Below are 112357 nucleotides of genomic sequence, written 5' to 3'. Positions count from 1 at the left end.
CGAGGGTGAAGGTGTTGCCGCCCAGGTGCTGGTCAAGCTGGGCGCAGACCTCAACCGCGTCCGCCAGCAGGTTATTCAGCTCCTCTCGGGCTACCAGGGCAAGGAAACCACCGGCGCCGGCGTCGGTCCGGGCCAGCCCGAAGGCACTCCTGCGGGTTCCGTGGTCCTGGACCAGTTCGGCCGCAACCTCACCCAGGCTGCGCGCGAGAACAAGCTGGACCCGGTGATCGGACGCGAGTCCGAAATGGAACGCGTTATGCAGGTCCTTTCGCGCCGCACCAAGAACAACCCAGTCCTGATCGGTGAGCCCGGCGTCGGCAAGACCGCCGTTGTCGAAGGCCTCGCCCAGGCGATTGTCCGCGGCGACGTCCCGGAAACCATCAAGGACAAGCAGCTGTACACCTTGGACCTCGGTTCCCTGGTGGCCGGCTCCCGGTACCGCGGTGACTTCGAAGAGCGCCTGAAGAAGGTCCTCAAGGAAATCCGCACCCGCGGCGACATCATCCTCTTCATCGACGAGATCCACACGCTTGTGGGTGCCGGCGCGGCTGAAGGCGCTATTGATGCTGCGTCCATCCTGAAGCCCATGCTGGCCCGCGGTGAACTGCAGACCATCGGTGCCACCACCCTTGATGAGTACCGCAAGCACATCGAGAAGGACGCCGCGCTCGAGCGCCGTTTCCAGCCGATCCAGGTCAAGGAGCCCTCCGTCGCGCACGCGATCGAGATCCTCAAGGGCCTGCGTGACCGCTACGAGGCGCACCACCGCGTCACCATCACCGACGGCGCCCTCACGTCGGCCGCGAACCTCGCCGAGCGCTATATCTCGGACCGCTTCCTGCCGGACAAGGCCATCGACCTGATCGATGAGGCCGGTGCCCGGCTGCGTATCCGCCGGATGACCGCTCCGCCGGAGCTGAAGGCCATGGATGAGCGGATCGCCAAGCTGAAGATGGAGAAGGAATCCGCCATCGACGCGCAGGACTTCGAAGGCGCCGCTTCGCTCCGGGACAAGGAGCAGAAGCTCATTACTGAGCGCTCCGAGAAGGAACGCCACTGGAAGTCCGGCGGCATGGATGACATTTCCGAGGTGGATGAGGATCTCATCGCCGAGGTATTGGCCAACTCCACCGGCATCCCTGTCTTCAAGCTGACCGAGGAAGAGTCCACGCGCCTGCTGAAGATGGAAGACGAACTACACAAGCGTGTGGTGGGCCAGAACGAGGCCATCAGGTCCCTGTCCCAGGCAATCCGCCGTACCCGTGCAGGCCTGAAGGACCCCAAGCGTCCGGGCGGCTCGTTCATCTTCGCCGGCCCCACCGGCGTCGGCAAGACCGAGCTCGCCAAGGCCCTGGCCGAATTCCTGTTCGGTGACGAGGACGCCCTCATCACGCTGGACATGTCCGAGTACTCGGAGAAGCACACTGTTTCACGGCTCTTCGGTGCCCCTCCGGGGTATGTCGGCTACGAAGAGGGTGGCCAGCTCACCGAGAAGGTCCGCCGTCGTCCGTTCTCCGTGGTCCTGTTCGACGAAGTGGAGAAGGCGCACGCTGACCTCTTCAACTCACTCCTGCAGATCCTGGAAGACGGCCGCCTGACCGACTCCCAGGGCCGCGTGGTGGACTTCAAGAACACCGTGATCATCATGACCACAAACCTGGGCACCCGGGACATCTCCAAGAGCGTTGCCACCGGCTTCCAGTCCGGCACAGACACGCAGACCGGCTACAACCGGATGCGCGCCCGTGTGACTGAAGAGCTTAAGCAGCACTTCCGTCCGGAGTTCCTGAACCGTGTGGATGACGTTGTGGTGTTCCCGCAGCTCACCCAGGACGAGATCATCGAGATCGTGGACATGTTCGTTGGGCGCCTGGAGAAGCGCCTCAAGGACAAGGACATGGGCATCGAGCTGACCACCGCGGCCAAGGTGCTCCTGGCGACCCGCGGCTACGATCCCGCCATGGGTGCCCGGCCGCTGCGCCGCACCATCCAGCGCGAGATCGAGGACCAGCTCTCCGAGAAGATCCTGTTCGGCGAGCTCCACGCCGGTGACATCGTTGTAGTGGACGTGGATGGCGAAGGCGACGACGCCAAGTTCACGTTCGCCGGCAACGCCAAGCCGCGCATCCCGGAGATCGCCCCCAGCGTCTAAGCACGTCGCGTCAGCCAAGGCCCCGCCACTCCCAAAAGGAGCGGCGGGGCCTTCGCTCTTAACTGGAGTCGTGGTTGAGTCCGGCGGCGAGCATCAGGCATTTGCCGGCGCCTGCTCGTACCTCGCTCTGACGGCGCCTACACAAATGTCTGATGCTCGCCGCCTCGTGCGTTGGTGCGCCTTTTCGCGAAGCGAGCGTGCCGGGGTCATTTGTGTAGCTTGCGTCAGAGCGACGAAGGAGCAGCAAGCGGCAAATGGCGCCGGTACGGGAGCGACCCGGCCAACGGAAGCGCACCGGCGCCTCCGGATGAGCGCGGACGGGCTCAGCCCGATGTACTTCCGCGCTACCCGTTGAAGGGTTCTCGGCGAAACAAACAGACGCGCGGCGACGTCTTCCATGCGGGTTAGGTCGGCGCATGTTCCGATCATGTCCATCATCGCGTTGGCAAGGATGCCTTCCTCGGACACCCCTGGACTCTGCGTTACCAGCCAGCCAGTGAAAGCCTCCACCGCGCGTTGTCGACGTTCCCGTGGATCAGTTCCCCTCATCGCCTCCGCCACTGAGGCATGCAGATCCGCGAGCGGTAGTGGCAGCTGGGAATCCCGCAGGCTCCCCGGATCATCGGTGAAACGTGGAACCAGCGCGGGACGCAGGAGGGCGCCAACCGCCCAGCCCCGGCCCGTGAGATCGCGATGCGATCGACGGGTTGTCGGGCCTGCGAACTCAACGAGATCCTTTTGGACCACAAGGTTGGACGTCGGGAACGCGATCACGTGCTGGCGGGACGTGTGCCCTGGCTCAATGTCCCACTCGGGGATCCAGAACCACTGCACCAGGTTCGTGACGGACTCAGGCGCGGGCACACGGTGAAATGTGGGGAGCCGGGCCGGGTAGAGGATTCCCTTGAACGAACCCACCATGGGAGGACACTCCTTATCCAGGCTGTCGCAATTCTCCAAGCCGCTGAGCCGACCTGTGCGTACCGTGAGATCTATGACTGATACTACAAGCCCCGAACTGACCAACGCCGCCGATGGCAAACACACGAAATCCGGTATCCCGCACGGCTTCACGAGCCTCACGCCGTTCCTTGCGATCCCTTCTGCCAAGGAGGCGATCACCTTCTACCAGGACGTCTTCGGCGCGCGAACAGTAAATGTCACCGAGATCGGCGGAATCGTCGTCCACGCCGAACTTGACTTCGGTCAGGGGCGACTCCAGATTGGCGAGCCCAACCCGGACTACCACCTCGTTCCGGCGCCGAACGGCGACGATGATTGCTACTCCATCGGTTTCTACTGCGCCGATGCGGACGCTCTTATTGCGCGCGCCGAGCGGATGGGGGCTACCGTTCGGGAGCCGCTGTCCACATTTGTCTCAGGAGACCGATTCGCCAGCATCCGGGACCCCTACGGTGTGCGCTGGTCCATCATGACTCGCGTGGAGGACCTCTCCGAAGAGGAAAGCACCCAGCGCGTCGCCGACTGGGCCGCCAAGCAAGGCTGAGCCTCGCTTTACCCTCCGTCCCGGTGGTGAGTCCGGCGTCGAGCATCAGACATTTGCCGGCGCCTGCTCCTTCGTCGCTTTGACGGCGCCTACACAAATGCCTGATGCTCGAAGCCTCGTGCGCCGGCACGGGAGCGCCCAAACCAGCGGGGCTGCCATCGTAGGATGGACCCTGTGACTGACTCCTTCCATATCCGTTCTGCACGTACCAGTGACGTGGCCGCCATCAAGCGCCTTGTGGCGCCGTTGGCTGTGCAGCGGATCCTGATGGCGAAAGAGACCGTTGCCTATTACGAAAGCCTCCAGGAGTTCCGGATCGCAGAAGCCGACGACGGCGAAGTCATCGGCTGCGGCGCCCTGCACGTTATGTGGGAGGATCTCGCCGAAGTCCGCACGCTGGCCGCATCGGACGCGTGGCGCGGCAAGGGCGTAGGGCACGTGCTGGTGGAAAGCCTGCTGGACGAGGCCCGGGAACTGGGCGTTGCCCGGGTCTTCTGCCTCACGTTCGAGGTGGATTTTTTCAAGCGTCACGGCTTCGAGGTCATGGCCGACCAGACGGCCGTGGACCCGGTGGTCTACTCCGAGCTGCTGCGTTCCCATGACGAAGGCGTTGCCGAGTTCCTGGACCTGGCGCGGGTCAAGCCCAACACCCTGGGCAATACCCGCATGATCAAGACCCTCTAGGCACCCCCAATCACCCTGCCGCGGGCAACCCCGGCAACAAGGCGCCCTGTGACATAAATAGCTTTATGTCGAATTGATGGATAAACTGTCAGGGTTGCAGTGTGGGGCCTGCCGTAAGGGACAGTCATTGGGGGCTGTCCCTTACCGCTTCCGCCGCATCGTCGCAGGCTACCGGACTTCAGGCGGCGGTAGTAGGGTCAAAGTGCATCCTCCAGGAAGCACCCACACCCCAGGAGTTCTGCCATGAAAAAGCTCATCAATGATCCCCGTTCCGTGGTTGACGAATCCGTCGAAGGATTCGGTCTGGCCCACGCGGGACTCGTCACCGTCACTGCCGATCCGAAGTACGTCACGCGCAAAGACGCGCCGGTGGCAGGGAAGGTCGGACTCGTCTCCGGCGGGGGTAGCGGCCACGAGCCGCTCCACGCCGGGTTTGTCGGGCTGGGAATGCTCGACGCCGCCGTGCCGGGGGCGGTGTTCACCTCGCCGACGCCGGACCAGATACTTCCGGCGACGCTCGCCGTTAACTCGGGCGCCGGGGTCGTCCATATCGTGAAGAACTACACCGGCGACGTCCTGAACTTTGAGACCGCAGCGGAACTGGCGCAGGCCGAAGGTGTGGACATCCGCACCGTCCTGGTCAATGACGACGTCGCGGTGGAGGACTCCCTGTATACCGCAGGCCGCCGCGGAGTGGGCGGCACCGTTCTGGTGGAGAAAATCGCCGGCGCCGCGGCTGAGCGGGGCGATAGCCTCGATGCCGTGGCCGCGATCGGTGACCGCGTCAACAGCAACGTCCGCACCATGGGGGTTGCGCTGTCCGCGTGCACAGTACCGCATGCGGGAACGCCCAGTTTCGACCTGGCGGATGATGAGATCGAGATCGGCATCGGCATCCATGGCGAGCCCGGCCGGCACAAAATCCCGATGGAGAACGCTGACGGCATCACGGACCGCCTGCTGGACCCGGTCCTCAGCGACCTGGGCATCACCGGCGGCGAGAAAGTATTGCTGTTCGTCAACGGCATGGGCGGGACCCCCCTGAGCGAGCTGTACATCGTCTACCGCCGCGCTGCCCAGGTGATCGCAGAACGTGGAGCCGCCGTCGAACGCTCGCTGGTAGGGAACTACATCACGTCCCTGGAAATGCAGGGCTGCTCCATCTCGGTGCTCCGGCTCGACGATGAACTGACGCAGCTGTGGGACGCTCCGGTGCACACCGCAGCCCTGCGTTGGGGCGTGTAACCGTGGTGCTGGACGTGAAATGGGCCGTCAGATGGCTGACTCTCTGCGCCCAGGCCATGGCGGAAAACCGGGTGTGGCTCATCGAACTCGACCGTGCGATCGGGGACTCGGACCACGGCGAGAACATGGACCGCGGCTTCCAGGCGGTGCTGGAGAAACTGGCTGAAGCGCAGCCTGAGACGCCCGGCGCGGCCTTGAAGCTGACTGCCATGACCCTGATGTCCAAGGTGGGCGGCGCCGCGGGGCCCTTGTACGGAACCGCGTTCCTGCGGGCCTCCACCGCTTTGGGCGATGCCGCCGAGATCGATCCGGGGCGCCTCGCCGACGCACTTGTGGCTGCACGCGACGGGATCGTGGCCCGGGGCAAGGCTGAGTCCGGCGACAAGACCATGGTGGATGCCTGGACCCCAGCCGCGGAGGCGGCGCAGGCCGCCGCGGCGGACGGCACAGACAACGTCCTTGGCGTGCTGATCGCCGCAGCCGAGGCGGCTGAGGCCGGAGCCGTGGCCACCGATCCGCTGGTGGCCCGCAAAGGCCGCGCCAGCTACCTGGGGGAGCGGAGCGCGGGCCACCGCGATCCCGGGGCCGCCTCCAGCGCCCTCATTCTCCGGGCTGCTGTTGGGGCCGCAGCATGACGGTTCGCCTGGTGGTGGTGTCCCATAGCGAAAAAATTGCCGACGGCGCCGTGGAGCTTGCCGCCCAGATGGCGCCCGACGTCGTAATCCTCGCCGCCGGGGGCACCGCCGACGGCAGGATCGGAACGAGCCTGGAGAAAGTCATGTCTGCCCTGGACAAGGCGGCCGGCGGCGATGGCGTGGTGGTCCTGACGGACCTGGGATCGGCAGTGATGACGGCGGAATCGGCCCTGGAGCTCGTGGAGGAGCCGGCCGGCGTGCTCCTGGCGGACGCGCCCCTGGTGGAAGGCCTCGTGGCTGCCGCCGTGGCCGCACAGGGCGGCGCCGACGTGAAGGCAGTCAAACGTGCCGCCGAAGCGGTCTACGGATTGGGACCGGAGGTGGCGGCTGCTTCGCGGGTGCTCGCCGAAAGCACCGTGGCTGAAGGGTCCGTCACCGGTTCAGGACCGGACTTCACCGGCGACTTCGAACTGGTGAATGAGGCCGGCATGCACGCCCGTCCGGCCGCCAAGATCGCGGGCGGTCTGGCGTCCCTCAACGCCGAGGTCACGGTCAACGGGGTGGATGGCGCGTCAATGACGTCCCTAATGACCCTGGCGGCAGGCAAGGGATCCCTGCTCCATATCGAGGCTTGGGGGCCCGACGCCGAGCGCGCCCTGAACTACGTCGGCGGCTTGGTGCAGGCAGGCTTCGGCGAGCCGTAGGCCGTGGCCTGAGTTGCCTATTTGACCTGGCTGCTGCGGCCCAAGCTAAAGGACCGCTTGTCCACGAGCAGGTACGTGCCGGCTCCCATCAGCAGGAAACCGCCGACGCCGACCGCGATGATCTGCGTGCTGACCCCGACAATAAGCAACACCAGCCCGAGCAGGCATGCAATGGCACCGAGGTAGATACGGCGCCCAAACCTGAGGCCCACCGAGCCGGTCGAGAGTTCCTCAGCGAGCCTGGGGTCGTCTGCCGCCAGGCCCGACTCCAGCTCCTCGAGCTGTTTCCGCTCCCTATCTGAAAGTGGCATCCTTACCCCTTCCCGGCGGGGAACCTGTGCTAAATCCAACGTTGCCGATGCTGGTAATACAGACCGTAGAAGTGTCCTGAGTGGAAGTCAAGGGCGGGGCTTGACGGGGCTTATTTGTCGCCAGCGAGGGCGGTCAAACGGCTTGTCGCAGTCCCTCGGCGTCGAGAATCACCGACGCCGTGACGAACCTCCCGCAATGCTCCCCGTAGGGGTAGGCGCCGCGGGGCCGGAAATCCAAGGTGCGCACAGGGAGGGCGGATCCGCCAGCAGAAGTACCCGTGGCGGTCAGCGCCATCGGGGCCTCCGTGAGGGACTCCAGCATCAGCATCCCGATCATGGTCCCGTCCGGGGACGCCGTGGCAGAGCAGACCCCGTCCGGTGCGCAGCCTTGGTCAATCGAGGCAGTGCCGGGAAAAAGCTCGACGGCGGCTTCCTTACAGACGCCGTCCTGGCAGGCCTTCAGGCGCAACGACCCCACCTGCGCCACGTACTCCCGCGCCACTGTCACCGAGACGGCAGTGGCCTGGGCGATGGCAGGGCACGGCGGCGGGACGGGGTAGTAGTAGTAGCAGCCGGAGGTGAGAACCGCCGTCGTCATCAGTGCCAGAAGTACCCCGGACTTGCCCATACTTCAGGGTAAATCCGGAGCCGGAAGCCCGCATTGCTACCAGGAAAGTGATGCAAACATTGTTATGGCTGTGGCCCCAAAGATCACCATAATGAGACCTGTGGCCAGCCGGCCTTTGGCAACAGCGAAGACCGGCAGCGTGGATTCGGCGGGATTGGCCGGGTTGTAGACCACGGGTATGTGCGTGCCGATGATCGCCTGGTCCTGGCTGTAGATATCGGCCTGCCCCAGCCAGCGTTTTCCCCCGGCGTCCGCGAATTCGTACGACGGCGCAAACCGGTTCCGGCCGTTGCTCGCGGGTCCGTCCGTGCCGTGCAGGTTTCCCGTGACGGTGGCCGAAGCCTCCTGCCACCCCGCCATGGAACGTTTGCGGCGGAAGGACGCGGCCAGGGACAGCCCCATCAGGATCAGGCCCGCGGCAAGGAAAAGCCCGGGCAGGACGATGAACAGCATTTTCAGGGAGTCCACGGCTCAGCCCAGCGGGAAAGCGCCGGCGACCCAGAACAGCAGTAGGGCGAAAAATACGAAGACCGGCATGAGGCACCCGATCACCATTTTCGATTCGGAGGCCACCTGGAATGACTGGTTGGGATTCGCCGGGTTGTAGGCCACTGCCAGGGGCGATCCCGGTGCCTGCCGGTTGGCGTACGAAACCTCGGATTCGCCGGCAAACAGGGTCCCGTTGGGGTCGGCGAACTGGTACGTGGGGTAGAAGCGGCGGCTCCGCGTTGAGCCGCCTCCGCCATGTGTCCAGCCCGCCACGTTGCCGGTGACGGTCGCCTGGACCTTTGGCCAGCCGGCGATCAGTTTTTCCTGCCGCTTGGCTTTCCGCAGCGAATGGACCAGCGCAAAAATGACGCCCGCAACAAACAGTGCCCAGATGACGTACAGCACGATTCTCATGAATTTCCCCCGGTTTGAGTCACCAGAAAGTATGCCATCGGGCGCGGGCCACCCTAAAGGCGGCTCAGGCAGGCAGCCGGTAGCCGCCCTGGTGCAGCTCGGCCAGCCCGTCGCCAAGGAGGCCGGCAATGGCACGTTCGAGCTGTTCCGGCGCGGAGTTCAGGCGGTGCAGTGCGGACAGGGGCACGCCGATTCCGTCCGCCGCGAAGCCCAGGTCAGCAGGCTCCCGCTGGAACATTTCCGCCGGCACCGGTGCGTCCGCAAGCCGGAGCACAGCCATCACGGCACCCCGGACCTGCCGGTCAGTTCCGTGCCACGCCTGACCTTTGGGAACGTACGACGGCGGCGGCGCACCGGCTGCCAGCCACGCACAGGAGTCCCGCACCGGGCAGTCCGCGCACTTGGGCGCCCGCGCCGTGCAGACCAGCGCCCCCAGTTCCATCACCGCAGCATTCCAGTGCACGGAGGTCCCGACGTCGTCCGGCAGCAGTTCCGCCGCGAGCCGCATCTCCGCAGCGTTCAGCGATGGTGAGGGGAGCGCGACGCCGGAGACCAGGCGCGCGTGCACACGCCGGATGTTCGTGTCCACCACAGTCTCCCGGCGTTCGAAGGCAAAGGCGGCAACGGCCGCGGCCGTGTAGCTGCCCACCCCGGGCAGGGCCAACAGCTCCGTGTAATTGTCGGGGACCTTGCCGCCGTGGTCGCGGACGATGGCAGCGGCGGCTGCGTGCAGGCGGAGTGCCCGGCGGGGGTAGCCGAGCCTTCCCCAGGAGCGGACGGCTTCCCCTGCAGGCTCGCCGGCGAGGGCGGCGGGGGTGGGCCAGTGCCCGAGCCATTCCCGCCAGACAGGCAGCACCCGCACCACTGGGGTCTGCTGCAGCATGACCTCGCTGACCAGGACTCCCCACGGTGAGCAGTGGCGTTCGCGCCAGGGCAAGTCCCTCGCCGTCTCGGCGAACCAGCCGGTGATCCTGCGGTGCAGGGCCGCGAGCTGGTCGGGGCGGAGGTCATCCGTGCCGAACTGGGCCGTAACGGGGGCGCCGTCCGCGGGCATGGCTGGGGAAAGGGTTGTAGCGTCGATCCCAACACTGTAGTGGATTCGCGGGAGGCCGCGCGAAGATGCCGCGGAAAAACTGTGACCTAGCGTTGGCCGGGGGACCGGCGTGGTGGGACGGCAGAATCCGGCGGGTTCTCTAGCCTAGAAGGATGGGCAGGCAAGGCAATTCATCACCGCGCAAGACGGCATCCGCATCCGGTTCCCGGGGCGGGTCCGGCGCTACCCGGCAGCCGAGCGCAGCCGTGTACCGCCGCCGTCGGCTGTTTGTGGGAACAGCCCTGCTGATGGCGGTGGCGCTCACGTTCGGTGGCTTTGCCGTGGCAGGCGCCTTCAGCGGCACCGAGCAGGCATCCTCCACCGACGGTGCAACTGAAACGGCCCCCGCCTCCGGTGCCTCACCGTCGGAACCTGCAGGCAGCGAACCCACTCCCACACCCACGCCTTCCTGCAACCAAAACCTGGTGACGGTGTCCGCGTCGACCGACAAAGCCGCCTACGGCCCCGAGGAGAACCCGCTGCTCACCCTGAAGGTGACCAACGGCGGAACCATGCCCTGCGAGGTGAACATCGGGACGTCCCAGATGGAGTTTCTGGTGACCAGCGGCGCGGACAGGATCTTCTCGTCCAAGGACTGCCAGGCCGAAAGCGAAGACCTGGTGAAGACGATTGCCGCCGGTGCCAGCGAAACGGCGAACTTCCCGTGGGCCCGGAACCGCACGCTGGAAGGCTGCAGCCCCATCGAGGCCAAGCCCGGAGCAGGCGGGGCGTACTACATTTTCACGGCCAAGCTCGGCTCGAGGGCCAGCCCCAAGGCAGTGTTCCAGCTCAGCTGATCCGCCCTATCCTGGGCCCACTCCGGTGGGGATTAGAGGAAGCGGTCCAGCAGGCTGGCTTCGGCCATGCGGCTCAGGCCTTCGCGGACCGTCCGGGCGCGCTGGTCGCCGATGCCGTCGACGGTCATGAGGTCGTCGATGGTGGCCGCCATCAGGAACTGCAGGCCGCCGAAGTGGTCCACCAGGCGGTCGGCAACAGCCTTGGGGACTGCCTTGAGGCCGGACAGCAGGCGGTAGCCGCGGGGCTGCACCACGGCGTCGAGGTTGGCCTCGCCGCCGGCGAAACCGACGATCCCGGAGATCTTGCCCAGGTCGATCAGCTCTGTGGGGCCGAGATTCACCAGCGCACTGACGGCCCGTTCGATGTCCTCGGGGGACGCGTCCGGTCCGGCGTAGTCGCGGATGATGACGTCGCTGCCGGGGCCGCGGCCCACCGTGAGCTCATCGAGCTGGAGGGACAGCAGGCGCCCGTCCTCGCCAAGTTCCAGGACATACTGCGAGATTTCCTCGGAGATCCGGCGGACCATTTCCTGGCGCTGCAGGGTGACCGCGACGTCACGGACGGTCACCATGGCCTCGATCTCCAGGGCGGACAGGGAACTGGTCACCTGGTCCAGCCGCGAACGGTACCGTTCCAGCGTGGCGAGGGCCTGGTTGGCGCGGGCCAGGACCTTCTCGGATCCCTCCAGCACGTGCCGGAGCCCGTTCACATAGAGGGCGATGATCTGCATGGACTGGCTGACGGAAATCACGGGAACGCCGGTCTGGATGGCCACACGCTCCGCCGTGCGGTGCCGCGTGCCGGATTCCTGGGTTTCGATGCTTGAGTCCGGGACCAACTGGACCGCGGCGCGCAGAATGTTCCCGGCGTCCTTGTCGCAGATGATGGCGCCGTCCATCTTGGCCAGTTCGCGGAGCCTTGTGGGGGAGAAATCGATGCCGATGTCGAACCCGCCGGAACAGATGGACTCGATGGTCCGGTCCGAGCCCAGTACGATCAGCGCACCGGTCCGCCCCCGGAGGATGCGTTCCAGCCCATCGCGCAACGGCGTGCCTGGAGCCACTCTGCCCAGAGTCGCCTTGAGCGATTCTTCGGGGCTCCGAGCCATAGGTGTTCCCTTCAAAGGTGCAGACTGCCGCCCGCAGGTATGCCGGTTTTACACTCCGCCGGCAGGATCAAAAGTACTCAGTTTCCCGCAAGCTCCATGATAGAGGTAAGAAGCGGCAATAACCGCACGGACAAGCCCCAAAGTGCCTCATTAGGGGTTGCCGCGAAGTGCCTCGGGAACGCGTTCGACGGCGGCCGCCCGGGAGGCGTTTGTGGCCTGTTTGGGTGGTGGTCACATCAGAATGATGAAACGAGGCGGTCGAGCGGCGGGGGTGCCTGCCCAGCTGGCAATGCGTCGATGAGTAGGCCTGCGTATCGGACCTTGTTGCCGCTGCGTCCCCCGAAGAACCGGCGCAACTGCGCCGTTATCGGCCGCTCTCGCTGTGACGGCTGGCGTTGGAGGATCCGGAACGACGCGAGCTCGCCCTGAGCCGCGATGACGTCGAGCACGCCATCGACCCCAAGGCAGCGGATGAGTTCGTCCTCCAGGTCGGCGTGACAGACGTGGAACCCAAGATCGGCCAGCGAACCGGACCCGACGCCTGCCCGGGCGAGCGCTCGAGCGATGCCACGAGACTCCCCTGCATCACACAAGCCGAGCAACCGGTGGCCTGCGCCGTCCGGGCCGTAACGGTCAAGGAAGTGGACGATACTGGTCGCGCCTCCCATCGGCGCGACCGTCACTCGCTCGGCTGTCAGATCATGGCCAAGGCGAAGGGCCAGTGTCTCGACCGCCATCCGGTCACTCTCGCCCTCGACCAACACCGTCGTCGCCTGCATAGATCCAGTATGGCGAAGGCCGGCTCGGGCGGCTCGCACGCCGTCTGATCTGGCGCGGTCCAGAAAAATCGCATCCTAGGCCTGGGGCCGAAATGGCAATGCCCGACGATGCCCGAAAGGACATATGCCGACGCGCAGCGGTTGGTGACGTTGTCGCTCGTCTGATGCGTCGCCTCCGTTCCGTTTGGGAACCCTTAGCGGGACAGATCCCCTCGAGTCTGATCAGCCGCGAGGATCAGGCGTTACCAGGCCATCTGCAATTCACGGTGCAGGAGCTGTTTGGTAGCCTGTTCGAGCTCCAACGGCCAAGCCGCTTCGCACTCCTCGGCGAGCTTGCGCGCCCTGCTCAGATAGACGTTTGCCATGCTCTGCTGTGCGTCTCGAAGGCTGAGCTCGCTGAGCCCAAAAGCAGGAACTCCCTGCTCCTAGCTGAGAATGGGATTCGGAGTGCAGGCATTGCATTTGTTCATCGCTCAAATGCTGGCCAAGCCGCTTATTGACCGTCCCAGATTGACCAGCAGACGATCACGCATCATCGCTGTAGCCTGCGAAAGTGCGATGAGATCGGAGCGATGAACCGACGCGACCGTCTTGCCGAGGAAGTACAAAAAAATCTGGACATCCTGGGCGGGAAAGAACGGCTGATCGGGAGGGCGTTGTGCGTTTGGTCTGTCCTGAATTAGACCGTCGCGGTCAAGTAGAATGTGGCGCGCTCCATCGGACGGGAGTTCGTTTTCCGAAGAGTGAACATTCAAGTCGATGTGGATCCAGTCGGAAGTAAGGCAGATAAACGCTCCCGTCAGTTCAGGGATAGCATCTGAGAGGACCAGGTGCACCTCGGAATCGAGCCATTCGATGGCAGCGAAGTTCTCCGGTTCCATTACTGCTAGGTGAAGGTCGATGTCGCTCCAGTCATCTGCCAATCCCCTTGCTACCGAGCCTTCGAGCCAGACTGAGCGTACGCGTTCGTCATCGATACATTTCGTCAGCAGCATTCGAAGCATTGCTCGAAGCCGAGGCGGTACATCTTCAAGCGTGGCATCCATACGCAGATTGTTTCATCTTCGGACGGCCTTACGATCCGGGACTCGCAACGATGCTGGCGCTTCTCAGGTTGCTCAATCGTTCACCTTAGGAACAGCGGTCGGCGCTGGCCGAAGCCACAAAACAGTGTGACTGTTGCTTGGGAATGGCGGTTTCGGTTTCGCGTTGGGGGATCCCCATATGGGCTCCGCTTGGTTTCAATCTCGAAGTGCTTATGCGTAGATTCCGGGATGAACGTCGGAGCGGTCGGCTACGAGGGTTTCCAGACGGGGATCATCCACGAGAGCCGAGACGCATTCTTTGGAACCAGCGACGTAGACAGAATCAGCGTAAAGATCATTTCCGACGCACCAGGTTTGGTCAGCCGGCCACCACCGCAAACTGCGCCTGGAGCGTTGTTCGTCGAACGCCTCTGTTGCAGCCTCTACGGGTCCTTCCAGGAGGTACATCTCCCGCTCGGGAGGAAGGATTACCACGGGGGCACCGGCGAGCTCGTCCCTGATGTCGGAGTAACCTGCCCAGGCGGCGAAGAAACATTTGTCGGGCGTGGTCGTGTGCCGGCTAAGAACCTCTGCCATGGCAGATGCCACCTCGTAATCGAGTGTCCCGAAATCGACATTGACCTGCTCACCGGTTTTGGCCGCGTAGTCCTGGCATAGACGGTCCCCAACGGCGGCACCGTTCAGGGGAATGCCCAATTCCTGCGCAACGGCGGCCCAAGAGAGTTTCCGTCCGGCGGCGCCGACAAGGGGATTTAGAACACGAACGACTGCCGCAAAAGCCTCTGGCACAAATGTGCTCACGAGAAGGGGAGGCCCCGGAAAGCCGCGGGCCAGCCAATCCGCAGAAGATGCGGAGCTGGCAGGAGCCAGATTTGCTTCCATGTACCTGCTCCGATGCTGTCTGAGTGATTCTTCAGTCGCTAAAGGATCACCCTAACGGGTGACCCTTCACTGCCACCGAGACGCACGCCGGTCGATGGACTGTTCAGATGCATCGCGACTGTCCCACAAAGCGTTCCTCAAGCGGAACAAACCCTTGAGAATGTCAATCTGATTTGAGCCCAGTTTGGCGGTAAATCGCAGTCTCATTTGGGACCCATGTTAGACGGGGTCCGGTGAGAGCCCGGCTGAGCCACCGGCGGTATTCTGGCGGGAAGAAGGTTTGGTTTCACCGTTCTAGCTGTTCAGGCTCAAAGGAGATGCAGATTGGTTGAACGTCAGACGCTGACTGTTCCCGATCTTGTTGGGCAGCCTGTGCATATTGCACAAGAGATGGCGGCGAACATTGGGTTTGGTCTCGCAGCCGGGGACCCTGACGGGCCGGGGCTCCGTTCGCGTACGTGGCCGGGGCTGTTCTGGGTGACCTCCCAAGATCCTTCCGCAGGGTCGGTCCTTGAGTGGGGGAGCCAAATTTGGATTACTTTCGTTCAGGATGGTCAAGCCCGAAGCGACGTGCCGGAGAAGACGGGCGGCGGGCCGGCCCCCTCACTTAAGAGTCATGCGGAGGCTGAGAAGGACGAGTGAGAGCAGTTCGAGAGAACTTGGCAGCTCTCATCGCAGGCCGGGCGCGGGAAGACCGTCTCCAAGGAAATGGAACACCGGGGCAAACTGTGTCAACAGTTGTACGCTCTCAACATGAGGGAGGCCGTCGCACAGGACGAGCAGCTGGAGTGTGTCCCAGTGGAGGTTCCTCAGCGGGACCGGCTTGCAGCCATGGCTTTTCGACGTCCGCGACAGCAACCCGCGCCAAGCAAGCTTGAATCAGGGCTGCGGTATCAGGAAGTGCGCGACGACTGTCAGGACCAGGATTACAGGCACGGCGAAGACGACACTTCGGGACATTCCGCCCAGCCAGGCGTTTGCCCGGGACCGCCGAAGCAGTAGCCCGACGATGACAGTTGCGAGCAGTACGCCGAGGATGCCTGCGCTGATCAGCGATGCACGAACCGGCAGCAAATGCGGAGGGCACATCGCCGGAAAACTGGCCGCGCATCCCCAACCAGGCAGGACCGGCTGCGCTATCCACAGGACGAGCAAGCCCAGAAGGATGACGCAAGCCGCGACAGCAGGAGAGCGCGTGGCGCCGCGTGTCTGGATGGTCATGTTGCCAGAGTATCGATCAGCACTCCCGTTGCACGACGACCACGCAAGGGCGACGAGGTGTACCCCTGAACCCCTAGAGGGTTATGCAGGGAGCGGACGAGCACCAGCTCCAGCCTTTTCATCAAGAGCAACTGAATGGTGATCAGATTGAAACCAGAGGTTCCGCCTGAACCCCTGTTTTTGTGATCCGCGTATGGGGACAATCACGGAATGGGACGTTCGAGAGGGATCCGCGGGTTTACTGCTGCATGCGTCCTTATCTTCTCCATCACCGGCTGCGGACGTGCTGGCGATAGTGGGCAGGGAGAAGATCGACAGGAGCCACCACTGCCATCCGCAGGGCCTTCCCCCGAAGCTAGCGAGGGTGCAAACGTAGCCGACGGAAGCGAATGTCGGGAGACAGCCCGGCTCCCAACGAATGCACAAGAATCAATTGCCAGTTCCTCTGGTTCTGCGACTGCATCAAGCTGCGGCACAAGATCAGTCCCGCTCACCGAAGAACAGATGCGCAACGCCACTCCTGCGCCGATGCCCCTTCAACCGCGCGCCCTCCCAGAAGATCGCTCAACAAATTCTCAGGTCACTACGCCCAAAGAGGTAGAGCAGCGCGAGTGGACCCCTGAACGAATGCGAAGTGCTTCTCCAGAACCAATGCCCAGGGTTCCATAGCGTCTTAAGGCATGTTCGGAGCTGAGAATGTTCCGTAGAAGGTTCCGCAAGTGGGATCGCAGACAGTGGTGGCCGTGATTTGTCGACTTCTGTGATTCGTGATGGAACCGACAGGGGGTTGCCGGACACTTATAGGTATGGGGGACGCAGGGAAGGGATCCAGGGATGGTGAGCTTTGGCTGCGCGTCATGGATGGTGACGGTACCGCTTTTGCTTCCCTCTTCCTACGGCACCGGGACCGGGTCTTCGTCCACAGTCTCCGGCTGGTGAAAACTCCTTTTGAGGCTGAAGACGTCACAGCCATGGTGTTCCTTGAGGCCTGGCGGTGCAGATCCAGAATCCGGATGGTCAACGATTCGATGCTTGGTTGGCTGCTGATAACGGCCACGAACGTGGCAAGGAACAAGCTCAGGTCCACACTGCGCTATGAACGCCTCCTGCGGAAACTTCCGCAGTGCCAGATGGTGCCGGATCACAGCGATTCCGTGGCTGACACCGTCGATCAGGACCGGCGGTCTCTACTCCTGCGCCAGGCCTACCGTTCGCTGGGCCGGCGGGACCAGGAAATTATTGCGCTCTGCGTTCTGGAGGACATGAGTACCGCCGAGGTGAGCGAGCTGCTGGGCATTCCGTCGGGCACCGTGAAGTCCCGGCTCTCACGCGCCAAACAGAAACTGTCACAGCTGATGAACCCACCAGCCGGGTTCCTGCCGGCGCCGCCCTCACTCAAGCCTGAAGAGGAAACACCATGAATGAGATTCCGCGTTCACAGCGCTTCAGCGCGGAACGCAGCGCAGCCATCGAGGCTCTCCTGGCCAACGTCGCGCAGGACGGAACCCCGGAAAACCGGCACTTCCAGAACACCAAAGGCAAGCGGATCCTGCTTGCCGGTGTCGCCGTCGCCCTGGTGGCAACCGGAGGTGCCGTCGTCATGCAGCTGCCTGTCACGGACAAAAGCTCAATTGATTGCTTTGCACGCGCCGAACTCCACGGCAACCAGTTCCCCGGCACCACAGTTGTACTGGGGGAAGGAACACGGGTCGGCGAGCCATTGACGCAACGCAACCCGATTCCTATCGAGGATGCGTTGGCCGCCTGCCGGGCTGTCTGGGCTCACCACGGGCTCGACCCCGATGCCCCTGACGGAAGAACGCATCCAAGCCTCCGTGACGGCAGCTCCTCCTACCCGATCCCGAACCCACTGACCGTCTGTGTTCTGAGTGACGGCCGCGCCGCCGTCATCCCCGGGGACGAAAAAGTGTGCGCTTCACTGGGGCTAGCGTTGAAAGCCGACACCGTCCCCTAATCCGACCAATTCCAGCATTCGTCCCGTTCAAGGTTCCGCAAACGAGACCCCAGGCAACGCCGGTCGTTGCAGACGACTTCGGAAACTGATTGGTCTATTCACTCTTGAAGCTGAGCGTGTCTGTTCCGCTCCTCCAGTTGAGAGTGCCTTGGCTGAAGGTCATCTCAATGGGCCGCTTGAGGTAGTTCTTCACCCACAGCTGCTGCTCGCCGGTATCTGCCGTGCAGCCCGACGCACCTGTTGCGATGTCCTTGGCGGTAAGGGTGTTCCCCGTAATTGTTGCCTGGGCACTCAGGGGTCCGCATGGGGTGGTCAAGCTCAGCTGCAGTTCTCCGTTAACGGAAGTCAGCCTTGCTGTAACGCTTCCGGAGGACAACCAGGGGAGTTCGATACCGCTAGTCGTCCCGGAAACGCTGGTGTACTTGGTGCACGGTGTCGACGGCAGAAACGCCGCGCATGTTTCCTGGGGTGGGGTGGTGCTGGTCGAGCCAGGGGTTGAGCTAGTGGAGGGAACCGAGCTGGTGGAGCTGGGCGTGGGTACGGCAGTTCCCGGTCCGCCCGTTTTCGTGTCTCCGCAAGATGTCAACAGCATGACGAGAAGTAGGACGGGAACCGTGTATTGCCACAATCGAGTGCGCTTCATTGTGCTCCCTTGAGGTCGACGCTGATGGGAGCCTATACGCAGACGGCCGAGTTTTTCATGAATCCCGAAAAAAGCGCTCCGCTGAGGGTTCCTTCAACGGGACGGCAAACCGCCATACACGCCCGGCCGCTTGGACGCAGCGGCTGCCGTCCACCGGCTCACTTGCGGGTGGCACGGACGGGTTCCGTGTTCTCATGCGCCCAAGCTAGCCGGACGGGTTTCGCAGTCTTGAACTGCTGGTTTCGGGGGCGACAAGCTGCCACCTTCGGAGCCAGCCCGCACTGCGATAAACTTGGAACTTGGCTGTCACAGAGCCATGCTTCCCCTTGAGGCCTGCCGAGCGCCTTGGGGTAACCCCACCGCAGCGAAAGTAGCACCGTGTCCCAAGATGTCCTTAGCCCCGCCCGGGTCAACGAGATTCACAAACAGGCGGCCCGGCGTCGGACCTTTGCTGTCATTTCGCACCCTGACGCCGGCAAATCCACCCTCACCGAGGCCCTGGCCCTGCACGCGAAGGTGATCGGCACCGCCGGCGCCTCCAGCGGCAAGGCCAACCGCAAGGAAACGGTCTCGGACTGGATGCAGATGGAGAAGGACCGCGGCATCTCCATCAGCTCCGCCGCCCTGCAGTTCTCCTACCGGGACACCGTCATCAACCTGCTGGACACCCCCGGCCACGCGGACTTCTCCGAGGACACCTACCGGGTCCTGGCCGCCGTCGACTGCGCAGTGATGCTCGTGGACGCCGCCAAGGGCCTGGAAACGCAGACCATGAAGCTCTTCGAGGTCTGCAAGGCACGCAACCTGCCCATCATCACCGTGATCAACAAGTGGGACCGGCCCGGCCTCGACGCGCTGGCGCTGATGGACGAGCTCACGGAGCGCACCGGCCTGCAGCCCATGCCGCTGACCTGGGCCGTGGGCATCTCCGGTGACTTCCGCGGTGTCTGGGACCTCCGCCAGGACCGCTTCGCCCGCTTCCAGCGCAACAATTCCGGCGCCAACATCGCGCTGACCGAGTACTTCACGCCCGAAGAGGCCGCGGAGACGCAGGGCAACAACTGGACCGACGCCGTGGACGAGGCCGGCCTGGTCATCGAGTCCAACCTCGAATTCGACGTCGACGCCTTCCATGCGGGCACCGCCACCCCCATCCTGTTCAGCTCCGCCGCCCTGAACTTCGGCGTGAAGGAACTGCTGGACGCCCTGGTTGACTTCGCGCCGCACGCCGCACCCCGGCCCGACGTTGAGGGCAGCCCGCGACCGGTTGAATCGTCCTTCTCCGGCTTTGTCTTCAAGGTCCAGGCCGGCATGAACAAGGCCCACCGCGACCACGTCGCCTTCATCCGCGTCTGCTCCGGAGTCTTTGAACGCGGCATGGTGGTCACCCAGACCCGCACCGGAAAGTCCTTCGCCACCAAGTACGCCCAGCAGGTGTTCGGCCGCGAACGCGAGGTCATCGACGAGGCCTACCCGGGCGACGTCGTGGGCCTGGTCAACGCCTCAACACTTCGCGTGGGCGACAGCCTCTTCCTAGAAGGGGCCGTGGAATACCCGGCCATCCCGCTGTTCGCCCCGGAACACTTCCAGGTGGCCCGGTCCAAGGACCCCAGCAAGTTCAAGCAGTTCCGCCGCGGCATCGAGCAGCTCGAGCACGAGGGCGTCATCCAGGTCCTCCGCTCCGACGTCCGCGGCGACCAGGCGCCGGTGCTTGCCGCCGTCGGCCCCATGCAGTTCGAGGTGGTGGAGGACCGGATGGCGCATGACTTCAGCGCCCCCATGCGGCTCGAACGCCTGCCGTACTCCATCGCCAGGATTTCGACCGCGGACGCCATGCCCGCGCTGGCCAACGTGCCAGGCGCCGAGGTGCTGTTGAGGTCCGACGGCGAATACCTCGCCTTGTTCAACGACGTCTGGGCCCTGCGCCGGATCGAGAAGAACCACCCCGATCTGACCCTCGTGCCCATCGGCACCCACAACCCCGCAAAGTAGCGACCAATGCCTGCAGACCAACCCCGTGCGCTGATCACCGGCGCCGGCACCATCAACCCGCTCGGCTCCACTGTGGCGGAAACCTGGACCGGCCTGCTGGCGGGACAGTCCGGCATCGCCGCACTGGATCAGGACTGGGCGGAACAACTGCCCGTGCGCATCGCCGGACAGGTCACCGCGGATCTCTCGGAGCATCTCACCACGCGCGAGCTGAAGCGCATGGACCGGTGCGGGCAACTGGCGCTGGTGGCTGCCCGGGAAGCCTGGCAGCAGGCCGGGGCGCCCGACGTCGACCCCGAACGGTTCGCCGTGGTGATCGGCTCCGCCTACGGCGGCCTCGGCTCCACCCTCGAACAGGACCGTGCGCTCGCCAGCGGCGGCCCGCGCCGGGTCTCGCCGCACACCCTCACCCGGCTGATGGTCAACGGCCCCGCGGCCTGGGTCTCCATTGACCTCGGCGCCCGCGGCGGAGCCCGGACACCGGTCAGCGCCTGCGCGTCGGGCGCTGAAGCAATTGTCCAGGGCGCCGAAATGATCCGCTCCGGAGCGGCCGACGTCGTGATTGCCGGCGGCGTGGACGCTTCCGTCAACGACCTGGTGATCACCGGTTTCTCCCAGATCCGGGCACTCTCCACGCGCAACGGCGAACCCCAGCTCGCCTCGCGCCCGTTCGACGGCGGCCGCGACGGCTTTGTCCTCGCGGAAGGCGCCGGCATTGTGGTGCTTGAGAGTGAAGCCCACGCCCTGGCACGCGGCGCCGCCATCCTCGGCGCAGTGGCCGGCGGGGCGGTAACCTCCGACGCCAACGACATCGTGGCTGCGGACCCGGCCATGCAGCGGCGCGTCATGCAGAAGGCCCTGGAGTCGGCCGGAATGCAGGCGTCGGAGATCGGCTTCGTCCATGCGCACGCCACCTCCACCCCGGTAGGGGACCGGCTGGAAGCCCAGGCCATTAACGCCATTTTCGGTGCCGACGTGCCCGTGACCTCCACTAAAGGCCACACCGGCCACCTCCTGGGCGGCGCCGGTGCGCTCGCGGCGGTTGTGGTGGTCCAGGCCCTGCAGACCGGACAGCTGCCCGGAACGGTGAACATCGAGGCGCTGGACCCCGAAGTGAACCTGAACGTCGTGACGGAGAAGGCCCACACGCTGGCGCCCGGCTCGGCCCCCGCCGGCCTGGTGAACGCTTTTGGCTTCGGCGGACATAGCGTTGCCCTGGTGATCACCAAAGACTGAACCGGCCTGCGGAAACGACGTCGGTCCTTAAGGTCCACAAACTGCCGTATCTCACGCCAGCCAATGACCAGGCGGCCGGGAACTAGCCGAAGAAGCGGGTCACGACGCCGGCAGGACGAACGTGGCGGTGGTGCCTGCGCCCGGTGCGCTGGAGAGGCTCATCGAACCGCCGTGCCCTTCGATGATGGTCTTGCTGATGGGCAGGCCCAGACCGGCTCCGGGGATGGCCGTGTCGCGGGACCTCGCGGAGCGGAAGAACTTGGTGAACGCCTGCTCCTGGTCCTCCTGGCTCATGCCGATCCCCGGGTCCGTGATGGAGCAGACGAGGTCCGCTCCGGTCCGATGCACCCGGGCCGTGATGCGGCCGCCGTCGGGGGAATATTTGATCGCGTTGGACAGCAGGTTGTTGACTACCTGGCGGATCCGCGCGGTGTCCATCCTGGCGGGGAGCGGATGCTCGGCTTCGATCACCAGCTCCAGGCCCCTGGTGGCCGCCTTGGGAAGCGCGGAATCCACGACGTCGGTCAGCAAGCGGGCGAGATCGGCCTCTTCCAGGCTCAGGTCCACCCGCTCGGAGGCGACTGCTATCAGATCGTTGACGAGGCCCAGGAGATGCGTGGCGTTGCGATGGACCACTTGCAGTTCAGCTTCAATACCTTCCATGCCCGGCTCATCCATCACGAGCTCCAGGTAGCCCAGGATAGACGTGAGCGGCGTGCGCAGCTCGTGGGAGACGGTGCCGACGAAGTTGTCCTTGGCCGCCAGGGCAGTTATCAGCGCCGTCACGTCCACGAAGGTAATGACGCCCCCGGTGTGCCCGCCGTTTTTCGGTTTCATGGGATGGGCGCTCACCGAGTAGGCCCGCTGGTCTCTCCCGCGTCCGGCCCACATCAGCTCGTCAGTGAACCCCTCTCCACGCGCCAAGCGGGCAGCCGGGAGCATTTCCGCCGGTACAGGCGTGCTCCTGTCGCCCAACAGCAGGGCGGGACCGCCCTCCGGGTCGGCGAGCCCGGCCAGGGCCGGGTCGGTGCGGAGGGCCCGGTTGGTCAGGATGTTGTTTCCGTCCTGGTCAACCACCCAGACGCCCACTCCGACGGCGCCCAGCACGGCGTCCAGGAGCCGTTGGCGGTCCATGCTGTCGGCGAGCGTTTCCGCAAGTGCCTGGTCCTTCAGCACCAGCGCGGTCCGCTGCCGGTGGATGGTTCCGGACACGAGGTGCGCTGTGACGGCGACCGCGGACAGCACGAGGGGCAGGAAAATCACGCGGATCATCGACCCCTGCGCAGGAGGTGCACCGCCCAGCACTGCGGGCGGGACCACTGTGGCGAGTACTGTTGCCAGCACGGCCAGGACCACCCTGCTGCGCTGGCGGCCTACGGACAGCCAGATGACCGGGAACACCAGCATCAGGCTCAGCACGTTGAAGGCAGGGCCGCCGGTTTCCCTCGTGAAGCCGATGGCAATGCAGTCAAGGACCGGAATGATGACGAAGGCCCCCGGCGGCAGCTTCTCCCACGGCACGGCCAGGCAGGCGGCGAAGACAGCGGCATGGGACAGCAACGCCATCCGGAACTGAAGCTCAGCCAGCGTGGACGGGCTGAAAACGGCGGCGGCCAAGACAACAAGCAGCACCGTCACCGTGAGGGGCAGTTGGCTCATGACCACCCGGCCGCGGACGCCGAGGCCACCCGCGAACGCATCGATTCTCCCGGCGAACAGACTGCCTGCCGGTCCCTCGTCCTGTGTGGTGTCGCGGGTCGGTGTTCGGTTTGTCACTCTGGGCCCCCAGCGCAGCGGTGAAAACCTCCGGCTGCCTGAAGGTCGTGCCGTCAGCCTACCCCAGCCACGGGGCGGCGAAGCGCCCCCTCCCACACGAGTTTCACGGCGGCGTGCACCCGGGACCTCGTTTCCTCGTCGTCGGAGTCGGCGCGGACCACAAACTGGTAGTAGTACAGCCCGTTGATCAGGTCGATCATCGCCTCCACGTCCACGGACGGATCCAGTTCGCCCGCCTCGATGCCCCGGCGGATCTCGGCGGCGATGGGTGCCCGCCGCCGGGAGACGTGCCTTTCCCAGGACAGCGCCCGGAGCGACTCGTTCTCCAGGCCCAGCGCCACCCGCTTCTTGACCAGCTTCCCTACCCTGCCGTCCACCGCAACCGCTGCCTGTTCGTAGGCGGACAGGATGGTCTCCAGGCTGCTGCCGCGGCGCGTCAGTTCAACACCTGAGCGGACGCTGTCCAGGGCGGCAGCCAGCAATTCTTCGCGGCTGGCCCAGCGCCGGTAGACAGCGGCCCGGCTGACCCCGGACCGCTCCGTGATGGCGGCGATGGTCACGTCCCGGGTGTCGCGTTCCAGGAGCAGGTCCACGGTGGCGGCAAGGACAGCGGCCTCCAGCGTTGTATCGCGCGGCCGGCCGGGTGCCCGGCCGGAGGCCGTGTCTTCAACCGTTGCCGTCTCAACCACCGGCAACCACCAGCCTGTTCCGGAGCTGGGCAATGGTTGCGTCACTGAGCCCGGCGCGACGAAGAGGTTCGATCACGCTGCCGTGGCGTTCGGCCAGGACCTGTTGCATCGCATCCATTGACGCCGCGTGCGCGCCCATCATCGCACCCAGCTCCGCGGTCTGCATCGTGACGGGAACCTCGGGTATCAGGCCGCCCATGATCGCCCGGAGCCTCGGAAACAGTTGCGGAAGGCGGGTTGCGGTCACCGCGTAATCCGCGGAGACGGTTTTCGGGGAGGCGCCCAACAGAGAAAGTACGACGGCGGCGAACACGCCTGTGCGATCCTTCCCAGCCGCGCAGTGGAAGACCGTGGCGCCCTCGCTCATCGCGACCAGCGTGACTCCGAGCGTGAGCTGCCGGGCCTGGGTTTCGAGGAGGTTCGCGTACCAGGAGCCCACGAGTTCCGGAGTGGCCGAGGCCGACAAAAGCTCGCGGCTGATGTCTTCGGGCATGGACACAGAGGCCGTCAGGGCAAGGTGGTGGTAGTTCACCCCCGGAACAGTGAGCGGCCCGCGGCCGGTCCGGAGTGCCTCCTCCGGTGATCGGAGGTCGATAACGCTGCGGACGCCGTCGTCGACCATTTTCTGTGCGAAAGCGGCAGGCATGACGGAGACGTCGTCGCTGCGCAGAAGCACTCCGGTGCGGGTGACGCCGCCGTCGACGGGGAGGCCGCCCAGGTCGCGGAGGTTGACTGGGGCAAGGTCCACGGCCGGCTCAGGCAAAGTGGCAACAGATGATTCGTGCATGTGGGATTCCTAACTGAGCTTGGCGCGGATGAAGGCGCTGATGCGGTCGATGATAGTGACCAACACGATGATGCTGATGATGATGGCGCAGAGGTGGCCGTAGTCGTACATGCGCATGGCGGTGGTGAGTTCCAGGCCGATGCCGCCCGCGCCCACAAGTCCCAGGATGGTGGCGCCCCGGACGTTGCCTTCGAAGAGCAGGAGTGTGTAGCTCACGAGCAGCGGGGCGGCCTGCGGGAGGACCGCGTAGCTGATGATCTGGCGCTTGTTCGCACCCACCGCAGTGAGCGCTTCGACCGGTCCGGGCTGCACGGACTCCATCGCCTCGGCGTAGACCTTGCCGATTGACCCCACGGAGCCCAGCACTATCGCCAGGATGCCGGCGAATGGGCCCAGGCCCACGGCGGAAACGAACATCAACGCGAAGATCAGTTCGGGAATGGAGCGCAGGACGTTGAGGATACCGCGGCAGGCTGTGTACACCCAACGCGGGGAGACGTTGCTGGCTGCGCCGAAGCTGAGCAGCAGTGACGCGAGGGCGCCGAGCACCGTCCCAACCAGTGCCATCTGCAGCGTTTCGATGAGGAGCTTGGCGATGACGCCGAATTTGTCGAACGTGGGCGGGAAGAGCCGGGCCAGGAAGTCGCCCATGTTCGGGATGCCGCTGAGCAGCTTGTCCGGGTTGATGCCCGCGCCCATGCCTGCCCAGACGAGGACGACGGCGATGATTGCCCAGAGTGCGGCGCCCCGGGGAGTCGGGAGGCTGAAGGGGCGGGAGAGACGGCGGCGGTCCGCCTCCGGGAGGTGGGTGTTGATCTGTTTGTCCCGGGTTCCCGGGGTCCTCTTCGGCTCTGCGGTGTCAGTTTTCGAGGAGCTCAGTGTCGGTGCCATAGATCTGGTGCACCTCCTTTTCGGTGAGATGGGCGGCCGGGCCGGCGAAGACGAGTTCGCCGGAATGCAGGCCGATGACGCGGTCCGCATAGCGGCGGGCGAGGCCGACGACGTGCAGGCTGACGATGACGGGAATGTGCTCCTCGCGGGCAATGTTGCGAAGAAGGCCAAGGATGTTTCCAGCGAGCCGGGGGTCCAGGGACGCGACGGGTTCATCGGCGAGGATGAGCCGCGGCTCCTGCATGAGGGCCCGGGCGATGGCCACACGCTGCTGCTCGCCGCCGCTGAGGCTTCGGCAGGACTGTTTCGCCTTGTGGGCCAGCCCGACGCGGTCCAGGAGGTCAAGCGCCTTTGTGCGCTGGGCGCTACTGAAGGTGCCGAGCACGTTCAGCGGTCCGGCGGTGTGCAGACCTCCGGTCAGGACGTTGGTCAGGGCGCTGAGCCGGGGGACCAGGTTGAAATGCTGGAATACGTACCCGACGTCGGAACGCAGCTCCCGCAGGCCAGTCCCCGTTTGTGTGCCGACTTCGCGGCCAGCAACAGTGAGTGCGTCCGCGGTGAACGGGGCGATGCCGGTGAGGGTCTTCATGAGGGTCGACTTGCCGGATCCCGAGTGGCCCAGCAGCGCGACGACTTCGCCCTGGTGGACGTCAAGGTCGACGCTGCTTAGTGCCACCTGCTCGCCGTACTGGACGCGCAGCTTTCGCGCGTGCACGGTGGGCGTCGCCGACGGGTCGAGTGCTGCCGGTGACAGTTCCGGCCTTTCTACCGTGGGGCTGCTCATCGGAGGTCCTCGAGGTCCACCCCGACGGACTGGGCCACATCCACCAGGGGAGCGTAGGTGCTGAATTCGGGGTCCTTGGTGGGTTCTCCCTTGAGGCCGAAGGTCTTGGCGAGCTTTTCGTTGGCTGCCATCACGGCGGGGAGCTTGTCCTTGAGGCTGGTGCGGGCGGCCTCGTCCAGGCCCTTGCGGACCACGATGGAGATACCCACGGGGATGGGATCGGACTTTGCGATGACTCTGACGTCCTGCTCGGTGAACACGCCCTTCTCCACGAAGGTTGGGTACAGCTGGCGGGCCGTGCAGGCCACGTCCACGCTGCCGTTGACCATGGCCATCACCGCGGCGTCGTGGTTGCCGGCGAAGGTGCTCTTGTAGTCCGTGCCATCGACGAGGCCGGACTTGGCCAGCAGCGATTTCGGCATGAAATAACCGGTCGTTGAACCGGGGTCAACGAAGGCGACCTGGCGGCCCTTGACGTCGTCCAGCGTGTTGACGCCACTGTCAGTCCTGGTCAGGCAGAAGCTGGCTGGCTCGGTGCTGGCGCCCCAGACCAGGAGCGGGTCCACACTGTCCGTCTTGTAAGCGAGGGCGGCGGAGAACTGGCTGAGGACGGCGACGTCCACGGAGCCGTTGCGGACGGCCTCCACCACGCCCAAGTAGTCGGCGGGCTGGAGGTTCTCCACGGTCCGTCCGGTGGCCTGGCCGACCATGGCGGAGAGGTCGCCCATGATGGCCTGCTCTTCAGGATCGTCAGTACCGGGCGGGGTGGCGAAGACGAGTTCGGTTGAGGGGGAGTCCGGCGACGCGCTGGCTCCTCCGGCGCAGCCTGAGATGGCGAGCAGGCCGATCAATGATGCGGCGATGATTCCTGCACGAGCGTGCATTGTGGTGCCTTCCGTCAGTGTTGGGGGTGACGGAATTACGAAACCACCGGTATCTGAATCGGAATTACGAGACTGCCGTACCTTGAATGGCGCTCAGGTAAACAGTTGCCTCCTGCACCTGCGCCCTACCCGATCAGCAGGCTCAACGCCTCCGTAAGGTGCTCCACTTCGCGCACTGAGAAGCCTGGTGGCACGGGTCCGGGTCCGTTGTGGCTGGCCGGGACCACGGCGTGGGTGAAGCCCAGACGGTGTGCTTCCTGGATGCGCTGGTTTATGCCGGGCACGGGCCGGACCTCGCCGGCCAGGCCTACTTCGCCAAAAGCGATCAGCCGGATGGGCAGCGGTTTGCGGGCCTTCGCGGACGCGACGGCAAGGGCAACAGCGAGGTCAGTGGCCGGTTCACTGAGCTTCACACCGCCCACGGTTGCCACGTAGGAATCGTCCTTGTGCAGCAGGCAGCCGGCACGCTGCTGCAGCACCGCCAGGAGCATGGACACCCGTGAACTGTCCAGGCCGCTGGTGGCCCGGCGGGGCTGCGAGTTGGCACTCTCGGCAAGCAGCGACTGCACCTCGGCCAGCAGCGGCCGCCGCCCTTCCATGGTCACCGTGATGCAGGTGCCTGAAACGGGTTCCTTGGTGCGGCTGACGAACAGCCCACTGGGGTCCGTCAGCCCTTCGATGCCGTTCTCATTCAGGTCAAAACAGCCGACGTCGTCCGTGGGCCCGTACCGGTTCTTTACCGCACGCAGCATCCGGAGCCGGGAGTGACGTTCGCCTTCGAACTGGCACACCACATCCACCAGGTGTTCGAGCAGCCTTGGGCCTGCGATGGACCCGTCCTTCGTCACGTGCCCCACCAGCAAAGTGGTCATGTTCCGGCGCTTGGCCGCCGCGATGATGGACGCCGCAACCTCACGCACCTGCGAGACGCCGCCGGCGCTGCCGTCCACGTCTGCGCTGCTGAGGGTCTGGACCGAGTCCACAATCAGCAGCCGCGGCTCGATCTTCTCCACCTGCCCCAGTGCCTGCCCCAGGTCCGTTTCGGCGGACAGGTACAGGGAATCGGCGACGGCGTCGATCCGTTCGGCGCGAAGCTTCACCTGCGCGGCGGATTCCTCGCCTGTGACATACAGAACGTCCTGGGCGGTGCGGGCAAACTTCGCCGCGACGTCCAGCAGCAGCGTGGACTTGCCCACGCCAGGCTCCCCGGCCAGCAGGATGACCGCGCCCGGGACCAGGCCGCCGCCCAGCACGCGGTCCAGCTCGTCCACTCCGGTGGGCAGGAAAGCCGCCGTGGTGGCATCCACCTCGGCAATCCGGCGGGCTGGCTCCAGAACTGTGGTTGCCGCCGTCGTACGCGCTACGGCGGCGCCGGTTTCCTCAACCGTGCCCCACGCCTGGCACTCGCCGCAGCGCCCAACCCACTTGACCGTGGTCCAGCCGCATTCGGCGCACTTATAAGCCGGCGTCTTGGACGCCCGGGAAGTCTTTGTTGCCATGGGTTCCACCCTACTGGCGGGCACCGACAGTATTGGCCCGAGAGGGCAGCATGCACCAAGGGTGATCCGGGTGACAGCGCTACAACCCCGGCAGCACGTCCCGGGCCTCGCGCGCATCCATGCCGGTGGACTCCAGGAGGTCCACCATGAGCGGCCGGAACAGCATCACCACAGTCTCACCCTCAAGCCGCTCGACCTCCAGCAATTTGGGGTGCAGCCGCAGCGCGATCTCGCTGAAGTCCTGCCGGGCCGTCCGAAGATGGGCGCGGCGCACGCCGTCGTGCGTTTCCGCCAGGCCGAGCGACAGTTCATCTATCGCGGCCGCGGTTTCCTGGAGCACGTCGGCAATGTTCGCGGTGGCGTTGTCTGAAAGCGCGGCGTGGTTGATGGCGCTGGTGAGCCGGCGTGCGAAGACGCGGCTGTTCCTGAGCGCAAGGTCGATGAAGTCAAGGGAATTCTCAAGCCGGTCCAGCTCGTCGCGGTGCCGGCGGTGGGCCGGCGCGAGGGTGGCCACTTCACCGGAAGCGCGCAGGGAATGGCGCATCGCGTCCACGAGCGGCTGGCAGTTCCGGCCGCGGATCAGCGCATGCCAGGCCTTCGTGGAGTCGCTTTCGGTCAGCGCGGCGGCGCATTCCCGCAGCACTTCGGCCAGTTCGTGGAGCAGTTTGCGGACATCCTTGCGGGGCTCCCGGCGTGGATCCTTCGGAATCAGGATGGTCACCAGGAGGGCGAAAAGGCCACCCACCACGGCGTCCAGGCTGCGCGTGAAAGGCCCGCCGTCCGGCGCCGGCAGCAGCACCACGAGCAAGGATTGCAGCCCCAGCTGCGTGGTGAAGATGTTGCCGCTGTCCAGGAAACGGGCCAGCAAGATGGAGAACAGAAGTACGACGGCGGCCTGCCAGATTCCGCTGCCCAGCCAGTGCAGCAGCAGATCGCCGACGGCGATCCCGATGGTGCAGCCGAGGCCCACCTCCATCACCCGGCGCAGCCGCGGGTCACGCGAGAAGCCCAAGGCGATCAGTGACGATGTGGCCGCAAAAAGGGGTCCGGAGTGCCCCAGGACGTACTCGGCGAAGGCGTAAGCCCCCACCGCGCACGCGGTCATCTGGATGGCGGGGACCAAGGAGTTCCGGCTCCGGACGAGGCCGGTCCGGATGCGTCCGCGCAGGAAACGCCTGCTTGCTGAGAGTCCTGCTGCTGCGGCCATGCCCTCCAGTCTATTTCCCGCCCGGGCACCTAAGTCCGAAAGTGTGACGTGCGCAATAGTGGCGCTGCAGTTGTAAGCCAATATGCCGCCGTCGTTAATCTCCTGTTCATCTGCGGCCGCCCATCCCGTTACCTGCGGCCCATAGATTCGTTGAAGGTACAAAACGTACGCATCGCGCTGCAGGGCGTCTCCGGTCCTGCCGCCGCTGAATATCCCTGGAAGGGGTACATCTAGTGAAGGCACTCCGATTCGGCCGCCACGCGGCTATCGCTGTAATCGCAGCCGGCGCACTCGCGCTCACCGCCTGCGGTTCAGATAACGCCACGGGCAACACGCCTGCAGGCAACCAGACTTCTGCCGGCCCCAAGGTCACCGGCACGCTGACCGGGATCGGAGCATCCTCCACCGGTGCAGCCATGGACGCCTGGAAGGCCGGCTTCGCCGCTGCCAACCCCGGCGCCACCGTGCAGTACTCCCCGGACGGTTCCGGCGCAGGCCGCAAGGCAATCATCGACGGCTCGGCCCAGTTCGCCGGCTCCGATGCGTACCTCAAGGATGAAGAGCTGGCCAGCTCCAAGGCCATGTGTGGCCCGGAAGGCGCCATCAACATCCCCGTCTACATCTCCCCGATCGCTGTGGCCTTCAACGTCCCCGGCATCACCGAGCTGAAGCTTGACGCTACCACCGTGGCCGAGATCTTCCGCGGCGAGATCACCAACTGGAACGACCCCGCCATCGCCGCCCTGAACTCGGGCGTCAGCCTCCCGGACCTGAAGGTCACGCCGGTGAACCGCTCTGACGATTCCGGTACCACCACCAACTTCACCGAGTACCTCGCGGCTGCTGCTGCGGATGTTTGGACCGACAAGGCTGCCGGCATCTGGCCCGCAACCCTGCAGGGCGAAAACGCCAAGGGCACCTCCGGTGTTGTCAAGACCGTCACCGACACCCCGGGCGCCGTGACCTACGCGGATGACTCCGCTGTGGGCGGCAAGCTGGGCACCGCCTCCATCAAGGTGGGCGAGGAGTTCGTCAAGATCTCCGCCGACGCCGCTGCCAAGGCTGTTGAAGCCGGCAAGGCCGTAGATGGCCGCTCCGCCACCGACGTCGCCATCAAGCTGGACCGCAAGACCACCGCGGCAGGTGCCTACCCGGTCGTCCTGGTTTCCTACCACGTTGTCTGCACCACCTACGACAAGCAGGAAACCGTTGACCTCGTCAAGGCCTTCGAAAGCTACGTAGTTTCGGACGCCGGCCAGAAGACGGCGGCTGATTCCGCGAAGTCCGCGCCGCTCTCCTCGGCCCTCGCCGAGAAGGCCGTCAAGGCCATCGAATCCATCAAGGTCAAGTCCTAGTACCTGTCCCTGAACCAAGTTCCCCGCCACGCCGAAAGGCGGGGCGGGGAACTTTGGCTTGTAAGCTCGATTTAGGCACCGCCCACAACCGAAGGGTCTGGAATGACCGCCACCCCCCTGAGTAGTTCCCAGGGCGCAGGCCGCGCCGGGGATAAGATCTTTTCCGGCGCCGCCCTAACCGCCGGGTGCCTCATCCTCGCCGTCTTGTTCGGTGTGGCACTCTTCCTTGTTGTCCAGGCCATTCCGGCGCTCACCGCCCCGGCCGCCGAGATCCAGGGCGGCGAAGGCTTCTTCGCCTACATCTGGCCGATCGTTATCGGCACCCTCATCGCAGCCGTCATCGCACTGGTGATCGCAACACCCATCGCCATTGGCGTGGCCCTGTTCATCTCCCACTTCGCCCCGCGCGGACTCGCGTCCGGCCTTGGCTACGTGGTGGACCTCCTGGCCGCCATCCCGTCGGTGATTTACGGTGCCTGGGGCGCGGCGTTCCTTGCCAAGGAAATCTCCCCCGCCTACAACTGGCTGGCCGAGAACATGGGCTGGCTGCCCATCTTCCAAGGTCCCGCCTCTGCCACCGGCAAAACCATCCTGACCGCCGGCATTGTGCTCTCGGTGATGGTCCTGCCGATCATCACGTCCCTGAGCCGCGAAATCTTCCTGCAGACGCCCAAGCTCCATGAGGAAGCCGCCCTGGCCCTCGGCGCCACGCGCTGGGAAATGATCAAAATGTCGGTCCTGCCGTTCGCCCGTCCGGGCATCATCAGCGCCGTCATGCTGGGCCTGGGCCGTGCGCTGGGCGAGACCATGGCAGTTGCCCTGGTCCTCTCCTCCGGTGCCCTGACAGCCAGCCTGATCACGTCCGGCAACCAGACCATCGCCGCGGAGATCGCCCTGAACTTTCCCGAAGCCAGTGGCCTCAAAGTCAGCACGCTGATCGCTGCCGGCCTGGTCCTGTTTGTGATCACCCTGGGAGTCAACATGATCGCCCGCTGGATCATCACCCGGCACAAAGAATTCTCGGGAGCCAACTAAATGTCCTCCACTCTTACCCCCGTGCGCAGTAAGCGTTCAGCCCTCACCAAAGGCCAGCTACCCAAGTACGCGCCGTACGTTGTCCTGGGACTCGCGCTCATCGTGGGCGCGGCAATCCTGGCACTGATCGGGTTCAACGCCTTTGGCTGGGGCATCGTCTCGGCCATCCTCTTCACTGCCGGCCTGGTGGGCTGGAGCGCCGCGGTGGAAGGCTCCCGCAAAGCCAAGGACAAGCTGGCCACCTGCCTGGTGGTGGGCTCGTTCCTGGTCGCGCTGCTCCCACTGATCTCCGTGATCTGGACGGTACTGGTCAACGGAGTTCCCGGCCTCATCGCCCCGGGCTTCCTCACCAGCTCCATGAACGGCGTCACGGGCGTCTACGACAATAGGGCCGTCGAAGAGGGCGCCCCCGTTATCGGTGGCATCTACCACGCCCTGATGGGCACCATCCAGATCACGCTGGTAGCCACCGTGATCTCCGTGCCCGTCGGACTGCTGAGCGCCATTTACCTGGTGGAGTACGGCAATGACGGCCGTTTGGCCCGCGCCATCACGTTCTTTGTGGACGTTATGACCGGCATCCCGTCCATCGTGGCCGGCCTGTTCGCCGCAGCGTTCTTCTTCGCGGTGGTGGGGCCCGGCACCAAAACCGGTGCCGTCGCCGCCGTCGCGCTTTCGGTCCTGATGATTCCCGTAGTGGTGCGTTCCAGCGAGGAAATGCTCAAGATCGTCCCCAACGAACTGCGCGAAGCGGCCTACGCGTTGGGTGTGCGTAAGTGGCGCACCATCCTCAAGGTGGTTATCCCGACGGCGATCTCCGGCATCGCGTCCGGCGTCACCTTGGCGATCGCCCGCGTTATCGGTGAGACGGCGCCCATCCTGGTCACCGCCGGGTTTGCCACCAGCATCAACAACAACGTGTTCGGCGGCTGGATGGCCTCGCTACCCACGTTCATCTACACCCAGATCCTGAACCCCACCTCGCCGGCGAACCCGGACCCATCCTCGCAGCGGGCCTGGGGCGCTGCCCTGGTGCTGATCATCCTGGTAATGGTGCTGAACCTTGGCGCCCGGCTGATCGCCAGGACCTTTGCGCCCAAGACCGGCCGGTGAAATTTTTTCAGCAGGCCATTCCGGTCCTCGCGGCCAAACCCTAGACTTCAATCCGTACCCCAGCAAGTGAAGGAACACCATGTCTAAGCGCATCGACGTCAAAGACCTGAACGTGTACTACGGCGATTTTCTGGCCGTGGAGGATGTCAGCATCAACATCGAGGCCAAGTCCGTAACGGCCTTCATCGGTCCCTCAGGCTGTGGCAAGTCCACGTTCCTGCGCACCCTGAACCGCATGCACGAGGTTCTGCCCGGCGCCCGCGTCGAAGGCGAAGTCCTGATGGACGGCGACAACCTCTACGGCCCCGGCGTGGACCCCGTGACGGTGCGTTCGCAGATCGGCATGGTCTTCCAGCGGCCCAACCCGTTCCCCACGATGTCCATCCGCGACAACGTGCTGGCCGGCGTCAAGCTGAACAACAAGAAGATCTCCAAGGGCGAGGCCGACGTCCTCGTAGAGAGGTCCCTGCAGAGCGCCAACCTCTGGAACGAGGTCAAGGACCGCCTGGAGAAGCCCGGATCCGGCCTGTCCGGCGGCCAGCAGCAGCGCCTCTGCATCGCCCGTGCCATTGCGGTGGAACCGCAGGTGATCCTCATGGACGAGCCGTGCTCCGCGCTGGACCCGATCTCCACGCTGGCCATCGAGGACCTTATCAACGACCTCAAGGACCAGTACACCGTGGTGATCGTGACCCACAACATGCAGCAGGCCGCCCGCGTTTCGGAAAAGACGGCGTTCTTCAACATCGCCGGTACCGGCAAGCCGGGCAAGTTGATCGAATACGGGAACACCCAGACCATCTTCAACAACCCCAACGTGAAGGCCACCGAGGACTACGTCTCCGGCCGCTTCGGATAAGCCCCAGCCACAAATACGCATCGATTGCTCCGTGAGCGCCCTTTTGACAGCTCAGAAGGGCGCTTCGGAGCCGTCGATGCGGCGTTTAAGGTTTGGGCTCAGCCCGCCAAAGGTGACATCGCCAGGGCCAGCACGAAGGCCCCAGCCGCGGCTGCCGCGGGCGTCAGGACCCACAGCGCCAGGATCTGCATGACCAGTTTCCGGTTGGTGACTGAGAAATGCTGGTTCTCGCCGGCACCCAGCACGGCCGCGGTGACAGTGTGGGTGGTGGAGAGGGGCCACTGCAACGCGATCGCCCCGAGAAACAGCATCACGCCGCTGAAAGTCTGGGCCACGGAGCCCCGCAACGGGTCCACCCTGGTGATCTTGTAGCCGATGGTGTGGGAGATCCGCCAGCCGCCAAAGAGTGTTCCGGCCGTGATCATCAGGGCGGATACCAGGGCCACCCACAGGGGGATACTCTCGCCGTCCGCGTATCCGGCCGCGACCAGGGCCAAGAGCAGCACGGCGCCCACACGCTGGCCGTCCTGCATGCCGTGGCCGAACGCCACGGCCCCTGCCGCGATGGCCTGGCTGCGGCGGAAGCGCTGGTTGATGACGCTGGGCTGGGCGTAGCGCGCTGCCCAGGTCGTTGGGAATACCAGCAGGTACGCGCCAATGTAAGCGACGGCGGGCGAGAGCACCAGCGGCAGGATGACCTGGACCAGCAGGGAATGGTTAACGCCGCCCACTCCGGCCCCGCCCACGGCCAAGCTGGCGAGCCCCGCCCCAGCGAGCCCGCCCACCAGGGCGTGCGTCGAGGAAGCCGGGATGCCCCGCCACCACATGAGCAGGCCCCACGCAGAGGCACTGGCCAGGGATGAAACCAGGATGCTGAGGCCGCTTTCGCCGTCGGGCAGGTGGATCCACGTGTGGCTGACAGCAACCACTGCGGTGGCGCTGATCATGGCGCCCACGAAGTTGAAGAAGGCAGCCAGCAGCACGGCAACGCTGGGTGTGAGCGCCCTGGTGCGGACAGCCAACGCCACGGAGGTGGAGGCGTCCCTGAAGCCGTTGAGGAAGGCAAACACTGCGGTCAGCAGGACCACAACGCCGAAAATCACTGCCGTCACGTCAGGATTCCTTGACGATGATGCTGCCTACCTGGGTAGCGATGCGGCGCATGTCCTTGGTGACTTCCACCAGCTGGTTGGCGACGTCGCGGTTACGGGAATACTGCGACCACTTCATGTCCCGGATCATGTCCGCCACCCAGGCCCGGTGGGTCCGTTCCGCGCGTTTGGCGAGCCTGAGGATCTCGATCCAGTAATCCTCGAGGTCGTCGAGGTTGTCGAGCCGGCGCATGGCGTCCACGGTGAGCTCGGCCTGCCGGCTGATGATCTCGAGCTGGTCGGCCGCCCGCCGCGGCAGGCGGTCCAGCTGGTACAGGAAAACAAGTTCGGCGGCGCCGTCCAGCTTCTCGAGGGCCTCGTTGAGGTAGCGGGACAGCGCGTACATGTCTTCGCGGGGGAGCGGGTTCACAAAGCTCGTGCGCATGTGCGTGAGCAAGGCAAAGTGCAGTTCGGCGGACCTGGCCTCGTGGTTGTGCATGTCGTCCACGAGGTTGGCGTGCTCCGTGGCAGGTACGCCAAGGATCTCTGCCATGGTGGCGCTGGCATGCACAATTTGCTGGGCCATCTGGGACAGCAGGGTCAGCCCTGCGGGCTCCTGGGGAAAAAGGCGCAGCTTCACGTTGGGATACCGGTCTCCGGGGATGTACAGGGGTCGGGGGCCGCCCACTTGTGACTTGACGCAGGCCAGCAGCTGATGTTGATTCTACCGGCCCAGTGCCCGCGGCCTGTAAACAGGCGCAAAAAATGGTGCCGAACCGGATACGCCTCTCGGCGGTAGGCCGCTCTAGGCGGCTAATTGTTGAAGCCCGGGGGTTTCGCGGCTCGACACCAGTTTCAGTGTTCTACGTTGCTTGGCCCAAGTCAACATTGACAGATCGGCGCCGGTGGTTCAGTCGAGCTCGCCCAGCCGCCAGGCGTTTGCCGCATGTTCAAGGTCCTCGGCCGTCTTCACGAGCTGGTGCGAGTTGCGCGTGAGCTTGCTTGCGTGGGCCTCGTTGCCGTGCTCGGCACCGTCGGCGATCGTTGCCTGGCCGAGCGCCACCACGCGGCAGAACGCGGCGGAACGTTCCAGCGCGACGTCGAACTCGCCGTCGAACGCTCCGGAGAGAATGGCGTCAGCCATGGTCCGCATTTCCTCGGCTCCCGGCGGTTCAGCGGCGCCGGCCACCACGTTGGAAACCTGCGCGGTGTCCTTGCCTGCCCGGAAGTACACGGAGATCCGTTCGGGGTCCTGGACGGTGGCGGCGCGCAGGGCGTACAGCCGCCAGAGGGCGCCGGGCAGCGAACGTGCCGGGCTTTCCGCCCACATCTCCGCGATGGCCTCCAGGCCCTGCTCGTCGGTCAGCTTGACCAGGCGTTCGGTGATGACGGGATCGTCGCTGTCGCGTCCGTGGCGCACCAGTGCCTGGGCGGCGAGGTGGGCGGCCTCGGAGACGCGCGCAGGATCGGGGCCGCCTGCGAACGGCTCAAAGTCGATGGGGGCGAACGGCTTGGGCTTGTGATGCCGGTTGGCTCCGCCGTAATGACTGGGTCCTGCTTGTTCGCTCATGCCCCCCACGCTACTCCTGTGCCGCGCGGGAAATCGAGTACTGTTTGCAGCCGGTACGGACCTTGCCAGCGCCGGTGACGCTGTGTGGAATTCGGAACATACGACGGCGGCGGACAACCTGCGTGCCAAAGCCGCCCCGTGTGTGGGGTAAAGTATTTTACGTCCAGAAATGGACTGGGCTGATCGGTTGTTTGACCGTCGGCTGGGGCCTTTAGCTCAGTTGGTAGAGCATCGGACTTTTAATCCGTGGGTCGTGGGTTCGATCCCCACAGGGCCCACCCACGCGGAAGACCAGAGACACTTCGTCTCTGGTCTTCTTTCGTGTACGCCCAGCACGGGCATTGGCGGTGCCGGCGGTAGCCTGAGCCGCGGCAGCCTAATGCTCGAAATGCGTGTCCGGTGCTCCGCCTGGCAGGTTCGCCAGGATGCCCTCAGCCACCTTGCGGAGCTTGATGTTCCGGTGGCTGGATGCCTTGGCGATGATGGCAATTGCGTCGTTGTAGGAGCACCTGTTCTGCGCCATGATGACGCCGCAGGCAATGTCGATGGACGTCCGGCTTTCCAAGGCTGACTGCAGGTCCGACGCCCTGGTGCTGGCCGACTCCAACTCAAGGGCCAGCCTGAGGCCGCGGGACGCGAGGTCAGTGAAACTGCGGGCCTCGGCGATGACGTGCAGCGGGAACGCCTGGGGGCTGGCTGAGAAGAAGGCGAGGGCGGCCTCGGTGCCCTCATCCAGGGAAAGCCGCATGCCCAGGACGCTGTCGAATCCGGCGTCCTGCAGGTGCGGCCTGTAGCGTCCCCAGCGGAAGTCGGAGGCCACGTGGTTCATGGCCGCGATCCCCGTGCCGGTGAGGGCTTCGGTCAGGGGGCCTTCGCCGACCTCCTTTTCCAGCCGGGCCAACGTCGTGGTCCGCGTGCCGGTTCCAGCGGTGGCTCTGGAGCGTTTGGCCCGGCTCAGGACCAGGGCGCATTCGATGGGAATGCCGGCGAGCCGGCTCAGCGTGGCCGCTCCCAGGTGGGCCAGGATCTCCAGGGAGTCAGACAGGTCCTTCGAGCCGGTGACCAAATCGGGGATAAGCCCGTCGGTGCCGACCATCCCGATGGTGAACGCCTTCGCTGCCGCTTCCGCGCCAGGACGATCGCCCGGTGCCGGGATGGGCCTGCGGTCCGGGATTGCCGCCGGCCCCGGATGCGGGGCTGCATGCTGGGTGGTGTGTTGGGCCGGATGAGCGGGCGCTGGCCTCCTGCCCGCCGACGCGTGTGCCGGGGAAGCCTCGGATCGGGAATACTTCACGTCCGCCTCCCGCCGGGACACCAGGAACTGATTGGAACCGTTGGATGAATGTGACGCGTGGAGGACAAAGGGCCGGCGACGGCTGGGGGAGAGGCCTTGGTCTCTAAGACCTCCTCGTCGCCGGCCCCGCTTACTTCCCGGACCCCTTGGAGCGGGAAAACGCGGCTGCCGAGTCGGGTATTCATCCTTCCCACAACCCCCTAGTGAGACATCCAAACCAGTGCGATTTGCGAGTCTTAACTCATTAGTCGAACGTAGTTCTGGCATGGCCTCCGGCAACCGCGTAATCGGTACTTGTTTTTAAAATTAGGTAGTACTTGGTTTTGGAACTGACCCGCGAACTCGGTGTTTCCACGGTCCGGTACCGGGCGGCAACTTCGTGTCCTGATTCCGAGTTTTTCTCCAGGTAATGCGCGCAAAACGACTGGCGAAGTCCCATTACATGGACAAAAACTCCAGGTCATGACGCAGGCCGCCGGAGGTGGAAGGATGAGGGCCATGGAACTGCATATCACCGGTGACCCGGCCGCCGACCAACTGCTAACCGATGACGCGTTTGCGCTGCTGACAGGCATGCTGCTGGACCAGCAGGTAACCATGGAATCCGCCTTTGCCGGGCCGGAGAAGATCCGGGCCCGGATCGGGTCCATCGCCCCGGCGGCGGTGGCCGCGTACGAACCTCAGGCGTTCGTCGACGTGTTCAAGGAACGGCCCGCGGTGCACCGGTTCCCCGGCTCGATGGCGGGACGTGTCCAGGCGCTCGCCGAGACGGTGCAGCATGACTGGGACGGCGACGCGACGCTGATCTGGACCAAGGGCGACCCGGACGGCCCGGAGGTGCTGCGACGCCTGCAGGCACTGCCAGGATTCGGGGAGCAGAAGGCAAAGATTTTCCTTGCGCTCCTGGGGAAGCAGCGCGGGCTGAACGCACCCGGCTGGCGCGAGGCCGCCGGCCACTACGGCCAGGTGGATGCCTTCCTTTCGGTTGCCGACATCGTGAGTCCTGAATCGCTCGCGAAGGTGCGGGCCAGCAAGCAGGCAGCAAAGGCGGCGGCCAAGGCTGCCAAAGGCTGACCGCTCATGGCAGTGACCATGAACGATGTGGCGCGCGTCGCCGGGGTGTCGTTGAAGACGGTGTCGAACGTGCTCAACGACTACGAGTTCATCCGGCCGGCCACCAGGCAACGGGTCCAGGACGCCATTGCGGAACTGGGCTACGAGGCGAACCTGACGGCTCGCAGCCTGCGCTCGGGGAAGACCCACATGTTGGGCCTGGTGCTGTCCGACCTCGCGGCGCCGTACTACGCAGAGCTGGCCTCGAGGGTGATGACGGTGGCGGAGCGGCGCGGCTACCGCGTGCTGGTGGAACAGTCCGGCGCCCTGGAAGCCAACGAGCTCGGTGCCCTGCGGGGTCCGCTGCGGCAGCTGACCGACGGACTCCTGTTCACGCCACTCGTCATGAGGGCCGACGCCGTAGCCTCCCACCGCGGCACCAAACCGGTGGTGCTGCTCGGCGAGCACATTGTGGATCCCCGGCTGGACCTGGTCACCATGAGAAACCAGGACGCCGCCCACGCCCTCACCGCCCACCTGCTGGCGGGAGGCCGCCGTCGTATTGCGGTGCTCGGCGCCCATCCTGGCGAGTCAGCGGGCTCGGCCGGACTGCGGCTCAACGGTTACCGGAAAGCACTGGGAGGCGCCGGTGTCCCGTTTGACCCGGCCCTGGTGGCACCCGGGGAATGGCGCCGCGACGGGGGAGCAGCCGCCGTCGCCGGCCTCCTGGAACGTGGCATTCCGTTCGACGCCGTCTTCGGGCTGAACGACGCCCTCGCCCTGGGCGCCATGCACGAATTGCTCGTCCGTGGCGTGAAGGTGCCCCAGGACGTTGCCGTGGCGGGCTTTGACAACATCGACGAGGCACGGTTCGCCTCGCCGTCGCTCACCACCGTGTCGCCCGGCATGGACGAGATTGCGGAACGGTCCGTCGGGTTGCTGATCGACCGGATTGCCGGGCCGGAAGCGAGGTCAGACGGGGTTCATGCGGAGGCGGGCTTTGACCTGATAATCCGGGATTCGGCGCCCTGAGGGCTGCCGCCGGACTATCGTTGGCTGCAACAGTCGTGCGCGGGGGCGTGTTGCTCCCGTGCGTCAGCAAGCAATGTAAGTTCGGGCCCATCACACCAGACGAGGCGGACATCCATGAAGGCTCCAGACCAACAGCACGCTCAAATTTTCGGCACACCGGTTCCACCGGGCAATGATGATGCCGCCGGTCATGAGCCCGTGGACCGGCACCTGCTCCAACGCCTCGCCGACGTTCACGGCGTGGGCACCTCGTTCCACGGCTGGGACGGGCTGCCGCACAGCGTGGCCCTGGAAACCCTGACCAAGGTCCTGGCGGCGCTGGGCGTCCCGGCCCAAACGAACCAGCTGATCGAGGCTGCCCTGGCCGAGGCGGAAGTGGCGCCGTGGCGGCGGATGCTGCCGCCCGCCGTCGTGGTCCAGCAGGGCCAAACCGCACTGGTTCCCGTCCACGTCCGGGACGGTTCGACAGCGCGTCTGACAGTTGTGCTGGAGGCCGGCGCGGGGGAGCCCGCGGAAGCCGTCCAGCAGGACGTCTGGGTGCCGCCCCAGGACGTTGACGGCGTGGCCACCGGCCGGGCCACCTTCGCCGTGCCGGAGGGGTTGCCGCTGGGCTGGCACACACTGCACGCAGAGTCCGACGGCGTCACAGCCGAGGGTGCGCTGGTGGTGGTTCCGGCGCGGCTCACCACCGCCGATTCCCTGGTGGAGCGCCGCGGTTGGGGCCTGGCCACGCAGCTCTACTCCGTGCGGTCCAAACGGTCCTGGGGGATCGGCGACTTCGCCGACCTCGCGGACCTGGCCACACTCAGCGGCGCCCGTGGCGCAGACTATGTGCTGGTCAACCCGCTGCACGCCGCGGAACCCGTGCCGCCGGTCCAGCCCTCGCCCTACTCGCCGTCCACGCGGCGCTTCTTCAACCCGCTGTACATCCGTGTGGAGGCCATCCCGGAAATCGCCTACCTGAAGCCGCGCAAGCGCGCGGCGGTGGACAGCTTGCAGGAGCAGGTCCAGGCCCTGAACAAGGACGGCGAACGGCTGGACCGCAACACCGTGTACGCCGCCAAGCTCCAGGCCCTGGAACTGCTGTATCACGCCCGGCGCTCGCCGGCGCGGCAGGCAGCGTTCGACGAATTCTGCCGGATCTCCGGCACCGGGCTGGATGATTTCGCGCTGTGGTCCGCCATCCGGGAAGACCTGGCACCGGACCATCCGCTGTGGACCGACCCGGACTGCGCGCTGGGATCCCCTGAGGTGGAGTCGCTGCGCGGGAAGCTTGCGGACAGGATCGGGTTCCACCGCTGGCTGCAGTGGATCTGTGACGAGCAGCTTGAGAACGCGCAGCAGGCTGCGCGCCGGGCGGGGATGCGGCTGGGCGTGGTGCACGATCTTGCCGTGGGCGTGGACCTCAGCAGCGCCGACGCCTGGACCCTCCGCGATGTCCTGGCGCCCGGGATCAGCGTGGGGGCGCCGCCGGACATGTACAACCAGCTCGGCCAGGACTGGAACCAGCCGCCGTGGCATCCCGCCCGCCTGGCGGAGGCCGGCTACGCCCCGTTCCGCAACATGCTCTCCACCGTGCTCCGGCATGCCGGCGGCATCCGCGTGGACCACGTGCTGGGCCTGTTCCGCCTCTGGTGGGTGCCGGCCGGCAACTCCCCGCGCGATGGCGCCTATGTCACGTACGACCACGAAGCACTGATCGGCATCCTGGCGCTGGAGGCCCAGCGTGCCGGCGCCGTGGTGATCGGGGAGGATCTGGGAACCTTCGAGCCGTGGGTGCGCGACTACCTCGCTGCCCGCGGCATCCTGGGCACCTCCATCCTCTGGTTCGAGAACGACGGCGATTCACCCCTGCCGCCGGAGCTGTACCGCACGCAGGCCCTCGCCAGCGTCAACACCCACGACCTGCCGCCCACCGCCGGCTACCTGGCGGGCGACCACGTGGCGCTTCGCAGCAGGCTGGGACTGCTGGAACGCCCCGAGGCGGAAGAACGGGCGGAGCACACGGCCACGCTGGAAAAGATGATGGGGCTGCTGCGGGAACGCGGCCTGCTGCCTGAGGATGGGGGCACGTCCGGCGCCTCCGCCGACGGTAGCCGCGGCAGCACCGGCAGCGAGGAACGCACTATAGAGGCGCTGCACCGCCTGCTGGCCCAGACGCCGTCGGTCCTTCTGGGCGTGGCGCTGGTGGATGCCGTGGGGGAGCGGCGGGTACAGAACCAGCCCGGCACCACCGAAGCGCTGTACCCGAACTGGCAGGTCCCGCTCGGTGATCCGGACGGCAAGCCGGTGTTCATCGACGACCTTCCCGACAACCCGCGGTTCAACGCCTTGCTGGGTGCCGTCTCGGAAGCGCTGGGGGATCCCCGATGACCGACGGGCCCGTCCTCGTAGTGGGAGGCACCGGCATGCTGGGCCGCCAGGTTGCCACGGAGCTGCTCAAGCGCGGTAAGCAGGTGCGGGCGCTGGTGCGGCCCGGCTCGGATGCCTCCGTGCTCGAGGCGCCCGGGGTGGAGATCGCGCGAGGCGACATGATGGATCCCTGGTCGTTGCTGCGGGCCATGGAGGGCGTCGACGCCGTGATCACCTCGGCGGCGGGCTATACCAGGCACCGTAAGGGCGATACCCCCAAAACCGACACGGTGGGCAACATCAACCTCGTGGAGGCAGCCAGCCGCTCGGGTGTCCGGCGGTTTGTCCTCACCAGCATCCTCACGTGCGACCAGACCCCGAAGGTTCCGCACTTCTGGCATAAGAAGCTGACCGAAGACAAGCTGGAGGAACTGGGCGTACCGTTCGTGGCGCTCCGTCCCGGCGCGTTCCTGGACCAGGTCACCCGGTTCGGCGGCGACCCGTTCAGCAAAGGGCGGCTCAGCTGGATCGGATCGCCGCGGATCCCGCTGACGTTCGTGCTCACCTCCGACCTCGCCGGCTATCTTGCGGAGGCGGTTGACCTGCCGGATCTGGAGGGCCGGCGCATCGACATCGGCTGGGACCGGCCGGTGGCCATGCAGGACGTCGCGGACATCGCGGGCCGGCTCACCGGCCGGCCCCTTCGTGTCCGGTCCGTCCCCGCCGGGGTTGTCCGGGCTGCGGGGACCGTGCTGGCGCCGGTCAATCCCATGGCCAAGGACCTGGCTGCCATGATCGCGTGGTTCCAGAGCGGCCGGTACATCGCGGACACCACTCTTCAGCGGCAGTTCTTCGGCGAGCCGCCCACTGCCGAGCTCGCCATCCGGCGGTTCGTCACGGGCCTGGGGCAAACGGTACGCACCCAGGCCCGCGACAAGCCCTAGCCGGCCGCGGCTAGCCCGCCGTGAGCAGGTGGGTGGCGTGGTCGTACCGGAAGGTGACCGCGCCGCCGTCGTGCGTGTAGGAGATGTTGGCCCCGTTGGGCACCCCGTCAGCCCCGTAATTCACGTCCCAACTGCGGTTCAGCGCCGCCTTGAACTCATACGTCCCGGCCGGCAGGTCCGGCACGGACAGCGTCCACACCAGCGTTGCCGGATCCAGCGTCAGCTGGGCCTGGCCGCACGCTGGATCCCAGTCGGCGCCGCACCCGAGTTCGTTGTCCAGGCTCCCCGCGATGGCGACAGCGCCCGGCTGGTGGGAGGCGTACCCGGTGCTGAGGACGTGTGTGCTGTTGTCGTAGCGGAAGGTGACGGCCCCGCCGGGATGGTCCAACACGATGTTGCTGCCGTCAAGGACTCCGCCGGCGCCATAGTTCAGGTCCCAGCTGCCGTTGAGCGCGGCCTTGAACTCGTACGTCCCGGCGGGCAGGTCTGCCGTGAGCCGCCAGATGTTGTCCGCCGGGTCCAGGGTCATGGACGCGGCTGGGCAGGCCGGGTCCCAATCCGCAGGGCAACCCAGCTCGGGGTTCAGCGACCCCGCCACGGTCACCGAATCCGGCTGTGGAGCCTCGCCCACCGTTACCGTCCGCAACTCGCTGACCACGCCGAAGCCGGGGCCGCTCATGGCCGCGCGGTAGCGCACCTGGGTGCCGTCCGCGAGCTCAAGTGCCGCCAGGTCATCGGTGACCGAGTACACCGGTGAGGAGTCATCGGAGCCTACGGCCGTCCACTCGCCGCCGGCCACGCTGCGCTCGAAGGACACCACGTGGCTGGATTTTTCCGGATCGGCCGTAGCGCTGAGCTCCACGGCCCCCTCCACACTGCTTCCTTCCACAGGCTTCTGGATCGTCACGACCGGCGCCGGCACTGCGGCTGCCCGGAGCTGGCTGGTGGCCCGGTGGCCCCCATTGTCCAGCACCGTGGCGCGGTATTCGAGAGCGGCGCCTGCTTCCAGGGCAGCAACATCGTGGAACACCTGGTACGGCGCGGTGTCGTCGGTGCCGATCGGTGCCCAGCCGCCCGCCGTCCTGGCCTCAAAGGTGACCTCGTAGAACGAAGCACCGCCGACGTCGGCCGTCACGTTGATCCGGCCGTTGTCCGCCGGTGACGCGGCAGGTTCCTGGAGTGCGACGGCGGGCGCCGCCTTGGAGTGCGGAATGCGGCCCGATGACTGGTAGACCACGGCCGACAGCGGCGGGACGGTGACTGTCAGCTTTCCGTCCGCTGAGGTCTCCACACTGTCCGCGCCCGCACCTGTGCTCCCATAAATACGTGTGTAGCTGCGCTTGCCGATGTAGGAGGGCACGTCGGCGGTCTGCGGCTGTTCGCTGTTGCTCAGGGCTACGACATACTCACGCTGGTCCTCCGCGTCGGTGCGGGAGAAGGCGTAGATCCCTGGCCCCTCGGAGGCGTAGCGGTGCTGGTGGGCGCCGTCGCGCAGGGCCGGGTGGTCCTTGGTCAAGGCCGCGAGTTCTCTGATCTTGGAGTACAGCGGGTGGCCGGCGTTGAAGTTGTCGGTGGCGTGCGTGGCGTCAGTGCCCAGCAGGTCGTCGTCGAGGTACTCCGGCACCTGGCTGGCGAAGAGCGTCTGCCGGGCATCCTGGTCCCCGCCCGGGCCGGTGAAGCCTTGCTCGTCGCCGTAGTAGATCACCGGGTTGCCGCGGGAAAAATACATGAGCTCGTGGGCCAGCTGGTCGCGGGCCACCTGTTCCGTGTCGGCTGAGCCCGGGTTGTCGGCGGCGATGAAGCTGCCGATGCGGCCCATGTCGTGGTTGCCCAGGAAGGTGGGCAGTTGGTAGACGTTGGAATCGCCGTCGGTGTACCAGTCGTCGCCGGCGAAGAAGGTCTCCAGCGAGCGGGTGTCCTGGCTCTTGGACGCGAAGTTCCGGGCCGCGTCCTGGAACGGGAAGTCCAGCACTGCCTGCATCTGGTTCCGGGTGGTGAACTGAGAGGTGAAGGACTTGGTCGGGTCGAAGACCTCGCCGAACATAAAGAACTCGTCCTTGCCCGGTGCCTTGGCGTAGCTGAGCATCTCCGGGCCGAATTCCTGCCAGAACTCGTTGTTGACGTGCTTCGTCGATGAGGGCCTTCAACTCGTCGTTGGTTCCCAGATGGGGGTCGATCTGGGTGAAGTCGGTGATCCAGTAGCCGTGATAGCCGGCCGACTTGTCCTCGGGCTGCACCGCCTTGTTCTTGAAGCTGGGGGTGAGCCAGATGGACGTGGTGCCCAGGCCTTGGATGTAGTCGATTTTGTCCAGCAGCCCGGCCAGGTCGCCGCCGTTGTAGAAACCCTTTTTGGTGGGGTCGAAGCCGGACGCCATGGGGTCGGCGCCGAGGCCGCCGTCGTCATTGGTTGTGTCCCCGTTGCTGAATCGGTCGGCCATCACAAAGTAGAAATTCTCGTCCGTCACCGGGGCTCGGAGGGAGTGAAGGGCCGACGGCGACCCCGGGTCCTTCGGTCCCGGCGCGGCGTGCGCCGGGAGGACGGAAGTGGAAGCGACTACGGCTGCGGCGAGCAGTCCCAGCCACGGCGTTAACGGATAGTTGAGGCGTTGGATTGAGCTTCTGCGGGTGCGTGTTTTCACGTCAGGAGACCTTCCTGGTAGCGGCGATGCTGTTCAGGCTGCTGTGGAGATGCGAGTGGGGGCGGCGTCAGTTGGCGGTCAGGGAATGGGGTTCGCGCTGGCGATCAGGGATGATCGCCAGGTGAACCACGGCACACTGTAAGCGCTTGCACAGAATAAATCCAGTCTTTTGGGTTGGGCTGGCAGCGGCTATCTTCGCGTACATTCAGAGGCGGGCGACGGTGCTCGGCGCCCATCAGTTTGCGGAAGGTGTACGCATGTCAGCCACTGAATTTCATGTTGTGTCCCCTTTGGGGATCGCTGAGCGGCTGCGCTCGGCCGGGTGCGTCTTTGCGGAGGAAGAAGCCCGGCTTCTCCTCGCCGCGGTGTCCGGCCCGGCCGAAATCGCCGCGGCGGTGGAGCAGCGCGTTGCCGGGTACCCGCTGGAGCACATCCTGGGCTGGGCCGAGTTCTGCGGACTCCGGATTGAGCTCGATGCCGGGGTTTTTGTTCCGCGCCGCCGCACGGGGCTCTTGGTGAATGAGGCCGTAGCCCTGCTCTCGGCGGACCCGGAGCGGGAGCACCTGGATGGTGCGGAGCAGCCCGTTGTTGTGGACCTGTGTTGCGGGTCCGGTGCGGTGGGGGCTGCCATCGCCTTCCGGATTCCGGGGCTGGAGCTCCATGCGGCGGACATTGACCCGGCTGCGGTGGCCTGCGCCCGCCGGAACATTGGCCGTGTGGGTGGTGACGTCCACCAGGGCGACCTGTTTGAGGCGCTGCCGCCCGCCGTCAGAGGGCGGATCAGTGTAATGGCTGTCAACGCCCCCTATGTCCCCACCGGTGCCATCGATTCCATGCCGCACGAGGCACGCGAGCACGAACCGTTGTGGTCGCTCGACGGCGGCACTGACGGACTCGAGTTCCACCGCCGCGTCGCTGCGGAGGCCAGCGAATGGCTGCGGCCGGGCGGGCATCTCGTCATCGAAACCAGCCAGCGGCAGGCCGGAAGAACGTCGTCGATCCTGGCGCATGCGGGCTTCGCGGTGAGGACTGTCCGCTCGGAAAAACTGGACGGCACTGTTGTAGTCGGACACGCCCGGCCTTACTGACGGGTGCGCCGGCGGGTACTTCTTCGTGCGATGGCGGCTGCCCATTCGCGTTGTGGCTGCCTTCTCACGCTGTGGCAGTGTCTATTCGCGTTGCTGCGGCGTCTATTCGCGTTTAGGCGGTGGGGGTGGTGGTTTGAAGTAGTGGTTTTGTTGGGGTTTTTGGGTGGGGTCGGTGTGGCGTGGGGGTGTGAACCAGGGGACGCCGTTGCGGGTGTGGATGGTCCATTGTTCTTTGTGGATCAGGTGGTGGTGATGGGAGCAAAGGAGGGCTCCGTTGCTGACGTTGGTGGAGCCGTCGTGTGACCAGTAGGTGATGTGGTGGGCTTCGCACCAGGGGGCCGGGATGGTGCAGTTGGGGAAAGCGCAGCCTTGGTCTCGGGCGGTGAGGGCGAGGCGTTGGGCAGGCGTGAAGAGCCGCGTTTTGCGGCCGAGTTCCAGGATTTCGCCGCTGGTGCCGAGGAGGACGGGGATGATGTCGGCGTCGCAGGCGAGTTTCCGCAGGGTGGTGGCGGCGACGGGCCCGGTGAACGTGAAGCTGCCCGTGCCAATACCAGTACCAGTACCGGCGCCGCCCGTGCTAATCCTATTACCGCTGTTGTTGTCTGTGCCTGTTCCTGCAGCCAATCCGTCGCCAGTGCTGGTGGCTGTGGCCGGGTGGGGGAGGAGGTCTTGGTAGTTGATGGTGGCAAGGATTTGGGGGCGGTTCCCGCCGGTGGTGGGCAGTTCGTTGGTGCTCAGGGCGGCTTTGAGGGCGCCGATGATGCCGTCGAGTTGTTTCTGGGAGCGGGTGCGCCGGTCCAGATCGATGTCTGTGTCCTGCCAGACGTCATTACCCTGCCCGGTGTCGGGAGTGCCGGTCCCGGACCCGGCTTCTGTACCGCTGGCTGCGCCGGTCCCCGTGCCGGTTTCCGAGCCTGTGGTGTCGCCTGTGGTGGTGCGGGGGTTGGTGGCGGCGTTCATGACCGTAGCGAGGTGTTCGTATTGGTCGGTGGTGGCGAAGATTTCGAGGTGGTGGAGGCCGTGGCGGGGTTTGCGGATGAAGGCACCTTGGGTGTGGCGGAGTGCTTCTTCCGTGGGTTCGGTGCCATCGGCGTCGAGGGTATCGGCCCAGCGCCGGGCGACTCGGGCAAGGAAGTCGGGGTCAGCGGTGGCGGCGGTGTGGGTGAGGTCGTGTTCGATCCGGTCCAGGTTTTCCGGGGTGGTGTGGTGTTTGAGGCGGTCGAGGGTGGCGCTGATGATGGTCCCGGCGCGGGAGGAGACCACGGGCCCGGATCCTGGCACGGCCTGAAACGGGGTTACAGCGGCGTCGTCGTCGGCGCTTGTCTCTGCCGGGCTGCTGGTGGCGCCGGCGGTCGGGGTGAGGGCTGCGGCGAGGTGTTCCCTCATTGGAGGTACGGGGTCTCCGGTGAGGGTGGTGGCGGGCAGGATGGTGTGGGCGAGATGGATGCGTCGCTGGGCTTCACTGCGCCCGATCCGGAGCCGGAGGCGCAGGAATTCGGCGGTGTTTTTGCAGCCGTCATCGGCCGGGGACCGTGGCACAGTCCGGGTGCTGCCGGTGGCGGTCTCGGGGGTTCCGGCGGTGGTCCCGGCGGGCCACTCGGCGTCGGTTTCGTTCAGGGTTTCAACGCCGTTGTCCCAGCCGGTGACCCAGTCCCGGGTGCGGCTTGTGGTTGCGGCGGCGGTGATGGCCTGCGTGCGGGTGCGGTCCACGGCGCCCGCGGCGAGGATCTGGAGGTAGTCCACGGTCCGGGAGAGCCCCTCAACCAGTCCGGCGAAGTCGGCGGCTTCGACGTAGCTGGCCATCGCGAGCGTCCCGGGTGCAGCAGCGGCGGCAGCGTTCACCGAGGCGATCACCGAAGCCAGCCCGGCGTCGTTCGAGAGAACAGCGTCGTCCGACAGAACAGTCGCGGCAGTCGGAACGTCGGTGTTACCGCCGCCGTTCCGAGCCAGCTGATCCCCCAGAGCTTCCATAGGATTACTCTGCCGTGGGGGTGTGACATTTTGGCCGCCGTCGCATATCTCAGGGATGGAAGCGCCCCCAATAGGCGAACCTGCAAGCGTCAGAACGGCAGCAGTGCCGCCGTCGTCCGCAAGCTGACCCCCAAGAGCTTCCATAGGGATACTCTGCCAAGGGGGTACGACATTTAAGCCAGTCCTGCCGTTGAGCTCCAAAAAAACAACAAATTCCGGCTACGGCTGATCCGTTGCGCCAGTCGCCGGATACGCGGACGATGATTCCATGAGCGGAAAGTCCATGAGCCGAAAGCAGAGTCCAAACCGACGCCGGACCTGGATGATCGCTGCGGCGGCCGTTGCAGCGGTGGGTCTGGTGATTGGACTTGTGCTGTTCAAGCCCTGGGCAAAGTCAAGTAGTCGGAGCAACGCGGGGGTTTATGCCGCGTGTAGCAGCTGGTTCAGCCGGTTGGCTGGGGTCTCGAGGTTAAGGGTGGGCCGGGGCCGGCGGTTGAGTTTCGCGGCGACCCGGCGGAGGTCCTCCGGGGTGTGAACGGAGAGGTCAGAGCCTTTCTCGAACCAGAACCGCAGGAGCCGGTTGGTGTTCTCGTTGGTCCCGCGCTGCCAGGGTGAGTGCGGGTCGCAGAAGTAGAGCGTGGTCTCGAGTGCGGTCTGGATTTGGGCGTATTCGGCCAGTTCCGTGCCGCGGTCCCAGGTGATCGACCGTCGCAGGTGATCCGGGAGCTGGCCCATCTCCCGGATCATCGCGGCGGCGACAGTCTCAGCGGTGTGGTCCCCGGCGAGGTGGAGGAGGATCGTGAACCTGGTCGAGCGTTCCACGAGTGTTCCGATCGCGGTCCCGTCGCAGCCGATGATGAGGTCACCTTCCCAATGCCCCGGCACCGCCCGGTCCTGGACCTCGGCCGGGCGCGCACTGATCTTGAACGCCTCCTTGTAAGGGCTGTTCTTGTGCCGGTCCGCGGCGTGGGGAACGCGCTGCTTCCGCTTCAGGCTGAGCTTCTCGGCCAGATCTGCCCGCAGACTTCCGCGGGATTGAACATACAGCGCCTGGTAGATCGTCTCGTGGCTCACCTGCATAGTGTGATCACCGGCGAAGTAAAACGCCAACATCGCCGAGATCAGTTTCGGACTCCACCCGTCATCCATCCACACGCCGATCAGCCGGCACAGATCCTCGTCCTCGACCAGCTTCAACGCCTTGGGCCGGCGCCTGGCCTGATGCGCCCTCGTATGGGCGACCGAGGCGTAATACACCCCGTCCGCGCTGGCGTTCCGGTTCACCTCCCGCCAGACCACCGACTTGTCCCGACCAATCGCCTCACCAATGTCGGCATAGCTGAGTCCCTTCCGCCGACCCATCTGGATCATCCCCCGATCAGCCAAGTTCAACGCCCGGCCACCCGGACCGTCCGCCGTCGGTGCCGGATCCGAAAGACCCCCAACAGCGCCCATGTTCACAGTCATCATGTGGCCAGACTGGGCCCACCAGTTCCTCCCAGCCCCATGCGTGACTCCGACACGCCGCGCGGCAGCGACAATCGACATCCCGCCACACACCATGTCAACGAACTCGGTGCGGGTATTCGGAGGAAATGATCTGGCCATGAAAACGCTCCATCAATCAGAGCGTTGCTACGACCGTATGACTCTGCCCTGGCTTCTCTTTGTGGACGTGAGAGTGGATGAACAGCTGCCCATCGTGGCCAGCAGTCCAGCGCAAGCACAACCGACTCCGCCTACACCCCTGGCGCCGACTCCCGCACCCATGCCTGCCGGCCCGGTGCAGCTTGCTGTGGGCACGCTGATCAGCCATGAACACGCCACCACTGGAACTGTCCGGATCGTACAGCAGCCTGACGGCGCCAGGCTGCTCACGCTCGAAAACCTGGATACGTCCAATGGTCCGGATGTGCACGTCTGGTTAAGTGCCGCTCACGTGGTGGAAGGGACGGCCGGCTGGTTCACCGCCGGCTCCGCAGATTATTACGACCTCGGCATGATCAAAGGAAATCAGGGCAATCAGGTTTACCGGATTCCCGCCGACGTTGACCTGTCGAAGTACCCGTCAGTTGACCTGTGGTGCGTTCAGTTCAGCGTGTCATTCGGTGCTGCCGAGCTGGTCACCTGAGACGGCATCTGGCCGTGACCCGAGACGTGGCTGGCCGCCGCGTCCCCCAAGGAGCGCGGCGGCCAGCAAAGACCATTTTTAGCACAATTTCAACGTGGCTTCCGTGTCATACGGCGAATCCCGCGTAACGTCCCGGCAACGATCCCGGATCATTCCCGTCGGGGGTCAACGTTCGTGGCTGCGCCGGCAGCAGTGGCGCCTCCTTCACCGGACCAGTCCTGGCCCTGGTTGTCATTGAACGCGGGGTCTGACTCAACGTCCGATGTCCCCAGGTTCACCGTGTCCGGGTGCGTGCTGTGGCCGGGAACGTGATCGCCCACCGCAGTACTGCCGGCCGCAGCGCTGCCAGCCGCAGCGGTGCTGTAGGCACCCACCGAGGCGCCGGCGTCGGACGTTTTGGACTTGCTGGTGCCGGACGCGGCGTCGTGGTGAACGGCCGAGCCGATGACTGTGCCCGCCCGGCGCGCGGCCTCACCCAACTGGTCTGCTACCTCGGGGGCCTTCTCCTTGATGACCTCCGCGGCGGCGCTGACCTTGTCCTGGACCGGCTTGCTGTCCCAGATGCTCGCCGCCCTGGCCTTGAGCTTGTCGTACGCTGCCCGGCCGGAACGCGATCCCAGGACGTAGCCTGCCGCGATGCCAATACCCAAAAGAAGCTTAGATTTCATAGTGAACTCCTGTCCGTTGAGAAGGTGCAACTTCCCGAGCCGCTTGGCCGTGGAAAGAAAAACCGGCCCCGGGAGATTGTCCCAGGGCCGGTATCAATGCCGGTGACAAAGCTAGCTGCGTACGCTGCGCTTCGTGATCATGCCGTAAACCAGCAGCACGATGATCGAGCCGGCGATAGCGAGCAGCCAAGTCTGCAGCGAGAAGAACTCCTGCAGGCCGGTACCGAAAATCATTCCGCCGAGCCAGCCGCCGAGGAACGCACCGACGACGCCCAGGATGAGGGTGATGATCCAGCCGCCACCCTGCTTGCCCGGAAGGATCGCCTTAGCGATCGCGCCGGCAATAAGGCCAAGAATCAAAAATGCAAAGAAACCCATTTTGTCGTTCCTTCTTTCCTACATCAGGGAGGTGCCCGGATCCCGGGCACGCTTCATCCCTCTGCCCCAATACTAATCATGCTTACTATCTTTTCGCCACTCTGAATCCCCGCGGAAAGCTTGTACAGGGCCTTCTCAGTGCCCTGTTGCGTCCGAATTGTTGCCGGTGCCGGGCCCCTCGTCCAGGATGGCAAGTTCCGCGAGATCCTGCCGATCCAGGGAGAAATCGAAGATGTCCAGGTTTTCCTGCATCCGCTCGGGATTTCCCGATTTTGGAATGACTACAAGTCCCTTCTCAATATGCCAGCGCAGCACCAGTTGAGCCGGGGTCTTGTCGTATTTTTCACCAAGCTGCGAAAGGAGGGGAGCGGTCAGCAGGCTTGCCCCGGACCCGCCCAGCGGGCTGTACGATTCCGTGACAATTCCATGCGCGGCATTGAACTCCCGTTCCGCCTCGCGGGTGATCGCCGGGCTCAGCTGGATCTGGTTCACCGCAGGCACAACATCGGTTTCGGCCAGCAGCCGTTCCAGGTGTGCAGGCTTGAAGTTGGAGACGCCGATGGACCGGACTTTGCCCTCCGCCTGCAGCCGCTCAAACGTCTTCCACGTCGAGACGAAATCATCACGCGCAGGGAGCGGCCAGTGGATCAGCAGCAGGTCCACGTAGTCCAGCCCCATGCGGGTCAGCGACCCCTCCAACCCCGCCACTGCGCGGTCCTCGCCTTGGAACTGGCCGTCCAGCTTGGTGGTGACGAAGATTTCGCTCCGGTCCACCCCGCCTGCGCGGATGCCGTTCCCAACGCCTTCCTCATTGCCGTATTTCACTGCCGTATCGATGTGCCGGTACCCGGCTTCCAGGGCCTGTACGACGGCGGCAGCCACCTGTTCGTCGTCCAGCGGCCAGGTGCCGAGCCCCAGCTGCGGAATGCTGTAGCCGTCATTGAGCATGATGAGCGGTGAGAGAGTCATTTCAACAGTCTGCCGTGCTTTCGCCTTCCTAGCCTTCGAACGCCCGGAGAATATTTGCTGCCTGGTAGTCGAGTACTGTTCGTGCCACGTCGGACACCTGATCTGGCCTCTTTTGCTGGTCCAGGAACTTCACAAAGCGCTGGATGGCCTGTGCCGCTTGGGAGGCATCGCCGTCGTCCACTGCCTTTGCCGCCTCCTGCACACCCGCTGCCAGCTGCTTCGCGACCGGGCCCGCCACGTCGCCGGACTCAACCAGGTCCTCCAAAGTTTGCTGGAGGGCCTTCACGCTGCCAGGGAGCCAGGCTGCCTGCAGTGGCACATCACCGAAGTGCATGTCCGAGGCCAGATAGAAGTCCGTGTACGAGGGCTGGTTGTAGGTGGTGTTCTGCCGGGCAACTTCAGCGCGGTACTGCGGATCGTGCATGAGCGTGTAGAGCTTGTGGTTGGTGACTTCGGTGCTCAGGTACATCCGGAGCGCTGAGCTGTCTGCCGTCCGGACCAGCATCTCCTCACGCCAGTCACCCACGACGTCGGCCACCAGGCTCGGTGTGCCTTTGGTGCCGTTGTTGGTCCGGGTGTCCGTGGCGGTGAGCAGCCGGCCGCGCTTCCAGTCGTCAATGGAGGGGGTCTGGTCGCCGGAGCCGTTGATGATCTGGGTTGTCATGTCGGCAGCCCATTTGATGCTCATGTTGGTGCCCGGCGAGGTCGCGGAGAGTTTGTCTCCGTCGGCCGACTGCATGCCAATGGCCCAGTTTTCGATGCCGGGCACTGCAGGATCCACGTCGCCGATCATGCCGCGGCCGGTGTCCTTCCCCGAATAGGCGCCGAACAGTACCTCGCCGGTGGCGGCGTCGCGCATGGCGTAGCCGTACGGGGCGTAGGTGCCGCCTTCGTGCACCGTGAAGATCTCCTTGCCGGGGCGGGCCGGATCAATGTCCGTGACGTGCATGGCATCGCCGTGGCCCAGCCGGGCCTCCTCTCCCGGGGTCGCGCTGCCGGCCGGCATGGTGTCGGACGAGCTGTACAGCAGCGAACCGTCGTCGATGGTGGCCGAGCCGTACACAATTTCCTGCTTGCCATCACCGTCCACGTCGGAGGCGCTGAGGGAATGGAAGCCCTGCGTGGTGAGCGTGCCGAACTCGTGGTCCGTCCCGTCCCGGCCGGGCGGGCTGTCGTTGAAGGGGTTGGTCATGGGCGTCCAGCCCGAGTCGACGTTCCAGGCCGGGGAGAGGTTGGCGCCGTCCCAGGTGTAGGCGGCAAGTGTGCTGCGCGTGTAATAGCCGCGGGCAAATACGGCGGCGGGCTTCTTGCCGTCCAAATAGGCGACGCCGGCCAGGAACCTGTCCACGCGGTTGCCGGGTTCGATCCGGGCCATGGCGTAGTCGCCCCACATCAGGCCGTCGTCGTGCCTGCCGGGCTCATACGCGACCGTCTTCAGTTCCTTGCCCGTGGCGCCCTCAAAGACGGTGAGGTATTCCGGGCCGGAAACGATGAAACCCTCAAAGGCCCGCAGGGCGTTCCGGGCGCTCCGGGCCGGCGCGTAGACATCCATGAAGTAGTCCGTCACCGCTTCTGCGTCAGTCCGGGACAGCGGGTACTGGTACTGCGGAGCGATGCCGAAGGCTTCTTCCAAGGTGGCGGGCCAGGTGCCGGCCTTGACCTCGGGGTGGTCGCTCCAGCCCCGGAACGTGTCCACCATGTGCTGGTAGTAGTCGGCGGCGCTCATCCGGTAATCGTCGGAGTTGGAATAGCCGGCGTCGAGGTCCTTCTGCAGCAGCGAGATGAAGGACTCGGCGGCCACGGAGCCGTCCGGATTGTAAGAGATGGACTTGGTGCCCGGGGCTGTCTTGAACATCATTTCCGAACGTCCGTCGCCGTCGAAATCGTTCACCAGCATCTGCGTGTAGTGGGCGCCGGACCGGATGTTGACGCCCAGGTCGATCCGGTGGAGCAGCGTGCCGTCGGCCTTGTAGGTGTCCACGTAGGTGTTGCCCGTGTAGCCGACCTGGGAGACGTCCTTGGAGTTGTTCGGATCCCACTTGACCACGAACTCGTACTGGCCATCGCCGTCGACGTCTCCCACCGAAGCATCGTTCGCCGAGTAGGTGTACGCCTGGCCGGCGGGTGTCACGCCGTCGGCCGGCTTCTTCAGCGGGATGTCCCTGAAGTTGCCGCCCCACGAGGTGGCAGTGGCGCTCCGGTCCAGTTCAACGCCGCCGACGACGGCACGCACGTCATATGCCGACGACGCAGTTCCGCCGGCGTCAAGGTAGTTCGTGCTGTCCGTGACGGATGCGAGCTTCTGGCCGTCGCGGTACACATTGAAGTCGGTGCCGGTGAGGCCTGTGGCGGACGAGCCCGTTGCCTCGTGGCCCAAGAGGCGCCAGCTCAGGAAGACGCCCTCGGATGTGCCGGCGGCAACCAGCCCGCGGTCCAGATAGTCGAGCTGCACGCCCGCCGGAGCGGGCATCGTGGAAGGCCCGACGGCGGCTGCCGGGGTGGTGAGGCACCCCACGGTCAGGGCAAGGCCCGCAGCTGCGGCCACCGAAAAACGGCGCACGGATATCCTGCTCGGATTCATCAGTGAATCCTTTCAATTTTGGATTGGGAAAACGCTTCCCCAGTAACCTAGTGGGGGTGTGCGCCACAAATCAACCCCTTGCGCCTGGTGGGAATCCCGAGTATTTAGAACGTTGTAAATGGCATAGCCCAGGCGGCGCGGTCAGTCCGCGGCCCTTGGCGCCCACCTAATCAGCCGATCACTCAGATCCATGAACGATTGGTCCACCACCTGCAGCTCGGGGTGCCCGTCATGCCACTGAACGATCTCCCGGGTCCCGTCAGCGAAAGGGATGGTGGCGGCAAAGCCAGGCACCAGGGCTTTGATCTTGGCATTGTCGAACACCACCGAGTGGGCGCGGTCGCCCAGGAGGCTTGGCCCTAGATGGGGCTGTGCCCGGCACCGTGTGCGGCGATGGTTTCCGAGGGCACATGGACCAACTCGGGATCGGGAACCCCCGCCGCCCGGGCAAACAGGCCGTAGATCTGGTTCCAGGGCAGGTATTCGTCGGAGGTGATGGTGTAGCTCTCGCCCACCGCCTGCGGCCGGCCAAGCAGCCCCACGAAGGCCTTCGCGAAGTCCCTGGCGTGGGTCACCGTCCAGAGCGACGTGCCATCACCATGCACCATGACGGGCTGGCCGGTGCGCATCCGGTGAATATCTGTCCAGCCGCCCACCAGGCCCACTCGCGTGCGGTCGTAGGTATGGGAGGGGCGCACCACGGTCACCGGGAAATCGTCCGACCGGTACGCCTCGAACAACAGGTCCTCGCACGCGATCTTGTCCCGTGAATACTGCCAGAACGGGTTCTTCAGTGGAGTGGATTCCAGGATCGGCAGCCGGGTGGGCGGCTTCTGGTAGGCCGACGCCGTGCTGATGAACACGTACTGGCCGGTCCGGCCGCGGAACAGTTCCATACTGGACCGCGCCTGGTCCGGAGTGAAGGCAATAAAGTCCGCTACGGCGTCGAACTCCCTGCCCTGCAGCACCTCCCGCACAGCGGCCTGGTCGCGGATGTCCGCGTGCAGGACCTCTGCGCGGTCCGGTGCCGGCTTGCCGGATTGGCCGCGGTTGAGGATGGTCACCCGGTGTCCCAGTACGACGGCGCGTTCCGCCGCTGCGGCGCTGATCACCCCGGTGCCGCCCAGGAAGAGGATGCTCCGTGGTGCCACGGTGTCGGCCGCGGGATCCAACGCGGCCGGATCAAACAGAGTCACCATGCGTAGTCCTCCGGTGCCGGACGGTGGCCCGGGAAGATGTCGTCGAGCCGCTTGAGCGCGTCGGCGTCGAGCGTCACGTCCAACGCCCGGATGCCGGCGTCGAGCTGTTCCTGCGTGCGCGGCCCCACTATCGGTGCGGTGACAGCAGGCTGGTGAAGCAGCCACGCGAGCGCAATGTCGCCGGGTTCGTGCCCCAGCCCGTCCGCGAGATTCTCGAACTGCTGGATCTGGTCCCGGTGCTGCTTGAGCGTTTCGGCAGCGCGCCCTTCGGTGCGCCGGACGCCCGCGCGTTCCTTCTTCAGGACTCCGCCCAGCAGCCCGCCCTGCAGCGGGGACCACGGGATCAGGCCCAGGCCGTACTGCTGTGCCGCGGGAATCACCTCCAGCTCCACCTCGCGGCGGAACAGGTTGTAGATGGACTGCTCGCTGACCAGCCCGGTGTAGTTCCGGCGGCGGGCGGCTTCCTGTGCCTGGGCGATGTGCCAGCCCGCGAAGTTGCTGCTGCCCGAGTAGAGGATCTTGCCCTGCTGGACGGCCACTTCGATGGCCTGCCAGATCTCGTCCCAGGGCGTGTCCCTGTCAATGTGATGGAACTGGTACACGTCGATGTAGTCCGTCTGGAGGCGCTTCAGGCTGGCGTCCAGGGCGCGCCGGATGTTCAGCGCGGACAGCTTGGACTCGTTGGGGCGGTCAGTCATGGTGCCGTACAGCTTTGTGGCCAGGACGGTCCGTTCGCGGCGCTCGCCGCCCTTCGCGAACCAGCGGCCAATGATTTCCTCGGTCCAGCCCCGGTGCCCGCTGCCGCCATAGACGTTGGCTGTGTCGAAGAAGTTGATGCCGGCGTCCAGTGCGGAATCCATGATGTTGTGCGCGTCAGCCTCGTCGGTGTGCGGGCCGAAGTTCATGGTGCCCAGGCAAAGCCGGGAAACTTTCAGGCCCGAACGGCCCAGGTGCGTGTACTGCATACGGAGGGATCCTTCGCTGGTGGTTGGACGTGGCGGAGCGCGGCGACCGAGCCCGCCGGAATCGGTGCCGGCAGGCTCGGTCAGCGTTGGCTACAGCTGTGTGAAAGCGGCGACGGCGGGATCGGAACCGATGCGCGCGCCCCGCTCGAGGGCGGTGATGGAGGCGAGCTCGTCGTCGGTCAGGGTTAGGGAAGCGGCCGCGAAGTTTTCGCGGATGCGGGACGGGTTAACCGACTTGGGGATGACGATGGTGCCGGCGGCCAGGTGCCAGGCCAGGACCACCTGCGCGGTGGTGGCGTCGTGTGCCTGCGCAACGGCGGTGACGGCTTTTCCGTTGAGGTCCCCACCCTGGCCCAGCGGGCTGTAGGCCTCCACCGCAATCCCGAGGGCACGGCTTTTGGCGGCTAGTTTGGCCTGCTGGTAGCTGGGGTGCAGTTCAATCTGGTTCACGGCGGGTACGACGTCCGTGGACTCGAGCAGGGTGTCCAGGTGGTCGGAGAGGAAGTTCGAGACGCCGATGGCACGGATCGCCTTGGCGGCATACAGGGCCTCCAGTTCCTTCCAAGCCTGGACGTAGAGGCCCTGTGACGGGACCGGCCAGTGGATGAGGTAGAGGTCCACGAAGTCAAGACCCAGCGCCTCGCGGGTGTCCTGGAATGCGTCCCAGGCCCGGCCCTGATCGCCGTTGCGGAGCTTGGTGGTCACGAAGATTTCCTCGCGCGGAATGCCCGAGGCTGCGATGGCAGCGCCCACACCTGCTTCGTTGCGGTATCCGGCGGCGGTGTCGATGTGGCGGTAGCCGGCTGCCAGGGCATCCTCAACGACCCGCTGGGTGTCTTCCGGCGGAACCTGGAAAACGCCGAAGCCGAGCTGGGGGATAGTGACGCCGTTGTTCAGCGAGATTTCTGACATGGGTACTCCTCGTAGTGCTGAAGGATGGTTCCTGGCTCGGGATGTCCGGCAGGAAACCGCTTTCGGGAACTGCTCCGGTACGAGCCTATGCACTTTCGCGCCGATAGTCAGTCCTTGACCGTGTCCCAGTTCGTCCTAGGACTGGCAGTCCTACTTTCGTTGTAGGAAATGCCTGGCAGGGCCGTGCCGAATGGCTCAACAGTGATGGCTGAACAGTGATGGCCGCGCCCAAAGGACGCGGCCATCACTTTTCAGACCTTGGAAGGGTCAGCCTTCGTGGCGGAAACCGAGCTTGATCCGTACCTGCCAGTCGGCAACTTTGCCGTCTTCGAGGTGACCGCGGATTTCCTTGACCTCGAACCAGTCCAGGTTGCGCAGGGTCTTGGCGGCCTCGGCGATCCCGTTGCGGACTGCCGCGTCCACGCCTTCTCCGGAGGTGCCGACAATTTCAGTAATGCTGTACGTGTGGTTGGACAACTTCGCTCCTCGTGATCGCCTTCGATTCCCGGTTGCGGGCCGTTCTTGAACACTAGTGGCACTTCTGAAGCGTGGCCAGAGCCAATACTCCGGAGCGGACTCTGGTCAGGGCGCTTCGAGGACCAGGTTCTTGAGGTCATCCAGGGTCTGTTGCATGTGCAGGTCCATGGCTTCGCGCGACCTGCTCGGGTTACGCGATTCCAGTGCCTCGGCGATGTTCTGGTGGTGTCCGATGGCGTGCTCCTGGATGGTTGGCACGGCCGACGTTTCGGCCCGGCGCTTTTCCAGCACGCGGTGCAGCGGCGCGAAAAGGACCGCCACAAAAACGTTCTCCGAGGCGCGCAGGATCAGGTCGTGGAATGCCAGATCAGCCTCCACGAAGGCGGCAATGTCGTTGACCTCATGGGCGGCCCGCATCGCCGCGACATGACCGAACAGCGCCTGGATGTCGGCGTCGCTGATCCGTGCCGCCGCGAGTTCGCACGCCCCGGTTTCAAGCATCCGGCGCAGTTCAATGAGCTGCACGGAGGCGGCGGCCTCGTTCTGTCCCTCGGACGCGGCGCGCAGGACAGCTTCCAGCGAAGCCCAGCGGTTCAACGGGTTAACGAACGTGCCGCGGCCGCGTTCCACGCTGAGGATCCGCTGCGCTTCCAGAGTTTTCATGGCCTCGCGCACTGTCATCCGGCTCACCTCGTGCCTGGCGCTGAGTTCCAGCTCGCCGGGCACGCTGGATCCGGGTGGAAAGTCCCCGGCAATGATCCGGTCCAGGAGTTCGTCGGCAACAACGCCCACCAGTGATTTCCGTGCCATTACGTCCCCCTTGCGGCGTCGCCAGATATGTCTGACAAGTCTACTTGCGAGTTTCTATGTCCTGTGCCACACTATTTGAAATGTTAGATGTCAGACATCTTACAGTTACCTCAATACTTAGATTTCCACACAACGGAGTGCACTGTGACGCTTGAAGCAGACATCCTGGCCGCCTTCCCGGCCGAAGTCCGGATTCCCGCCCGCCTTGTTGCCGACGCCGTCGCCGCGTCCAGCGCGGAGACCCCCCGGATGCTCGTAGTGCTCGACGACGACCCCACCGGAACGCAGTCCGTTGCGGATCTGCCCGTGCTCACCCGCTGGGAAGTGGAGGACTTCATCTGGGCCTTTGGCCAGGCGAAGCCCGCCGTGTACGTGCTGACCAACACCCGCAGCCTGGACCCCGCCGAAGCCGCAGCCCGCAACGAGGAAGTGGTCCGCAACGCACTGGCCGCCGCCGGCTCCGCAGATGCCCTGCGGCTGGGGTTCGTGAGCCGCAGCGACTCCACCCTCCGCGGCCACTACCCGCTGGAACCCGACGTTATCGCCGCCACCGTGGCTGACGTCAGCGGAGAAGCCACCGACGGCGTTGTGCTGGTGCCGGCATTCCCCGACGCCGGCCGCGTGACCATCGGTGGCGTGCATTACATGCGCGGCACCGGGCATGACGCCGGCAAGCTCACCCCCGTGGCCGAGACCGAATTCGCCAAGGACGCCAGCTTCGGCTTCGCCAACTCGGACATGACCAAATACGTGGAAGAGAAGTCACAGGGCCGCTTCGCCGCGGAATCCGTGATTGTCCTGGACCTGAACATCATCCGCGCCTCCACCGATCCGCAGATCACCGCCAAGGCCATCGCCGACGCCATCGAGCCTGCCACGAACTCCACGCCGATCGTCGCCGACATCGTCACCGAGAACGATCTCCGCGCCCTGTCCCTGGGCCTGGAAGAAGCCGAACGGCGCGGGAAGAAGCTCCTCTACCGCGTGGGACCGCCGTTTGTCCGCGCCCGGATCGGCCAGGAAATCCGCACCGAGCTCACTGGTGCTGAAGCCTACGCCGGAAACACCCCGTCCGAGGCCGGCGGCCTGATCGTGGTGGGCTCCCACGTGGGCGTCACCACCCGCCAACTCAAGGCCCTCACCGAACAGCACAGCGCCGCTCGAATTGTGGAGATCGACGTCGAGGAGCTCCTCAGCGACGCCGGGGACGCCCACCTCGACCAGACCGTTGACACAGTCGTGGAGGCACTCCACGGGGGAGACGTCATCGTCCACACCAGCCGCCTGCTCATCAAGACCGATGACCCCGCAGCGAGCCTGCGGATCGCGCGCACGGTGTCCGCCGCCGTCGTCGCCGTGGTGAACCGGACCCTCAAGGCCTTCCCGCCGCGCTTCGTCATCGCCAAGGGCGGCATCACGTCCTCCGACGTCGCCGCCCACGGCCTGGAAATCCGCCACGCCATTGTCCGCGGTCCCATGCTGCCGGGCATCGTCTCTCTCTGGGAGCCGGTGGACGGCCCCGCCAAGGGCATCCCGTACATCGTGTTCGCCGGCAACGTGGGCGACGACCTGTCCCTCGCCGACGTCACCCGCAAGCTCAGCAGCACTTTCTAGCAGTCCCGCCAGTATTCAAGGAAGAACACCATGACCAGCAACTACACCATCACCGTCCTGGGCCTCGGCGCCATGGGCCTGCCCATGGCCACCCGACTGGCCAGCGAGCTCACCGTTCACGGCTTCGACATCGCCGAGCCGCGCCTGAAGCTCGCCGAAGAAGCAGGCATCCGCACCTTCGCTTCCGCCCGGGAAGCCTCCAAGGGCGCCGACGCCCTGCTCCTGGCGGTCCGCAACGGCGAGCAACTCAACGATGTCCTCTTCGGCGAGAACGGTGTGGCATCCGTGCTGGAGCCGGGCGCCGTCGTCATCCTCGGCAGCACCGTGGGCACCGAAGCCATCCCCGCCACCGTGGCACGCCTCGCCGAATACGGCGTTGAGCTCGTGGACGCGCCGCTGTCCGGCGGCCCCAAGCGCGCCGGCGAAGGCGACCTGCTGATCGTCGTCGGCGCTTCCCCCGAGGCCCAGGAGAAGGCCCGCCCGGCCCTTGAACTGCTGGCCTCCACGCTCACCGTGGTGGGCGACAAGCCCGGCGACGGCCAGGCCCTCAAGACCGTCAACCAGCTCCTCTGCGGCATCCACATCGCGGCCGCCGCCGAGGCCATGGCCCTCGCCGACGCGCTCGGCCTGGACCAGGCCAAGACCCTCGCAGCCCTCGAAGCCGGCGCGGCAGGTTCCTTTATGCTTTCCAACCGCGGCCCGCGCATCCTCGAGGCCTACACCGAGGAAGGCGCCGAGGTCCTGTCCCGCCTGGACATCTTCGTCAAGGACATGGGCATCGTGGGCAAGGCCACCCGCGCCGCCGGCCTGGCAGCCCCCGTTGCCGCCGCCGCCGAGCAGCTGTACCTCCTGGGCCAGGCCCAGGGCCTCGCCGCCGCCGACGATTCCGCAGTCATCAAGGTTGTCGCGCCCACCAAGCGCACGGCCTAGGCACCCCGGCTAAAGCAGCCCGGCTGAAGCACCCCCAAAAAACGTACGACGACGGCGGTCCCCCCTCCGCCGTCGTCGTATCTTCCAGCGTTCACAAAGCACAAGAAACAGCGCCCGCCAGCCCGTCTTCTGGAAGACTGGCTTGTCGAAGGAGACACCGCAATGAACCCCCTGACCAACTCGCTGATGGTGCGGGCGGCCGACGCCCCCGCCATCAAACCCGCGGTGGAGCTGGGTACTCCGCTGCTCCTCACCATCGCGGCGATCGGCATCGCCGTCCTGCTGGTGATGATCATCCGCTTCAAGATCCAGGCCTTTGTGGCCCTGCTGACCGTAAGCATCGCCGTGGCCGTGGCCGCGCAGATCCCGCTGAAGGACGTCTTCACCGTCGTCGCCAACGGTGTGGGCGGAACCATGGGCAAGGTAGCCCTGCTGATCGCGCTCGGCGCCGTCCTGGGCCGGATGATCGAGGTTTCCGGCGGCGTCCAGTCGCTGGCCGCGCACTTCACCGAGAAGCTTGGCGCCAAGCGCGTCGCGGTGGCGCTCACCGCCGTCGGCTTCCTGGTGGCCATCCCCGTGTTCTTCGAGGTGGGCATCATTGTGCTCGTCCCGATCGTCTACGCCTTTGCGAAGATCGCCAACGTGCACCCGGTCAAGTTCGGCCTGCCGATGGCCGGCATTATGCTCTCCATCCACGTCGCCGTGCCGCCGCACCCGGGCATCGTGGCAGGCGCCGGCGTGTTCGGCGCCGACATCGGGCTCATCACGCTGATCTCCCTGCTCATCTGCATCCCGCTCGGCTTCCTGTCCTACTGGGTAGCCAGCATCATGAACCGCAAGGAGTACGAGCTCCTCCCCGGCGTCAAGGCCCAGGTGGACGAATTCGGTTCCGACTCCCTGGTCAAGGTCGGCCACCAGGGCCCCGGCGCCGTAGGCATCGCCCCGCCGCGTCCGGCCCTGATCATCTTCCTCATCGCCGCGCCGATCGTGCAGATCCTCATCGGCACCCTGGGCACGCTCACCATCCCCAAGGACAACTCCTGGTACGGCCTGGCTGCCTTCATCGGCAACCCGTTCTTTGCCCTCCTGGTGGCCGTTGCCCTGTCCTTCTTCCTGCTGGCGGTCCGCCGCAACTGGTCCCTGAAGGAAACCGGCGAGATCTTCGAAGGCGCCCTGCCTCCCATCGCGTCCATCCTGATGGTTGTCGCGGCCGGCGGTGTGTTCGGTGAGGTCCTGCGGACCTCCGGCATCGGTGCCGCGCTGTCCCAGACGCTGGACCACCTGGGCCTGCCGGTCATTGTGCTCGGCTTCGTGATCTCGCTGGCACTGCGTGCAGCCCAGGGTTCGGCAACCGTCGCCATCGTCACCACCACCGGCCTGCTGACCTCCGCCGTGATGGAAGGCGGCTACTCGCCGGCCCAGATCGCCGTCATCGTGATCGCCATCGGTTTCGGCTCGCTGGGCCTGTCCCACGTGACTGACGCCGGCTTCTGGACCGTGGTGCGCTACTACGGCCTCACCGTCTCGGACGGCCTGAAAACCTGGACCGTCCTCACCACCGTCCTCGGCGTGGCCGGCTTCATCCTGACCTACGTGGCCTGGATCCTGGTGGGAGGCCTGAGCGTCTGATGCGCACCCGACTCGACCACCTCGTCACCGCTGCCCTCCAGCAGGGCTCCGCCGTTCCAGCCTTCACCTGCTACGACTTCACCACCGCGCTCGCCGTTGTGGGCGCGGCCGAAGACGCGGGCCGCGGGGTCATCCTGCTGGTGGCCCCCAAAACGGCCGGCACGTCCAACGGCCTCCGCCTGATCGCCGCGCTCCGCGGGCTGGCAGACTCCGCCTCCGTTCCCGTGGCCGTCCAGCTGGACCACGCGACGGACCTGCGGGTGATGGCCGACGCCGTCGCTGCGGGGGCGGATTCGGTCCTCGCGGACGGCTCGTCCCTTCCGTATGAGGACAACATTGCGCTGGTCCGGGAGGCGCGCGCTGTGCTGGGTGCCGACGTCGTGCTTGAAGCGGAACTCGGCGGCCTCGCCGGCGACGAGGACCGTGCCTTCGGCGCCGACGAAGCCGGTGTGGCCGTGGCCGGCCTGACGGACTCCGCGCAGGTGGAGGACTTTGTGGCCCGGACCGGTGCCGAACTCCTGGCTGTTGCGGTGGGCAACGTCCACGGCAAGTACAAGGGCGAGCCGCAGCTGCGCTGGGACGTCCTGCAGGACATTGCCGTGCGGACCCACATCCCGCTCGTGCTCCACGGCGCGTCCGGCATTCCGGCGGGGGAGCTGTTCAAGGCTGCCGCCATGAACGTGGGCAAGGTGAACTTCAATACCGAGCTCCGCACCGGCGTGCTGTCCACGCTCCAGGAACAGCTGCCGGCGCACCGGGCCGACGGCGAGAACCTCCAGGGCTTGCTCGGCCACTGGAACACCTCGGCCAGGGAATTCGCCACGTCGGCGTTGGGCATGCTCACCCGCTGACGCTCGTTTGAGTTTTGGGGAGGCTAGGATCAGCACATGATCCTGGCCTCCCTGCTTTTTGCCTTCCTCGCCGCCGCGCTCCATGTGTACATCTTCACCATGGAATCCCTCACCTGGACCACGCCGGCCACGTGGAAGCGCTTCGGACTCGCCTCCCAGGCCGACGCCGAGACCACCAAACCCCTCGCCTACAACCAGGGCTTCTACAACCTGTTCCTGGCCATTGGCGCGTTCATCGGGGTGGGCTGCGTGGCGCTTGGCCCCGACGCTTCGGCGCAGCACGTGGTGGGCTGGACGCTGATCTTCAGCTGCTGCGGCTCCATGCTGCTCGCAGCGGCGGTGCTGGCACTCAGCGGGAAAAAGTACCTCCGCGCCGCGGTACTGCAAGGCACGACGCCGTTGCTCGCCGTCGTGCTTGGGTTGCTGGCCGTTGCCGGCTGACTGACGCTCCTGAGGCGACCACTGCTGAGGCGACGTTGTGCCCGTTTCTGGCCGGGACCACGCTTTTCTGGCCGGGAGCGCATCGCGGGCGGACAATTGAGTCAACAACAGCATCGGCGCTTGTAGGGACTGCACGTGAGTGGTGTGAAGGGGCCAGCCCCGCACAGTGAACAGGCGGTCCAGCGCGACCTCGTGATCGACCTTGTCCGGTTCGTCTGCCTGGCCCTGGTGGTGGTGGGCCACTGCATGATGGTCAGCCCCGTCCTGCAGGGGGACGGCACCGTGACCTCCAAAAATACGCTGGGCGATCAGCCGTGGTTCGAGCCCGTCATCTGGATCTTCATGGTGATGCCGCTGTTTTTCGTGACCGGCGGCACCACCGGCCTCCAGTCCTGGCAGCGGCTGAGAGCCCGCGGCGGTACGGGCGTCGAGTTTGCCCAGGCCCGGCTGCTGCGGCTGGTCCGCCCGGCGGCGGCACTCCTGGCGGTGATGTTCCTGGGCTTTTCGGCGGCGCTCCTGCTCGGCGTGGACCCCCAGGTGGTCCAGCTGATGGCCACCGGGGCCGGCATGCCCCTGTGGTTCCTCGCCGCCTACCTGGCAGCCCAGCTCAACATCCCGCTCCTGGCCCGGTTCCACGAGCGCGCGCCCTGGCTGACCGTTGCGGTCCTGGCGGCCCTCGTGGTGGCCATCGACTGCTTCCGCGGAGCCCTGCCCCTGCTCGCCTACGCAAATCTTGTTTTCCTGTGGTGCGCCGTGCAGCAGCTTGGTTTCCTGATGGCCGACGGTCACCTGGCCAGGCTCACGCGCTCCGGCCTGGTGGGGCTCATCCTGGCAGTCAACCTGCTGCTCGGGCTGGTCACTGGCCTGGGTCTCTACTCCGGGAACATGCTGGTCAACCTCAACCCGCCCAACCTCTGCCTGCTGCTCCTGGGTGTGTCCCAGGCTGCCGCGCTCCAGCTTTTCCGGCCGGGGCTCGGCTGGGTTTCCGGGGTGCGCTGGATCCGCGCGGTGGTCATGGTTGCCGGCCGCCGCTCCATGACCGTGTACCTCTGGCACCTGCCGTTGCTCGCGGCCATGTCCGGGCTCCTGCTCCTCACCGACTTCCCCAAGCCCGCGGCAGGCACCGCCGAATGGTGGTGGGCCCGTCCGCTGGTCCTCCTGGGGGTTGTGGCCCTCCTGCTCCCGGTGCTGGCCGCGTTCGGCCACCTTGAGGAACGTTCGACGGCGTCTGTCCACACCCGCGGCCGGCCCGCCGCCGCGGTGGTGATGGCCGCCGTCGTCGTCTTCATTCCGGTGGCGGACGCTGCCCTCAACGGCCTGACGCTGGGCCTGCTCGGAGGCGGCGCAGCATGCTTTGTGTTGGCCGTCCTGCTGCTGGGCCGGATGCCCGAACGTGTCCCCGGCGATGTCGGTGCCGAACGCGTCGCCCACGATGGCAGCCAGTCTGACGGGCCATTGCCAGCGGGGCCAAGTAGTGCCAATGTCGAACCATGACTGAGAACATGATTTCCACCGAGGACAAGTTTAGCCCTGACGTCTCGCTGTCCAGGGATGACGAGCATCACCGCTACGAGCTGCGGGTGGGCGGAAAGGTCGCCGTCCAGTCCTTCTTCCGGGACCTGCCCGGACATGTGGATTTCCTCCACACCGACACCGCCGAGGACTTCAAGGGCCAGGGGCTGGGCAAGGTGCTGGCTCACTTCGCGCTCGACGACGTGGTGGCCTCGGGCAAACGGATCATCCCGCATTGCCCCTTCATCTCCGGCTACCTCCGTGCCCACGAGGGCTACGAACAGCACATCGACTGGCCGGACAACTAGCTCGAACGGTCATTTAAGCCCCCTCGAACCAGCGCGAACGGTCATTTAGCCCCCGGAAACTCCCTCCGGAGGGCCTTGAGTGTCCGTTTTCGCGGAGTATTTTGCACCCGATTCTCGATCGGGGCCAGTCAATGACGCGCCCGCGACCTGAAGAACGCCCTTATTCCCGCGGCTTAAGATAAATAAGTCACTAAAGTTTGACGAAAAGGTTCACCTAAGTAAGGCTTACCTTGCTAACGACCCCCAACGTCGAACTAAGGATGACCACTGTGCCGCTGCTGCCCCGTGTTGAAGAGATGTACGTGGATGAAAATCGGGTGAGCGAAACCCTGCCCGGGCAGGATTTCGGCTCCCGCGTGGAGCTGGCCCTCGCTGCCACCAACCATCTGTTCAACACCAGGAACTCCACCCGGTACGTGGCGCAGGTGCTGCAGGGCGTCAACGCCGTGGCCACCAAAATCGACCGCACCACCCGGCCCTTTACCGGCGTCGGGCCTGCCGAAATGAAGGCGCGCATCGGCGCCGTAGACCTGGACCAGCCGCTCCCGGACACCGCCGCGGCGCTGGAAGAGCTGGAGACCGTGTACCTCCGGGACGCCATCTACTTCCACGATGCGAAGTACGCGGCACACCTGAACTGCCCGGTGGTGATCCCGGCGCTGGTAGGGGAGGCCATCCTGTCCGCGGTGAACTCCTCGATGGACACCTGGGACCAGAGCGCCGGGGCCACCATGATCGAGCGCCGGCTCATCGACTGGACCGCCGAACGGCTGCAGCTGGGGGGCGGCAGCCGACGGCGTGTTCACCTCCGGAGGCAGCCAGTCCAACCTGCAGGCACTGCTGATCGCGCGCAACCACGCCGTTGCCGGGCTGCGGCAGGAGCCAGCCAACGCCGGACTCCGGCTGCCCGCTCTGCTGGAAAAGCTCCGGATTTTCACGTCGGCAGACAGCCACTTCAGCATCCAGAAGTCCGCGTCCATGCTGGGCATGGGCTTCGACGCCGTCATCTCCATCCCCTGCGCCGCGGACCACAAGATGGACCCGGCCGCGCTCGCCGAGGCCATGGCGGAAACCCACGACGCCGGGCTGGTGCCGATGGCGGTTGTGGCCACCGCCGGGACCACCGACTTCGGTGCGGTGGACCCGCTCGCGGACCTCGCCGCCCTGGCCCGCGCCTACGGTGCCTGGTTCCACGTAGATGCGGCTTACGGCGGCGGGCTGATGGTTTCCGGCCGCTACCGCCGCCTGCTCGACGGGACCCGCCTGGCAGACTCCGTCACCGTGGACTTCCACAAAACGTTCTTCCAGCCCGTCAGCTCCAGCGCCCTGCTGGTCCGCGACCGCGCCATGCTCCAGCACGTCACGTACTACGCGGACTACCTGAACCCGGAAAGCGCCGCCTTGGCCGAGATCCCCAACCAGGTGGACAAGAGCATCCAGACCACCCGGCGCTTTGACGCCCTCAAGCTGTGGCTGACCCTGCGCATCATGGGCGCGGATGCCATCGGCGCCCTGTTTGATGAAGCGATCGATCTCGCCGCCCGGGTGGGATCAGTGCTGGCGGCCGACGACGAATTTGAACTCGCCGCCGAACCGCAGCTCAGCACGCTGGTCTTCCGGTACCGGCCGCCTGTCTCCGACGGGAGGCTTTCGGAGGATTCGGCCGACGCCCTCAACCCGGCCATCCGTGCAGCGATCTTCGCGTCCGGGCAGGCCGTGGTGGCCGGCACCAAGGTGGCTGGCCGCCACTACCTGAAGTTCACGCTCCTCAACGCCGAGGCCACCCTCGAGGACATCAGCGAGATTATCGAGCTGCTGCGCCGCACCGGCGCGCAGCTGCTGGCCGGCGCAGGCACCACCAACAGCCCCAGCGAGGTGTCCGCATGAGCACATCCACGGAGCCGCGCATTTTCGACTTCGCCGGGATCGGTGTCGGGCCCTTCAACCTGGGCCTCGCCGCCCTCAGCGAGCCGGTGGACGGCCTGGATGGCGTCTTCCTGGAGCAACGGGAATCCTTCGACTGGCACCCTGGGATGATGCTTGAGCCGGCCCATCTCCAGGTGCCGTTTATGGCGGACCTGGTGACGCTGGCCGACCCCACCTCGCCGTACTCGTTCCTGAATTTCCTCAAGCAGACCGGCCGGCTCTACCGGTTCTACATCCGGGAAAACTTCTATCCGCTGCGCGCCGAGTACAACCAGTACTGCCAGTGGGTGGCCGGCCAGCTGCGCTCCGTCCGTTTTAGCACAGCTGTGCTGGATGTAACGTACGACGCCGGCGTGTACCGCCTTTCGGTGGAAGGTCCGGACGGGCCTGAGGTGCTGCTGGCGCGGCGGCTGGTGCTGGGCACCGGCACCTCGCCGTACGTGCCGGCGTCCTGTGACGGAATAGTCGACGCGGCCGCGAATGGCGGCGGGGGACTTGTCCTCCACAACGCCGATTACCTGTCGAGGAAGAGTGAGCTGCAGGCCAAACGGAGCATCACCATCGTGGGCAGCGGCCAGAGCGCCGCGGAAATCTACTGCGAGCTCCTGCAGGACATGGACACCTACGGCTACCAGCTGAACTGGGTCACCCGGTCCGGGAGGTTCTTCCCGCTGGAGTACACCAAGCTCACCCTGGAGATGACCTCGCCGGAGTACGTGGACTACTTCCACGGGCTGCCGCAGGACCAGCGCGACGGCCTCATCAAGAGCCAGAAGAACCTGTACAAAGGCATCAACTCCGAGCTGATCGACGCCATCTATGACCTCCTGTACAGCAAGAGCCTCTCTGGCATGGTGGACACCCAGCTCCTGACCCATTCGTCGCTCACCGGCGCCGCTTGGGATCAGGCCACCGGTTCCCACACCCTGCAGCTCCGGCACGAGGAGCAGGGCTCGGATTATGTGCTGGACAGCGAGGCCGTGGTCCTGGCCACCGGCTACACCTACCGGGAGCCGGACTTCCTGGCGGGCATCCAGGACCGGATTGCCAGGGACTCCGCCGGCCGGTTCGCCGTGGCACGCAACTACAGCACCGGCGTCGAACCTGGCGAACTTTTCGTCCAGAACGCCGAGCTGCACACGCACGGCTTTGTTACCCCGGACCTCGGCATGGCCGCCTACCGCAACTCGTGCATCCTGCGCGAGATCACCGGCCGCGAGGTCTATCCAGTGGAGCGCAGCATCGCGTTCCAGCAGTTCGGCGCGCCGGATGGTGTTCCAACTGCTGCCGGCCCGGTCTCCGCTTCAGTCTCCTGTCCGGCCGGACGCAGCGCCGAGCCGGTTCCCACCCAGACTGTGGAGGTGTCCGCATGAGCTTCGCGTTCCGCTGTGTTGACGCCGTTGCCGATGCACCCCTCCTCCACAGCTGGGTCACCCAGCCGTACGCGTCGTTCTGGGGGATGCTGTCCTCCACAGTTGACGGGGTTGTGGAGGAATACTCGAAAATCCAGGCAACGGGGCATCACCATGCCCTGCTGGGGATCAACGACGACGGCGTCCCCGCCTTCCTGATGGAGGAATACCTGCCGGCCGCCTCGCCGCTGGCCGCGATCTATGCCGTGCAGGAGGGCGACATCGGCATGCACCTGCTGGTGGCGCCGCCGTCGGGAGATCCCCAACCGGGGTACACGGCCGCGGTGATGGATGCCGTGCTGGAGCGGTTGTTCGAAAAACCGGGCGTGGAACGCGTGGTGGTGGAACCGGACGCCAGGAACGCCAAGATCCATGTGCTCAACGAGCGGCTGGGCTTCCAGCCGGCGGGGGTGGTCACCCTGCCGGACAAGGAAGCGCTGCTCAGCTTCTGCACACCCCAGGACTACCTCGCCGCCCGCGCAGCGCTGGGCCACCCTCAAGTCCATTCCCATGATCTTTCCGCCCCGATCCTCCAGGGAGCATCACTGTGACCATCATCGAGCTGGACCCCGCCGTCGTGCGGGAATCCGCCCCCGTCATTGACACCGCCTCTGTCATTGGCGTCGCCGCCGACAGGCCGGACAGCACCGCCAACACCGTTCCCCACCTCGCACCCGAACGCTGGGCGGCGGCCAACCGCCACCTGGTCCGCAAGGCGCTCGCGGAATTCCTGCACGAACGCATCCTGGAGCCGCAGCGCCTGGGCTCCGGCAGGGGTGCCGAAGGCCCGGAGGAGCCCTCGGTGTACGTGGTCCGCAGCGACGACGGCCTCACGGCATACTCGTTCACCGCCCGCGTCCTGGAGCTGGAGCACTGGTCCGTGGACGACGCTTCCATCCGCTGCACGCGCGGCGGGGAGGACGCCGCCCCCGATGCCCTGCGTTTCATCACCGAGTTCAAGGACACACTGGGGATCCGCGAGGAGATGCTCCCGGTCTACCTCGAGGAGATCAGCAGCACGCTGGCCGGCCACTCCTACAAGCAGTGGCTGGGACAGCCGTCCGCTGACGAGCTCGTGGCCGGAGTCACCGGCGGCACGGACCCCGCAGCCGACTTCCAGGCCATCGAACGCAGCATGACGGAGGGCCACCCGTGTTTCGTGGCCAACAACGGCAGGCTGGGGTTCGGCATCAGTGACTACCGTGCCTTCGCGCCGGAGACCGGAGCGCCCGTACGCCTGGAGTGGATCGGGGTCCACCGCAGCAAGGCTGTCTTCACTGCCAGCGCCGGACTGGAGTACCGCGACCACCTCGAGGCCGAGCTCGGCGCCGCCGCGCTGCAGTCCTTTGACACCGAATTCACGGCCCAAGGTGTGGACCCCGCCCAGTACTTCCTGATGCCGGTGCATCCGTGGCAGTGGGAGAACAAGCTCACTGTCACGTTCGCTGCCGAAATCGCCCAGCAGCACATCATCCATCTGGGGACCGGCGCAGACAGTTACCAGGCCCAGCAGTCCATCCGCACGTTCTTCAATACGGCCGCGCCAGCCAGGAGCTACGTCAAGACGGCGATGTCCGTCCTGAACATGGGCTTTATGCGGGGACTCTCGCCGCAGTACATGAAGGCAACCCCCGCCATCAACGACTGGCTGCGGGACCTGATCCGGTCAGACGAAGCCCTGCAGAAACGCGGCCTGGCCATGATCAGCGAGATCGCTGCCATCGGCTACCACAACGGCTACTACGAGGCCGCGTCCGCCAAGGGCTCGCCGTACCGGAAGATGCTGTCCGCGCTGTGGAGGGAAAGTCCGCTCCCCCTGCTGGAGAACGGCCAGCAGCTTGCCACCATGGCGTCCCTGCTCCACGTCGATTCGACCGGCAAACCGATGGTGTCTGCCCTGATTGAGCGCTCCGGACTGGAGCCTGCCGAATGGCTGCGCCGCTACTTCGAGGCCTACCTCGTCCCGTTGGTCCACTGCCTCTACCGGTACGAACTCGCCTTTATGCCGCATGGCGAGAACGTGATCCTGGTGCTGGATAACGGTGTGCCCGTCCGCGCGGTGATGAAGGACATCGCCGAGGAAATCGTGGTGATGGGGCGGCGGCTGGACCTGCCCGAGGAGGTATCACGGATCCAGGTTGATATCCCTGACGGCGAAAAGGTGCTGGCCATCTTTACGGATGTGTTCGACTGCATCTTCCGCTTCCTCGGTGCCCTGCTGGTGGAGGACGGGAAACTCGGCGAGGAGGAGTTCTGGGGCACGGCCGCGCGGGTCATCCGGGACTACCAGGCAGAGCACCCGGAGCTGGCGGACCAGTTCGCCCGCCACGACCTGTTCGCCCCTGACTTTGAACTGTCGTGCCTTAACCGGCTGCAGCTGCGGAACAACCAGCAGATGCTTGACCTCACGGACCCGTCCGGCGGGTTGCAGATGGCCGGCCGGCTCGCCAACCCGCTCGCCAGGTTCGCGTAGCGTCGTCGAGGTGGCAGTTCGCGGCAGTTGCGGCGCGGCAGAGTCATACGGTCGTAGCAACGCTCTGATTGATGGAGCGTTTTCATGGCCAGATCATTTCCTCCGAATACCCGCACCGAGTTCGTTGACATGGTGTGTGGCGGGATGTCGATTGTCGCTGCCGCGCGGCGTGTCGGAGTCACGCATGGGGCTGGGAGGAACTGGTGGGCCCAGTCTGGCCACATGATGACTGTGAACATGGGCGCTGTTGGGGGTCTTTCGGATCCGGCACCGACGGCGGACGGTCCGGGTGGCCGGGCGTTGAACTTGGCTGATCGGGGGATGATCCAGATGGGTCGGCGGAAGGGACTCAGCTATGCCGACATTGGTGAGGCGATTGGTCGGGACAAGTCGGTGGTCTGGCGGGAGGTGAACCGGAACGCCAGCGCGGACGGGGTGTATTACGCCTCGGTCGCCCATACGAGGGCGCATCAGGCCAGGCGCCGGCCCAAGGCGTTGAAGCTGGTCGAGGACGAGGATCTGTGCCGGCTGATCGGCGTGTGGATGGATGACGGGTGGAGTCCGAAACTGATCTCGGCGATGTTGGCGTTTTACTTCGCCGGTGATCACACTATGCAGGTGAGCCACGAGACGATCTACCAGGCGCTGTATGTTCAATCCCGCGGAAGTCTGCGGGCAGATCTGGCCGAGAAGCTCAGCCTGAAGCGGAAGCAGCGCGTTCCCCACGCCGCGGACCGGCACAAGAACAGCCCTTACAAGGAGGCGTTCAAGATCAGTGCGCGCCCGGCCGAGGTCCAGGACCGGGCAGTGCCGGGGCATTGGGAAGGTGACCTCATCATCGGCTGCGACGGGACCGCGATCGGAACACTCGTGGAACGCTCGACCAGGTTCACGATCCTCCTCCACCTCGCCGGGGACCACACCGCTGAGACTGTCGCCGCCGCGATGATCCGGGAGATGGGCCAGCTCCCGGATCACCTGCGACGGTCGATCACCTGGGACCGCGGCACGGAACTGGCCGAATACGCCCAAATCCAGACCGCACTCGAGACCACGCTCTACTTCTGCGACCCGCACTCACCCTGGCAGCGCGGGACCAACGAGAACACCAACCGGCTCCTGCGGTTCTGGTTCGAGAAAGGCTCTGACCTCTCCGTTCACACCCCGGAGGACCTCCGCCGGGTCGCCGCGAAACTCAACCGCCGGCCCCGGCCCACCCTTAACCTCGAGACCCCAGCCAACCGGCTGAACCAGCTGCTACACGCGGCATAAACCCCCGCGTTGCTCCGACTACTTGACTTTGCCCCCCCAACACTGCTGTGAAGTGCCACCTCGGCGGGCGGGCGGGGGCTTAAGCGTCCGTTCGCGCTCGGTGCTGGAGCGCGGCCCACCCCGGGGTCAGCTGAGCTCGTCCACCTTGCGCTGCAGCACCGCGCGCTCGGCGGCGTTCCCGCACAGCGCCACGGCCTGCAGGAGTGCGGACCGTGCGTCGTCACGCCTGCCGAGCCGGGTGAGCATCTCGCCACGGACCGCGGGAAGCAGATGCGAGCCCGCCAGTTCGCCGCGTGCGGCGATCGCCTCCACCAGCTCCAGTCCGTCCGCCGGGCCGGAGGCCATCGCGACGGCGACCGCACGGTTGAGTTCGACGACCGGGGACGGGGCCAGCCGGCCGAGGGCTTCGTAGAGGATGACGATCCGCTGCCAGTTCGTCTCGGCAACCGAAAGAGCTACCGCGTGGCACTCCGCGATGGAAGCCTGGAGACCGTACGCACCCAAGCCGCGTCCGGATCCCGCGGCCCGCGCCAGCGCCGCACGTCCGCGCCGGATCGCGGACTGATCCCACCGCCGTCGGTCCTGGTCTTCCAGAAGCACCGGGCGGCCGGACGCATCGAGCCGGGCCGGGAACCGCGCGGCGGTGAGTTCCATCAGCGCAATCAGCCCGAACACCTCGGGCTCCGGCGAGATCCTCACTAGCACCCGGGCCAGGCGGCGGGCTTCGCCGGCCAGGTCCGTGCGGATCCATTCCGCGCCGCCCGAGGCAAACGAGCCCTCCGTGAAGATCAGGTAGATGACGTTGAGCACCGAGCCGAGCCGTTCAGTCCGCTCGTGCGGCTCAGGCACAGCGAAAGGCACCTGCGCGGCGGCCAGCGTCTTCTTGGCACGGGTGATACGTGCCTGGATCGTCGCCACCGGGACCAGAAAAGCCTTGGCAATCGCGTCGCTGCCCAAGCCGCCCACTACGCGTAGCGTCAACGCGATCCGGGCCTCCTTGGCCAGCACCGGATGGCAGGAGATGAACATCAGGGCGAGCACGTCGTCGTCGATCGCTTCGGGGTCGAACAGGGCGTCCGCTCCTGGCTCCTCGACTGAGAGGTCGCTGGCCAGCAGGGCGTACTTTTCGTCCCGCGCCGCCCGCCGGCGGAACGTGTCAATCGCACGACGGCGGCCTGTGGTGAGGAGCCAGCCGGCGGGTTCGGCGGGTACACCGTTGACGGACCAGGAGACGAGTGCCTCGGCTAGGGCCTCCTGGGCGAGATCCTCGGCCAGCGGGAAATCGCCCGTGTAGCGGGCCAGGGCGCCGACGATGCGGGCGGATTCCATCCGCCACACTGCCTCGACGGCGCCCCGCGCCTCAGTGCCACTCACGTCAGAGCCAGCGGCTCAGAGCTGCCCGGTCACAGCTGCCCGGTCTGCTCGCGCCAGGCGCGTTCCTTCTGGATCCATTCGTTGTCCTGCGGGAACTCATCGATGCTGGTCACGCGCCGGATCTCGGTCTTGGTGCCCGCCGTCATGGGGGCCCGCTTGGCCCACTCGACGGCTTCCTGGATCGATGCCACATCCAGGATGTAGTAGCCACCGAACAGTTCCTTGGTTTCGCCGTAGGGGCCATCGGTGACCACCGGTGTTTCGCCGGTGAAGTCGACCACCACCCCGCCCTTCGCGTCGTCGAGGCCTTCGGCCGCCAACAGGACCCCGGCGCGGATGAGCTCGTCATTGAACTTGCCCATGGCCTCGAGGATTTCGTTGAAATCGATGTTCTCGAACTTCGCGAACGCCTCGTCGTCTGCGCGCATAATCAACATGTACTTGGCCATCACGTACTCCTTGGTTTGTGGAAGGTCGCCCTTCGACCTTCTCATCCATAGGTCGAACGGCGCGAGGCCCGATCGACACAAACCCAGGACTTTTTCTGGACCGCTGAGCGAACACCGTGGCTCTGGACCGGGGTGCCGGGCAGGTCTAGGGTGGGTTCGTTCGATGGGCCGCACCCGACCCACCTGAGCTACAAAAGAAGGAGAAGCCATGGCCGGCGAACCAGCGTTCTTTGAAATCGGCGTCGAAGATCCTGAGCGCGGCAGGGCGTTCTACGGCGCGCTCTTCGGCTGGGACTTCAGGCCCGGACCGTCCAATGAGGGCGGGTCCATCATCGGCACACCCGGCATCCCCGGCGGGCTGCACGGCGGCGACAAGGGCGCGGTGCCTTACCTGTTCTTCCGGGTGGACGACATGGATGCCGCCCTGGCCCGGGTGCGTGACCTGGGCGGCTCGACGGACAGTACGGAACTGGGCGACGAGGACCCGGCAGAGTACGGGCGCTTCAGGCTCTGCAAGGACGATCAGGGCTCAACCTTCGGCCTGCACCAGCCGCCGGTGCCGTAACACGGCTAGTCTGGGCGCATGGAGACACCCACCACCGCGCTCGTAACAGGGGCAACCGCAGGACTGGGAGCCGAGTTCGCCCGCCAGCTCGCGCAGGAAGGCCACCACATGGTGCTGGTGGCCCGCGACGCCGCCCGGCTCCGGCAGATCGCCGACGAACTGGAGCGTGACTACAGCGTTTCCACGGAGGTGCTGCCCGCAGACCTGACGGACGACGCCGGGGTGGCAGCCGTCGTCGGGCGTCTCACGGACGCCGCGCGGCCGGTTGAGGTCCTGGTGAACAATGCGGGGATCGGACTGCTGCATTCGTTCGAAAAAAACTCCTTGGCGGACGAGACGAGGCACCTTCGCCTGCACGTGCAGACCCCCATGGAGCTCTGCCATGCCGCCCTGCAGGGGATGCTGGAACGGCATTCCGGGCGGATCATCAACGTGGCCAGCGTGTCGGCTTTCGCCAACCGCGGCAGCTACTCGGCTGCGAAAGGCTGGCAGGTCATCTTCAGCCGCTGGGCCAACCTGGCCTACGGACCGAGAGGCGTGCACGTCACGGCGCTGTGCCCCGGATTCACGCACACCGAATTCCACGACCGCATGGGCATGGACAAATCGGTCGCCCCACGCTGGCTGTGGCTGCGGGCGGACCAGGTGGTCCGGGACGGCCTCGCCGATAACGCCCGCGGGAAGGGCGTTTCGATCCCCACCAAACGCTACAAACTGGTGGCCGTCATCTCGCGCGTGCTGCCGGCGCGGTTTACCTCCGGGCCGCCGCGGCGTCCGAAGCAGTAGCCCTCCGCGGCGCACGGACAGTCACCACCACGGCGATACCGATCACGGCGCCCACAAAGGTCTCCACCGCGCGTTCGGTGACCAGCAGGCCCGGGTCCGCGGGCGCAGCAAGCTGCGTCATGAGCAGGATCACCGGCGTGAAGAAGACCATGGCCCAGCCGTAGTGCCGCGCCATGAAGAGTTCGGTGGGGAACTGGAAAGCGATCACCAGCAGCGCCAGCACGGCGGCAGTGTGGCCGCGGAAATACTGCAGCGGGGACAACGGTCCCGGGAAAAGTACGACGGCGACCAGTGCCAAACCGACGAACGTCCCCACTATGCGGTGGATCCCGCGGTGGACGCGGCTGGGCAGGTCGGCCCCCGCGAGCGGGACGGCGGCCGCGGCCATGGCCCAGTGCGGGTGGCCGCTGCCGCTCAGGACACCGCAGGTTCCGGCGGCACCGACGGCCAGGACATAGCGGGCGGCGTGCACCAGCGCAGCCTGCCGGAGTTCACCGCTGAGACGCGGAGCATCCCGCACGGCACCGGCCTGCCAGGCCCGGACCCGCAGCCAGCCGGCGAAGCCCACCAGGATCGAGAACGCGGCCGAGGCCGCACCGATCAGCACGGCCGTCAGGAACGGCACATTGGTTGGGACCGAGGCGCAGGCGCCCAGTGCCAGGATGCCGAAGAACGGTCCGTTGGGCTTGAGCTTCACTTTGTCGGAGAACAGGGAACCGGCGCCGGCCAGCACGGCCTCCACAAGCACCAGCCACCAGGAGTGGAGGTGGTTGACGGACAGGAACACACCCACCGAAATGCCGCTGACCAGGACCACAGCCGCCTGCGCCTGGTGCTTGAGGCGAAGCTGGTGGGTTTCCGAGCGTCCATACATGCCGGTCAGGGCACCGAAGACCGCGTACATGGTCAGCTCGGGACGGCCGATGGCCAGGAGTACCAGGGAGGGCACTGCCACACTGAGGGCAACCCGAACGGCCGAGAGCCGGTCGTTGTTCGCCGGGCCCAGGGCGTGCAGCGTGCGGGCATGGGCCATGACTCTGCGCACAGCCAACACCACCTATTCCTCAAGCCCTTGTTCGAAAATTAGCAGAAGCCCGGAATGCTGACCATTAGCTGGGTCACAGGGCGTCGCGTGGGCACGGCCGGAAGGGCGGCGCCGGGCACGGCTAAGGCCCGCCCTGCGTGCTTCCCCCAAGGAAAGCGCGCGGGACGGGCCTTTGAGCGCGGGCTACAAGACGGCCCGGTCAGGCCGGTTTGTTGTTGCGGTGCTTAGACTGTGGTGCCTAGACTCCGGCCGGAACCTTGGCGGCCGCGGCATCGGTGACGTCCTGGGATTCGAACGGCATGTCGGCCAGGTCGATCAGCGGGTTTTCGTCCTGAGTTGCAACCAGTTCCTTGGCTTCGGCCTGGGTGTCCACGCTGGGCATGGAGCCGGGCAGCGGACGCTTGGCTGATTCCTTCAGGAAGTAGATGGCCACAGCCCCGATGGCTGAGGTCGCCATGAGGTAGTAGGCCGGCATCATGTCATCGCCGGTCGCCGTGATCAGCGCGGCCACGATGAACGGCGTGGTGCCGCCGAAGATGGCAACTGCGAAGTTGTAGGCGATACCCATGGCGCTGTACCTGTTGGCTGTCGGGAACTGTGCGGGCAATGCCGAGGCGAGGTTCGCCACATAGAACGTCACCGGGAACGCGATCAGCGAAAGGCCTGCCAGCGTGGACCAGACGTCACCGATGCCGATCAGCAGGAACGCCGGCGTAGCCAGCACCACGGTGCTGATGGCGCCGATCCAGAGGACCGGCCGGCGGCCGATGCGGTCGGACAGCTTGCCCGTCAGCGGGATGCACAAGGCCATGATGACCAGCACGGGGATGGTCAGCAGTGTGCCGTGGACGGGATCGTAGCCCTTGGACTCCGTGAGGTACGTCGGCATGTAGGACGTCAAGGCGTACCCGGCGGTGTTGGCAGCGGCCACAAGGATCATGGCCACGATGAGCGAGCGCCAGTAGGCCTTGACGATTCCGACCGGACTCTTGGCGGCGTCCACGTCAGCTGCTGCGGCGGCCTGCCCGATGGATTCCTGGGCATCCAGCGTGGCCTGGAACTGAGGGGATTCCTCGATCTTGTTCCGGAAGTAGATGGCGATGAGGCCCAGCGGGCCGGCAATGAGGAAGGGTATGCGCCAGCCCCATTCCTCCATGGCTGTCTGGCCAAGGGTCAGCTGCAGGACAGAAACCAGCGCCGCACCCAGGGCAAAGCCGAGGTAGCTGCCCATGTCCAGGAAGCTTGCAAAGAATCCACGACGCTTATCCGGGGCGTATTCGCTCACGAACGTGGTGGCGCCTGCGTATTCACCGCCGGTGGAGAAGCCCTGTACAAGCTTCAGGATTACCAGCAGCGCAGCGGCCCAGATGCCGATCTGGGCGTATCCGGGCAACAGCCCGACGGCGAACGTACTGGCAGCCATAATCATCAGTGTTGCGGCGAGTACCTTCTGCCGCCCGATCTTGTCGCCGAGCCAGCCGAACACAACACCGCCGAGTGGACGGGCAATGAAGGTGGCAGCGAACGTTCCAAGCAGGAACAGCGTCTGGACGGACTTGTCGGCCTCGGGAAGGAAGACAGGTCCCATGGTGGTGATCAGGTAGCCGAACACGCCGACGTCGAACCACTCCATGGTGTTACCCACGATGGTTCCGCCGAGCGCTTTTTTCAGCATGGGCTGGTTTACAACATTCACGTCGGACTCTTTGAGCCTGCGGCGTGCAAGGATCTTCGGTTTACGCGCACTGGGGAGTGCGTTATTTGGTGCTGCGTCGTTGGGTCGGCTGGCGTTGTTCACGCCTGCTGAAGAGTCGGTCGTGCTTCGGTCTGTGGGCATTTGGGCGACTCCTATGGAGGTCATTTGCTTGCGACTTGTAGCTGCCCCGCTCTGGGCAGGCTTCCAATTTTACGCGGATTCCATGGCAAATGAGAGTTTTATACCGTAAAGTGCCTTCCTTAGAGAGGGTTTCCACCGGTTTTCAGGGATTTCTTTTGGGTGCTCTCGCCCCGTCATCATTGGGATTCGGGCGGTTCGGGCCCATCGTTACGGAATCTTTTTGTCCACGACCCCTTTTTTGCGCCATTTTTCCCCTGATTCGCGCGGAAAAGTGACAGCCGCCACGGCCGTTCGGGCACCAGTTCCGGCCGCCACCCGGCCCCATGTACAGGCCGGAAACCGGGGGTTCACAACCGAGCCTGAAACTGCCTATTGTTGAACCATGGGAACACTGATTTTTGAGTAGGCGGACGCCTGCGGCCTGGTACCACCGGCCCCGTCCATGCTGATCTCGTCAGACACACTGATTCTCCTCAGAAAGGTTCCACCAAAATGACTGCAAACAACACGCCCAGCCAGCCCGAATCCGCGCAGGACGACGCCGAAGCCAAGGGCATCCGGGCCGGGCTGACCGAAGCGCAGCGGGCCATGCTGGCCAGCAAATCCAGGGGCGGCGACTCCGGGCTGCAGAGCGTCGGCAAGAACCACAAGCCCACCCATGTCAGCGGCAAGCAGGGCCCGGCAGAGAAGAAGGTCCGCTGGTAAATCCAGCGCCAGGACAGCACGCCAGACCTACTATTGGTAACCACTTCATTTCATTGCGGAAGGAAGAAAAAATGGCTGAAAAACATGCTGGACCAAAGATCGAACCGGAGGTCGCGGACCATCTCGCGGCAGCCATGGACACCCCGACCATGCCGGACCCGGCCACCATTGCGGTGACCACGGCGATGGCCGGCGAACGCCACTGGCCGGACGGCAACGGCAAGCGCCGGCACCCCAAAGAGCGGGGTGAAGGCCACGGCCGCGTGGGCCAGGAAGCTGCAGTGACGGCCGTGCACCGTACCGGACGCCCGCAGATGCCGCACTCGTCCTAGGAACACCCCCGCTGACGACGCACATCTGACCTGGCGACACACAAAAGGCCTGGAGACACCCGAAGATTCGGGTGTCTCCAGGCCTTTTGTGTGTCCCGGGAGAATTTGCGCGTCGCCAACGCAGCCTCACTAGCCCTCCGGCACTACTTCGTCGGCGTTCTTGTCCAGCCGCCAGCCCCGCCACACAGGATGCCTGAGCTTCCCGCTGCCCGTCCACTGGCCGAAGGTCACCTCGCCGACCAGCCGTGGCGTCACCCAGTGGGCGTCCGAGGCATCCTCGCGGGGAACGTCGTCGAACGGTGACGTCTTGCGCGCCAGATCGTCCACCTTCTGCCGGAGTTCCTCCAGTTCGCGCATGCTGAACCCGCTGCCCACCCGGCCCACATACCGCAGCTTGTTGCCGTCGGGGATGCCCACCAGCAGCGAACCTACCGAACCCTGCCGCCCGCCCTTGCCCGGCCGCCAGCCGCCCACCACCACTTCCTGGGACTGCTCCAGCTTGATCTTGATCCACGTCCGGGTCCGCTGCCCGCTGACGTAGCGGCTGTCGGTCCGCTTGGCCATCACGCCCTCGAGCCCCAGCTCCTGCGCGCTCTCCAGGATGTGCTCGATCCTCTCGTCCAGGACGGCGGACAGCTCCACGGGACACTCCGACGGGCGATGGAACTCCTCCAGCCGCAGCCGCCGCTTCGCGAAAGGCAGCCGGCGAAGGTCCTCGCCGCCGTCGGACAGCAGGTCAAAAAGCATCAGCCGGACAGGGATTGCTGCGCGGGCCTTGGCGACGTCGGCCGGCCGGGTCAGTTTCATGCGTCCCTGGAGCAGCCCGAAATCGGGTCTGCCGGAAGGCCCGACGGCGATAATCTCACCGTCGGCGACGAACGGGCCCGCCGGCCAGCAGGTCCGGTCCGTCAGTTCGGGGTAGGTTGCGGTGACGTCGATGCCGTTGCGGCTGAAGATCCGGATTTTCTTTTCGTCCGCGACCAGCAGGCCACGCACGCCGTCCCACTTCAGTTCGAACTGCCAGTCGCTGCCGTGCAGGTCGGCGGCGGTCCCGGACGTTGCCATCATGGGGCCGAAATCTTCAGCACGCAGTGGGGAAGGCACGGCCGCGGCCGGGGAAACGTCCACGGCAGGCTCAGCCCCGGAAGCCGCCGCCGCCGCATCATCCGCCGCGCCCTCCGCCGGCTCACCCTCCGCCGGAGCCTGCCGCGGATGAAAGGTGTGGTGGTCCTTGTCCATCAGGTGGATGAGCCATTGCCCTTCGGCGTCCCTGCCCTGCCCCCGGCCGGTGTGGATGAGGGCAAACTTCTTGGTGCCGCCCAGGCCGCCGCCCTCGGCGCCGGTCAGCGTGGCGATGACCTCCCGGCCGTTGATCCATTTCTCCAGTTCATACGTGCCGTGGTCCCAGATAGTGACTTCGCCGGCGCCGTACTGGCCTCTGGGAATGGTGCCCTCAAACGTGGCGTAGTCCAAAGGGTGGTCCTCGGTCTGGACCGCCAGGTGGTTCTTCCCGCCGGATTCCGGGATGCCTTTCGGGAGGGCCCACGACACCAGCACACCCTCGTGCTCCAGCCGGAAATCGAAGTGCAGCCTGCTGGCATGGTGCTCCTGGATCACGAAAGTATCCCCGTTTCCGGAGGCGCCGGAGAACGGCTCAGGCGTCGCGTCAGGGTCCCGCATCGACCGGTACCGCTCCAGTCGGGCGTGGGCGCCGCCGTCGTCCGTCTTCGCACTGGGGTTCCCGGCGTCCCCGGGGTGCCCGGCACCCCGGTCGACAGCGGCGAACGGGTCTTTTCCCGCCTTGACCCGGCGCAGCACGGCTTTGTAGTCGAGGTGCTCGAGCTTGGCAGACCCGATCTCCTGCCAGGTCCGCGGGGCGGCCACCGTGGGCGTGAGGCGGCCGCGCAGGGAGTACGGAACGATGGTGGTCTTGGCGGCGCTGTTCTGGCTCCAGTCCACCAGCACCTTGCCTGTGCGCAGCGTCTTTTTCATGTCGCTCACGGCGAGATCCGGGTGGTCCGCTTCCAGCGCGCGGGCCAGTTCGTGGGCAAAGTCCGAGATCTGATCGGAGGTCTGCGTCCCATCAAGGCCGGCGTAGAGGTGGATGCCCTTGCTGCCGCTGGTCACCGGCACCGGCTCCAGGCCCACGTCCTGCAGGATGGCGCGAGCCAGAAGGGCAACCTCGGCGCATTCCTCCAGTCCGGCACCGTTGCCGGGATCGAGGTCCAGGACCAGGCGGTCCGGGTTCAGCTGCTTGCCGTGGGAGTCCACCTGCCACTGGGGGACGTGGATTTCCAGCGAATTGATCTGGCCGAACCAGGTGAGCGTGGCGGGATCGTTCACCATCGGGTAGTAGATGGTCCGGTCCTTGTGCGTGATGGCGGCGCGGGGGAGCCAGCCCGGCGCTGAATCCTCCAGGTTCTTCTGGAAAAACACCTCGCCGGGTTGCCCGGCGGTGCCCACGCCGTTGACCCATCGCTTGCGGGTGGCGGGCCGGTTGGCCGCGGCGGGAATCAGAACATGGGCCACGGCGGCGTAGTAGGCCAGGACATCAGCCTTGGTGGTGCCGGTCTCCGGGTAGATGATTTTGTCCAGGTTGGTGAGCGTCAGTTCCCTCCCCGCCACCCTGACACGCTCCTTAGGGCCGGCCATGGGTCTTCACCTCCGGCCCCGGGTGATGTTCACTTGAGGGATGAGAGCCATCTGGAAAGGTGCCATCGCGTTCGGCCTGGTCAACGTGCCCGTGAAGGTCTACAGCGCCACCGAGGACCACGACATCAGCCTCCACCAGGTCCACAGTGCCGACGGCGGCCGGATCCGATACCAGCGCCGGTGCGAGGTCTGCAGCAAGATCATCGACTATTCGGACATCGACAAGGCGTTTGAGGACGAGGGCCGCACGGTGGTCCTGTCCAAGGATGAGCTCAAATCCATCCCGGCGGAGAACAGCCACGAGATCGAGGTGGTCCAGTTTGTTCCGTCGGAGCAGCTGGAACCGATGATGTTCGAGAAGAGCTATTACCTCGAGCCGGATTCCAAGTCGCCCAAGGCCTATGTCCTGCTGCGCCGGGCGCTCGAGGATACGGACCGTGTGGCCATCGTCCAGTTCGCCCTGCGCGAGAAGACACGGCTGGGGGCGCTGCGCATCAAGGACGAGGTGCTGGTGCTGCAGTCCCTGCTGTGGCCCGACGAGGTCCGGGAGGCCAGCTTCCCCGCTCTGGACACGTCCATCCGGATTTCCGCCCAGGAACGCGAAATGTCCGCCGCCCTCGTGGAGTCCATGGCCGCGGATTTCGAACCCGAGCACTTCACCGATGACTACCAGGTGCAGCTCCGGAAGCTCATCGAGGCCAAGCTGGAGAAGGGCGATTCGCTCGATACCGACGAAACGTTCGGCGCGGAAGCGGGTGAGGGCGGCAACGGCGAGGTCATCGACCTGATGGAGGCGCTGAAGCGCAGCCTGGAGCGGAAGCGCGGCGGCGGGAAGCCTGCCGCCTCTGACAATGCGGACGCTGAGGACGCGGCCTCCGGGGACGCGGACGACGCCGGCACAGGAGAAAGTGCCGACAGTTCCGGCGGGAAGGCTCCCGCCAAAGCCGGTGCCAAGACTGCGGGGACGAGGACAACGAGTGCCAAGACCGCTGCAGCGAAGTCCTCCGAAACCAAAACCGCCGCCGCGAAGCCTGCGGCGAAGGCCACCGCCACGCGGGCGCGAAAGGGCGCTTGAGGCCGTCCGCGCAAAACCGGACCGGGAATGCGTAGGCCGCGAACACGCTGTGTTGGTGGGGATGGCAGCCGCCTAGGAGTTCCGCAGGGCGGAGATAAGCTCGCTCTTCTTTTTGGCTGAGTAGCCGGTGAGGCCTATTTCCTTTGCTTTGGCCTTGAGTTGCGGGACGGTCCAGTCGTCGTAGTCGCCGGATTTCCCGCCCTTGCGGCCCACCGCGGAGCGGCCTTTCTTGGCGACCGCGTTCGAGATACGGGCGGCTTTCTGCTTGGACGCGCCGTCCTCGCGCAGTTCCTCGTAGAGTTCAGGATCTTTCAGGCTAGGGTTCTTTTTGCCGGGCATGTCGTCCTCCTTCGCCGGGACCGGGAAATCCTGGACGCCGTAGCGCCGTAATGGCTGGTCAGGCTTCCACGCTAATTCCGGGGTTGGGGAAACACAAGGAAACCCTAAGTTTGCTTGCTTCCACGCCGAGCCCTAGCCCCAGACGCTTTACAGCCCGCCCCGCTGCGGCCACAATGGGTCGCATTGCAGCCCTGTGCAACAGCGTGCTGTCACTCGAAGCCTGTCAAGGGAAAAGCCTGTCAAAGGAGAGGGGCGCCACCATGAATGACAAAGTGGACGTAGACGAGGCAGACCGGGCTCTGAAGCAAAAGCACCGGGCCATGTGGGCTTCAGGGGATTACCCCGCGCTGGCTAGTGAGATGCTCCTGGATCTCGGAGCCATCCTGGTGGATGCGTGCGGAGTCAAAGCCAAGCAGCGTGTTCTGGACGTCGGTACGGGTTCCGGCAACGCGGCCATCCCCGCTGCCATGATGGGTGCCCAGGTGATTGCCAGTGATCTGACTCCGGAACTGTTCGACGCCGGGCGCCGGCAGGCTGCCGATCGCGGCGTCGAGCTTGAATGGGCGGAAGCAGACGCAGAGGCCCTGCCGTTCGAGGACGACAGATTCGACGTGGTGACGTCCTGCCTGGGTGTGATGTTCGCGCCGCACCACCAGGCCGGTGCGGACGAAATCGTCCGGGTGTGCAAACCCGGCGGCACCATCGGCCTGCTCAGTTGGACGCCCGAAGGCTTCATTGGCAGGATGTTTGCCACCATGAAGCCGTTCGCGCCGCCGCCTCCGCCCGGAGCCCAGCCGCCCCCGCTGTGGGGCAGCGAAGACCACGTGCGGGAACTCTTCGGCGACAGGATCACCGATATCCAGGCGAAAAAGCGCACGTTGGCCATCCGCAGTTTCCACCAGCCGGAGGACTTCCTGCGGTACTTCAAGTCCCACTACGGTCCCACGATCTCGGTCTACAAGTTCATCGGCGACGACCGGGACAAGGCACAGGCCCTGGACAAAGCCCTGACCGAACTGGCCGATTCGTTTGGCGAGGCCCACGGTGATGCCGTATGGCAAATGGACTGGGAATATCTGCTCTTGACCGCCAAGGAGGCCCGGTAGTGCCCGTGAACCTCGTAGCCACCTCCACCATCACCATTGATGCTCCGGCGGACCGAGTCTGGAAGGTCATCACCGATCCAGCCGCCGTGAAGGAATTTATGTTCGGCGCGGACCTGGAGACGGATTGGACGGAGGGTAGCCCCATCGCGTGGCGCGGCGAGTGGGAAGGCAAAACCTACGAAGATAAGGGCACGATCCTCGAGGTGGATCCCGGCCGCCAGCTGGTCCACACGCATTTCAGTCCGCTGGGCGGCGAAGAGGACAAGCCGGAAAATTACCACACGCTCACGTGGACCCTTGAGGACCAGGACGGTGCAACAACGCTCACGCTCTCACAGGACAACAACGCCAACGAAGATGCGGCGGAGCACTCCAAGGGCATGTGGGACATGCTCGTGGCGGACGTCAAGAAGATCGCCGAACGCCCCTAAGCAGCCCAAGTGAGTAGCAGTAAGTCGTTATGAGCGTCCATTACGACACTTACTGCTACCTCGTCGGGCCAGACGCTTAAGAACCAGCGGCCGCCGTCGTACCTACCCCGAAGAGGGGACAGGCGCGACGGCGGCCGCTGGCGCAGAGCCGCTACTCGGCGTCGTGATCCGTTTCCAGGATCTGGACGAGACGCGCCAGGGCGTCATCCGCGCCGGTACCTTCGGCGCGGAGCACCACAACGTCGCCGTGGGCGGCACCCAGGCTCATGAGGGACAGGATGCTCGCGGCGTCCATTGCCTCATCGACCGGCTCGCCTTGGCGGGCGATGGTGATGTCCAGGTCGGACTCGCCGGCGGCCTCCGCAAAGATGGCGGCGGGGCGGGCGTGCAGGCCTACGCGGCTGGCGACGGTTGCGGTGCGTTCTGACATTGTTGCTCCTTTTGTCTTTCGGCGCCTGTACGTTCAGCGCCGTGAATCGTTGTTTGGTAAGGCCGGGTCAGACCGTTGCGGGAACGGGCTCCACGGTAGCAGCCGGCTTGGCAGCAGCCCAGCGCTTCAGGGCGATGACGGCCAAGGCGCTGACCACCATTCCGGCGAGGATGGCGATGATGAACATCAGCAGATTGCCGATGGCGAAGAAGACGAAGAAGCCGCCGTGGGGCGCCTGCGACGTAACGCCGGTGGCCATGCAGAGGGCGCCGGTGAGGGCGCCGCCCACCATGCTGGCGGGGATGACGCGCAGGGGGTCGGACGCGGCGAACGGGATGGCGCCTTCTGAGATGAATGACGCGCCCAGCAGCCAGGCCGCTTTGCCGTTTTCACGCTCGTTCAGGGTGAAAAGCTTCTTGTCCAGGACAGTGGCCAGGGCCATCGCCAGCGGCGGGACCATGCCTGCAGCCATAACGGTTCCCATGATCAGCCAGGGAGCCTGGTTGTCGGCGCTGCCGTTGGTCAACCCCGCAACAGCGAAAGCGTAGGCCACCTTGTTGACCGGGCCGCCGAGGTCGAAGCACATCATCAGGCCGAGGATGATGCCGAGGACCACGGCCGAGGCGCCGCTCATGCCCGTGAGCCAGCCGTTGAGGGCTGCCGTGAGGCCCGCGATGGGACCGCCGAGGACCAGGAACATCAGGCCGGAGGCAAAGATGGAGCCGAGCAGCGGGATGATCACCACGGGCATCAGGCCGCGGAGCCAGCGCGGTACCTGCCAGGTCCCGATCAGGTGGGCGATGTAGCCCGCGAGCAGGCCGCCGATGATGCCACCCAGGAAGCCGGCATCCATGAAGAACGCCACGGAGCCAGCCACGAAGCCCGGTGCAATGCCTGGCCGGTCGGCGATGGCGTATGCGATGTAGCCGGCCAGTGCGGGAACCAGGAAGTTCATGGACAGGGCGCCGATCTTGAACAGCACAGCGCCGAGGTAGATGGCGAGGCCGCCCTCGGGGAGGTTGAAGAAGCTGTTCTCCAGCACCACCGTGTCCGCGACTTTAGTAATGTCGTAACCGCCCAGCAGGAAGCCCAGGGCGATCAGCAGGCCGCCACCGGCAACGAACGGGATCATGTAGCTAACGCCGGTGAGCAGTGCCCGCTTCAGCTTCTGGCCGATGTGCTCGCCCTTTTCGGATGCTTCCTGGTCCGCCTGCTCTTCGGCACCGAAGTGCGGTACGCGGCGGGCGTGCGGATCCGTGGCTGCAGCAAGTGCTTCCTGGACCATTTTGGCGGGCTCGTCGATGCCGCGCTTGACGGGAGCGTTGATGACGGGCTTGCCGGCGAAGCGCTCCTTGCCGCGGACGTCCACGTCCACCGCGAAGATCACGGCTTCGGCGGCGGCAATAACGGCAGGGTCAAGCGGCTTCGCGCCGGAGGAACCTTGGGTCTCCACCTGCAGGTCCACGCCCATTTCCTGGGCTGCGGCTACCAGTGAGTCGGCGGCCATGTAGGTGTGGGCGATGCCGGTGGGGCACGCGGTCACGGCCACCAGGCGCCTGGGGCCCGCGGTGGTTGAGCTAGTCGAAACCGAGTCTGTCGAAACGGCAGCAGCAGCCGCCTCAGCAGGAGCAGCAGCCGCATGGGCTGCCGGCTTGTCCGCCAAAGCGCCGTCCACGAGTTCCACGATTTCCTCGCGGGAAGACGCCGCACGTAGCGCGGCAGTGAAGTCCTTTTTGATCAGGGACCGGGCCAGCTTGGACAGCAGCTTCAGGTGCTCCTGGTCCGCGCCTTCGGGGGCTGCGATGAAGAAGATCAGGTCCGCGGGGCCGTCCTTGGCGCCGAAGTCCACCTTGGGGTTAAGCCGGGCCATGGCCAGTGTGGGTTCGAGGACAGCGGCTGAGCGGCAGTGCGGGATGGCAATGCCGCCGGGGATGCCGGTCGCTGTCTTCTGCTCGCGGGCGAATGCGTCGGCGAAGAGGCCTTCAACTTCTGACGCGCGGCCGGTGGCAGCAACTTTGCTGGCCAGGTGCCGGATCACGTCCTCGGGCGAGGTGCCCAGGTTCTGGTCGAGCTCGACCAGTTCGGTGGTGATGAGCTGAGTCACTGTCAATCCTTTCGAAGGGCCGTGATGGTTACGGCTTCCGGGGTGGTTTGGTGGACTGCCGGAACAGTAGAACCCGGCAGCGAAGCGGCGGCGGCACCATGTGCCACAGCCTGACGGAGGCAATCGGCCGGGGCGGCGCCCTGGCCGTGGGCGAGCAGATAGCCAGCCAGCGATGAATCGCCCGCGCCGACAGTACTGACCGCGGCGACCGGCGGATGCGTGGCAAGCCACGCGCCGTCGGCCGTTACCAGGACAGCTCCCTTGGATCCGAGAGTTGCCAGCACAGCACCCACACCGGAACGCACGACGGCGGCGGCGGCCGCTGCGGCGGCCTCCGGATCCGCTTCAAGTTCGTCTGCGGTGGACGCCGTGGCGAACCCGGCTGCAGCAGCCAGTTCCGCTAGTTCCTCGGCGTTGGGTTTGAGGAGGTCCGGTTTGCCGGACATGCCATCCAGCGAGGTGCCGGAGACTGCGGCCGCGAGCGGCGCGCCGGAGGAGTCGACGGCGATGAGCGGCGCGCCGCCGTCGGCTCCCGAACCAGAACCCGCCCGCAACCGCCGCGTGACGGTGGCGTAGAAGTCGGCCGGGAAGCCGGGAGGCAGGGAACCGGCCAGGACCACCCAGCTGGCGCCGCGGGCGCGTTCCAGCAGCAGACCGATCAGGGCTTCCTGCTGGACTGCATCCATGATGGGTCCGGGCTCGTTGATCTTGGTGGTCACACCACCCGGCTCGGTGAGCGCCACGTTGGTTCGCAGCGGCTCGTCGATGGGGAGGGCCGCGAACGGCACGCCATCGTGGAGCAGCCCGGCGAGGACGGGATCACTCGCGGCGCCCGGGAGCACCGCGATGGTCTCCAGGCCGGAGGCAACCAGGGCGCGGGAGACGTTGACGCCCTTGCCGCCGGATTCCTGGCTGACCGAGACGGCGCGCTGGACCTCGCCGCGTTCCAGGGGTCCGGGCAGGGCCACCGTGCGGTCCAGGCTGGGGTTGGCCGTGAAGGTGACGATCACGCGATCACCACGTCGACGCCGGCCTCGGTCAGGGCTGCCGCCAGTTCGGGGCTGGGCTCGCTGTCTGTAATCAAGGTGTCCAGATCTTTCAGGGAGGCGAACTGGACCAGGGTTTCTGCGTCCAGCTTGGAGGAATCGGCCAGCACCACGATGCGGCGTGCCGAATGGACGAAGGCTGCCTTGACGGCGGCTTCTTCAGGATCGGGCGTGCTGAGGCCAAACGTGGGGTGGATGCCGTTGGTGCCGATGAACGCGATGTCCGGACGCATCCGCTGCGCGGCCTCCACTGTTGACTGCCCCACGGCGGCCTGGGTGAGGCCGCGCACCCGGCCGCCCAGGATCTGGAGGGCGATTCCGGGAGCGCTGGACAGTTTGGCTGCTATGGGAACGGCGTGGGTGATGACCACCAGTTCGGCTCCACTTCCGCCGGCGGAAGGTTCGACGGCGGCGCGGCGGGAGAGGAGGTCGGCCAACGCTTCGGTGGTGGAACCGGCGTCGAGCAGGATGCTGCCGGACGTGCCCTGGGGGATCAGGGCCAGGGCCGCCTGCGCGATGCGCATCTTCTGATCCGGGCGCTGGATGGTCCGTTCGATGATGCTTTCCTCAGTGGTGCTGAAGCGGTCGGCCGCCACTGCTCCGCCGTGGACCCGGCGCACGGTGCCGGTGGTTTCGAGGGCGGCGAGGTCGCGGCGGACGGTTTCGGTGGTGATGCGGAAGCGCTCCGCCAGCATGGTGACGCTGACCCGGCCCGTGCCGGCGACTAGCTCGGCGATCTTCTGCTGGCGCTCCTCGGCGAACACGTACCCTCCATTGCGTAAAGTGCTGAATCCCAGCGGCTGTGACGTCCAGTGACTGGCATCACATGATGTTGAATTACTTGACTTTATCTGTGTCTATGTTGGTTTGTCAACGAAAGCCACAAAAACACAGAAAGCCGGGCCGGGTCTTCGCGCGGAAACGGAAAAGCCGGGCCGGACCTGTGTGGTCCGGCCCGGCGTCGGGGTGGTTCTGAGCTAGATGCCGCCGTCGCGGCTTTCGTTGCGGGTGATGCGCTCGCCGGTGTTGGGATCAACCACCGAACGGGTTTCGCTGACCCGGCGGCTGCGCCCCGGTGAGGCCAGGATGAGGGAGGCGATCAGGCCGATCACGCCAACGGCCATCAGGATGTAGCCCACCATGACCTGGTCTATGAAGGGGATCAGTCCTGGGGCGACGGCCCAGGCCAGGATGGCGCCGAGTGCAATAAGGAAGATGGAGGAACCGATTCTCATGACTTGCTCCTTGTTGTCCGCTGATCTTGTGGGGCGGTACTGCGTGCGGCAGTGTTCTGTGCGCCGCACTTGCTAAGCATGCTTTCCAGCGTCAGGCTACCTCATCTGTCCGGTGTTGGGCGGAACGCTGGCCTCAAATCCGGCGCCGGGCCCGGCTTCCCAGTCGATGTGGTGCCGGTAGACCCAGTCGAAGTTCTCCGCGGCCTTCCGGGAGAGCGAGCGGAACACGGATTTCAGGATCAGGTCCTCGAACGCACGCTTGAACTGCCCGCGGATCTTTGGCGCCGCGTTGCGCCGGCCCCACTCCACCACGGCCTCGGCGCGTTCGCGGCGCTCGCCCTCGTAGCGTGTGAACGCGGACTCGATGAGGCCTCCGGTATGGGTTTCGGGGCTGATGCCCTGCAAGGCCCGGCCCAGGGTGACGGCGTCCTCGAAGGCCATCGAGGCGCCCTGTCCGGACGACGGCGAGGCGGCGTGGGCGGCGTCGCCAACCAGGACCATCCGGCCCCGGTGCCATCGGGGGATGCTCGGGAAATCGAAGGTGGAGTATGGCCTGATGATGTCGGGTGTGGCGGTGACGATGGCCGCCATGGGTGTCCTGTCGGCGGACACCAGGCCTGCCAGCCAGTCCCTCACCGCCGCGGGAGCGAGCCTCGATGGATCCTCCGAGGCCCGCTGTAAGGGATTGGCGAACCACCAGATCCGGCCGTCCGGGTCCTGCATGTAGCAGTAGAAGCAGCGTTTGCCGAAGATCATTTTCATCTGCCCCGGCAAGGTGTCCGCGGTGCCGGCGGGCATCGTTCCGGCCGGAACGATGCCGCCCGTGTTGAGCAGCGGGACGCTGCGCGGTGGCGGAGATTGGGGTTCGATCAGCGTCCGGACGGTGGACCGCAGCCCGTCCGCGCCGATCAGCAGGTGGCCTTCGGCGGAGGTTCCGTCGTCGAATGCTGCGGTCACGCCGTCGGGGGTTTCCGTCACGGACCTGAGCCTCTTTCCGTACAGGATGCGGATGCCCCGCCGCGTCGCTTCCGTGCGGAGCAGGCTGTAGAGCTCGGAACGGGTCAGTGTGCGGGCGGTGGTCCCGTCGGGCAGGGCGCCACCGTACTCGAAGTCGATCAGGTGGCGTCCCGTGGAGCCCAGGTACATGGACATCCGCGGCGTGCTGAACCCCAGCCCTGCCGCGGCGTGCTTCAGCCCCAGGGTGTCCAGGGCGTCGAAGCCGTTGACGGCGACGGTAAGGAAGCCTCCGACGCCGTCCGACGGGCCGCCGTACGCTTCGAAGACAACGGGGGTGTGCCCCGCCTTTTGCAGTGACAGGGCCGTCGCCAGCCCCGCGACGCCGGACCCGATGATGAGGCAGATCAACATGGCTGTTCTCCTTACTGAATTTATTTCGTTCGTTCAAAAGAAATATATTCGCAAAAAGGATCCAGGGCAATCCTTTCGGTGGTACGAAATAATTTGTTAGCCTCGGAGCATGCGGACACAGCGTGAGGACCTGCTTCAGGCGGTCTACGAGTCAGGACGGGAACTGTCGACGGCGGCGGTCATGTTCCATACGAAACTCTCCGAACTGCGGGGACTCTCGGCCACCGAGGGCAAGGCGATCGACATTCTGATGCGCTTCGGCCCCCTGACGGCGGGGGAGTTCGGCGAGCGGTCCGGCTTGGCCCCCGCCTCCGTGACCGGCCTGATGCAGCGGCTTGAGGCCAAGGGTGTGGCCCGGCGCGTCCGGCATGAGGAGGACAGGCGCAAGGTGCTCATCGAACTGGTGGGGGACCAGGCCTCTGCCGCAGCGCCTTATTTCCTGGATTTCATGGGCGGGCTGGCGGCCCTGCTGGAGGGCTACAGCGACGAGCAGTTGCGGACCATCGCCGACTTCTCATCCAAGGCTGCTGCGGTCCAGCAGGATGCGGCCGGGCGCCTGGGGTCCGGGGCAGAATAGAGCGCCAAGCAGGGCGAGCGGCTTTTCCGGCACATTCGCGGCAGGAGTCGATGCGAGCCGCTGGCCCGCCGGACTGGCTACGCTGATCCGATGGAAACAGTTACGTGGTCCAAGCCGGAAAGCGAACGGGACGGCACACCGCTGCTCGTCATGATGCATGGCTACGGCACCGACGAGTCGCGGATGGTGCGGCTGTTCGAATACCTGCCGGCCGAGTTCACTTGTGTTGCCCTGCGCGCACCCATGGTGATCGGCGACCACTACGGCTGGTTCCTGCTGGACTACTTCCTGGCCAACGATTTCGCGGATGTCATCGCTGCCACCAACACCGTCCAGGCGTGGATTAACTCTGTCAGGAGCCAGCACAGCAGTGTGAGTCTGTTGGGTTACTCGCAGGGGATGGCCATGGCCAGCACGCTGCTCCGGCTCCATCCCGCGGATTACAGGGCCACGGTTGGGCTTTCCGGTTTTGTGCTGGAAAACGAGCTGCTGTCCCTGACCGAATCCTTCACGGCCCCGCCGCCCTTCTTCTGGGGGCGGGACAAGGCGGACCTGGTGATCAATGAGGACGCCACGGCCTACACCGGACAATGGCTGAACGAAAACACCCGGCTGACCGCCAGGACGTATCCGGGCATGGGCCACGCCATGAGCAAGACGGAGATGGTGGACGTCAGCGCGTTCCTGCGCCAATATGTGCTCGGCTGACCTGCGTCATCGTTTCAAGCGCGTGATCGGTTGAACCCTGTGCCGGCAGGGCGTTTGCCCGGTACCGCAATATGAGAAAAAACAGTTGCGCGAGAAATTTGTAAGCGCTTACACTCGTCCGTGGCCCACTCTTTGCGGGCCCTTGAAACCGTCGGAAAGGGCAGCCGGACAGATGCCATGTGCCAGGCCTCCATCCAAGCCTCCTGCCCGCCTTGCGCCACGATGCCTGCTCCGCCAAGTTGTCAGGCCGTGCCAAGGCGCTCATGATGGAAGAAGACGTTAAAAAGCAGCCCATCGGCCCGCCGTGGTTTTACCGTGGCCCTTAGCCGACCCTGCTGACCCGGCGGCATCGTGGCCGCCCCTCCGCTCCTTGCTTGGACCCCTCCTTGCTGCCCGCCGCTTTTCTGCCAGCTCTTCCACGTTCCGCCTGTTTGCGCAGCCCCCGCTTACATAGCCCCATTACTTACCGCCCCGTGACATCCCGCCCGTGACATCCCGCCTGTTGCCCGCCGTCTGAAAGGACACCGCGCATGACTGACGTACTGAAAGCCCAAAGCACCAGCTGGACCACGGCCTCCGCCATCCTGTTCGACCTCGACGGCGTGCTGACCCCCACGGCCACTGTCCACGAACAGGCGTGGAAGGAACTTTTCGAGGGCTTCCTGGCGTCCCGTCCGGATGTGCCCGGCTACCGCGAGGACGATTACTTCGATCACATCGACGGCAAGCCCAGGTTCGACGGCGTCCGGGACTTCCTGGCGTCGCGCGGCATCGTGCTCCCCGAAGGAGCACCCAGTGACGGCACCACCGGTCAAGGTTCCACCGAGGACTCCGGGCAGGACGCCACCCAGCAGGACCTTACCCAGCAGGACGCCGCCAACGCCACCGTCCAGGGACTGGGCAACCGGAAAAACAAGGTTTTCAACGGCATCGTCAGCGCCGGCGTCGAGCCGTTTGAGGGCTCAGTGCGATTCCTGGAAGCCGCCGTGGACCGCGGACTCAAGGTCGCCGTCGTCTCCTCATCCCGGAACGCTCCGGCTGTGCTTAAAGCCGCCGGCCTGAACGGGTACTTCGAAATAGTGGTTGACGGTGTGGTGGCTGCGGCCCAGGGCCTGCCCGGCAAACCGAGCCCGGCCACGTACCAGTACGCCGCGGAATTGCTGGGCCTGCCCAGCGAAGAGTGCGTGGTGGTTGAGGACGCTGTCTCGGGTGTCCAGGCCGGACACGCGGGGCAGTTCCACTCGGTGATCGGCGTGGACCGCGGCGCCGGTCGGCAGACCCTGCTCGACGCCGGAGCCACGAGCGTGGTCAACGACCTCGACGAACTGCTCTAACAGCCATCGCCGCCCGAGGCTCCCCGGCCTCAGGCACGAAGCACCTCCCCGCAACGCACAACGCCAAAGGACCCCAACACCATGGCTCTTATCACCGCGGACCGTGAACGGTTCCCCAACACCCCCTGGCAGCTTGTGGAAACACGCCACCAGCCGGGCAGCGCGGGCACCCTTGAGACGCTATTTGCCCTGGGCAACGGCCATCTGGGCATCCGCGGTGCGCACTGGGCGGCCTCGGACGCAGACCTTCCGGGCAGCTTCATCAACGGCCTCCATGAGATCTGGGACATCAAGCATGCGGAGAACGCGTTCGGTTTCGCCCGGACCGGACAGCGGATCATCTACATTCCTGATGCGAACAACTTCACGGTGATCATCGACGGCGAGAGCCTCACCCTCGCCGAATCAGCCGTGCTGGACTACCGCCGCTCCGTCGACTTCGCCACCGGCATCTACGAATGCCGGATCACCTGGCTGTGCCGGTCCGGCGCCACGGTGACCACCACAGAACGCCGCGCCGTGGGCTTCGCCTCGCGCGGCAGCCTGGGCATCTCGCTCGAAGTAGCTTCGGACCGCGAGGTTTCCGCCGATGTGACGTCCTCCGTCATCAACCGCCAGGACCAGCCTGTGGAGGACCACTCGGCGCATGACCCGCGCCGGGCAGGCCGGCACGCAGGCCGGGTGCTCCTCCCGGTAAGGACCGACGGCGGCGACGGCTCGCTCCGTCTCTCCTGGGAAGCGGCGGAATCCGGGCAGCGCGTGGGAATCGCCGTGGACCACTGGACTTCCGCCGGCCACCAGCCCTTTGAGACCGTGGCAGGCGAAGACGACAGTAGCGTCCGGTACGTCCTTGCCGTCCGCGCCGACGAGCCGTTCCGGCTCGAAAAGGGCGTCAGCTATGCCGCCGGCCGCGGCGTCCAGGACTCGGATCGGGACGCGGCGGAGGCCGCCGAAGCCGGGCTCCGGTCTGTGGAGGACATCTTCACCGAGAGCCGCGAGCATTACCGCGCGTACTGGGACACCTCGGACATAGAGGTGGGCGGCCAGCCCGAGCTCCAGCAGGCCATCCGTTGGAACCTGTTCCAGCTGGCCCAGGCCACCGCGCGGGCCGACATCGCCGGCATCCCCGCGAAGGGCGTCACGGGCTCAGGCTATGAGGGGCACTATTTCTGGGACCAGGAGGTCTACCTCCTGCCCTACCTCACCTACACGAACCCCGGCGGCGCCCGCCAGGTCCTGGAGTTCCGGCACGACATGCTGCCGGCCGCCAAGATCCGGGCCAAGGAGCTCAGCGTGGAGGGCGCACTGTTCCCGTGGCGCACCATCAACGGACTTGAAGCCAGCGCCTATTACGCCGCCGGCACGGCGCAGTTCCACATCGCTGCGGCTATCGCCTTCGCCACCAACCGCTACCTGTGGGCCAGCGGCGACGAAACCTTCCGCGAGGGTATGGGTGCCGAACTCCTGATCGAAACCGCCCGCATGTGGGCCGCCTTGGGCTTCTTCGGCAAGGACGGGGCCTTCCACATCCACGGCGTTACCGGCCCTGACGAGTACACGGCGGTTGTCAACGACAACCTCTATACCAACGTGATGGCCCGCTTTAACTTGCGCGCGGCTGCGGCGCTGGACCACCCGGAGATCGACGACGCCGAACGCGAGCTGTGGGAGCAGGCCGCGGCCCGCATCCACCTGCCCTTCGACGAAGACCTGCAGGTCTACTCGCAGGACAACGACTTCATGACCCTGGAGCCGTGGGACTGGACCACTCCCAGGTCGAAGTACCCGCTGCTGCTGAACTTCCACCCGCTTGTGATCTACCGGCACCAGGTGCTGAAGCAGGCAGACACAGTGCTGGCCATGTTCCTGCAGTGGCAGGATTTCTCCGCCGAGGAGAAGCGCCGCGCGTTCGATTTTTACGACCCCATCACCACCGGCGATTCCACCCTGTCCGCCTGCGTGCAGGGGATCATGGCTGCCGAGGTGGGGCACGCTGAGGCCGCCCTGGAGCACTTCACGAACGCCGTTTTCATCGACCTGGACGACACCCATGGCAACACGATCGACGGCGTGCACATCGCCTCCGCCGGGGGAGTCTGGAGCTCGCTGGTCTCCGGTTTTGCCGGGCTTAGGGACCAGGGCCACCTGCCGTTCTTCGATCCGCGGCTTCCGGCAGAGTGGGAGGCGCTGTCCTTCCACCTGAAGATCCAGGGCCGGCTCCTGCTGGTGGAGCTTGACGCCGGGGCACTCACGCTCAGCGTCCGCAGCGGCGGACCGCTCGACGTGGATGTCCGCGGTCAAGTGCACAGCATTGGTGAAGTAGCGGTCCGGGTTGCCCTGGATCCCTTTGAGGTTCCGGAACGCACTGTCTTCCCCAGCGGGCCCCCGACGGCGAGCCTCCCCATTGTGGGGTTCCGCGCCTGACGTGATTGCGCGCCTGACGTGATTGCGAGCCTCAGGTGACGGGGTGCGTCAGTCTCCTGCCGCCGTCGTGCGTTCCACCACAACTGGCCTGTCCAGCGGGTGGGCCAGTTCGTCGGCGGGCATCCTGGCGGCGATCATGGCGACCACCGCCAGGACCGGGCAGACGACGCCGGCGGCCAGGAAAATTGCCCAGATGGGGAAGACCATGCCCACGCTGCCGGTGGCGCCCCAGACGAACATTGCGGCGGCCACGGTCCAGAAGCTGTCCAGAATGCCGACGGCGGCCAGCGGCAGGCTGCCCGCACCCCAGGACACCATCATGACCGTGAGGTAGCGGCGCGGCAGTTTCAGGGATGCGGTCACCAGGGAGCCGACGGCCCCGCCCACGCCCATCACGGCCAGCAGGAAGCCGAACATGCTCGAGTCACCGCCGAGCTGGTCGCGGACCACAAACGGCATCAGCACTTCGATGGGACCGATCAGGAACAGCACCGATACGCCGGCCCACAGCAAGGTCCACAGCAGCCACGGTGTGCGGATGGTGTAGCTGATGCCCTCGCGGAGGTCGTGGAAGAAGGACGTTTTTGCGGCGCCCGTTGCCCCGGCGTCTGCGTCTGCCCCGGCGTGCGCCCCCGCCCCGGCCCTCGCGCTCCCGCCGTCGGCCCCGTTGTGGGGCGCGTCCAGGGCATGGCGCCCCAGGAAGTTCAGGACGATGAACGCCAGCAGGTGGCAGGTGGCCACTCCGGTCACGGCGTGCGACGGCGAGAGCGCCGCCACCACCACGCCCGCCACGGCGGGTCCGGCCGCCTGCTGGAGGATGGGCCGCATGGTCCCCTCCATGCCGTTCGCGGCCAGCAGGTCCTCGGGCGGCAGGATGCGCGGCAGGATCGCGGAGTAGGCAGGGAAGAAGAACGCGGCGCCCACGCCCAGCACAAAGCTGCCCACGGCGAGATGCCACAGCTGCAGCCACCCGGCCATGGCCAGCCCGCTGATCGCCGCGATAACGGCGAGGTTGGCACCTTCAACGGCAATGATCAGGAGCCGCTGCGGCACGCGGTCAGCGGCGATCCCGCCCGCGAGGACGAAGGCCACCAGGCCGATGCTGCCGGCAGTGGCCACCAGGGACAGCTCCAGCGGGCCGCCGCCGAGGTGGATCACCTGGTAGACCATGGCGACAGCCCACATTCCGGATCCGAAAATGGAGATGGCCAGCGCCGCTATGAGGACCCGGTACTCGCGGTGCGCAAAGGGCCGCAGGGCTTGGAGTGTGGGCATAGGGCAAGTCTAGGCTGGGCCGGTTTTTGGCGGAACTCAACGACGTGGTCCGGTGGGCGCCGGGACCGCTTATTCTTAAGCACCCTTAGTGTTAAGGGAGGGCCGCAGCCAAAACTGCCGGCGGACACAAGCAGTACCGAAGCAGAGGTGACCATGGCCAAGCGCAGCAATCCCGCAGTACGTATCGCACAGGAGACCGCCCACAACGCGGTGTTCGACGCCGACGGCAAGCCGAAACCCGGAGTCCACAACATGCTCCTCCGGGCAGTCGAAATCCAGCGGCCGCTGGTGCTCGCCTACGTCCGGCGGCTGCAACGCAAGCACCCGCGCGCCAGCGCCGCCAGGCTCGCGGAGATCCTGGAACGCGACTACCTGCGGGCGGTGACCGGCGGCGGTGCGATCGTCGGGGCAACTGCCGTTGTGCCCGGCGTCGGAACCGTGGCCTCCCTGGGCCTCTCCGCCGTGGCTACCGTTGGCTTCCTTGAGGCCACGGCACTTTATGCCACCTCGCTGGCGGAACTTCATGGCATCCGGCTGACCAACCCGGAAAAGGCCAGCACCATGGTCATGGCCATCATGCTGGGCGAGGAGGGGACGTCACTGCTGGGAACGCTGAGCGGCCAGGCCATGGGCAAGGGAGCGAGCGCCACCCAGGCGTGGGGCAACGTGCTGACCAAGTCCATGCCATCGGGCTTCGGTGCCATTCGGAACAAGATCCAGAGGGCCTTCCTCAAGAACCTGCTCAAACGCCAAGGCACGGCCCTGCTTGGCCGGGCGCTTCCGTTCGGCATCGGCGCGGTGGTGGGCGGTGCCGGTAACCTCATTATGGGCCGCGCCGTGGTGGCGAACGCCAAGGAAGCCTTTGGCCCCATGCCGGACACCATCCCGGGGGAGCTCAGGGCCGTGGCGGCGGAACCGGAAAAACTTACTCTGGAAGGCAACAACCTTGGATCTTAACGCTGACCTCGGCGAATCGTTCGGCTCATGGAACATGGGGGACGACGCCGCCATGTTCCGGCTGGTGACCAGCGCGAACGTGGCCTGCGGCTTCCACGCGGGGGATCCCGTCACCATGCTGGACAGCTGCCGCGCCGCCTTCGAGCTCGACGTCACCGTTGGTGCGCACGTGGGGTACCGGGACCTGGCCGGCTTCGGCCGCCGGTCCCTGGACATGTCCTTCGATGAGCTGTTCGGTGACGTCCTCTACCAGCTGGGCGCGCTCGACGGCGTGGCGCACGCCGTCGGGGCCTCCGTTGACTACGTCAAACCCCATGGCGCCCTGTACAACCGCCTGGTCCACGACGCCGAGCAGGCGTCCGCCGTGGTTGCCGCCATCCAGGCCTACGACCCCGGCCTGCCGATCCTCGGCCTGCCGGGCTCACAGCTGCTGATCCAGGCCAAGGAAGCCGGCCACCCGGTGTTTGTTGAGGCCTTTGTGGACCGCGCATACCAGGCGGACGGGACTTTGGTGCCGCGCTCCCAGGCTGGTGCTGTCCTCCACGACGTCGACTCGATCGTTGAGCGCGCAGTGCGCCTCGCGACGAAGGGCGAAGTTGTGGCCGTGGACGGAACGGTGGTTCAGGTCCGGCCCGACTCCCTGTGCATCCACGGCGACACCCCCGGAGCCGTGGAAATGGCCGCCGGTGTTCGCGCCGGGCTCGAAGGTGCCGGCGTGCAGCTGGAGTCCTTCGCGTAGCCGTCAGGTCAAAACGGCGCGAACGGACACTTGAGGCCCCCGGAGTCGAGGGCCCCAAGTGTCCCCTCGCGCCGGTGGAAGGCGCGGCTAACCGAAGACCAGGTGCGCCGCGCTGAAGATGACCAGCCCGGCCAGTGAGCCCACCACGGTGCCGTTGATCCGGATGAACTGCAGGTCTTTGCCCACCTGGAGTTCGATCTTCTGCGACGTTTCCTCGGCATCCCAGCGGGCCACGGTATCGGTGATCACGCCGGCGATGTCGGAGCGGTAGGTCCGCACCAGGTAACCGGCGGCGTCGCCGATCCAGGCATTGACCTTGCCGGCCAGTTCGGCGTCGTTCACCAGGCGTGAGCCGAAATCGCGCACCGCCGCCTTGAACCGAACCGTCAGTTCACTGTCCGGATCGTCCACCGCAGACAGCAGGGCGCTCTTCACGGTTCCCCAGGTGCGGGAGGCCAGCTCGCGGACCTCGGGGTCTCCCAGAACCTGTGCCTTGATGTCCTCGGCCCGGGCGATCATCGCGGGATCATGCTGAAGGTCCTGCGCGAGGTCGTTCAGGTACTTGTCGATCTGCTGCCGGACCTGGTGGTTCGGATCGGACTGGACGGCGCGCGTGAACTTGAGGATCTCCACGTAAACCTTGTCGCCCACCAGCCCGTCCACAAACTGCGGAACCCAGGTGGGGGACCGGTCCGAGACTAGCCGGCTGACGGTTTCGTGATTGTCGTCCACCCAGTCCGCTGCGCGGTCAACCAGCAGGTCCACGAGCTTGTGGTGGTGCCCATCGGCAAAAATCCGTTCCGCCATCCTGCCCACTGGCGGTCCCCACGGCGGAGCCAGCAGGTGCTTACGCACCATTCCCTCGATGACCGCCTGGACGTCGTCGTCGTTCAACACCTTGAACGCACCGCGGATGACGGCGGCACCCTCCTTCGCCACGCGCTCGGCGCCACCCGGACCGGCGAGCCATTGGCCGGCCTTCCGCGCCACGTCCACCGAAGCGAGCTTCTCCTGGACCACCTGCTCGGACAGGAAGTTGGTCTCCACAAACTCGCCCAGCGACGCCCCGATCTGGTCCTTGCGGCGCGGGATAATGGCGGTGTGCGGGATCTTGATGCCCATGGGGTACTTGAACAGCGCGGTGACGGCGAACCAGTCGGCCAGCGCGCCCACCATGCCGCCCTCAGCCGCGGCCCGGACGTACTGCAGCCACGGATACTCCTTCTGCAGCGCGAATGCGAACACAAAAACGATGGCCATGGCAATGAGGAGTCCCAGCGCCACAAGCTTCATTTTCCGCAGCGCTGCCGCCTTTTCAGCGTCCCCGGCGCTGAGTTGATGACCGACGACGGCGGCCCTCGCCTTGGGCGACCGCGGCGCGGGGCCTGCGGGCCGGGACGGGTCCGGGAGGGTAGTTGGCTCAGAGTTCACCTGCATGTGCCCAGCCTAGCGCCGAGCCGCCTGGCGGCGTCCGCTAGCGTGTCCTCATGACATTCGAGGAGTCTGAGCCGGAACGGCCACTGGTTTTTGCCCACCGGGGCGCCAGCGCGGCATTTGCCGAACACACGCGCGCCGCTTACCTTCAGGCCATTGCCGACGGCGCGGACGGGGTGGAGTGCGACGTCCACTTGACCCGGGACCAGCACGCCGTGCTGCTCCATGACGCCAACCTGGACCGGACCTCGGACGGAACCGGACCTGTTGCTGACCGAACACTGGCGGAGTTGCGGCTGCTGGACTTTTCGTCCTGGAAAGGCGCCCGGATCCCGGAGGAATACGGCGCAAAGTCAGAGCAGCTCCTCACGCTCCCTCAACTCCTGGACATCCTGCGTGGCGCTGGCCGGCCGATCGGCCTGGCAATCGAGCTCAAGCACCCCAGTCCTTACCAGCTGAAACTGGAAGACCGTGTGCTGGACGTGCTCCGGGGCGAAGGCTGGGACGCCGGAACTTCCTCGGTGGACAACATCCAGGTGACGTTCATGAGCTTCAGCCCGGATTCCGTAAAGCACCTGCTCCGGAGTGTGCCGGCCGAATTCCTCTGCCAACTGGTGGACGACATCGACGTCGACGAACTCCGCGACGAACTGAGCCTCGGCCCCCTGGCTGGCGGCGCCATCGCCAACCTGATGAAGGCGGCGCAGCTGGAAGGCGAACGCATCCTCGACGAGTGCGACGTGGGACTCGCGGGGCCCGGAATCATGTACGTCCGCGAGCACGCCCGGACCGTGCAGCGCTGGCTGGAGTCCGGCCGCCGCTTCCGCGTATGGACCGTTGATTCGGAGCGGGATGTGGCGCTCTGCCAAGGGCTGGGAATCCACGAGATCACCACGAACAAACCAGCCAGGGTGCTGGCGCAGCTGCAATCGAGCGGGCAACAGGTCCAGCTGCCGTCCTGAGCCGCTGCTGTTCAGCCGCTGCTGTTTAGCCGCTGCTGTTTAGCCCCCGGGGCGGCGCTGTGATTGAGTGGACCCATGCCTTTTCGCTGGTCCGCCCGGGCCACCCAAACAGTCTCCGCGGCGGCCATGAGCGCGCTGCTGATGACCAGCGCCATGAAGCACTTCCGCGAGCCACGGTTCTTCGAACAGGTGGTCCCGGATTATCTGTGCCGCGAGACTCGAGGTGCCGGCGGCGAGTTGCGGGAGGGGCGCGAAGTGCCAGCGCCCGACGGCGGTAGGCGGCCCCTGGCAGTGATGTCACGGGAGGAATGGATTGCGGTGAGCGGACTGCTGGAGGCGGGTGCCGCCGTCGGCCTCCTGATCCCGGTGACACGGCGGGCAACCGCCACCGCCGTGACTGGAATGTTCACGGTATTCCTGGCCGGCCACGTGGACGCACTTCGCCGCGCCTATGGCTCCGCCGGGTCCCCGATGCAGCGCAAGGTCCATACCGTCCGGTTTCCGCTTCAGCTGCCGCTCATCCTGTGGGCTTGGAGCCTGCGGAACCCGGGACGACGGCGGTGAAGCTGCTCGCCTCGCCCGCCGTGCGCGTGGGAATCTCGATCAGCATCGCCACCGGCCTCTACGGAGTGTCTTTCGGCGCGCTGTCCGTCACCTCAGGACTTGATTTCTGGCAGACCATGGCGCTCAGCCTGCTGCTTTTCAGCGGCGGTTCCCAGTTCGCGTTCATCGGTGTGGTGGCCGGCGGAGGCTCCGGAATTGCCGCCATGAGCGCAGCCACGTTGCTGGGCATGCGGAACGGCATCTACGGCATGCAGCTCAATGCGCTCCTGCATCCGACGGGCTGGCGGAAGTATGTTGCCGCACAAGTCACCATTGACGAGTCGACCGCCACCAGCAGCGGGCAGACCGACCCCGACGAGCAACGCCGTGGTTTTTGGACGGCCGGGATTGGCATCTACATTCTCTGGAACCTGTTCACCGCCGTGGGGGCCCTCGCCGGGAGCGGATTGGGTGATCCCAAACAGTGGGGCCTGGACGGTGCGGCAGTGGCCGCATTCCTGGCCCTGCTGTGGCCGCGGCTCAAGGGGCGGGAACCGGCGGCGATTGCCGTGGTGTGCGCACTCGCCACGGTTGTAGCCGTGCCGTTCGTTCCCGCAGGCGTGCCCATCCTGATCGCCGCCGTGGTGGCTGCGCTGATCGGCTGGTTCAGCCACGGACGCAGTGACGAAGGCCTGGAGCCGGATGTGGATCCCTACGACGAGCACCATGGGCGCCGGGGCAAAAACCGGGACGCGCACCTGGACAATCAGAGGGACAGCCACGGGGACGGCAAGGGGGACGGCCACGGGCAGACGGGGCAGGCGGGCGCATGAATCTCTGGATCTGGTTGTTGCTGGCGTGCGTCCTTGCCTACGCGTGGAAGCTGGTGGGCTATTTCGTCCCGGCGAAGCTGCTGAAGGACCCCCGGATGTCGCGTATCGCCGGCACCATGACCATCGGACTTCTGGCATCCCTGACCATTGTCAATACTGTGGCGTCCGGCCAGACGCTGGCCGCCGACGCGCGGCTGGGAGCCCTGGCCGCCGCCGCCGTCGCGTTGGCTTTCCGGGCGCCCTTCCTGCTGGTGGTGGTGGTGGGAGCCGGTGCCGCAGCCCTGCTGCGGCTCATCGGATGGAACTGACCGCCGATCTGGTGAAACCGACGCCGGAACACTGGTGGTGCGGCTCATATGCGTTATAGCATGGGCCTGGCTATGCAGTTGGCCGTGGACTCTCATGAGAGCGCTGACCATGGAAATAAGGCTGCACCCAGCCGGTGCGAGACCCGGCAAAACCCGCCGTCCAGCACGTGACGGTTGGCGCGCCGGGCTTCCGGTCAAGCGCTTCTTTACCCGGTTCCGGTCCCTGGCAGACCTGCCGCCGGAGGACCTGGACGTACTGTCCGAGCGGATGAGACTGGCGCTGGACGTCAGCCAGGAAGCAAACATCGCCGCCCTGCACGCGGCGGTACGGGCCGAACTCCGAAACCGGGAAACGGAACCGGACGATTGATGGCCGGCCGGTGTATCTGCGTGAGGCTGTCGCTACGGCCTAAAGGAGTCACAGAAGATGAACGAACAGCCAGAGCCCAACACCCCGGATCCGGATAGCGGAACCGACAACCCCCAGGCTTCGGACCCGAAGCCACGGCCGGTCTATGACACCACTGTCTCCGAATCGACGCGGGAACTGCGGGATACTTCCCGGCGCCGCCGCGATGCCGAGGAGAAGCTGCAGCAGCACCTGTTGGAGGCCAAGGAGCACGTGCCCCATCACTACGATCATGAGCCTCACAAGCACGGCCAGGAGCCTCCCACGGCGGAAGGGAAAGGCAGCGCCGGGCCGCAGGAGAACACGCCCGAAGAAACCAAACCTCAACAAAGGAACCCCGGGGGCGACGTCAGCTGATTGGGCTCACCGTCAGCCCGGCACCGCCACCCTCGTGGTCCGGGCCGTAGGCCGGTCAGGCGGTTTGCTCATCCTCTGGCGACCCGGTCCGGCGGGCGCTTTCCTCGACGGCCAGCTCGTACCACGCCTGCGCACCGAATACCGGGGTGGGAGTGTCGAGGTTTTGGTAGAGGGCGTCCAGCAGATTGGCCAGGTCCTCCGCTGCGAGGGAAGGAAGGACCACTTCCGGGCCGCGGGGGTCGTGGATAACCTGGGACAAGTGGGTCTGGTTCATCGGCGGACGATGGCGTTGGACTGGCTGCGCTGGAGGTGTTTCACTCATGCTCCCTCAGAAGATTCAGAGGCTGGCTGCGTAACCCTACCTGAGTCTAATCCAACGTTTGGACACCAACAATGGGGCGCCCGTGGTGGTGGTCCGGCGGGAGGGCACAAGTGTCAGGTGAACTGTGGACCCTGCAGCTGCGGGGCGGGCAGCGGCACATGCGCGGGCAACGGACGGTGGGGCCGTTCAGTGCGGATGGCGTCCTCGATCAGTGCCAGCGGGCGGCGCCAGGCGTCGGAACCTGGCTCCATGGTGTCCACGACACCGATCAGCATGGCGAGCAGGCGGAACATGTCAGTCATGGAAATATCCGAACGCAGGGTGCCTTGACCCTGGCCGCGGCCCAGCAGGACACTCATGGAATCCATCAGCGAGCCGGTGATGCCGGTGAGGAGTTCGCGGCGGCCCGCAACGGCGCCCAGCAGGTTGGCGTCGGCACTGGCCGCGGCCATGATGGCCTCGAGGACGCGCAGCAGTCCCGCGGTTGCGTCGATGTCCGCCAACGCGTCCGCCATCACAGGGTCCACCGACTCCCGGAGCTGCCGGTTGAGGGCGGCCAGGACCAGCTCCTCCTTGTCGGCGAAGTTCCGGAACAGGGTGGCCGGGCCAACGCCTGCCGTCAGTGCGATGATCTGGAGGGGAACCTCGGGCCCATGCTCGCGGAAGCACTGGCGCGCGGCCAGGATGATCTTGTCCACATTCCGGGCAGCGTCTGCGCGTAGTGGCTTGCGGACGACAGCAATGCTCATTCGTTCAGGTTAGCAATGCCGCAGGCAGCCCTCATGGTTACCGGAGGGTAGCAACGTATGTGACGCTGCGCCGGCTTCACCAGACCCGTTTCGGGTTGGGCCACATGGCAGACTTGCCCTATGTTGCTTGCATTTTCAGTCGCCCCGTCCGGTACGCCCGCAGGGGGATCGCGTCCCACCGACGCATCAGTGCACGACGCCGTTGCGGCCGCCGTGCGGATCGTCCGGGAGTCGGGCCTGCCCAACCAGACGGACTCAATGTTCACCACCATCGAGGGCGAATGGGACGAGGTGTTCGACGTCGTAAAGCGCGCCACCGAAGCCGTGGGCAAATTTGGCAGCCGTGTCTCACTGGTCATCAAGGCAGACATCCGGCCCGGTTATAAGGGCGAGCTCAGCGCCAAGGTGGACCGCCTCGAAGGGGCACTCGTCGACGGTTCCTAGACCGTCGCGTGCCGGCGTGCCAGACTGTGGCCATGTTTGAGCACAAGACCCAGCCGGGGTGGGTGGCAGTGGAAGACTTTCTCACAACCACCGTGGTGCACCCAGACACCGCGCTTGTACAGGCCGTGCGCTCCGCCGTCGACGCGGGCATGCCGCCCATCGAAGTGACGCCCAACGCCGGCAAGCTGCTCAAGCTCCTGGTCCAGCTGTCCGGCGCCCGCCGGGTGCTGGAGATCGGCACGCTCGCAGGGTTCAGCACCATCTGGATGGCGCAGGGACTGCCCGACGGCGGCCGGCTGGTGACGTGCGAATACCTCGCCAAGCATGCGGACATCGCCAGGGCGAATGTGGAGGCGGCCGGCTTGGGGGACAAGGTGGAGATCCGCGTGGGCGCTGCCCTGGACACCCTGGCCGCGCTGCAGTCGGAGGGCCAGGAGCCGTTCGATTTTGTGTTCATCGATGCGGACAAGGAAAACGACGCCGCGTACCTTGAGTGGGCCGTGCGCCTGGGCAGGCCGGGAACCGTGGTGGTCCTGGACAACGCCGTCTGGGAGGGCGCGGTGCTGGATCCTTCCATTGACCAGGTCAATGCCCCCGGGATCATCAGCGCCCTGGAACTGCTGGGCCAACATCCGCAGCTCGATGCCACCGTGATCCAGACGGTCGGGTCCAAAGGCTGGGACGGGTTCGCCTTGGCACGCGTCCGCTGAGTGCCGGTCGGCTGTGTACCTGCGAGCAGAGCAAGGGGGCCGACGACGACTGGGGGGACTGGCCTCGGTCTCAGAAGAGGCCACCTCGCCGCCGACCCCGTCTGATACCCGGGACGCGGAGGAGCCGGGAAGCCTGAAAGAATCTGCTGGTATTGATTTTCCTCCAAGTGGCAGGCCCTGCCTAGTCCCGTGTGGCACTGCCTGTCCCGGCTGGTCCCACACTGGCCGCAAGATGCTAAGCATGGTTACTATTAGGGGTCGGGTACCGCGGCCAACTGGATTGCAGGAGGTCTGTATCGCCTGCCGGCCTTGCATCGCAGGGACCCCGTCACAACGAAGTGGAAAGAGGTGGGCAGCTTTGGACACAACATCGTGGATTTGGGTGATTGTTGCCGTCGTCGTGGTGGTCCTGATTGTGCTGTGGCTGGTGACGGGGCGTCGCCGTCGGGCCATGGAGCTGAAGCGGGACGAATCGCACCGCGAAAAGGCAGCCGAAATGCGTCGGAAAGCCGGGGACATCGAACTCGACGCGCGGGAGAACGAAGCCCGGGCCAGCCGCGCCCGCGCAGACGCGGAACAGGCGCAGGTGGACGCGGCGCGGCTGAAGCAGGAGGCTGAGCAGACGGCCGACAGCGCGAGGTCCCTCCGGGAGGACGTCGCCGAGCGCACGCAGAAGGCCAACGCGCTGGACCCGGACATGAATCAGGACGGGGACGCGCGTGCCGACGCCACACGCACGGACGCCAACGTGCATCCGGACGACGCCACCCGCACCGACGCCACCCGGGCGGAGGAACTTCGGCGGGACGCCGACGTGAATCCGGAAGGCGACGAGCGAACCGACGCCACCCGCTCTGACGCCACCCGGGCGGAGGAACTTCGGCGGGATCGGGAAAGGACAGATCGGGACAGGCCGCTCGCAACCTAGCCAGGTTCGGCGCCCGGATCGGTCTGGACCGCGACCGCGCCGGACTGCTGACGCGGGGCGGTCAATTATGGTTGATCCATGACTGAAGCGGCATACGGGTAATGGCTAAGCGCGGCAAGTCAGGCGGGCGGAACAGCCAGCGTTCGACGGCGGGTGTCATCGAGGTGCCCAAGGGGACCCGTCCCGAGGGCCCGGTTGAGGGTGTCTACTACGTTGATACCGGCGACTGCGAGCTCATTGCGGACCAGGACAACTCCAACGGTTGGCTCCTGAAGATCAACGGCGTCATGAGCTCCCACATCGACCTCGCCGATCCGTTGTTCCTCGATTTTGAGTACATGCGCTGGATGGCGGCGCTGATTGAGTCACGCTGGCCGCCGAAGTCCGGAAAGGGCGGCACCAAGGCTGCCGCGCCCACCGCGGGCGGAGCCGAGAAGCTGCGCGGACTGCATCTGGGCGGCGGCGCCTGTTCCCTGGCCCGGTACTTCCACACCGCCTATCCGGACGCCCGGCAGGTGGTGGTGGAGCTCGATGGCAAGCTGGCCGGGTACGTCCGCGGCTGGTTCGATCTGCCCAAGGCGCCACTGCTGCGGCTGCGCGTGGGGGAGGCCCGCGAGGTCACCGAGACGCTCACGCCGGACAGCCGCGACTTCATCATCCGTGACGTGTTTGCCGGTTCACTCACCCCGCGGCCGCTCACCACCGCCGAGTTCAATGACCACATCAAGCGGGTCCTGTCGCCGGGCGGCATCTATGTAGTGAACTCAGGCGACGCCCCGGATCTGAAGAATGCGCGGGAGGACGCTGCCACCATCGCGGCCGCGTTCGCACACACCGTCATCATCGCCGACCCCTCCATGCTGAAGGGCCGCCGCTACGGCAACATGGTGATGGCCGGCAGCGACACCCCGCTGGACGGGGACCCGCAGCTTGCCCGCCGGCTTTTGGGCGGTGCCGTCCCGGCCCACATCTGGAACGACGCCCAGGTGCGGGCCTTCGCCGCGAACTCCCCGGTCCGTCACGACCCGGCAGCGCCATCGATTGAGCGTTAGCCCCTGCCCAGCAGGGCGTCCCGGTGCGCCGCCGTCTGGTCGCGCAATGCCTGCACCACGGCGGCCACTGCAGGGCGGCGCATCGAATCGGGTCGCAGCACCATCCAGTAAGGGAGCAATTCGGCGAAGTCGTCGGGGAGCAGCCGGACCAGGTCGCTGTGCAGATTGCCCATGAAGCACGGCAGGAATCCGATGCCGGCGCCGGCGCGGGTGGCCTCCACATGGACAAACACGTTAGTGGACGTCAGCCCTTCGCGCATGGCCGGCACCAGCCGCCGGGGCGCGTCCAGGTCGTCCACCTGCAGCATCGAATCCACAAAGTACACCAGCGGGTGCTCCGTCAGCTCAGCAACGCTCGCCGGCGTCCCGTTCTCGGCAAGGTAGGCACGCGAGGCGTACATCCCCAGCATGTACTCGCCCAGCTGGACGGCTTCGGCCCGGTGGACCTGCGGTTCGCCCACCACTACCTCGATGTCCAGCCCGGAACGCTGCTGCAGCGCCCGGCGGGTCATCGTCACCACTTCCACGCTCAGTCCCGGGTGTTTCCGGCGCAGCCGTGCCACGGCGGGCGCGGCGATGTAGGCGCTGAAGCCGTCGGTCGCCGTCATGCGCACGACGCCGGTAATCGGGTCCGGTGCCTGGCCTGCCGGTCCCAGCGCACTCACCGCTGCCTCCACCTGTTCGGCGACCCGGACGGCCTCCGTGCCTAGCTCTGTCAGTTCCCAGCCGCCGGCCGCCCGCGCCAGGACGCGGCCGCCCAGCGCCTTCTCCAGGGCGGCTATCCGACGCGAAACGGTGGTGTGGTTCAGCCCCAACACTTGCGCCGCCGTCGTAAATTTGGCGGAGCGGGATACAGCGAGCAGGACCAGGAGGTCATCGGGATTCGCCTTCATATCTGCAATTGTGCACACAGCTGGTGCTGGATTGGGCATTGAAGGCGCATGTTTGTGCAGTAATACTCAGTGGAGCCATTAGTGCTGTGGATCACAGCGCGTGTCAAAGTGGACACTAAGGAGAAACTCATGAGCGTAGAGCAGCGCTCGGCAGACAATGCCGCCGGATCCGCACCCAAGGGATCCGGGCTTAAAAAGATTGTGGCCGCGTCGATGGTGGGCACGGTGGTGGAATGGTACGAATTCTTCCTCTACGCCACCGCCGCCACCCTGGTCTTCGGGAAGTACTTCTTCCCCGCCACCGGCAACGAGCTGGACGGCATCATCCAGGCGTTCATCACCTACGCGGTGGGCTTTGTTGCCCGCCCGCTCGGCGGAATCGTCTTCGGCCAGATCGGTGACAAGCTGGGCCGCAAACCCACGCTGCAGCTGACCATCGTGATCGTCGGTGTGGCCACGTTCCTCATGGGCTGCCTCCCGGGCTTTGCCGAAATTGGCTACCTGGCCCCCACCTTGCTTGTTGCCCTGCGGTTCATCCAGGGCTTCGCGCTCGGCGGTGAATGGGGCGGCGCGGTGCTGTTGGTTGCCGAACACAGCCCCAACAACG

Annotated in this window: 109 protein-coding genes, 1 tRNA gene and 3 pseudogenes (2 of these 113 running past the window's edge); 60 read left to right on the top strand and 53 right to left on the bottom strand. The window is 65.8% G+C overall.

Features of this window, described 5'->3' with window-relative positions:
* A protein-coding gene (locus tag MUN23_RS07035) for an ATP-dependent Clp protease ATP-binding subunit (protein ID WP_248763157.1) crosses the window boundary here: on the top strand, window positions 1-2152 show its 3' portion. Its footprint begins 341 nt before the window's first position; 2152 of the gene's 2493 nt are visible here — the last part of the coding sequence; its start codon lies beyond the left edge, outside the window; the stop codon is at window positions 2150-2152.
* A 93-nt stretch (window positions 2153-2245) separates the two neighbouring features.
* On the opposite strand, the gene MUN23_RS23610 is transcribed toward MUN23_RS07035, so the two are convergent.
* The gene (locus tag MUN23_RS23610; protein ID WP_371875986.1) at window positions 2246-3073 is read right to left on the bottom strand and encodes a DUF6597 domain-containing transcriptional factor; all 828 of its coding nucleotides are present in this window, start codon (window positions 3071-3073) and stop codon (window positions 2246-2248) included.
* A gap of 73 nt (window positions 3074-3146) precedes the next feature.
* On the opposite strand from MUN23_RS23610, the gene MUN23_RS07030 reads away from it, so the two are divergent.
* The 5 genes from MUN23_RS07030 (at window position 3147) to dhaM (ending at window position 6927) form a co-directional block, all read left to right on the top strand.
* Window positions 3147-3659, top strand: coding sequence for a glyoxalase/bleomycin resistance/extradiol dioxygenase family protein (locus MUN23_RS07030; protein WP_248763156.1), 513 nt, complete (start codon window positions 3147-3149; stop codon window positions 3657-3659).
* A 174-nt stretch (window positions 3660-3833) separates the two neighbouring features.
* Window positions 3834-4343 carry an amino-acid N-acetyltransferase gene (locus MUN23_RS07025; RefSeq protein ID WP_248763155.1) on the top strand — a complete coding sequence of 170 codons (510 nt, stop codon included), beginning with the start codon at window positions 3834-3836 and terminating at the stop codon, window positions 4341-4343.
* Window positions 4344-4586: 243 nt separating this feature from the next.
* Entirely contained in the window at window positions 4587-5588 is a 1002-nt protein-coding gene (dhaK, locus tag MUN23_RS07020; protein WP_056347780.1) for a dihydroxyacetone kinase subunit DhaK, read from the top strand.
* A gap of 2 nt (window positions 5589-5590) precedes the next feature.
* Window positions 5591-6223 (top strand): dihydroxyacetone kinase subunit DhaL, encoded by a 633-nt coding sequence (gene dhaL / locus MUN23_RS07015; RefSeq protein WP_248763154.1) that lies wholly within the window; start codon window positions 5591-5593, stop codon window positions 6221-6223.
* Complete coding sequence (dhaM, locus tag MUN23_RS07010) at window positions 6220-6927, top strand: dihydroxyacetone kinase phosphoryl donor subunit DhaM (RefSeq protein WP_056347785.1); 708 nt, start codon at window positions 6220-6222, stop codon at window positions 6925-6927. The genes dhaL and dhaM overlap by 4 nt, the downstream gene beginning before the upstream one ends.
* Window positions 6928-6944: 17 nt before the next feature.
* Here dhaM and MUN23_RS07005 read toward each other — a convergent pair whose 3' ends face one another.
* On the bottom strand, window positions 6945-7238 hold the full coding sequence (locus MUN23_RS07005; protein WP_248763153.1) for a DUF3040 domain-containing protein: 294 nt from the start codon (window positions 7236-7238) through the stop codon (window positions 6945-6947).
* Window positions 7239-7573: 335 nt separating this feature from the next.
* Between MUN23_RS07005 and MUN23_RS23605 the strand changes: the two genes are divergently transcribed.
* Window positions 7574-7798 (top strand): hypothetical protein, encoded by a 225-nt coding sequence (locus MUN23_RS23605; RefSeq protein WP_371876032.1) that lies wholly within the window; start codon window positions 7574-7576, stop codon window positions 7796-7798.
* A gap of 104 nt (window positions 7799-7902) precedes the next feature.
* On the opposite strand, the gene MUN23_RS06995 is transcribed toward MUN23_RS23605, so the two are convergent.
* The 3 genes from MUN23_RS06995 to MUN23_RS06985 all read right to left on the bottom strand — a co-directional run bounded on the left by MUN23_RS06995 (window position 7903) and on the right by MUN23_RS06985 (window position 9823).
* Window positions 7903-8334: a DUF3592 domain-containing protein gene (locus MUN23_RS06995; RefSeq protein ID WP_248763151.1), complete on the bottom strand. Its 432-nt coding sequence runs from the start codon at window positions 8332-8334 to the stop codon at window positions 7903-7905.
* A gap of 3 nt (window positions 8335-8337) precedes the next feature.
* Window positions 8338-8769, bottom strand: a complete 432-nt coding sequence (locus MUN23_RS06990) for a DUF3592 domain-containing protein (protein WP_248763150.1) — start codon at window positions 8767-8769, stop codon at window positions 8338-8340.
* Window positions 8770-8833: 64 nt separating this feature from the next.
* The gene (locus tag MUN23_RS06985) at window positions 8834-9823 is read right to left on the bottom strand and encodes an A/G-specific adenine glycosylase (RefSeq protein WP_248763149.1); all 990 of its coding nucleotides are present in this window, start codon (window positions 9821-9823) and stop codon (window positions 8834-8836) included.
* A 152-nt stretch (window positions 9824-9975) separates the two neighbouring features.
* Between MUN23_RS06985 and MUN23_RS06980 the strand changes: the two genes are divergently transcribed.
* Complete coding sequence (locus tag MUN23_RS06980) at window positions 9976-10659, top strand: hypothetical protein (protein WP_248763148.1); 684 nt, start codon at window positions 9976-9978, stop codon at window positions 10657-10659.
* Window positions 10660-10691: 32 nt separating this feature from the next.
* On the opposite strand, the gene disA is transcribed toward MUN23_RS06980, so the two are convergent.
* From disA to MUN23_RS06960, 5 genes are all read right to left on the bottom strand, one after another.
* The gene (gene disA / locus MUN23_RS06975; RefSeq protein ID WP_248763147.1) at window positions 10692-11768 is read right to left on the bottom strand and encodes a DNA integrity scanning diadenylate cyclase DisA; all 1077 of its coding nucleotides are present in this window, start codon (window positions 11766-11768) and stop codon (window positions 10692-10694) included.
* A gap of 236 nt (window positions 11769-12004) precedes the next feature.
* Complete coding sequence (locus MUN23_RS06970; protein WP_248763146.1) at window positions 12005-12547, bottom strand: TOPRIM nucleotidyl transferase/hydrolase domain-containing protein; 543 nt, start codon at window positions 12545-12547, stop codon at window positions 12005-12007.
* 242 nt (window positions 12548-12789) lie between these two features.
* Entirely contained in the window at window positions 12790-12912 is a 123-nt protein-coding gene (locus MUN23_RS23455) for a hypothetical protein (protein WP_256468707.1), read from the bottom strand.
* A gap of 108 nt (window positions 12913-13020) precedes the next feature.
* A complete protein-coding gene (locus MUN23_RS06965) occupies window positions 13021-13593 on the bottom strand; it encodes an aminoglycoside 6-adenylyltransferase (RefSeq protein WP_248763145.1) in 573 nt (190 codons plus the stop codon).
* 210 nt (window positions 13594-13803) lie between these two features.
* Window positions 13804-14289 (bottom strand): hypothetical protein, encoded by a 486-nt coding sequence (locus MUN23_RS06960; RefSeq protein WP_248763144.1) that lies wholly within the window; start codon window positions 14287-14289, stop codon window positions 13804-13806.
* A 510-nt stretch (window positions 14290-14799) separates the two neighbouring features.
* On the opposite strand from MUN23_RS06960, the gene MUN23_RS06955 reads away from it, so the two are divergent.
* Complete coding sequence (locus tag MUN23_RS06955; RefSeq protein WP_256468706.1) at window positions 14800-15117, top strand: PASTA domain-containing protein; 318 nt, start codon at window positions 14800-14802, stop codon at window positions 15115-15117.
* Window positions 15118-15354: 237 nt separating this feature from the next.
* On the opposite strand, the gene MUN23_RS06950 is transcribed toward MUN23_RS06955, so the two are convergent.
* Window positions 15355-15696, bottom strand: coding sequence for a hypothetical protein (locus MUN23_RS06950; RefSeq protein WP_248763143.1), 342 nt, complete (start codon window positions 15694-15696; stop codon window positions 15355-15357).
* Between the two features lie 564 nt (window positions 15697-16260).
* Window positions 16261-16494, bottom strand: coding sequence for a hypothetical protein (locus MUN23_RS23600; RefSeq protein WP_371875985.1), 234 nt, complete (start codon window positions 16492-16494; stop codon window positions 16261-16263).
* Between the two features lie 8 nt (window positions 16495-16502).
* On the opposite strand from MUN23_RS23600, the gene MUN23_RS06945 reads away from it, so the two are divergent.
* The 4 genes from MUN23_RS06945 to MUN23_RS06930 all read left to right on the top strand — a co-directional run bounded on the left by MUN23_RS06945 (window position 16503) and on the right by MUN23_RS06930 (window position 21542).
* Window positions 16503-17117 (top strand): RNA polymerase sigma factor, encoded by a 615-nt coding sequence (locus tag MUN23_RS06945; RefSeq protein WP_256468705.1) that lies wholly within the window; start codon window positions 16503-16505, stop codon window positions 17115-17117.
* Window positions 17114-17671, top strand: a complete 558-nt coding sequence (locus MUN23_RS06940; protein WP_248763141.1) for a hypothetical protein — start codon at window positions 17114-17116, stop codon at window positions 17669-17671. The genes MUN23_RS06945 and MUN23_RS06940 overlap by 4 nt, the downstream gene beginning before the upstream one ends.
* A 1021-nt stretch (window positions 17672-18692) precedes the next feature.
* Complete coding sequence (locus MUN23_RS06935) at window positions 18693-20306, top strand: peptide chain release factor 3 (protein ID WP_248763140.1); 1614 nt, start codon at window positions 18693-18695, stop codon at window positions 20304-20306.
* Window positions 20307-20312: 6 nt separating this feature from the next.
* Entirely contained in the window at window positions 20313-21542 is a 1230-nt protein-coding gene (locus tag MUN23_RS06930) for a beta-ketoacyl synthase (RefSeq protein WP_248763139.1), read from the top strand.
* A gap of 99 nt (window positions 21543-21641) precedes the next feature.
* On the opposite strand, the gene MUN23_RS06925 is transcribed toward MUN23_RS06930, so the two are convergent.
* The 8 genes from MUN23_RS06925 to MUN23_RS06890 form a co-directional block, all read right to left on the bottom strand.
* The gene (locus tag MUN23_RS06925) at window positions 21642-23318 is read right to left on the bottom strand and encodes a cell wall metabolism sensor histidine kinase WalK (RefSeq protein ID WP_248763138.1); all 1677 of its coding nucleotides are present in this window, start codon (window positions 23316-23318) and stop codon (window positions 21642-21644) included.
* Window positions 23319-23371: 53 nt separating this feature from the next.
* Window positions 23372-24007 carry a TetR/AcrR family transcriptional regulator gene (locus MUN23_RS06920; protein ID WP_248763137.1) on the bottom strand — a complete coding sequence of 212 codons (636 nt, stop codon included), beginning with the start codon at window positions 24005-24007 and terminating at the stop codon, window positions 23372-23374.
* Window positions 24000-24794: a tyrosine-protein phosphatase gene (locus tag MUN23_RS06915; protein WP_248763136.1), complete on the bottom strand. Its 795-nt coding sequence runs from the start codon at window positions 24792-24794 to the stop codon at window positions 24000-24002. The genes MUN23_RS06920 and MUN23_RS06915 overlap by 8 nt, the downstream gene beginning before the upstream one ends.
* Before the next feature lie 9 nt (window positions 24795-24803).
* Window positions 24804-25685 (bottom strand): phosphonate ABC transporter, permease protein PhnE, encoded by an 882-nt coding sequence (gene phnE, locus MUN23_RS06910; protein WP_248763135.1) that lies wholly within the window; start codon window positions 25683-25685, stop codon window positions 24804-24806.
* Window positions 25654-26469, bottom strand: coding sequence for a phosphonate ABC transporter ATP-binding protein (phnC, locus tag MUN23_RS06905; RefSeq protein WP_248763134.1), 816 nt, complete (start codon window positions 26467-26469; stop codon window positions 25654-25656). Before phnC ends, phnE begins: the two co-directional genes overlap by 32 nt.
* A complete protein-coding gene (gene phnD / locus MUN23_RS06900) occupies window positions 26466-27353 on the bottom strand; it encodes a phosphate/phosphite/phosphonate ABC transporter substrate-binding protein (protein WP_248763133.1) in 888 nt (295 codons plus the stop codon). Before phnD ends, phnC begins: the two co-directional genes overlap by 4 nt.
* Before the next feature lie 125 nt (window positions 27354-27478).
* Window positions 27479-28852: a DNA repair protein RadA gene (gene radA / locus MUN23_RS06895; RefSeq protein WP_248763132.1), complete on the bottom strand. Its 1374-nt coding sequence runs from the start codon at window positions 28850-28852 to the stop codon at window positions 27479-27481.
* Between the two features lie 79 nt (window positions 28853-28931).
* Window positions 28932-30059 carry an aromatic acid exporter family protein gene (locus tag MUN23_RS06890; RefSeq protein ID WP_248763131.1) on the bottom strand — a complete coding sequence of 376 codons (1128 nt, stop codon included), beginning with the start codon at window positions 30057-30059 and terminating at the stop codon, window positions 28932-28934.
* Window positions 30060-30292: 233 nt separating this feature from the next.
* Here MUN23_RS06890 and pstS point away from each other — a divergent pair, with 233 nt between their 5' ends.
* From pstS to pstB, 4 genes are all read left to right on the top strand, one after another.
* Window positions 30293-31414, top strand: a complete 1122-nt coding sequence (gene pstS, locus MUN23_RS06885; protein WP_248763130.1) for a phosphate ABC transporter substrate-binding protein PstS — start codon at window positions 30293-30295, stop codon at window positions 31412-31414.
* A gap of 102 nt (window positions 31415-31516) precedes the next feature.
* Window positions 31517-32449, top strand: coding sequence for a phosphate ABC transporter permease subunit PstC (gene pstC / locus MUN23_RS06880; protein WP_248763129.1), 933 nt, complete (start codon window positions 31517-31519; stop codon window positions 32447-32449).
* On the top strand, window positions 32450-33562 hold the full coding sequence (gene pstA / locus MUN23_RS06875) for a phosphate ABC transporter permease PstA (RefSeq protein ID WP_248763128.1): 1113 nt from the start codon (window positions 32450-32452) through the stop codon (window positions 33560-33562). It begins immediately after the preceding gene.
* A 79-nt stretch (window positions 33563-33641) separates the two neighbouring features.
* Entirely contained in the window at window positions 33642-34421 is a 780-nt protein-coding gene (gene pstB, locus MUN23_RS06870; RefSeq protein ID WP_058930354.1) for a phosphate ABC transporter ATP-binding protein PstB, read from the top strand.
* Window positions 34422-34519: 98 nt separating this feature from the next.
* Here pstB and MUN23_RS06865 read toward each other — a convergent pair whose 3' ends face one another.
* The 3 genes from MUN23_RS06865 to MUN23_RS06855 form a co-directional block, all read right to left on the bottom strand.
* Window positions 34520-35533 carry an inorganic phosphate transporter gene (locus tag MUN23_RS06865; RefSeq protein WP_248763127.1) on the bottom strand — a complete coding sequence of 338 codons (1014 nt, stop codon included), beginning with the start codon at window positions 35531-35533 and terminating at the stop codon, window positions 34520-34522.
* Window position 35534: 1 nt separating this feature from the next.
* Window positions 35535-36152 (bottom strand): DUF47 domain-containing protein, encoded by a 618-nt coding sequence (locus MUN23_RS06860; RefSeq protein WP_248763126.1) that lies wholly within the window; start codon window positions 36150-36152, stop codon window positions 35535-35537.
* A gap of 270 nt (window positions 36153-36422) precedes the next feature.
* Window positions 36423-37082, bottom strand: coding sequence for a hypothetical protein (locus MUN23_RS06855; RefSeq protein WP_058930351.1), 660 nt, complete (start codon window positions 37080-37082; stop codon window positions 36423-36425).
* Window positions 37083-37287: 205 nt separating this feature from the next.
* Here MUN23_RS06855 and MUN23_RS06850 point away from each other — a divergent pair.
* Window positions 37288-37360: transfer RNA gene (locus tag MUN23_RS06850), tRNA-Lys, on the top strand.
* Window positions 37361-37458: 98 nt separating this feature from the next.
* On the opposite strand, the gene MUN23_RS06845 is transcribed toward MUN23_RS06850, so the two are convergent.
* Window positions 37459-38376, bottom strand: coding sequence for an ANTAR domain-containing protein (locus MUN23_RS06845; protein ID WP_248763125.1), 918 nt, complete (start codon window positions 38374-38376; stop codon window positions 37459-37461).
* A gap of 489 nt (window positions 38377-38865) precedes the next feature.
* Here MUN23_RS06845 and MUN23_RS06840 point away from each other — a divergent pair, with 489 nt between their 5' ends.
* The 4 genes from MUN23_RS06840 to MUN23_RS06825 all read left to right on the top strand — a co-directional run bounded on the left by MUN23_RS06840 (window position 38866) and on the right by MUN23_RS06825 (window position 43757).
* The gene (locus MUN23_RS06840; protein ID WP_248763124.1) at window positions 38866-39450 is read left to right on the top strand and encodes an HhH-GPD-type base excision DNA repair protein; all 585 of its coding nucleotides are present in this window, start codon (window positions 38866-38868) and stop codon (window positions 39448-39450) included.
* 6 nt (window positions 39451-39456) lie between these two features.
* Window positions 39457-40461, top strand: a complete 1005-nt coding sequence (locus tag MUN23_RS06835) for a LacI family DNA-binding transcriptional regulator (RefSeq protein ID WP_248763123.1) — start codon at window positions 39457-39459, stop codon at window positions 40459-40461.
* A gap of 114 nt (window positions 40462-40575) precedes the next feature.
* On the top strand, window positions 40576-42834 hold the full coding sequence (gene malQ, locus MUN23_RS06830; protein ID WP_248763122.1) for a 4-alpha-glucanotransferase: 2259 nt from the start codon (window positions 40576-40578) through the stop codon (window positions 42832-42834).
* Window positions 42831-43757, top strand: a complete 927-nt coding sequence (locus MUN23_RS06825) for an SDR family oxidoreductase (protein ID WP_248763121.1) — start codon at window positions 42831-42833, stop codon at window positions 43755-43757. Before malQ ends, MUN23_RS06825 begins: the two co-directional genes overlap by 4 nt.
* Window positions 43758-43767: 10 nt before the next feature.
* Here MUN23_RS06825 and MUN23_RS06820 read toward each other — a convergent pair.
* Window positions 43768-46330, bottom strand: a pseudogene (locus MUN23_RS06820) (alpha-amylase family glycosyl hydrolase).
* Window positions 46331-46653: 323 nt separating this feature from the next.
* On the opposite strand from MUN23_RS06820, the gene MUN23_RS06815 reads away from it, so the two are divergent.
* Window positions 46654-47484, top strand: coding sequence for a putative protein N(5)-glutamine methyltransferase (locus MUN23_RS06815; protein ID WP_248763120.1), 831 nt, complete (start codon window positions 46654-46656; stop codon window positions 47482-47484).
* A 102-nt stretch (window positions 47485-47586) separates the two neighbouring features.
* On the opposite strand, the gene MUN23_RS23545 is transcribed toward MUN23_RS06815, so the two are convergent.
* Window positions 47587-49455: an HNH endonuclease signature motif containing protein gene (locus MUN23_RS23545; RefSeq protein WP_305886582.1), complete on the bottom strand. Its 1869-nt coding sequence runs from the start codon at window positions 49453-49455 to the stop codon at window positions 47587-47589.
* Between the two features lie 420 nt (window positions 49456-49875).
* Window positions 49876-51063, bottom strand: coding sequence for an IS30 family transposase (locus MUN23_RS06805; protein WP_371875902.1), 1188 nt, complete (start codon window positions 51061-51063; stop codon window positions 49876-49878).
* On the opposite strand from MUN23_RS06805, the gene MUN23_RS06800 reads away from it, so the two are divergent.
* The gene (locus MUN23_RS06800; RefSeq protein ID WP_248763119.1) at window positions 51062-51586 is read left to right on the top strand and encodes a DM13 domain-containing protein; all 525 of its coding nucleotides are present in this window, start codon (window positions 51062-51064) and stop codon (window positions 51584-51586) included. The two genes, MUN23_RS06805 and MUN23_RS06800, sit on opposite strands and share 2 nt — an antisense overlap.
* Window positions 51587-51735: 149 nt before the next feature.
* Here MUN23_RS06800 and MUN23_RS06795 read toward each other — a convergent pair whose 3' ends face one another.
* The 9 genes and pseudogenes from MUN23_RS06795 to MUN23_RS06755 all read right to left on the bottom strand — a co-directional run bounded on the left by MUN23_RS06795 (window position 51736) and on the right by MUN23_RS06755 (window position 60545).
* Window positions 51736-52254, bottom strand: a complete 519-nt coding sequence (locus MUN23_RS06795) for a YtxH domain-containing protein (protein WP_248763118.1) — start codon at window positions 52252-52254, stop codon at window positions 51736-51738.
* Window positions 52255-52365: 111 nt separating this feature from the next.
* Entirely contained in the window at window positions 52366-52632 is a 267-nt protein-coding gene (locus MUN23_RS06790) for a GlsB/YeaQ/YmgE family stress response membrane protein (RefSeq protein ID WP_248763117.1), read from the bottom strand.
* A gap of 135 nt (window positions 52633-52767) precedes the next feature.
* Complete coding sequence (locus MUN23_RS06785; RefSeq protein ID WP_248763116.1) at window positions 52768-53601, bottom strand: aldo/keto reductase; 834 nt, start codon at window positions 53599-53601, stop codon at window positions 52768-52770.
* A gap of 28 nt (window positions 53602-53629) precedes the next feature.
* Window positions 53630-56182 (bottom strand): rhamnogalacturonan lyase, encoded by a 2553-nt coding sequence (locus tag MUN23_RS06780; protein ID WP_248763115.1) that lies wholly within the window; start codon window positions 56180-56182, stop codon window positions 53630-53632.
* A gap of 141 nt (window positions 56183-56323) precedes the next feature.
* Window positions 56324-57381 (bottom strand): annotated as a pseudogene (locus tag MUN23_RS06775) (SDR family oxidoreductase).
* Window positions 57375-58346: an aldo/keto reductase gene (locus MUN23_RS06770; protein WP_248763114.1), complete on the bottom strand. Its 972-nt coding sequence runs from the start codon at window positions 58344-58346 to the stop codon at window positions 57375-57377. The pseudogene MUN23_RS06775 and the gene MUN23_RS06770 overlap by 7 nt, the downstream one beginning before the upstream one ends.
* A gap of 90 nt (window positions 58347-58436) precedes the next feature.
* Window positions 58437-59258, bottom strand: coding sequence for an aldo/keto reductase (locus tag MUN23_RS06765; RefSeq protein ID WP_248763113.1), 822 nt, complete (start codon window positions 59256-59258; stop codon window positions 58437-58439).
* Between the two features lie 267 nt (window positions 59259-59525).
* Complete coding sequence (locus MUN23_RS06760) at window positions 59526-59735, bottom strand: dodecin (protein ID WP_104063004.1); 210 nt, start codon at window positions 59733-59735, stop codon at window positions 59526-59528.
* A gap of 105 nt (window positions 59736-59840) precedes the next feature.
* Window positions 59841-60545, bottom strand: a complete 705-nt coding sequence (locus tag MUN23_RS06755) for a FadR/GntR family transcriptional regulator (RefSeq protein WP_248763112.1) — start codon at window positions 60543-60545, stop codon at window positions 59841-59843.
* A 144-nt stretch (window positions 60546-60689) separates the two neighbouring features.
* On the opposite strand from MUN23_RS06755, the gene MUN23_RS06750 reads away from it, so the two are divergent.
* The 12 genes and pseudogenes from MUN23_RS06750 to MUN23_RS06695 all read left to right on the top strand — a co-directional run bounded on the left by MUN23_RS06750 (window position 60690) and on the right by MUN23_RS06695 (window position 74913).
* Window positions 60690-62159 carry a four-carbon acid sugar kinase family protein gene (locus MUN23_RS06750; RefSeq protein ID WP_248763111.1) on the top strand — a complete coding sequence of 490 codons (1470 nt, stop codon included), beginning with the start codon at window positions 60690-60692 and terminating at the stop codon, window positions 62157-62159.
* A gap of 30 nt (window positions 62160-62189) precedes the next feature.
* Entirely contained in the window at window positions 62190-63089 is a 900-nt protein-coding gene (locus MUN23_RS06745) for an NAD(P)-dependent oxidoreductase (RefSeq protein WP_248763110.1), read from the top strand.
* 162 nt (window positions 63090-63251) lie between these two features.
* Window positions 63252-64718, top strand: a complete 1467-nt coding sequence (locus MUN23_RS06740) for a GntP family transporter (protein WP_248763109.1) — start codon at window positions 63252-63254, stop codon at window positions 64716-64718.
* Window positions 64718-65569: a class II fructose-bisphosphate aldolase gene (locus tag MUN23_RS06735; protein WP_248763108.1), complete on the top strand. Its 852-nt coding sequence runs from the start codon at window positions 64718-64720 to the stop codon at window positions 65567-65569. Before MUN23_RS06740 ends, MUN23_RS06735 begins: the two co-directional genes overlap by 1 nt.
* A gap of 36 nt (window positions 65570-65605) precedes the next feature.
* A complete protein-coding gene (locus MUN23_RS06730) occupies window positions 65606-66010 on the top strand; it encodes a DUF1304 domain-containing protein (RefSeq protein WP_248763107.1) in 405 nt (134 codons plus the stop codon).
* Window positions 66011-66139: 129 nt separating this feature from the next.
* The gene (locus MUN23_RS06725) at window positions 66140-67504 is read left to right on the top strand and encodes an acyltransferase (protein ID WP_371876031.1); all 1365 of its coding nucleotides are present in this window, start codon (window positions 66140-66142) and stop codon (window positions 67502-67504) included.
* Window positions 67501-67830, top strand: coding sequence for a GNAT family N-acetyltransferase (locus tag MUN23_RS06720; protein ID WP_248763105.1), 330 nt, complete (start codon window positions 67501-67503; stop codon window positions 67828-67830). The genes MUN23_RS06725 and MUN23_RS06720 overlap by 4 nt, the downstream gene beginning before the upstream one ends.
* A gap of 296 nt (window positions 67831-68126) precedes the next feature.
* Window positions 68127-69717: pseudogene (locus MUN23_RS06715) on the top strand (aspartate aminotransferase family protein).
* Window positions 69714-71129 carry a lysine N(6)-hydroxylase/L-ornithine N(5)-oxygenase family protein gene (locus tag MUN23_RS06710; RefSeq protein ID WP_248763104.1) on the top strand — a complete coding sequence of 472 codons (1416 nt, stop codon included), beginning with the start codon at window positions 69714-69716 and terminating at the stop codon, window positions 71127-71129. The pseudogene MUN23_RS06715 and the gene MUN23_RS06710 overlap by 4 nt, the downstream one beginning before the upstream one ends.
* The gene (locus MUN23_RS06705) at window positions 71126-71719 is read left to right on the top strand and encodes a GNAT family N-acetyltransferase (RefSeq protein ID WP_248763103.1); all 594 of its coding nucleotides are present in this window, start codon (window positions 71126-71128) and stop codon (window positions 71717-71719) included. The genes MUN23_RS06710 and MUN23_RS06705 overlap by 4 nt, the downstream gene beginning before the upstream one ends.
* Before the next feature lie 65 nt (window positions 71720-71784).
* The gene (locus MUN23_RS06700) at window positions 71785-73641 is read left to right on the top strand and encodes an IucA/IucC family siderophore biosynthesis protein (RefSeq protein ID WP_248764016.1); all 1857 of its coding nucleotides are present in this window, start codon (window positions 71785-71787) and stop codon (window positions 73639-73641) included.
* Window positions 73642-73725: 84 nt separating this feature from the next.
* The gene (locus MUN23_RS06695; RefSeq protein ID WP_371875902.1) at window positions 73726-74913 is read left to right on the top strand and encodes an IS30 family transposase; all 1188 of its coding nucleotides are present in this window, start codon (window positions 73726-73728) and stop codon (window positions 74911-74913) included.
* A 126-nt stretch (window positions 74914-75039) separates the two neighbouring features.
* On the opposite strand, the gene MUN23_RS06690 is transcribed toward MUN23_RS06695, so the two are convergent.
* A complete protein-coding gene (locus tag MUN23_RS06690; RefSeq protein WP_248763102.1) occupies window positions 75040-76287 on the bottom strand; it encodes an RNA polymerase sigma factor in 1248 nt (415 codons plus the stop codon).
* A gap of 29 nt (window positions 76288-76316) precedes the next feature.
* On the bottom strand, window positions 76317-76736 hold the full coding sequence (locus MUN23_RS06685) for a YciI family protein (RefSeq protein WP_248763101.1): 420 nt from the start codon (window positions 76734-76736) through the stop codon (window positions 76317-76319).
* Window positions 76737-76944: 208 nt separating this feature from the next.
* Here MUN23_RS06685 and MUN23_RS06680 point away from each other — a divergent pair, with 208 nt between their 5' ends.
* Both MUN23_RS06680 and MUN23_RS06675 read left to right on the top strand, forming a co-directional pair.
* On the top strand, window positions 76945-77301 hold the full coding sequence (locus MUN23_RS06680) for a VOC family protein (protein WP_248763100.1): 357 nt from the start codon (window positions 76945-76947) through the stop codon (window positions 77299-77301).
* 18 nt (window positions 77302-77319) lie between these two features.
* On the top strand, window positions 77320-78087 hold the full coding sequence (locus tag MUN23_RS06675) for an SDR family oxidoreductase (RefSeq protein WP_248763099.1): 768 nt from the start codon (window positions 77320-77322) through the stop codon (window positions 78085-78087).
* On the opposite strand, the gene MUN23_RS06670 is transcribed toward MUN23_RS06675, so the two are convergent.
* Together MUN23_RS06670 and MUN23_RS06665 are read right to left on the bottom strand one after the other, a co-directional pair.
* Window positions 78053-79132 (bottom strand): FUSC family protein, encoded by a 1080-nt coding sequence (locus MUN23_RS06670; RefSeq protein WP_248763098.1) that lies wholly within the window; start codon window positions 79130-79132, stop codon window positions 78053-78055. The two genes, MUN23_RS06675 and MUN23_RS06670, sit on opposite strands and share 35 nt — an antisense overlap.
* A 238-nt stretch (window positions 79133-79370) precedes the next feature.
* Window positions 79371-80969 carry an MFS transporter gene (locus tag MUN23_RS06665; protein ID WP_248763097.1) on the bottom strand — a complete coding sequence of 533 codons (1599 nt, stop codon included), beginning with the start codon at window positions 80967-80969 and terminating at the stop codon, window positions 79371-79373.
* A 492-nt stretch (window positions 80970-81461) separates the two neighbouring features.
* On the opposite strand from MUN23_RS06665, the gene MUN23_RS06660 reads away from it, so the two are divergent.
* Window positions 81462-81674, top strand: a complete 213-nt coding sequence (locus MUN23_RS06660) for a hypothetical protein (protein ID WP_248763096.1) — start codon at window positions 81462-81464, stop codon at window positions 81672-81674.
* Window positions 81675-81745: 71 nt separating this feature from the next.
* Window positions 81746-82006, top strand: coding sequence for a hypothetical protein (locus tag MUN23_RS06655; RefSeq protein WP_248763095.1), 261 nt, complete (start codon window positions 81746-81748; stop codon window positions 82004-82006).
* A gap of 129 nt (window positions 82007-82135) precedes the next feature.
* Here the strand turns inward: MUN23_RS06655 and MUN23_RS06650 are convergent, their stop codons facing one another.
* Complete coding sequence (locus MUN23_RS06650) at window positions 82136-84658, bottom strand: ATP-dependent DNA ligase (RefSeq protein ID WP_248763094.1); 2523 nt, start codon at window positions 84656-84658, stop codon at window positions 82136-82138.
* 40 nt (window positions 84659-84698) lie between these two features.
* Here MUN23_RS06650 and MUN23_RS06645 point away from each other — a divergent pair, with 40 nt between their 5' ends.
* Window positions 84699-85733 carry a Ku protein gene (locus MUN23_RS06645; RefSeq protein ID WP_248763093.1) on the top strand — a complete coding sequence of 345 codons (1035 nt, stop codon included), beginning with the start codon at window positions 84699-84701 and terminating at the stop codon, window positions 85731-85733.
* A 72-nt stretch (window positions 85734-85805) separates the two neighbouring features.
* Here the strand turns inward: MUN23_RS06645 and MUN23_RS06640 are convergent, their stop codons facing one another.
* Window positions 85806-86072: a Rho termination factor N-terminal domain-containing protein gene (locus MUN23_RS06640; protein ID WP_248763092.1), complete on the bottom strand. Its 267-nt coding sequence runs from the start codon at window positions 86070-86072 to the stop codon at window positions 85806-85808.
* A gap of 260 nt (window positions 86073-86332) precedes the next feature.
* Between MUN23_RS06640 and MUN23_RS06635 the strand changes: the two genes are divergently transcribed.
* Both MUN23_RS06635 and MUN23_RS06630 read left to right on the top strand, forming a co-directional pair.
* Window positions 86333-87178, top strand: a complete 846-nt coding sequence (locus tag MUN23_RS06635; protein WP_248763091.1) for a class I SAM-dependent methyltransferase — start codon at window positions 86333-86335, stop codon at window positions 87176-87178.
* The gene (locus MUN23_RS06630) at window positions 87178-87609 is read left to right on the top strand and encodes an SRPBCC domain-containing protein (RefSeq protein ID WP_248763090.1); all 432 of its coding nucleotides are present in this window, start codon (window positions 87178-87180) and stop codon (window positions 87607-87609) included. Before MUN23_RS06635 ends, MUN23_RS06630 begins: the two co-directional genes overlap by 1 nt.
* A gap of 151 nt (window positions 87610-87760) precedes the next feature.
* On the opposite strand, the gene MUN23_RS06625 is transcribed toward MUN23_RS06630, so the two are convergent.
* The 6 genes from MUN23_RS06625 to MUN23_RS06600 form a co-directional block, all read right to left on the bottom strand.
* On the bottom strand, window positions 87761-88039 hold the full coding sequence (locus MUN23_RS06625) for an HPr family phosphocarrier protein (protein ID WP_248763089.1): 279 nt from the start codon (window positions 88037-88039) through the stop codon (window positions 87761-87763).
* Between the two features lie 67 nt (window positions 88040-88106).
* Entirely contained in the window at window positions 88107-90143 is a 2037-nt protein-coding gene (locus MUN23_RS06620) for a fructose-specific PTS transporter subunit EIIC (RefSeq protein WP_248763088.1), read from the bottom strand.
* A gap of 2 nt (window positions 90144-90145) precedes the next feature.
* The gene (locus tag MUN23_RS06615; RefSeq protein WP_248763087.1) at window positions 90146-91153 is read right to left on the bottom strand and encodes a 1-phosphofructokinase family hexose kinase; all 1008 of its coding nucleotides are present in this window, start codon (window positions 91151-91153) and stop codon (window positions 90146-90148) included.
* Complete coding sequence (locus MUN23_RS06610; protein WP_248763086.1) at window positions 91150-91953, bottom strand: DeoR/GlpR family DNA-binding transcription regulator; 804 nt, start codon at window positions 91951-91953, stop codon at window positions 91150-91152. Before MUN23_RS06610 ends, MUN23_RS06615 begins: the two co-directional genes overlap by 4 nt.
* 213 nt (window positions 91954-92166) lie before the next feature.
* The gene (locus MUN23_RS06605) at window positions 92167-92424 is read right to left on the bottom strand and encodes a DUF6458 family protein (protein ID WP_056348963.1); all 258 of its coding nucleotides are present in this window, start codon (window positions 92422-92424) and stop codon (window positions 92167-92169) included.
* A gap of 96 nt (window positions 92425-92520) precedes the next feature.
* Window positions 92521-93792, bottom strand: a complete 1272-nt coding sequence (locus tag MUN23_RS06600) for an NAD(P)/FAD-dependent oxidoreductase (RefSeq protein WP_248763085.1) — start codon at window positions 93790-93792, stop codon at window positions 92521-92523.
* 109 nt (window positions 93793-93901) lie between these two features.
* Between MUN23_RS06600 and MUN23_RS06595 the strand changes: the two genes are divergently transcribed.
* From MUN23_RS06595 to MUN23_RS06580, 4 genes are all read left to right on the top strand, one after another.
* Window positions 93902-94369 carry a MarR family transcriptional regulator gene (locus MUN23_RS06595; RefSeq protein ID WP_248763084.1) on the top strand — a complete coding sequence of 156 codons (468 nt, stop codon included), beginning with the start codon at window positions 93902-93904 and terminating at the stop codon, window positions 94367-94369.
* Between the two features lie 90 nt (window positions 94370-94459).
* Window positions 94460-95077, top strand: a complete 618-nt coding sequence (locus MUN23_RS06590) for an alpha/beta hydrolase (protein ID WP_248763083.1) — start codon at window positions 94460-94462, stop codon at window positions 95075-95077.
* A 530-nt stretch (window positions 95078-95607) separates the two neighbouring features.
* Window positions 95608-96411: an HAD family phosphatase gene (locus tag MUN23_RS06585; RefSeq protein WP_248763082.1), complete on the top strand. Its 804-nt coding sequence runs from the start codon at window positions 95608-95610 to the stop codon at window positions 96409-96411.
* Between the two features lie 81 nt (window positions 96412-96492).
* Window positions 96493-98835, top strand: a complete 2343-nt coding sequence (locus tag MUN23_RS06580) for a glycoside hydrolase family 65 protein (RefSeq protein ID WP_248763081.1) — start codon at window positions 96493-96495, stop codon at window positions 98833-98835.
* A gap of 48 nt (window positions 98836-98883) precedes the next feature.
* On the opposite strand, the gene MUN23_RS06575 is transcribed toward MUN23_RS06580, so the two are convergent.
* Entirely contained in the window at window positions 98884-100110 is a 1227-nt protein-coding gene (locus MUN23_RS06575) for an MFS transporter (protein ID WP_248763080.1), read from the bottom strand.
* A 153-nt stretch (window positions 100111-100263) separates the two neighbouring features.
* On the opposite strand from MUN23_RS06575, the gene MUN23_RS06570 reads away from it, so the two are divergent.
* Both MUN23_RS06570 and MUN23_RS06565 read left to right on the top strand, forming a co-directional pair.
* Window positions 100264-101067, top strand: coding sequence for a hypothetical protein (locus MUN23_RS06570; protein ID WP_248763079.1), 804 nt, complete (start codon window positions 100264-100266; stop codon window positions 101065-101067).
* Window positions 101057-101806 (top strand): LamB/YcsF family protein, encoded by a 750-nt coding sequence (locus MUN23_RS06565; protein ID WP_248763078.1) that lies wholly within the window; start codon window positions 101057-101059, stop codon window positions 101804-101806. Before MUN23_RS06570 ends, MUN23_RS06565 begins: the two co-directional genes overlap by 11 nt.
* A gap of 87 nt (window positions 101807-101893) precedes the next feature.
* Here the strand turns inward: MUN23_RS06565 and MUN23_RS06560 are convergent, their stop codons facing one another.
* The gene (locus MUN23_RS06560; protein WP_248763077.1) at window positions 101894-103243 is read right to left on the bottom strand and encodes a DUF445 domain-containing protein; all 1350 of its coding nucleotides are present in this window, start codon (window positions 103241-103243) and stop codon (window positions 101894-101896) included.
* 50 nt (window positions 103244-103293) lie between these two features.
* On the opposite strand from MUN23_RS06560, the gene MUN23_RS06555 reads away from it, so the two are divergent.
* The 6 genes from MUN23_RS06555 (at window position 103294) to MUN23_RS06530 (ending at window position 106652) form a co-directional block, all read left to right on the top strand.
* A complete protein-coding gene (locus MUN23_RS06555) occupies window positions 103294-104202 on the top strand; it encodes a glycerophosphodiester phosphodiesterase family protein (protein WP_248763076.1) in 909 nt (302 codons plus the stop codon).
* 75 nt (window positions 104203-104277) lie between these two features.
* Window positions 104278-104766, top strand: a complete 489-nt coding sequence (locus tag MUN23_RS06550) for a hypothetical protein (RefSeq protein WP_248763075.1) — start codon at window positions 104278-104280, stop codon at window positions 104764-104766.
* Window positions 104763-105578 (top strand): AzlC family ABC transporter permease, encoded by an 816-nt coding sequence (locus tag MUN23_RS06545; RefSeq protein ID WP_248764015.1) that lies wholly within the window; start codon window positions 104763-104765, stop codon window positions 105576-105578. Before MUN23_RS06550 ends, MUN23_RS06545 begins: the two co-directional genes overlap by 4 nt.
* A complete protein-coding gene (locus tag MUN23_RS06540; RefSeq protein WP_104062968.1) occupies window positions 105575-105886 on the top strand; it encodes an AzlD domain-containing protein in 312 nt (103 codons plus the stop codon). The genes MUN23_RS06545 and MUN23_RS06540 overlap by 4 nt, the downstream gene beginning before the upstream one ends.
* Before the next feature lie 94 nt (window positions 105887-105980).
* Window positions 105981-106256 carry a hypothetical protein gene (locus tag MUN23_RS06535; RefSeq protein WP_240484350.1) on the top strand — a complete coding sequence of 92 codons (276 nt, stop codon included), beginning with the start codon at window positions 105981-105983 and terminating at the stop codon, window positions 106254-106256.
* 57 nt (window positions 106257-106313) lie between these two features.
* Window positions 106314-106652, top strand: coding sequence for a hypothetical protein (locus MUN23_RS06530; RefSeq protein WP_248763074.1), 339 nt, complete (start codon window positions 106314-106316; stop codon window positions 106650-106652).
* Window positions 106653-106707: 55 nt separating this feature from the next.
* On the opposite strand, the gene MUN23_RS06525 is transcribed toward MUN23_RS06530, so the two are convergent.
* Window positions 106708-106926 carry a hypothetical protein gene (locus MUN23_RS06525; protein ID WP_248763073.1) on the bottom strand — a complete coding sequence of 73 codons (219 nt, stop codon included), beginning with the start codon at window positions 106924-106926 and terminating at the stop codon, window positions 106708-106710.
* 161 nt (window positions 106927-107087) lie between these two features.
* Window positions 107088-107723, bottom strand: coding sequence for a TetR/AcrR family transcriptional regulator (locus MUN23_RS06520; RefSeq protein WP_248763072.1), 636 nt, complete (start codon window positions 107721-107723; stop codon window positions 107088-107090).
* A 120-nt stretch (window positions 107724-107843) separates the two neighbouring features.
* Between MUN23_RS06520 and MUN23_RS06515 the strand changes: the two genes are divergently transcribed.
* From MUN23_RS06515 to MUN23_RS06500, 4 genes are all read left to right on the top strand, one after another.
* Window positions 107844-108167 (top strand): thiamine-binding protein, encoded by a 324-nt coding sequence (locus MUN23_RS06515; RefSeq protein ID WP_248763071.1) that lies wholly within the window; start codon window positions 107844-107846, stop codon window positions 108165-108167.
* A 32-nt stretch (window positions 108168-108199) separates the two neighbouring features.
* Entirely contained in the window at window positions 108200-108877 is a 678-nt protein-coding gene (locus MUN23_RS06510) for an O-methyltransferase (protein WP_248763070.1), read from the top strand.
* A 358-nt stretch (window positions 108878-109235) separates the two neighbouring features.
* Window positions 109236-109805 (top strand): hypothetical protein, encoded by a 570-nt coding sequence (locus MUN23_RS06505; RefSeq protein ID WP_248763069.1) that lies wholly within the window; start codon window positions 109236-109238, stop codon window positions 109803-109805.
* Window positions 109806-109906: 101 nt separating this feature from the next.
* On the top strand, window positions 109907-110857 hold the full coding sequence (locus tag MUN23_RS06500; protein ID WP_248763068.1) for a spermidine synthase: 951 nt from the start codon (window positions 109907-109909) through the stop codon (window positions 110855-110857).
* On the opposite strand, the gene MUN23_RS06495 is transcribed toward MUN23_RS06500, so the two are convergent.
* Window positions 110854-111750, bottom strand: coding sequence for a LysR family transcriptional regulator (locus MUN23_RS06495; RefSeq protein ID WP_248763067.1), 897 nt, complete (start codon window positions 111748-111750; stop codon window positions 110854-110856). The genes MUN23_RS06500 and MUN23_RS06495 overlap by 4 nt on opposite strands.
* 129 nt (window positions 111751-111879) lie before the next feature.
* Here MUN23_RS06495 and MUN23_RS06490 point away from each other — a divergent pair, with 129 nt between their 5' ends.
* Window positions 111880-112357: the 5' end (the start) of an MFS transporter gene (locus tag MUN23_RS06490; RefSeq protein ID WP_248763066.1), read on the top strand. It continues 905 nt past the right edge of the window; only the first 478 of its 1383 coding nucleotides appear in the window; the start codon lies at window positions 111880-111882; its stop codon lies off the right edge, out of view.

The organism is Pseudarthrobacter sp. SSS035 (assembly GCF_023273875.1).
Lineage (GTDB): Bacteria > Actinomycetota > Actinomycetes > Actinomycetales > Micrococcaceae > Arthrobacter.
Note: the sequence above shows the minus strand (reverse complement) of the source record. Positions and strands in the feature narration are given on the sequence as shown.

What these genes read in the sequence shown, in the direction of transcription:
- dhaM (WP_056347785.1), top strand. Translation starts at nt 6,220, where the DNA reads ATGACGGTTCGCCTGGTGGTGGTGTCCCATAGCGAAAAAATTGCCGAC.
- MUN23_RS06675 (WP_248763099.1), top strand. Translation starts at nt 77,320, where the DNA reads ATGGAGACACCCACCACCGCGCTCGTAACAGGGGCAACCGCAGGACTG.
- MUN23_RS06495 (WP_248763067.1), bottom strand. Translation starts at nt 111,750, where the DNA reads ATGAAGGCGAATCCCGATGACCTCCTGGTCCTGCTCGCTGTATCCCGC.
- MUN23_RS06890 (WP_248763131.1), bottom strand. Translation starts at nt 30,059, where the DNA reads ATGGCCGCAGCAGCAGGACTCTCAGCAAGCAGGCGTTTCCTGCGCGGA.
- MUN23_RS06560 (WP_248763077.1), bottom strand. Translation starts at nt 103,243, where the DNA reads ATGCAGGTGAACTCTGAGCCAACTACCCTCCCGGACCCGTCCCGGCCC.
- MUN23_RS06555 (WP_248763076.1), top strand. Translation starts at nt 103,294, where the DNA reads ATGACATTCGAGGAGTCTGAGCCGGAACGGCCACTGGTTTTTGCCCAC.
- MUN23_RS06985 (WP_248763149.1), bottom strand. Translation starts at nt 9,823, where the DNA reads ATGCCCGCGGACGGCGCCCCCGTTACGGCCCAGTTCGGCACGGATGAC.
- MUN23_RS06660 (WP_248763096.1), top strand. Translation starts at nt 81,462, where the DNA reads ATGACTGCAAACAACACGCCCAGCCAGCCCGAATCCGCGCAGGACGAC.
- MUN23_RS06645 (WP_248763093.1), top strand. Translation starts at nt 84,699, where the DNA reads ATGAGAGCCATCTGGAAAGGTGCCATCGCGTTCGGCCTGGTCAACGTG.
- MUN23_RS06940 (WP_248763141.1), top strand. Translation starts at nt 17,114, where the DNA reads ATGAATGAGATTCCGCGTTCACAGCGCTTCAGCGCGGAACGCAGCGCA.
- MUN23_RS06600 (WP_248763085.1), bottom strand. Translation starts at nt 93,792, where the DNA reads ATGTTGATCTGCCTCATCATCGGGTCCGGCGTCGCGGGGCTGGCGACG.
- MUN23_RS06685 (WP_248763101.1), bottom strand. Translation starts at nt 76,736, where the DNA reads ATGGCCAAGTACATGTTGATTATGCGCGCAGACGACGAGGCGTTCGCG.
- MUN23_RS06510 (WP_248763070.1), top strand. Translation starts at nt 108,200, where the DNA reads ATGTTTGAGCACAAGACCCAGCCGGGGTGGGTGGCAGTGGAAGACTTT.
- MUN23_RS06815 (WP_248763120.1), top strand. Translation starts at nt 46,654, where the DNA reads ATGTCAGCCACTGAATTTCATGTTGTGTCCCCTTTGGGGATCGCTGAG.
- MUN23_RS06970 (WP_248763146.1), bottom strand. Translation starts at nt 12,547, where the DNA reads ATGCAGGCGACGACGGTGTTGGTCGAGGGCGAGAGTGACCGGATGGCG.
- disA (WP_248763147.1), bottom strand. Translation starts at nt 11,768, where the DNA reads ATGGCTCGGAGCCCCGAAGAATCGCTCAAGGCGACTCTGGGCAGAGTG.
- MUN23_RS06500 (WP_248763068.1), top strand. Translation starts at nt 109,907, where the DNA reads ATGGCTAAGCGCGGCAAGTCAGGCGGGCGGAACAGCCAGCGTTCGACG.
- MUN23_RS06980 (WP_248763148.1), top strand. Translation starts at nt 9,976, where the DNA reads ATGGGCAGGCAAGGCAATTCATCACCGCGCAAGACGGCATCCGCATCC.
- MUN23_RS06770 (WP_248763114.1), bottom strand. Translation starts at nt 58,346, where the DNA reads ATGCAGTACACGCACCTGGGCCGTTCGGGCCTGAAAGTTTCCCGGCTT.
- MUN23_RS06945 (WP_256468705.1), top strand. Translation starts at nt 16,503, where the DNA reads ATGGGGGACGCAGGGAAGGGATCCAGGGATGGTGAGCTTTGGCTGCGC.
- MUN23_RS06805 (WP_371875902.1), bottom strand. Translation starts at nt 51,063, where the DNA reads ATGGCCAGATCATTTCCTCCGAATACCCGCACCGAGTTCGTTGACATG.
- MUN23_RS06530 (WP_248763074.1), top strand. Translation starts at nt 106,314, where the DNA reads ATGAACGAACAGCCAGAGCCCAACACCCCGGATCCGGATAGCGGAACC.
- MUN23_RS06720 (WP_248763105.1), top strand. Translation starts at nt 67,501, where the DNA reads ATGACTGAGAACATGATTTCCACCGAGGACAAGTTTAGCCCTGACGTC.
- MUN23_RS06990 (WP_248763150.1), bottom strand. Translation starts at nt 8,769, where the DNA reads ATGAGAATCGTGCTGTACGTCATCTGGGCACTGTTTGTTGCGGGCGTC.
- phnE (WP_248763135.1), bottom strand. Translation starts at nt 25,685, where the DNA reads ATGGCACCGACACTGAGCTCCTCGAAAACTGACACCGCAGAGCCGAAG.
- MUN23_RS06655 (WP_248763095.1), top strand. Translation starts at nt 81,746, where the DNA reads ATGGCTGAAAAACATGCTGGACCAAAGATCGAACCGGAGGTCGCGGAC.
- MUN23_RS06800 (WP_248763119.1), top strand. Translation starts at nt 51,062, where the DNA reads ATGAAAACGCTCCATCAATCAGAGCGTTGCTACGACCGTATGACTCTG.
- MUN23_RS06705 (WP_248763103.1), top strand. Translation starts at nt 71,126, where the DNA reads ATGAGCTTCGCGTTCCGCTGTGTTGACGCCGTTGCCGATGCACCCCTC.
- MUN23_RS07030 (WP_248763156.1), top strand. Translation starts at nt 3,147, where the DNA reads ATGACTGATACTACAAGCCCCGAACTGACCAACGCCGCCGATGGCAAA.
- MUN23_RS06540 (WP_104062968.1), top strand. Translation starts at nt 105,575, where the DNA reads ATGAATCTCTGGATCTGGTTGTTGCTGGCGTGCGTCCTTGCCTACGCG.
- phnC (WP_248763134.1), bottom strand. Translation starts at nt 26,469, where the DNA reads ATGAGCAGCCCCACGGTAGAAAGGCCGGAACTGTCACCGGCAGCACTC.
- MUN23_RS06595 (WP_248763084.1), top strand. Translation starts at nt 93,902, where the DNA reads ATGCGGACACAGCGTGAGGACCTGCTTCAGGCGGTCTACGAGTCAGGA.
- MUN23_RS06590 (WP_248763083.1), top strand. Translation starts at nt 94,460, where the DNA reads ATGGAAACAGTTACGTGGTCCAAGCCGGAAAGCGAACGGGACGGCACA.
- MUN23_RS06735 (WP_248763108.1), top strand. Translation starts at nt 64,718, where the DNA reads ATGCGCACCCGACTCGACCACCTCGTCACCGCTGCCCTCCAGCAGGGC.
- MUN23_RS06930 (WP_248763139.1), top strand. Translation starts at nt 20,313, where the DNA reads ATGCCTGCAGACCAACCCCGTGCGCTGATCACCGGCGCCGGCACCATC.
- MUN23_RS06765 (WP_248763113.1), bottom strand. Translation starts at nt 59,258, where the DNA reads ATGTCAGAAATCTCGCTGAACAACGGCGTCACTATCCCCCAGCTCGGC.
- MUN23_RS23545 (WP_305886582.1), bottom strand. Translation starts at nt 49,455, where the DNA reads ATGGAAGCTCTGGGGGATCAGCTGGCTCGGAACGGCGGCGGTAACACC.
- MUN23_RS07005 (WP_248763153.1), bottom strand. Translation starts at nt 7,238, where the DNA reads ATGCCACTTTCAGATAGGGAGCGGAAACAGCTCGAGGAGCTGGAGTCG.
- MUN23_RS06625 (WP_248763089.1), bottom strand. Translation starts at nt 88,039, where the DNA reads ATGTCAGAACGCACCGCAACCGTCGCCAGCCGCGTAGGCCTGCACGCC.
- MUN23_RS06520 (WP_248763072.1), bottom strand. Translation starts at nt 107,723, where the DNA reads ATGAGCATTGCTGTCGTCCGCAAGCCACTACGCGCAGACGCTGCCCGG.
- MUN23_RS06710 (WP_248763104.1), top strand. Translation starts at nt 69,714, where the DNA reads ATGAGCACATCCACGGAGCCGCGCATTTTCGACTTCGCCGGGATCGGT.
- pstB (WP_058930354.1), top strand. Translation starts at nt 33,642, where the DNA reads ATGTCTAAGCGCATCGACGTCAAAGACCTGAACGTGTACTACGGCGAT.
- MUN23_RS06755 (WP_248763112.1), bottom strand. Translation starts at nt 60,545, where the DNA reads ATGGCACGGAAATCACTGGTGGGCGTTGTTGCCGACGAACTCCTGGAC.
- MUN23_RS06950 (WP_248763143.1), bottom strand. Translation starts at nt 15,696, where the DNA reads ATGACCATCCAGACACGCGGCGCCACGCGCTCTCCTGCTGTCGCGGCT.
- MUN23_RS06525 (WP_248763073.1), bottom strand. Translation starts at nt 106,926, where the DNA reads ATGAACCAGACCCACTTGTCCCAGGTTATCCACGACCCCCGCGGCCCG.
- MUN23_RS06680 (WP_248763100.1), top strand. Translation starts at nt 76,945, where the DNA reads ATGGCCGGCGAACCAGCGTTCTTTGAAATCGGCGTCGAAGATCCTGAG.
- malQ (WP_248763122.1), top strand. Translation starts at nt 40,576, where the DNA reads ATGAAGGCTCCAGACCAACAGCACGCTCAAATTTTCGGCACACCGGTT.
- MUN23_RS06575 (WP_248763080.1), bottom strand. Translation starts at nt 100,110, where the DNA reads ATGCCCACACTCCAAGCCCTGCGGCCCTTTGCGCACCGCGAGTACCGG.
- MUN23_RS06535 (WP_240484350.1), top strand. Translation starts at nt 105,981, where the DNA reads ATGAGAGCGCTGACCATGGAAATAAGGCTGCACCCAGCCGGTGCGAGA.
- MUN23_RS06570 (WP_248763079.1), top strand. Translation starts at nt 100,264, where the DNA reads ATGGCCAAGCGCAGCAATCCCGCAGTACGTATCGCACAGGAGACCGCC.
- MUN23_RS06640 (WP_248763092.1), bottom strand. Translation starts at nt 86,072, where the DNA reads ATGCCCGGCAAAAAGAACCCTAGCCTGAAAGATCCTGAACTCTACGAG.
- MUN23_RS06550 (WP_248763075.1), top strand. Translation starts at nt 104,278, where the DNA reads ATGCCTTTTCGCTGGTCCGCCCGGGCCACCCAAACAGTCTCCGCGGCG.
- phnD (WP_248763133.1), bottom strand. Translation starts at nt 27,353, where the DNA reads ATGCACGCTCGTGCAGGAATCATCGCCGCATCATTGATCGGCCTGCTC.
- MUN23_RS06740 (WP_248763109.1), top strand. Translation starts at nt 63,252, where the DNA reads ATGAACCCCCTGACCAACTCGCTGATGGTGCGGGCGGCCGACGCCCCC.
- MUN23_RS06580 (WP_248763081.1), top strand. Translation starts at nt 96,493, where the DNA reads ATGGCTCTTATCACCGCGGACCGTGAACGGTTCCCCAACACCCCCTGG.
- radA (WP_248763132.1), bottom strand. Translation starts at nt 28,852, where the DNA reads ATGGCAACAAAGACTTCCCGGGCGTCCAAGACGCCGGCTTATAAGTGC.
- MUN23_RS06730 (WP_248763107.1), top strand. Translation starts at nt 65,606, where the DNA reads ATGATCCTGGCCTCCCTGCTTTTTGCCTTCCTCGCCGCCGCGCTCCAT.
- MUN23_RS06605 (WP_056348963.1), bottom strand. Translation starts at nt 92,424, where the DNA reads ATGAGAATCGGTTCCTCCATCTTCCTTATTGCACTCGGCGCCATCCTG.
- MUN23_RS23610 (WP_371875986.1), bottom strand. Translation starts at nt 3,073, where the DNA reads ATGGTGGGTTCGTTCAAGGGAATCCTCTACCCGGCCCGGCTCCCCACA.
- MUN23_RS23605 (WP_371876032.1), top strand. Translation starts at nt 7,574, where the DNA reads ATGGTCCCGTCCGGGGACGCCGTGGCAGAGCAGACCCCGTCCGGTGCG.
- MUN23_RS06785 (WP_248763116.1), bottom strand. Translation starts at nt 53,601, where the DNA reads ATGACTCTCTCACCGCTCATCATGCTCAATGACGGCTACAGCATTCCG.
- MUN23_RS06840 (WP_248763124.1), top strand. Translation starts at nt 38,866, where the DNA reads ATGAGGGCCATGGAACTGCATATCACCGGTGACCCGGCCGCCGACCAA.
- MUN23_RS06745 (WP_248763110.1), top strand. Translation starts at nt 62,190, where the DNA reads ATGACCAGCAACTACACCATCACCGTCCTGGGCCTCGGCGCCATGGGC.
- MUN23_RS06665 (WP_248763097.1), bottom strand. Translation starts at nt 80,969, where the DNA reads ATGCCCACAGACCGAAGCACGACCGACTCTTCAGCAGGCGTGAACAAC.
- MUN23_RS06835 (WP_248763123.1), top strand. Translation starts at nt 39,457, where the DNA reads ATGGCAGTGACCATGAACGATGTGGCGCGCGTCGCCGGGGTGTCGTTG.
- MUN23_RS06635 (WP_248763091.1), top strand. Translation starts at nt 86,333, where the DNA reads ATGAATGACAAAGTGGACGTAGACGAGGCAGACCGGGCTCTGAAGCAA.
- MUN23_RS06855 (WP_058930351.1), bottom strand. Translation starts at nt 37,082, where the DNA reads ATGAGCGAACAAGCAGGACCCAGTCATTACGGCGGAGCCAACCGGCAT.
- MUN23_RS06515 (WP_248763071.1), top strand. Translation starts at nt 107,844, where the DNA reads ATGTTGCTTGCATTTTCAGTCGCCCCGTCCGGTACGCCCGCAGGGGGA.
- MUN23_RS06795 (WP_248763118.1), bottom strand. Translation starts at nt 52,254, where the DNA reads ATGAAATCTAAGCTTCTTTTGGGTATTGGCATCGCGGCAGGCTACGTC.
- MUN23_RS23455 (WP_256468707.1), bottom strand. Translation starts at nt 12,912, where the DNA reads ATGGCAAACGTCTATCTGAGCAGGGCGCGCAAGCTCGCCGAGGAGTGC.
- MUN23_RS06915 (WP_248763136.1), bottom strand. Translation starts at nt 24,794, where the DNA reads ATGCACGAATCATCTGTTGCCACTTTGCCTGAGCCGGCCGTGGACCTT.
- MUN23_RS06790 (WP_248763117.1), bottom strand. Translation starts at nt 52,632, where the DNA reads ATGGGTTTCTTTGCATTTTTGATTCTTGGCCTTATTGCCGGCGCGATC.
- dhaK (WP_056347780.1), top strand. Translation starts at nt 4,587, where the DNA reads ATGAAAAAGCTCATCAATGATCCCCGTTCCGTGGTTGACGAATCCGTC.
- MUN23_RS06965 (WP_248763145.1), bottom strand. Translation starts at nt 13,593, where the DNA reads ATGGATGCCACGCTTGAAGATGTACCGCCTCGGCTTCGAGCAATGCTT.
- pstA (WP_248763128.1), top strand. Translation starts at nt 32,450, where the DNA reads ATGTCCTCCACTCTTACCCCCGTGCGCAGTAAGCGTTCAGCCCTCACC.
- MUN23_RS06650 (WP_248763094.1), bottom strand. Translation starts at nt 84,658, where the DNA reads ATGGCCGGCCCTAAGGAGCGTGTCAGGGTGGCGGGGAGGGAACTGACG.
- MUN23_RS06585 (WP_248763082.1), top strand. Translation starts at nt 95,608, where the DNA reads ATGACTGACGTACTGAAAGCCCAAAGCACCAGCTGGACCACGGCCTCC.
- MUN23_RS06695 (WP_371875902.1), top strand. Translation starts at nt 73,726, where the DNA reads ATGGCCAGATCATTTCCTCCGAATACCCGCACCGAGTTCGTTGACATG.
- MUN23_RS06780 (WP_248763115.1), bottom strand. Translation starts at nt 56,182, where the DNA reads ATGAATCCGAGCAGGATATCCGTGCGCCGTTTTTCGGTGGCCGCAGCT.
- MUN23_RS06825 (WP_248763121.1), top strand. Translation starts at nt 42,831, where the DNA reads ATGACCGACGGGCCCGTCCTCGTAGTGGGAGGCACCGGCATGCTGGGC.
- pstC (WP_248763129.1), top strand. Translation starts at nt 31,517, where the DNA reads ATGACCGCCACCCCCCTGAGTAGTTCCCAGGGCGCAGGCCGCGCCGGG.